The sequence below is a fragment of the Amphibiibacter pelophylacis genome (assembly GCF_037688875.1).
Classification (GTDB): Bacteria; Pseudomonadota; Gammaproteobacteria; order Burkholderiales; family Burkholderiaceae_C; genus Amphibiibacter; species Amphibiibacter pelophylacis.
In genome coordinates this window covers 56,016-170,500 of the sequence record NZ_JAWDIE010000001.1, presented here as the reverse complement: position 1 = coordinate 170,500, position 114,485 = coordinate 56,016, and the positions used below count along the sequence as shown (strand labels likewise).

The following is a 114,485-nucleotide window of genomic DNA, read 5'->3' as shown; positions in this document are numbered from 1 at the left end:
CTGGGCGCCAGCGTGCGCTGGGCCTCGTGCAACATCTTCTCGACGCAGGATCAGGCTGCCGCCGCGCTGGTCGAGCGTGGCACGCCCGTTTTCGCTTACAAGGGCGAAACGCTGGAAGATTATTGGGAATACACCCACCGCATCTTCGAATTCGGCGCCTCAGGCACCGACGGTGAAGGCCCCAACATGATCCTGGACGATGGCGGTGACGCCACCGTGCTGATGCACCTGGGCATGAAGGCCGAGAAAGATCTGTCCGTGCTGGACAAGCCCGGCAGCGCCGAAGAGAAAGTGCTGTTCGCCGCCATCCGCGCCAAAGTCGCCCAGGACCCGACCTGGTACACGCGCAAGAGCGCGCAGATTCTGGGCGTGACCGAAGAGACCACCACCGGCGTGCACCGCCTGAACGAGATGTCCGCCAAGGGCGAGCTGAAGTTCCGCGCCATCAACGTCAACGACAGCGTCACCAAGAGCAAGTTCGACAACCTGTACGGCTGCCGCGAATCGCTGGTGGACGGCATCAAGCGCGCCACTGACGTGATGATCGCGGGCAAGATCGCCGTCGTCTGCGGCTATGGCGACGTGGGCAAGGGCTCGGCGCAGGCGCTGCGCGCGCTGTCGGCGCAGGTCTGGGTCACCGAAATCGACCCCATCTGCGCGCTGCAGGCCGCCATGGAAGGCTACCGCGTCGTGCGTCTGGAAGACGTGGTCGAACAGGCTGACATCTTTGTCACCACCACGGGCAACAAGGACATCATCCGCCACGAGCACATGGTCAAGATGAAGGACCAGGCCATCGTGTGCAACATCGGCCACTTCGACAACGAGATCGAGGTCGCCTCGCTCGAGCAGTACCAGTGGGAAGAGATCAAGCCGCAGGTCGACCACGTGATCTTCCCCGATGGCAAGCGCATCATCCTGCTGGCCAAGGGCCGCCTGGTCAACCTGGGCTGCGCCACCGGCCACCCCAGCTATGTGATGAGCTCCAGCTTCGCCAACCAGACGCTGGCTCAGATCGAGCTGTACGCCAAATCAGGCGATTACGAAGCCGGCAAAGTCTACGTGCTGCCCAAGCACCTGGACGAGCACGTCGCGCGCCTGCAGCTGACGCGCCTGAACGCCGTCCTGACCGAGCTGACGCCCGATCAGGCCGCCTACATCGGTGTGCAGGTCCAGGGTCCGTACAAGCCCGACACCTACCGCTACTGATCCGCAAGGCGAGCACCATGACGACCCTCACCCCGTCGTCCACCGCCCGCCTGCGCGTCCCGGTCAGCTTCGAATTCTTCCCGCCGAACACGCCGGTGGGAGATGAGAAGCTGCTCCAGGTCGTGAAGGATCTGGGCGTGTGGTCCCCTGAATTTTTCAGCGTCACCTATGGCGCTGGCGGCTCGACCCGCGAAAAGACCCTCAAAACCGTCCAGGCCATCCGGGCCATGGGCATTGCCGCCGCGCCGCACCTGTCGTGCGTGGGCTCCAGCCGCGAGGATCTGGGCCAGATCCTGGACGGCTACCGCGACAGCGGCCTGGACCGCCTTGTCGCCCTGCGCGGCGACCTGCCCAGCGGCATGCAGCGCAGCGGCGACATGCCCTACGCTGCCGACCTGGTCCGCTTCATCCGCGAGCGCCACGGCGATCACTGGCACATCGAAGTCGCGGCCTACCCGGAATACCACCCCGGCGAGCGCTACGTGGCCCGCGACCTGCAGCATTACGCCGACAAGGTCAAGGCAGGCGCCAGCAGCGCGATCACGCAGTTCTTCTTCAACGCCGACGCCTACTTCCACTTCGTGGAGCAGACGCGCAAGCTGGGCGCGCACGCGCCGGTGGTGCCGGGCATCATGCCCTTCCACAACTTCTCGCGCATCGCGGCCTTCGCGCAGCGTGACGGCATCGAGATCCCGCGCTGGGTCGCCCGCAAGATGGAAGGCTATCTGGACGACACCGCCTCGATCCGCGCCTTCGGCCTGGACGTGGTCACGAGCCTGTGCGAACGCCTGATCGACGGCGGCGCCCCCGGCCTGCACTTTTACACCATGAACCAGTCGCCACTGGTGGGCGAGCTGTGCGGGAGGCTGGCAGGGGAGTAAACAAAAAATCCCTTCCAGATCAACACTCTGGAAGGGATTTGAGTCCGTAAATTCCGGAATGAAGTGCCGTAAATTCCGGAATCAAGCCAGTAGCGCGTCCACGCAGGCGGTGAGCGAATCGTGGATCTGGAGCTGGGGCCAGCGTTCGCGCAGGGCGTTCAGAGCCGCGTCGTCCAGGTGGCTGGCGCGGCTGATGCGCAGCAGGTGCGGACGGCAGCCCGCGCTGACGGCGGCTTCCAGATCACGCACGGTGTCGCCGATCACGGGCACCTGCGCGGGCGTGGCGCCGAAGCGGTCCATGACCTCCAGCAGCAGACCGGGCTGGGGTTTGCGGCAGGCGCAGGCTTCTTCGGGCGTGTGCGGGCAGAAAAACACCGCTGCCAGACGCCCGCCCGATTTGAGCAGCGTCTGGTGCATGCGCGCGTGTACGGCGTTGAGGCTGCTCATGTCCACCAGCCCGCGACCGATGCCCGACTGGTTGGTGGCGACCACCACGTGCCAGCCCGCGCGGTTCAGGCGCGCGATCTGCTCGGGCACGTCGGGAAGTACCTCGAACTCGGCCGGATCCTTGACGTGGTCGTCGCGGTAGCGGTTGACCACGCCGTCGCGGCCCAGCACGAGCAGCTTGACGTGTTTGGCGCCCGTCATCTCAGGCGCCCAGACGCGACAGGTCGGCCACGCGGTTCATCGCGGCGTGCAGCTGGCCCAGCAGCGCCAGGCGGTTGCGGCGCAGCGCTGCGTCGTCGGCGTTGACCATGACGTCGGCAAAGAAGGCGTCCACCGGCGATTTCAGCGCCGCCAGCGCCTGCAGCGAGGCGGTGTAGTCCCCACGCTCGAAGGCCGCTTCGGCCTGCGGTGCCACCTGGGCCAGCGCGGCAGCCAGCTGCTGTTCGGCCGCATCGCGCAGCAGGGTGGCGTCCACCGCTGTGCCGGGTTCGCCCTCGGCTTTTTTCAGGATATTGCCCACGCGCTTGTTGGCAGCGGCCAGCGGCTGCGCTTCAGGCAGGCTGGCGAACTGCTTCACCGCCTCCAGACGCAGGCGCACCTGGGCCAGATGATCGGGCTGCAGCGCCATCACGGCGTCGATGGCCTGCGCGCTGTACTGGTCGGCCAGGCTGGCGGCCAGGCGGTCCAAGATGAAGCTGCGCAGCGCAGGCGTCGGGTCTTTGATCAGGCTGCCGAACACGGCCTGGACCTCGTGCAGCAGCGGCGTCAGCGCCAGCAGCGGCAGACGCTCGGTCAGCATCCGGATCACGCCCAGCGCGTGGCGGCGCAGCGCGAAGGGGTCTTTGTCGCCGGTGGGCAGCTGGCCGATGCCAAACAACCCGACCAGCGTTTCCAGCTTGTCGGCCAGCGCGACCACGGTACCGGTGTGGTTGCGCGGCAGATCGTCGCCCGCGAAGCGTGGCTTGTAGTGGTCCTCGATGGCGATGGCCACGCCGTCGCGCAGGCCGTCGTGGCGGGCGTAATAGCCGCCCATGATGCCCTGCAGCTCGGGGAACTCGCCGACCATGTCGGTCAGCAGATCGGCCTTGGCCAGGTGCGCGGCCTGGTCGGCCTTGTGCGCCAGCATGTCCAGCTCTTCGCGCGCCTGCGCCGTGTAGGGTACGGTGGTGTCGCGCATGTGCTGCACGATCAGGCGGGTGATGGCGCGCACGCGCTCCACGCGCTCGCCCTGGCTGCCCAGTCTGTTGTGATACACCACTTTGTCCAGCCCGGGCAGACGACTTTCCAGCGTCTTTTTGCGGTCCTGGTCGAAGAAGAAGCGCGCGTCGGCCAGACGCGGACGCACCACACGCTCGTTGCCCTGGACGACCGCGCTGGCGTCATCCGGCGAGATGTTGCTGACCACCAGGAAACGGTGCGTGAGCTTGCCCGCCGCGTCCAGCAGCGGGAAGTACTTCTGGTTGGCCTTCATCGTCAGGATCAGGCACTCGGGCGGCACAGCCAGGAACTCGGGCTCGAACTGGCACAGCAGCACATTGGGGCGCTCGACCAGCGCGGTGACCTCGTCCAGCAGCGCCTCATCCTGAATGGGCGTCAGGCCCAGCGGCGCAGCAGCAGCGGCCAGCTGGCGGGCGATCTCCGCTTTTCTCTCTTCAAAAGAGGCGATCACGGCGCCTTCCGCGCGCATCTGTGCGGCGTAGCTGTCTGCATCCTTGAGCACGACGGGGTCGGCTGCGGCCTCGAAACGGTGGCCGTGCGTCTCGCGTCCTGCCGTCAGGCCCAGCGTCTGCACCGGCACCACCGCATCGCCGTGCAGTGCGACCAGGCCATGCGCAGGGCGCACGAAGTGGACGCTGCTCCAGCCGTCCTGAAGCTGGTAAGTCATCACTTTGGGAATCGGCAGTTTGGCCAACGCCTCGTCCAGCGCCTTTTGCAGCCCCGCCGCCAGGTCCACGCCCGGCTGCACGCTGTCAAAAAACAGCGCTTCGGCCTTGCCGTCGCTTGCGCGCTTGAGACCCGCGACCGCCGAAGCGTCCGCCCCCAGCGCCGCCAGACGCTTGAGCAGCGCCGCCGTCGGCTGCCCTGCCGCGTCCAGCCCGACGCTGACGGGCATCAGCTTCTGCGACACCGGCCTGTCGTCGGCGCGGGCGCGCACGCCCGTGACGTGCGCGGCCAGGCGGCGCGGCGAAGCAAACGCGGTCACTGCAGCGCCCGCATCTGCAAGGCCACTGGCCTGCAGGCTGGCCGCCAGCGTGGCCGCGAACGAATCGCCCAGCGCACGCAGCGCCTTGGGCGGAAGTTCTTCGACGAAGAGTTCGAGGAGGAGATTGGCAGACGTTTTCATCAGTTACTTTTGATAGATGTTGTTGGAGTCATGCGGCCTGCTGGTCCTGCGGCAAAGGGAGCTGGAATCGGCCTTCAACAATTCCCCTCACGGTGATGTCCTCATCAAGAGAATCCCAGCGCAGAGCAGCGCCATCCAGCCGCAGAGTCACCTCAGCGAGCTGGGCCGCACTCGCCTGGCTAAGAAGCCGAAAGCGGCTGGCCGGGAAACCGATCTGCCGCCCATCGCTGAGCTCCACGAAAACCACACGGTCATTGACCCAGACCCGCAAAGCGCGCGGATCGATTTCAGGGGCGGAAGAAGTCATGCCATTTCTCCAGGAATAAGGCTTCATTTTCTGCAACAACCGATTCAATCCGGCGCAGATCCTGCGCCTTGACACCCTGGCTGCGCGCCAGCCGCACTGGCGAGAGCCAGAACTTGCAATCGCCATCGCCAGTGTCCACATGAATATGAGGAGGCTCCCCTCCCTCGTCCGAGTAGAAGTGGAAACGCCAGCCCGACAGACGCAGCACCGTCGGCATCAAGCCGCCTTCTTCGCATTCTGTTCTTCGATCTTCGCCAGCGCCTCGTCGGCCCAGGCTTTGGGCGCCATGGGGAAGCCCAGGCGGGCGCGGCTGTCCACGTAGGCGGCGGCGACGGCGCGGGCCAGGTTGCGGATGCGGCCGATGTAGGCGGCGCGCTCGGTCACGCTGATGGCACCGCGCGCGTCCAGCAGGTTGAAGCTGTGCGCGGCCTTGAGCACCTGCTCGTAGGCGGGCAGAGCGAGCTGCTGCGCGATCAGGTGCTGCGCCTGCTTTTCGTGCGCGCCAAAGGCGGTGAAGAGGAAATCGGCGTCGGCGTGTTCGAAGTTGTAGGTGGACTGCTCGACCTCGTTCTGGTGGTAGACGTCGCCGTAGCTCAGGCGGCGGCCGTCGGGGGTTTCGGTCCAGACCAGGTTGTAGACGTTTTCTACGCCCTGCAGATACATCGCCAGGCGCTCCAGGCCATAGGTGATCTCGCCCGTGGCGGGCTTGCAGTCGATGCCGCCGACCTGCTGGAAGTAGGTGAACTGCGTCACTTCCATGCCGTTGAGCCAGACCTCCCAGCCCAGGCCCCAGGCGCCCAGCGTGGGGTTTTCCCAGTCGTCTTCGACGAAGCGGACGTCGTTCTTCTTCAGATCAAAGCCCAGCGCCTCCAGCGAGCCCAGATACAGCTCCAGGATGTTGGCCGGAGCGGGCTTGAGCACCACCTGGTACTGATAGTAGTGCTGCAGGCGGTTGGGGTTGTTGCCGTAGCGGCCATCTTTGGGACGGCGGCTGGGCTGCACATAGGCGGCGCGCCAGGGCTCGGGCCCCAGTGCGCGCAGGAAGGTGGCGGTGTGGCTGGTGCCCGCACCCACCTCCATGTCATAGGGTTGCAGCAGCGCGCAGCCCTGGGCGTCCCAGTAGCTCTGCAGGCGCAGGATGATCTGTTGGAGGGTCAGCATGATAGGCGCAGACAGTGTTGGATATTGGCACCATTCTAGGCGCAAGATCGTGCCCGGATCACCCTGCAAAGCCGCAATTGCCGGGCGTTCGGGCGCTCAAAAAGTTTGACGCCCATCCCCGTTTGCACGGATAATCCTTGGTTCGCTCCTGCTGGATAGCGCTTCTTTGCCTGTCCGGCCGGTTTTTCTTTGAAAGGATTCCCATGTACGCGGTCATAAAAACCGGCGGCAAGCAATACAAAGTGGCTGCCGGCGACAAGATCAAAATAGAACAGATTGCTGCGGACGTTGGCCAGGAAGTGGTGTTTGACCAGGTGCTCGCTGTCGGTAGCGGTGCGGACCTGCGTGTTGGCGCCCCCCTGCTGGCTGGCGCCACCGTGACGGCCAAAGTGGTCGAGCACGGCCGCCACGACAAGGTGCGCATCTTCAAGATGCGCCGTCGCAAGCACTATCAGAAGCGCGGCGGCCATCGCCAGCACTACACCGAAATCGAAATCGGCGCCATCGCCGGTTAAGCCCAAGGAGTAAACCACCATGGCACAGAAAAAAGGCGGCGGCTCTACGCGCAACGGTCGCGACTCCAAACCCAAGATGCTCGGGGTGAAGGTGTTCGGCGGCCAGGTCGTGTCGGCCGGTTCCATCATCGTGCGTCAGCGCGGAACGCGTTTCCACCCGGGTGACAATGTCGGCGTCGGCCGCGACCACACGCTGTTCGCCCTGTCGGACGGCACGGTCAGCTTCAAGACGGTCGGCTCGCTCAACCGTCAGACGGTGTTTGTGACCCCGGCGGCCTGATCCCAGGCCTCGCGGACACTTCCCCGAGCAGCCCCGGCCCGGACGTCAGTCCCGGTCGGGGCGTTTTGTTTTCAGCAGAGAATAACGCCATGAAATTTGTCGACGAAGCCACCATCGACGTCAGCGCCGGCAACGGCGGAGCCGGCTGCGCGAGCTTCCGTCGCGAAAAGTTCATCCCCTTCGGCGGACCGGACGGCGGCAACGGCGGGCGCGGCGGCAGTGTGTACGCCGTGGCCGACCGCAACATCAATACCCTGATCGACTACCGCTACGCGCGCCGCCACGAGGCGAAAAACGGCGAGCAGGGTCGCGGCGCCGACTGCTTTGGCGCGGCCGGGCCGGACATTCACCTGCGTATGCCGGTGGGCACCATCATTTCGGATTTTGAAAGCGGCGAAGTCCTGACCGAGCTGCTGACCCACGGCGAACCCGTGCTGATCTGCAAGGGCGGCGATGGCGGCTTTGGCAACCTGCACTTCAAGACCAGCACCAACCGCGCCCCGCGCCAGAAAACGCCAGGCTGGCCCGGCGAAGCGCGCAAGCTGCGGCTGGAGCTGCGCGTGCTGGCCGACGTCGGCCTGCTGGGCATGCCCAACGCAGGCAAATCGACGCTGATCGCGGCGGTGTCCAACGCACGCCCCAAGATCGCCGATTACCCCTTCACCACGCTGCACCCCAACCTGGGCGTGGTGCGCGTGGGGCCAGAGCAGAGCTTCGTCATCGCCGACATTCCCGGCCTGATCGAAGGCGCCAGCGAGGGCGCGGGCCTGGGCCACCTCTTCCTGCGCCACCTGCAGCGCACCCACCTGCTGCTGCACATCGTCGACATGGCGCCGTTTGACGACGGCGTCGATCCGGTCCAGCAGGCGCAGGCAATTGTCGAAGAGCTGCGCCGCTACGACCCCGATCTGGCCGACAAGCCGCGCTGGCTGGTGCTCAACAAGCTGGACATGATCCCCGTGGACCAGCGCGAGGCGCTGTGCGCCGGTTTTGTCGAGCGACTGGGCTGGACGGGGCCGGTGTTTCCGGTGTCGGCGCTGGCGCGCGAGGGGCTGCAGCCGCTGCTGCACCGCATTTACGCGCAGGTGGCCGAGGGCCGCGTACCCACCGAGCCCGATTTCGATCCGCGCTTTGACACGCCGCCTGGCAGCGAAGCCGGATCCAGCGACGGCACCGATGGCGGTTTCGTGCCCGACAGCGACGACCCGCGCTTCGCGCCGCGCTGATCCCCTCGAAGAAAGCGCCTGGCTTCAGCGCCCGCCCGAAGCGCGCTGGCGGCTGACCTTGACCACCAGCTCGCGCGCGGGCTGGCCGTGGCGCACCAGCCTGTCCTTCAGGTCGGGCGCCCAGTGCAGCAGCTTGTTGGCCACGGCCTGGCTGTCGACCAGCAGATGCCACTCGGTATCGGTGATGGGCCCGCTGCGCACCCGCTCCATCATGTGACCGGGCAGCACCTGGGCGATGATCTCCAGCGCATCGGTCGCCTCGTTCGCCCGCTGCATCAGCCGGCCCATGACCGGGCTGCGCGCCAAGGCATCGGCGATAGACACCGGCCGGAAAACCGGCACGCTGGGCAAAGGCAGATAGGTGGCAAGCCCGGTGGGCTTGGGATGCTTGGAAAGGGGCACGGTGGTAAACTCGGTAATTGGCCTTAATTTTGCCAGAGCCCGCGCACTGGTCTTTCCATGATCCCGAAACTGTTCACCTCGATTTTTGGCAGCCGCAACGACCGTCTGCTTAAACAGTACCGCAAGGTCGTGCAGAAAATCAATGCACTGGAAAGCGACTACGAAGCGCTCTCCGACGACGACCTCAAAGCCCGCACGCCCCAGCTGCGCGAGCGTCTGGCGGGCGGCGCCATGCTGGACGACATCCTCGTCGATGCCTTCGCCACTGTGCGCGAGGCCAGCAAGCGCGTTTTCCGGATGCGGCACTTTGACGTGCAGCTCGTGGGCGGCATGGTGCTGCACGCGGGCAAGATCGCCGAAATGCGCACCGGCGAGGGCAAAACCCTGACGGCCACGCTGGCGGTTTACCTGAACGCCCTGGCCGGCAAGGGCGTGCACGTGGTGACCGTCAACGACTACCTGGCCAGCCGCGATGCCCAGGAAATGGGCCAGCTCTACAGCTATCTGGGCCTGACGGTCGGGGTCAACGTGCCCGGCCTGTCGCGCGAGCAGAAGCAGGCCGCCTACGCCGCTGACATCACCTACGGCACCAACAACGAATACGGCTTCGATTACCTGCGCGACAACATGGTCTACGAGACCGCCGACCGCGTGCAGCGGGCGCTGAGTTTCGCCATCGTCGACGAGGTCGATTCCATCCTGATCGACGAGGCGCGCACGCCTTTGATCATCTCCGGCCAGGCCGACGACCACAGCGCGCTCTATCTGCAGGTGGACAGCCTGATCCCGCAGCTCACGCGCCAGATCGGCGAGGCCGATCCGCGAACCGGCGAAGGCGTCGAAGTGCCAGGCGATTTCACGGTGGACGAAAAAACCCACCAGGCCTATCTGACCGAAGCCGGTCACGAAAAGGCCGAGGCGCTGCTGACCGCCGCCGGGCTGCTGCCCGAGGGCCAGAGCCTGTATGACGCGGCCAACATCACGCTGATGCACCACGTGTACGCCGCCCTGCGCGCGCACCACCTGTATCACCGCGACCAGCATTACGTCGTCCAGAACGGCGAAGTCGTCATCGTCGACGAGTTCACGGGCCGCCTGATGGCCGGACGGCGCTGGAGCGATGGCCTGCACCAGGCCGTCGAAGCCAAAGAGCGTGTCGAGATCCAGTCTGAGAACCAGACCATGGCCTCGATCACCTTCCAGAACTACTTCCGCATGTACGCCAAGCTGTCGGGCATGACCGGCACGGCGGACACCGAGGCCTACGAGTTCCAGGAAATCTACGGTCTGGAAACCGTGGTGATCCCGCCCAACCGGCCCATGCAGCGCAAGGACCAGCTGGACCTGATCTACAAGACCTCGAAAGAGAAGTACCAGGCCGTCATCGCCGACATCCGCGAATGCCACGAGCGTGGCCAGCCGGTGCTGGTGGGCACCACGTCCATCGAAAATTCCGAGCTGATCGCCGGGATGCTGGACCAGGAAAAGCTGCCCTATCAGGTGCTCAACGCCAAACAGCACGAGAAAGAGGCCGGCATCATCGCCCAGGCCGGGCGTCCGGGCGTCATCACCATCGCCACCAATATGGCGGGGCGCGGCACCGACATCGTGCTGGGCGGCAACGTCGCGCGTCAGGTGCAGCTGCTGGAGGCCGACGAGGCGCTGGATGCCACGGACCGCCAGCGCCAGGTCCAGGCGCTGCACGACGAGTGGCAGGGCCTGCACGACAAGGTGAAAGAGCTGGGCGGCCTGCGCATCATCGCCACCGAACGCCACGAAAGCCGCCGCATCGACAACCAGCTGCGCGGCCGGGCCGGGCGCCAGGGCGATCCGGGCAGCTCGCGCTTTTACCTGTCGCTCGATGACGCTTTGATGCGCATTTTCGCGGGCGACCGCGTGCGCGCCATCATGGACCGCCTGAAAATGCCCGAGGGCGAGGCCATCGAAGCCGGTATGGTCACGCGCTCGATCGAAGGCGCGCAGCGCAAGGTCGAAGGCCGCAACTTCGACATGCGCAAGCAGCTGCTGGAGTACGACGACGTCTCCAACGACCAGCGCAAGGTGATTTACCAGCAGCGCAACGAAACGCTGGACGCGCCCGTGCTGGCCGAGCAGATGCTGGCCGTGGTCGAATCGGCTCTGTCCGACGTGGTGCGCCGCTACGTGCCCGAAGAAAGCGTTGAGGAACAATGGGATATCGCCGCGCTGGACGCCGAGCTGGCCAATGACTGGCAGCTTCCGCTGGACCTGACGGCCTGGCTGGCCGAAGGCGGCGACGTGGACGACAGCGACATCGAAGAGCGCGTGGTTCAGGCGGGCGTGAGCGCCTTCAAGGAGAAGGTCGAACACGTGGGCGAAGCCCAGTTCACGCCCTTCATGCGCATGGTTTTCCTGCAGACGCTGGACAACCACTGGCGCGACCACCTGGCCGCGCTGGAGCACCTGCGTCAGGGCATCCACCTGCGCGGTTACGCCCAGAAAAACCCCAAGCAGGAGTACAAGCGCGAAGCCTTCGCCATGTTCGGCCAGCTGATCCAGACGGTGAAAACCGAGGTCGCGCGCGTGCTGGTCACAGTGCGCATCCAGAGCGAGGCCGAAGCCATGGCCGTCGCCCAGCAGATCGAAGAGGCCAGCGAGCCGCGCGAGCTGCACATGATCCATTCGGACCAGCCCGACACCGAGATCTCTGATCCGGATGAAGATGATCTGGCGCCGCTGCCCACCGAGGCCACCCAGGCCGTTGGCCGCAACGACCCCTGCCCCTGCGGCAGCGGCAAGAAGTTCAAGCAGTGCCATGGCCGCCTGAGCTGATCCGCTGCCCCAGCCTGCCACCGCGCCCGCCCCATCCCTGCGATGGTGGCGGGCGCGGCCGTTTCAGGGCAGGGTCAATGGCCGGGTATCGGGGTTTTTGGCCCGGCTTTTGCCGCCATCGCGCACCAGGCGGCCTGCATACACTGCCTGATGCGGTGCCTGTGCCCATGCACAGGGCCAAGATACGCTGTTGCCGCATCGCCGCCACGGAGCCATGAAACAACGCCTGACCGATCTGCCCTTTGAAGAGATGCTCGACCGCGTGGCCCTGATGGTCATGGCGCTGGCGGGCACGCTCCTGCTGGGCATCTGGCTGAGCCTGATGGCGAAGAACATGCTGACGACCTTGAACGCCTGGGCGCTGCCCATCGGCGCCGTGGTGATCTGGTCGTGCGCGCTGGCCGGCCTGCACCAGCGGCGCCAGCGCCAGCACCGCTTCGCCGTCGTGGGCACCATGAGCGTGGTGGTTTTTCTGCCGCTGCTGACCGGTGCAGGCCTGCTGACCCAGACGCCGGGCCGCGAGCTTGTGGCGCTGTCCTGTTCGGTGATCTGGATTCCGCTGACTTACATCCTGGTCTTCTTTCTGGTCGAGCAGAAACTGGCGCTGCGCCTGAGCCTGGGCCTGTACGCGCTGTATGCGCTGTGCCTGATCGTACCGGCGTGGGGCATCCTGCCCGTCAGCAGCCGGGTCGAGATCAGCAACACCCTGATCGTCAGCATGATCGCCCAGCCCATGTACATCGCCCTGCTGCTGGGCTATTCCGACCTGAAAAAGCGCCACACCCGCATCACCCATCGCGCGCTGACCATGGAATACGCGGCCGACACCGACGGCCTGACACGGCTGTTCAACCGCCGTCGCCTGATGCGCGACATCGACCAGATCATCCTGTCCGATCAGGCCAGCCCGCAGAAGAAAAAGCTGGCCGTGATCCTGATGGACATCGACCACTTCAAATCGGTCAACGACATCCACGGCCACCAGGTCGGCGACGAGGTGCTGGTTCACCTGGCCAAGGTGCTGCAAAAGCACGTGCGCAACGGCGAGCTGGCCGCACGCTGGGGCGGCGAGGAGTTCATGGTGGCGCTGCGCGTGGTTCACGTCAGCGTGGCGGCCGAAGTCGCCGAGCGCCTGCGCGCCGCCATCCAGGGCACGGCCTGGCCGCGTGGCCTGCGCATCACCGCCAGCATGGGCGTGGCGCAGATCCGCCCGGGCGAATCTGTGGACGACCTGATCCACCGCGCCGATCTGGCGCTGTACACCTCGAAAAAGCTGGGGCGCAACCAAGTGTCGCTGTTTCATGACGCGATGGCCAAGGCCGAAGCCGACGCCCTGGCCGAAGCCGGGGAAGCCGCCAAAGCCCGCCAGGACGAGGAGGACGCATGGATGGCCAGCTGAACCGGCGCAGCATCCTGCCCGGCATGGAGGACGGCGATTCCGAGACCGACCAGGAGTCCTTCGAGCAGGTCACGCTGCGCGTGGCCGGGCACATGCTGATGGTGGCCGGCTGGGTGTTTCTGGCCCTGCTGCTGATCCAGACGCTGATGAACACCATCAACCGCGTCAACACGGTGGCCTATCCGGTGATGTCCATCACCATGCTGATGGCCTGGCTGCTGTCGCGCTGGCGGCCGCACTGGCGCGACACCATCATCACCGCCTGCGTGGTGCTGGTGGCGCTATATATCCCCTTCATCGTGGGCCTGGGCATGATGGACCAGCTGCCGCACCGGGAGCTGCATCTGCTGGCTCCGGCGTCGGTGATGATGCCCTTCTCTTACCTGCTGATTTTTTTCGTGTTCCGCATGCAGACGGCGCTGATGTTCAGCGCCGTGCTCTTTATTGGCTACGCGCTGGCGCTGGTCCTGCCCGTTTACGTTCTGCTGCCCGACTACGCGCAGGCCAACGCGGGTTTTTCGGTGGGCGTGATCCTGATCGCCCAGCCGGTCTACGTGCTGATGCTGACCACCTTCGCCTGGCTCAAGCAGCGCTACGAGAGCGTGCAGGTGCGCACCGACAGCCTGGAGATGGCCGCCGACACCGACGGCCTGACCCAGATGCACAACCGCCGCCGCATGACGCGCGAGCTGCAGCGCCTGCTGGGTTCGCGCACCACGCGCCCGATCGGTCTGCTGATTTTCGACATCGATCACTTCAAATCGGTCAACGACAACCACGGCCACCAGATCGGCGACGAGGTGCTGGTGCAGATGGCGCAGACCGTCAAATCCTGCCTGCGCGAAGGCGAAATCGCCGCACGCTGGGGCGGCGAGGAGTTCCTTGTGGCGATGCCGGTGAACGGTCTGGAGGATCTGCAGGAGATCGGCGAGCGCCTGCGCAGCAGCATCGAAGCGCAGAACTGGCCGCTGCAGCTGCCCATCACCGCCAGCTTCGGCGCCTCCGTCTGGGCGCCGCCCGAAACCGTGGACCAGCTGGTGGACCGCGCCGACCGCGCGCTCTACTCGGCCAAACGCTGCGGCCGCAACTGCGTGCGCGCCTATTCGCCGCACGAGTTCCCGACCGCCGTGATGATGGATTCCGAAATGGAGGCGCCGCTGCCGACGTGAATAGACGCTATTACCTAGCCGACTGCGTCGTCATGACAATTCCCCGCAAGGAGCTGCTTTCCTAGACTTCAGCCTATTCCTACAGGATGGAGCCAGGCATGGGCAACGGCGACTGCAGCACAAACCGACGCAGTTTTCTCAAGGCAATTCCGGTCATCACGGCCGGGGCCGCAGTGGCGCGTCCGGCCCGGGCGGCCGGGCCCGGTCAGGGCGGACACCACTGGGCCATGCTGGTGGACATCCGCCAGTGCATCGGCTGCCAGGCCTGCACGGTGAGCTGCTTCATGGAAAACGCAGTGCCGGAGAACAGTTTCCGCACCATCGTCTCGACCTACGCGGTCGAGCAGGTCCACCAGGGGAAAAAGGAAGTCGGCACCTTTGTGCTGCCCCGCCTGTGCAACCACTGCGACAACCCGCCCTGCGTGCCGGTCTGCCCGGTGGGCGCCACCTTCAAGATGCCCGATGGCGAGGTGGTCGTCAACGCCGAGCGCTGCGTGGGCTGCGCCTACTGCGTCCAGGCCTGCCCCTACGACGCCCGCTTCATCAACCACGAAACCGGCAAGGCCGACAAATGCACCTTCTGCATGCACCGGCTGGAGGCGGGGCTGCTGCCCGCCTGCGTGGAAACCTGCGTCGGTGGCGCGCGCATTTTCGGCGACCTGAATGACGCTGACAGCGAAATCAGCCAGCTGATGGTCGAGCACAAGGACGAACTGAAAGTGCTCAAGCCCGAAGCGGGCACGCATCCCAACGTGTTCTACATCGGGCTGGAACACGATTTCGCCGGGAAAGTCGAAGGCCAGGGCAGCCTGTGGCACCCGTCGGCCGAGCAGGAGTGATCATGGCCACGCACATCGTCGAAGTCATCAACATGTCGCGCGAGGTGGCCTGGCTGCCCTGGGCGGTGCAGTATTTCTTCCTGATCGGGCTGTCGTTCTGCAGCTTCGCCCTGTCGCTGCCGGGTCTGGTTCTGGAGCGCAGGAGCTGGCAGCGCATGTCGCGCCTGGCGCTGCTGGGGGCGCTGCTGTGCGGGCTGTGCGCGCCGGTGGCCCTGCTGTCGGACCTGCACCAGCCCGGGCGCTTCTACCACTTTTACCTGTACATGAACCCCAGCTCCTGGATGGCCTGGGGCGCGGTGTTCATCCCGCTGTACCTGGGCAGCCTGCTGCTGTACGCGTGGCTGTGGCTGCGGCCTGCGCTGCAGGCCATGGCCGACCGGAACGGTCCCGCAGCACCGGTGTACCGCGCCCTGGCCCTGGGCGGCACACTGAACCGGGCCGGGCTGCGTGGCGCGGCGCTGCTCACCGCTCTGGGCGCTCTGCTGGTCGCCCTTTACACGGGCATGGAGGTGATGGTGGTGGCCGCCCGTCCGCTGTGGCACACGCCGCTGCTGCCGCTGCAGTTTGTGGCCACGGCGCTGGCCGGCGCCATCGGTCTGGTGCTTTTGATGGCGCGGCTGATGGGGCAGGCACAGGCCGAGGACACCCGGCGCCTGAACCGGCTGCTGGCGATGGTCCAGGTCATCGTTCTGCTGCTGGGTGCAGGTTGGCTGGCGCTGGGCCTGACGGGATTTTCAGCCGTGCACGCGCAGGCGCTGGACGAGGTCGCGGGCTCGCTGCACTGGCGCATCACGGCCCTCTGGGCTGTGGCCGCCACCGTGCTGACCCTGGTGCTGGCCCTGCGCTGGCCGACCACGGGCTGGCTGACCGGCCTGCTGGCGCTGCACAGCGCCTGGATGATGCGCTGGACGCTGTTCATCGGAGGCCAGCAGATTCCCAAATTCGGGGCTGGCTTTTACAGCTACCACCTGCCACTGGGCCAGGACGGCTGGCTGGGCCTGATCGGGACCGCCGGGCTGTGGCTGTTTCTTTTCATCGTCATCACCAGCCTGCTGCCCTGGGATGACACGCCCGGCCCAGGCCGGACTTCAGGAGCTTGCGCATGACCTCGAACACCCGCCGCACCGTCCTGGCCGCAGGTGGCCTGGCCGCCTTTGCCGCCGGTTTTTCCCAGACCGCCGAGCGCATTGTGGACAAGCTGCGCGGCAAGGACGCGCCGCCCACGCGCTATTACGGCCTGGCGCCGGAGCCGGAATTCACCGTTGATCCCGCCAGCGGCCGGATCACGCTCAACCCCACCCAGCAGGTCAGCTACACTGGCTGTCTGGGCTGCACCACCCAGTGCGGCGTGCGCGTGCGCATCGACAAAACGAGCGGGAAAGTCCTGCGCGTCACGGGCAACCCCTACAACCCGCTGTCCACCAACCCGGAACTGCCGCAAAACGTCTCGGTGCTGGAGAGCTTTGTCTCGCTGTCGCGCCACGGCAAACGGGGGCTGGACGGCCGCTCGACCGCCTGCGGCCGGGGCAATGCGGTGCTGTCGCAGATCGATTCGCCTTACCGCGTGCTCAGCCCGCTCAAGCGCGTCGGGCCGCGCAACTCCGGGAAATGGGCGCCGATCTCCTTCGAGCAGCTGATCCGGGAAGTGGTCGAAGGCGGAGATCTGTTCGGCGAAGGCCCGGTCGAGGGCCTGCGCGCCTTGCGCGACCTCGATACACCCATCAATCCGGCCGCTCCGGAACTGGGTCCGCGCGCCAACCAGGTCGCGCTGATGACCAGCGTCAACGACGGGCGTGACAGCCTGGCACGGCGCTTTATCGGGGGCGCCTTTGGCTCGGTGAATTTTGTCCGCCACGGCTCCTACTGCGGCGGGGCCTGGCGCTCGGGCTCGGGCGCGGTGTTTGGCGATCTCAAAAAAATGCCGCATGGCCGTCCGGATCTGGAAAACGCCGAGTTCGTGATTTTCATCGGCACGGCGCCGGGCAATGCGGGCAACCCGTTCAAACGCACCGGTGCGCTGGTGGCCAAAGAACGCGCGACCGGCAAGCTCGAATACGTGGTGATTGACCCTGTGCTGACGGCCGCCGACAACCGGGCCGCCCGCCACCGCACGCGCTGGATCCCGATCCGACCCGGCACCGACGGTGCGCTGGTCATGGGCCTGATGCGATCCCTGATCGAAACTGGCGGCATCAACACCGCCTGGCTGTCCCACCCCAGCCTGAAAGTGGCACAGGCTGCGGGAGAACCGTCTTTCAGCAACGCCAGCTGGCTGGTCATCACCGAAGCAGGTCACCCGCGCCAGGGGCATTTCCTGCGCGGATCGGACCTGGGCTGGCCGGTGGCCGAGACCGATATCGGCACCGACGCGGACCCTGGCATGGTGCTGGACGCCCAGGGGCAACCGAGTGCGGCGGATCAGGCCAGCGGCCCCGCGCCCATCGAGATTCCCCCGACGCGGGTGCGCGTGAACGGCCAGGACGTGGCCGTTGAAACCGCCTACATGCAGCTCAAAGCCAATGTGATGCAGCGCAGCCTGGCGCAGTGCGCCGAAGACTGCGGCATTGCCCCCGAGACCATCCAGGCGCTGGCCGCAAGGCTGGCACAGCACGGCCGCAAAGCCTCGGTCACCGGCCATGGCGGGATGATGTCCGGCGCCGGTTTTTACAACGCGTATGGCGTGGCGGCACTCAACCTGCTGCTGGGCAACGTCAACTGGAAAGGCGGCCTGGCCATCAATGGCGGCACCTTTCCCTACGACGGGCCAGGCCCGCGCTACAACCTGGCGCACTTCGAAGGCCAGATCAAGCCCACTGGCATCCCGCTCAGCCGCAACGTGCCTTACGAGAAAACCACCGAATTCCGCACGCGCAAGGCAGCGGGCAAACCCTTCCCGGCGCAGGCGCCGTGGTATCCGAACGCGCCCGGCCTGTCGACCCAGTGGCTGACGGGCGCCATGACGGGCTACCCCTACCCGCTCAAAGCGCTGATCCTGTGGAGCGTCAACCCCATGTACAGCGTGCCTGGCCTGAAGGCCCGGCTGGACAAAGAACTGGCCGATCCCCGCAAGATCCCGCTGCTGATCTCGGTTGATCCGATGATCAACGAAAGCAACGCCTACGCCGACTACATCGTGCCGGATTCGATGCTCTACGAGAGCTGGGGCTGGACGGGCCCCTGGAACGGCGTGCCGACCAAAATGTGCACCGCGCGCTGGCCCGTGATCGAGCCGCGCATGGACAAGACCGCCGACGGGCAGCGCATCGGCATCGAGGCTTTTCTGATCGCGGTAGCCCGCGAGCTGAAACTGCCCGGCTTTGGCCCGAACGCCATCCCCGACGCGGCGGGCCAGCTGCACCCGCTGGAGCGCGCCGAAGACTGGTTTCTGCGCGGCGGCGCCAACGTGGCGTTTCTGGGCCAGTCGCCTGTGCCGGACGCCACGGACGAGGACATCGAAGCCAGTGGTGTCAGCCGCATCCTGCCGCACATCAAAACCACGCTGACGGACGACGAATGGCGCAAGGTCGCCTTTCTGTACACGCGCGGCGGCCGTTACCAGCCCTACGGCCAGGCGCAGGACGCCGACCATCCCGACTGGATGACCTGGCGCTTTGACAAAGCCCTGTGTCTGTACAACGAAAAGCTGGGCACCAGCCGCAACAGTCTGACCGGACGACGCTACAGCGGCAGTCCGGCCTGGCAGCCCCCGGCCTTCGCCGATGGCAGCCCCATGCGGCAGCATTTCCCGCAGACCGACTGGCCCATGCTGGTCGTCAGCTTCAAATCGCCGCTGCAGAACTCCTACAGCATCGCCACCCGTCTGCGCAACATCCGCCCGGACAACCCCGTCATCGTCCACGAATCGGACGCAGCGCGGCTGGGTCTGGTCAACGGCCAGAGCGCCTGGCTGGAGACCCCGGGCGGACGGCGGCCGTGCACGGTGCTGGTCTCGCCGGGCATCATGCCCGGGGTGATCGCCGTCGAGCACGGCTATGGACACCGCGAGCTGGGCGCACGCACGCACCGCATCGGCACGCGGGAGATCGCAGGCAACCCCGAGCTGTCAGCGGGAATCAGCCTCAACGACCTCGGCCTGCAGGATCCAACCTACCCGGGACGGATGATGTGGGTGGATTCGGTGTCCGGCACCGCGGTGCGCAACGGGCTTCCGGCGCGGCTGACTCCCGCCTGAGGGCTCGGGATCAATCGAGCGCGCGCGGATCGGCGGCCAGGATCAGGCGGGCCAGTTCGGCCGCACTGCGGATGTCCAGCTTGTCCATGACGTGCTGGCGGTGGATGTGCACGGTGCGCTCGGAAATATCCAGCGCCAGCGCCACGCGCTTGTTGGCCTGACCGCGCGCCAGCAGATCGGCCACTTCCCGCTCGCGGGGCGACAGGGTCTGCAGGCGGCGACGGGCCTGGTCGCAGCGCAGCCGCTCGCGCAGCATGTCGCGGCTGGTGCGGACCGCGCGGGAGACCGCGTCCAGCAGCACCTGGTCGCGGAACGGCTTCTCGATCAGGTCGCAGGCCCCCGACTTCATCGCCTGCACGGCCAGCGACACGTCCGCGTGGCCCGTGATGAAAATCACCGGCAAGGCATCGCCCCGGCCGGCCAGCTGCTGCTGCAGCTCCAGCCCGCTGAGCGTGGGCATGCGGATGTCCAGCACCAGACAGCCCGGCCGCTGCGGCGCAGGCTGGGCCAGAAACTCTTCGGCGCTGGCATAGGCCACGGCGTCCCAGCCTATGGAATCCAGCAGGAAAACCACGGAGCGGCGCATCATGGCGTCATCATCGACCACGTGGATCAGCGGGCTGGCGTCGGGATCGGGATCAGTCATGGGCGGGAAAAGTCGCAATGAAACACAGCCCGGCGCCGCCATCCTGCGGACGCTGGGCGACCAGTCGGCCCGCATGGGCCTCGACAATGGTGCGGCAGATCGACAGCCCCAGACCCAGGCCATCGGGTCGGGTGGTGAAAAAGGGCTCGAACAAGCGGGCCATCCCTGCGTCGTCCTGCCCGCAGCCGTGGTCGCGGACCGAGATTGTGCAGTGGGCGGGCTGACGCCCGATCTCGATCTCGATCAGGCGCTGGTGGGCTGGCAGCGCCTGCATGGCGTCCCAGGCGTTCTTGAGCAGGTTGAGCATCACCTGCTGGAACTGCAGCGGATCGCAGCTGATGGTCGATCCGGTGGGCCAGCTGTCGCGCACCTCGATGCGCGGCGCAGGGGCCAGCACGCGGACAAACAGCTCCAGCGCGTCCTGCACCATCTCGGGTGGCACGCCATCCTGACGCACGGCGCCCCGCTTTCGGGCAAACCGCCGGATGCGCTGCACGATGGCCCCGGCGCGCTCGGCCTCGCTGGCGATGTCCCGGCTGGCCTGGAGCAGCAGCTCGGGCGTGTAGCGGCCACTGTCCAGGCGGCGCACCATGCTGTGGGCGAAGTTGGCCATGCTGGCCAGCGGCTGGGTCAGCTCGTGCGCCAGCGTGCCCGACAGCTCGCCCAGGATGGACAGACGCGACAGGTGGCTGGCCTCTTCCTGCTGCGCCAGCAGGCGCTCGTGGGCGGCGTCGCGCTCGGTCAGGGCGCGCTGCAGATCACGCGTGCGGGCCGTCACCTGGCTTTCGACCCGCACCGTGTGGATCACCCACCCCACCAGCCCGACCGACAGCGCCAGAAAAATCCACCAGTAGCCGCGCAGCCGCGCCATCAGCGTGGTGTCGCGCAGGTAGGCATAGGGTCCGACCTCCAGCTCGCGGTACAGATCGCGCACCGGCTGGTAGTCGGCCGGGACCGTCCAGGACGGCCCATCGGGCAACGGCCGCAGGGCCAGCAGCGCCGCCGCCACCGATTTGGCCAGAGCACGATCGGTGTGGCGGAGGCTGATGAAGGGCCAGTCGGGATACAGCTGCGTCGACACCTGGCAGGGATAGCCCCCCGTGCGCTCGAACGACTGGGGCTCCAGCACGCGAAAACGCCCCGGGGCAATCCGCCCGGAACGGACCAGCTCTTCCAGCAGGCAGCCGCGCAGCACCGCCGCATCGGCGCGACCGGTCTCCAGTCGGTCCAGCACCCGCTCCATCGGGAAGCCGGAAAACTCGGTCAAAGACAGATCGTCGGCCTCAATGCCGCGCTGGTGGAGTTCGCGCAGGGCGACCAGATACCCGCCAAACGCCTGCGGGTCGGTCGCAGCCAGCCGCTGCCCGGCCAGATCATCCAGACGCTGCAAGTCATGGCGGGCCGCCAGCACCACCACGGCCGAGCCCACCGCCCGACCGGGCGACGGCCATCGCGGGTTGTCCAGCGTGGCGATCCGGCTGGCCCCCAGCTGGCTTTCCATCGCCGCGTATTGCCCGCCGTGGGTGATGACGAAATCCAGCTGACGGTGCTCCACCGCCTGCCACAGCGCGTTCAGTCCCAGATAGCGCAGCTCAAAATGATGCTGCGGCAAGGCCTGATCCAGCGCCCGGGCCAGAGGCGCCCAGTCGTGCTCGGCCGCCGCTTCACCCTGATAGGCCAGAACCCCGACGCGAACCTCGGTCCGGGCCCAGGCTGGGCTGGCCAGCAAAACCAGCCACACACCCAGCGCCACCACAAGCCGGTACGTTGCCCCCGATCGCATCTGCTGCTGCAGCCCCGCTCAGGCGCTCGCCCGCACGCGCAGCTCGAACCCCAGATCGTGCACCGGCTGGGCCAGCGGTGCTTCGCCGTCCATCAGGCGCAGCAGGCGCTGCGCAGCGCGCTCGCCCACCCGCGCGCGCGGGGTGTGGACGCTGGTCAGCGTCGGCACGGCAAAGGCCGCTGCGGGCAGGTCGTTGAAGCCGGCCACGGCCATGTCGTGCGGCACGCGCACGCCCAAGGCGTGGCACTGCGACAGCGCGCCCAGCGCCAGATCGTCGTTGCAGAAGAACACCGCCGTGCAGTCGGCGTGGCGCTGGCGCAGGCGCGTCAGCAGGCTGGCGCCCATGGCCATGCTGGAGGGGCGCTCGTCCATGATCTCCAAAGGTTCGGCGCCGGCCTGCGCCATGGCCTGCAGATAGCCCTGGTGGCGCTGCAGCACGCGCACATCCAGTTGCGCGCCCACAAAAGCGATGCGCCGGTGCCCCTGCGCCAGCAGGTGCTCGGTCATGGCGCGCCCGGCCTGCACCTGCGAGAAACCGACAAACTCGGCCAGCTCCGGCGCCTGCGTGACCGGATCGTCCAGCCCGGCCATCATGAACACCACCGGCAGCGCCAGGCTGGAGGCCAGCGTGGCGGCCTGTTCGGCCAGGTGGCTGCCCGTCAGCAGCAGGCCATCGGGCTTGTGCTTGAGGTAGTTGCGCACACGCTCCCAGTCGCCAGCGCCACGGTAGTGCGTGTTGCAGATCAGCATGTGGTATCCGGCCGTCTGCAGCACGCGGCCCACCGATTCCAGCAGGTCGATGAAGACGATGTTGCTCAGCGATGGCACCTGCACCAGCACGGTGCGGCTGCGCGCCGAAGCCAGCGCCTGCGCCGAATGGTTGGGCACATAGCCCATGCGGTCGGCCGCCGCGACGATGCGCTCGCGCAGCGCAGGCGAGACCTTGTGCGGCTGCGACAGCGCCCGCGACACGGTGATCATGCTGACGCCCAGGGAATCAGCAATGTCCTGCAACCGCACTGGCCGGTGGGCAGCGGCTGCGGCGTGGCGGGCCTGGCGGGTGGAGCGCGGCACGGTTTGCGGCCCTCAGGCGACCGCCACCGGAATCTTGCCGATCCGGGCCTGCCACAGCTTCGGGCCTTCGATGTGCGCGCTGGTGCCCCCCGAATCGACGGCCACGGTGACGGGCATGTCCACCACGTCGAACTCGTAGATCGCTTCCATGCCCAGGTCGGCAAAGCCCACCACTCGGGCAGCCTTGATGGCCTTCGAGACCAGGTAAGCGCTGCCGCCCACCGCCATCAGATAGGCCGATTTGTGCTTCTTGATGGCCTCGATGGCGACAGGGCCGCGCTCGGCCTTGCCGATCATGGCGATCAGGCCGGTGTGGGCCAGCATCATCTCGGTGAACTTGTCCATGCGCGTCGCCGTGGTCGGGCCGGCCGGGCCGACGACCTCGTCGCGCACCGGATCGACCGGGCCCACGTAGTAGATGACGCGATTCGTGAAGTCGACCGGCAGGCTCTCGCCCTTGGCCAGCATGTCCTGAATGCGCTTGTGCGCGGCATCGCGGCCCGTGAGCATCCTGCCGCTGAGCAGCAGGGTCTGGCCGGGCTGCCAGCTGGCGACCTCTGCGGGGGTCAGCGTGTTGAGATCAACGCGCTGGCTCTTGTTGTAATCGGGCGCCCAGTGCACGTTGGGCCACAGGTCCAGGCTGGGCGGATCCAGGTAAACCGGCCCGCTGCCATCCATCACGAAGTGGGCGTGGCGCGTGGCCGCGCAGTTGGGGATCATCGCAATCGGCTTGGACGCCGCGTGCGTGGGCCAGGTTTTGATCTTCACATCCAGCACCGTGGTCAGGCCGCCCAAGCCCTGCGCGCCGATGCCCAGGGCGTTGACTTTCTCGTACAGCTCGATGCGCATCTCTTCCAGCTTGTTGGCCGGACCGCGCTGCAGCAGCTCGTACATGTCGATGTCGTCCATCAGCGATTCTTTGGCCAGCAGCGCTGCTTTTTCGGCCGTACCGCCCACGCCGATGCCCAGCATGCCCGGCGGGCACCAGCCCGCGCCCATGGTCGGAACGGTCTTCAGCACCCAGTCCACGATGTTGTCGCTGGGGTTGAGCATGTACACCTTGCTCTTGTTCTCGCTGCCGCCGCCCTTGGCCGCGACGATCACATCCAGCCTGTCGCCCGGCACGACTTCCATGAAGACGACGGCGGGGGTGTTGTCCCGGGTGTTCTTGCGCTCGAAAATCGGGTCGGCCAGCACCGACGCGCGCAGCTTGTTGTCGGGGTTGAGATAGCCCCGCCGCACGCCTTCGTCGATGGCGTCCTGGAGGGATCCGGTAAAGCCTTCCCAGCGCACGTCCATGCCGATCTTCAGAAAGACGTTGACGATGCCCGTGTCCTGGCAGATGGGGCGGCGGCCTTCGGCGCACAGGCGCGAGTTGGTCAGGATCTGCGCGATGGCGTCCTTGGCGGCAGGCGATTCCTCGCGCTCGTAAGCGCGGGCCAGGTGCTGGATGTAATCGGCCGGGTGGTAGTAACTGATGTACTGCAGTGCGGCGGCGATGGATTCGATCAGGTCTTCTTGGCGGATGGCGGTCATGGACGGTCCAGAAAATGAAGCGGTGATGCAGCCATTGTAGGCACTGTGGCTGGCGCAGTGCTTGCGTGCCGCACACCGCCGCAGCGGTGCGCGATCGCGCAGAGCAGCGCCAGGGTTTACACCGAAGGTAAGCGGTTCGTAAGAGCCAGGGCCTAGCCTTGTCAGATACTTATTTCATTCCAGACCCGAACCAGGAGAGCCCAGATGAACGCCCCGACCACCCCCCAGACCGGCATCGTGAATCCCCCGGCGGCCTTCGCCAGCCAGGCCGCCATCGGCAGCATGGACGCCTACCGCGCCCTGTGCGAACGCGCCGAATCCGATTACGCCGGGTTCTGGGGCGATCTGGCGCGCGAGCACCTGGTCTGGAAGCAGCCCTTCACCAAGACCTTCGACGACAGCAACAAGCCCTTCTTCAAGTGGTTTGAGGACGGCCTGATCAATGTCTCGCACAACTGCCTGGACGTGCAGATCGAACGCGGCCTAGGCAACAAGGCCGCGCTGATTTTCGAAGCCGATGACGGCGCCGTCACCGAAGTCACCTACAGCCAGCTGCTGGACAAGGTGGCGCGCCTGGCCAATGTGCTCAAGGCCAAAGGCGTGCAAAAGGGCGACCGCGTCATCATTTACATGCCGATGTCGGTCGAAGGCGTCGTGGCCATGCAGGCCTGCGCGCGCATCGGCGCCACGCACTCGGTGGTGTTTGGCGGCTTCTCGGCGCAGTCGCTGCGCGAGCGCATCCAGGACACCGGCGCCGTCATGGTCATCACCGCGGACGAACAGCGCCGGGGCGGCAAATCGCTGCCACTGAAGGCCATCGCCGACGAGGCCCTGGCCAAAGACTGCCCCAGCGTGCGCACCATGCTGGTCTACAAGCGCACCGCCAGCGACCAGGTCGCCTACCAGGCCGGTCGCGATCTGGACATGCTGGCCGAAATGGCCCAGCAGAGCGCGGTCTGCGAGCCCGAATGGGTCAGCGCAGAGCATCCGCTTTTCCTGCTCTACACCAGCGGCTCGACCGGCAAGCCCAAAGGCGTGCAGCACAGCACCGGAGGCTACCTGCTGCAGGCCAAACTCAGCATGCTGTGGACCTTCGACCTGAAGCCCAGCGACGTCTTCTGGTGCACCGCCGACATCGGCTGGGTCACCGGCCACAGCTACATCACCTACGGCCCGCTGGCCTGCGGCGCCACCGAAATCGTCTTCGAAGGCATCCCCACCTACCCCAACGCCGGGCGCTTCTGGGACATGATCCAGCGCCACAAGGCCACGATTTTCTACACCGCGCCCACGGCCATCCGCTCGTTGATCAAGGCCGCCGAGGCCGACGAAAAAATCCACCCGCGCTCCTTCGATCTGTCCAGCCTGCGCCTGCTGGGTTCGGTGGGTGAACCCATCAACCCCGCTGCGTGGACCTGGTACCACGAGAACGTTGGTGGTGGCCGCTGCCCCATCGTCGACACCTTCTGGCAGACCGAAAGCGGCGCCCACCTCATCACCCCGCTGCCGGGCGCCACGCCGCTGGTGCCGGGTTCGTGCACGCTGCCCTTCCCGGGCATCATGGCCGCCGTGGTCGATGAAACGGGCAAGGACGTGCCTTGGGGCCAGGGCGGTATCCTGGTCGTGAAAAAGCCGTGGCCCAGCCTGATGCGCACCGTCTGGGGCGACCCGGAGCGCTTTAAAAAGAGCTACTTCCCCGAGGATTTCAAGGGCGAGTTCTACCTGGCGGGCGACGGCGCGGTGCGCGATCCGGACACCGGCTACTTCACCATCACCGGGCGCATGGACGATGTGCTGAACGTCTCCGGCCACCGCATGGGCACGATGGAGATCGAATCCGCGCTGGTCAGCTGCACCGAGCTGGTCGCCGAAGCCGCCGTGGTCGGCCGCCCGGACGACACCACGGGCGAGGCCATCTGCGCCTTTGTGGTGCTCAAGCGCCCCCGTCCCACGGGCGACGAGGCCAGACAGATCGCCAACGAGCTGCGCAACTGGGTGGCCAAGGAGATCGGCCCCATCGCCAAGCCCAAGGACATCCGCTTCGGCGACAACCTGCCCAAGACGCGCAGCGGCAAGATCATGCGCCGCCTGTTGCGCTCGATCGCGCGCGGCGAAGCCGTCACCCAGGACACCAGCACGCTGGAAAACCCGGCCATCCTGGACCAGCTGACCGAGCGCGTCTGATCCCGGCCTGAGCGATCGTCTCCGCCCGGGCCCTGCGGCCCAAGGTGGAGTGTCTGTGTCGGACAAACCTTGTGCCCGCCCGCCGTGGCGGGCACAATCGTTCCGGGCCACCCTGCGGTGGTTTTTCCATTCACAACGACAAAAAAACAGGTCCCGTCATGATTCAGCCGCCTTCCGCCGTGTCCCGCCTTGATCAGGTCACCCTGGACGACGACAGCCAGGAACCCATCATGGTCAGCTCGGGCAAACACGCCGACCTGCCACCTGGCGTGAAAGCCGACGAAGCCATCAACCCCGACTGGCCCGGCCGCACCAGCTACCCCTATCTGCACCGTCTGTCGCGCAAAAGCTACGAAGACCAGAAGCTGCAGCTGCAGGTCGAGCTGCTCAAGCTCCAGGCCTGGGTCAAGGCCACCGGCCAGCGCGTGATGGTGCTCTTCGAAGGCCGCGACGCGGCGGGCAAGGGCGGCGCGATCAAACGCTTCATGGAACACCTCAACCCACGGGGTGCGCGCGTGGTGGCGCTGTCCACGCCCACCGAGCTCGAAAAGGGCCAGTGGTACTTCCAGCGCTACGTGCAGCATTTCCCCTCGCAGGGCGAGATCGTGCTTTTTGATCGCAGCTGGTACAACCGCGCCGGGGTCGAGCGCGTCATGGGCTTCTGCACCGACGAGCAGTACCAGATGTTCATGCGCCACGTCCCGGAACTCGAGCGCCAGTGGGTGGAAAGCGGCGTGCACCTGTTCAAGTTCTGGTTCTCGGTCAGCCGCGAAGAGCAGATCCGCCGCTTCAAACAGCGCCGCGATGATCCGCTGAAATCCTGGAAGCTCAGCCCCATCGACCTGGCCTCGCTGGACAAATGGGACGACTACACCCGCGCCAAAGAAGCCATGTTCTCGCGCACCGACACCGGCGCTGTGCCCTGGACGGTCATCAAATCCGACTGCAAGAAGCGCGCCCGCCTCAACGCCATGCGCGTGCTGCTGGACCGTCTGCCCTACGACAGCAAGGACATCCGCCGCATTGGCTCGGTCGACCTGCGTCTGGTCGGCCGCCCCCAGGGCATCGACGGCTGACCGGCCGCCGGACAGCGCCACACCACATCGCGCTTGGCACAGGCATTGCCTGACGCTATAATGCGCGGTTTATTGCACGCCCGGGGCCCAGCCACCGGGCGGTCTCTTATCTGATCCGTTCAGGAGCCTGACATGGCCGTTCAACAAAACAAGAAATCGCCGTCCAAGCGCGGCATGCACCGCTCGCACAATGCCCTGAGCACGCCGGGAACCGGCATCGAGCCGACCACGGGCGAAGTGCACCTGCGCCACCACATCAGCCCCAACGGCATCTACCGTGGGCGCAAGGTGATCAAAACCCGCGACGACGCCTGATTCCCCCGGATTCGTGGGCGCGCTGGATCCCACTGCTGTCCCGGCCAGCGTGAGCGCCATGTGCGCCCGTGGTGCGACAGTGGCCGTCGATCTGATGAGCGGCGATGCGGGCGCGCAAGCGGCCCTGCCAGCCTGTCTGGCGCTGCTGCAGGCCCGCCCGCTGTCACGCGTGGTGCTGGTTGGCACCACGGATGCCCTGCGGGCCACCGAAGCGTGGCCGGCCGAGGTCCAGACGCGCGTGCGCTGCGTTACCGCCACCGAGGTCGTCACCATGGACGACTCCATCGAGGTGGCGCTGCGGCGCAAGAAAAACGCCTCGCTGCGCGTGGCCATCGAACAGCTCAAGGCCGATCCGGCCAGCGGCACGATGGCGGATGTGTGCGTTTCAGCAGGCAACACCGGCGCGCTGATGGCTGTGGCGCGTTATGTGCTCAAGACGATGCCTGGCATCGACCGACCGGCCATCGCCACCGTCATGCCCAACGACCGCAACGGGGACACCACCGTGCTGGATCTGGGTGCCAACGTGGACTGCACGCCCGAGCATCTGCTGCAGTTTGCCCTGATGGGCAGCGCGCTGGTCACCGCGGTGGACGACATCCCCGCGCCCAGCGTCGGTCTGCTCAACATCGGCGAAGAGATGATCAAGGGCAGCGACACCATCAAGCGCGCGGGCGAACTGCTGCGCGAGGCGGGCGAGCGCGGCTGGATCCACTTCATCGGCAACGTCGAAGGCAACGACATTTTCAAGGGCACGGCCCGCGTCGTGGTCTGCGACGGCTTTGTCGGCAACGTGGCCCTGAAAGCGTCCGAAGGGCTGGCGCGCATGATCAGCGCCATGCTGCGCGAAGAGTTCTCGCGCAGCCCGCTGACCAAGCTGGCCGCGCTGGCCGCCATGCCGGTGCTGAACCGCTTCCGCCAGCGCGTCGACCCGCGCCGCTACAACGGCGCCGCCCTGCTGGGCCTGCGCGGCCTCGTGTTCAAGAGCCACGGCAGCGCCGACGCTTTTGCGTTCGAGAACGCACTGCTGCGCGCCCACGACGCCGCCAGCCACCAGCTGCTGGACCGCATCCAGGCCTGCATTCACGACAGCCTGGCGCCCGCCGCCCCGATTCCTGCCGGACCCGACAGCGTCATGCCTGCGGCGTGAGGCCGTCGCCCGGTTTTCCAAGGCCCGCCCCGAAAGACACCGCATGCGCTCCGCCCCCCACGCCCGTCTGACCGGCACCGGTTCCTGCCTGCCCGAGCAGCGTCTGAGCAACCAGGATCTGGTCGAGCGCCTGGCCGCACGCGGGGTCGAGACCTCGGACGACTGGATCGTCGAGCGCACCGGCATCCGCTTCCGCCACTTCGCCGCCGAATCCCAGACCACCAGCGATCTGGCGCTGACCGCCGCGCAGCGCGCGCTGGACGACGCAGGTGTGGCGGCGAGCGATCTGGATCTCATCATCGTGGCCACGTCCACACCGGACATGGTTTTCCCCTCGACCGCCTGCCTGCTGCAGGCCAAGCTGGGCGCTTCAGGCGGCGCGGCGTTTGACGTGCAGGCCGTCTGCACCGGCTTCATCTACGCCATTTCGGTGGCCGACGCCATGATCCGCAGCGGCGCAGCACGCACCGCGCTGGTTGTGGGCGCCGAGACCTTCTCCCGCCTGCTGGATTTCGACGACCGCGGCACCTGCGTCCTTTTCGGCGACGGCGCCGGGGCGGTGGTGCTGCAGGCCAGCGACACGCCGGGCATCCTCTCGACCACGCTGCACGCCGACGGCCAGCACGCGCCCATCCTGTGCGTGCCCGGCCAGGTGCGCGGCGGCGCCGTCCAGGGCCACGCCCTGCTGACCATGGACGGCCAGGCCGTCTTCAAGCTGGCCGTCAACCTGCTGGACCAGGCCGCCCGCGAGGTGCTGGATCAGGCCGGCCTGACCACCGCCGACGTCGACTGGCTGGTGCCGCACCAGGCCAACATCCGCATCATGCAAAGCACGGCGCGCAAGCTGCGCCTGGGCATGGACAAGGTCATCGTCACCGTGGACCAGCACGGCAACACCTCGGCCGCCTCGATTCCGCTGGCGCTGGACGCCGGGCGTCGCGACGGCCGCCTGAAGGCGGGGCAGCGCGTGCTGCTGGAAGGCGTGGGCGGCGGTTTCACCTGGGGCGCAGCGCTGCTGCAGCTCTGAGCACACGAAAGAATCCCATGACACAGAACGCTTCCGTCGCCACTTTGGCTTTTGTTTTTCCCGGCCAGGGCTCGCAGTCGGTGGGCATGCTGGACGCCTGGGGGGATGACCCCGTGGTGCAGGCCACCCTGCGCGAGGCCAGCGATGCGCTGGGAGAAGACCTGGGCGCCCTGATCGCGCAAGGCCCCAAAGATCAGCTAGACCTCACGACAAACACCCAGCCCGCCATGCTGACTGCCGCCGTGGCCTGCTGGCGCGTGTGGCTGGCGCGCGGCGGTGCGCGGCCGGCCGCCGTAGCCGGACATTCGCTGGGCGAGTACACCGCCCTCGTGGCCGCTGGCGTGCTGACGCTGGCCCAGGCCGTGCCGCTGGTGCGCCTGCGCGCGCAGGCCATGCAGGAGGCCGTCCCCGTGGGCCAGGGCGCCATGGCCGCCATCCTGGGGCTGGATGCTGATGGGGTCAGCGCCACCTGCCAGCAGGTCGCGGCGCAGTCGGGCGAAGTGGTCGAGGCCGTCAACTTCAACGACCCCAAACAGACCGTGATCGCGGGCAGCGTCGCCGGGGTGGCGCTGGGCTGCGAAGCCCTGAAAGCTGCCGGGGCCAAACGCGCCCTGCCGCTGCCGGTGTCGGCGCCCTTCCACTCCAGCCTGATGCAGCCGGCCGCCGAGCGCCTCAAGGCCGCGCTGGCTCAGGTCCAGCTGGCCGCGCCGCAGATCGCCGTCGTCAACAACATCGACGCCGCCGTCGAAACCGACCCGGAACGCATCCGCGACGCGCTGGTCCGCCAGGCCGCAGGCGCCGTGCAGTGGGTGCGCTGCGTGCAGGCCCTGCAGGCCCGGGGTGTGACGACCACGGTCGAATGCGGCCCCGGCAAGGCGCTGTCCGGCATGGTCAAGCGCATCGCCCCCGACATGGTCACGCTGAACGTGGCCGACCCCGACAGCCTGGCCGCCACGCAGGCCGCCGTGGCCTGAACGGGCTTCACTCGACCCCGGAGCAGATTCCATGACAGACCCCCGACCCCACGCCCTGGTCACCGGCGCCTCGCGCGGCATCGGCCAGGCCATCGCCCTGAAACTGGCGCAGGACGGCTACGCCGTGACCGGCACCGCAACCACCGAAGCGGGCGCTGCGGCCATCGGGCAGGCGCTGGCCCAGTGGCCCGGCTGCACAGGCGCCGTGCTGCAGGTGCAGGACAGCAGCGAAGTGCTGCAGGCCTTTGTGCAGGACATCGAAGCCCGTCAGGGGCCACTGGCGGTGCTGGTCAACAACGCAGGCATCACCCGCGACCAGCTGGCCCTGCGCCTGAAAGACGACGACTGGGACGCCGTCATCGCCACCAACCTGAGCGCCGTCTTTCGCCTGAGCCGCGCCGTCATCAAGGGCATGGTGCGCCAGCGCCAGGGCCGCATCATCAACATCACGTCCGTTGTGGGCGCCATGGGCAACGCGGGCCAGGCCAATTACGCCGCCGCCAAGGCCGGTGTGGCCGGAATGACGCGGGCGCTGGCCCGCGAACTGGCCGGGCGCAACATCACCGTCAACTGCGTGGCGCCGGGCTTCATCCAGACCGACATGACCGAGGTGCTGCCCGAAGCCCAGAAAGACGCGCTGCGCCAGCAGGTGCCGCTGGGCCGCCTGGGACAGCCTCAGGAAATCGCGGCGGCCGTGGCCTTTCTGGCCTCGCCGGGCGCTGCTTACATCACCGGCATCGAGCTGCCCGTCAACGGCGGCATGCTGATGAGCTGATCCCCCCGTCAAAGGGGCGGATCAAACCCGCTAGAATAGCTTTCATTTTTCAAACCACTCCCGGAGGAGTCATGAGCGACATCGAAACACGAGTCAAGAAAATCATTGCCGAACAACTGGGCGTGCCCGAGGCAGACGTCACCAACGAAAAAGCCTTTGTGGCCGATCTCGGCGCTGATTCGCTCGACACCGTGGAACTGGTGATGGCGCTGGAAGACGAGTTCAGCATCGAGATTCCCGACGAAGAAGCCGAGAAGATCACCACCGTGCAGCTGGCGATCGACTACGCCCTGGCCCATCACAAGGCCTGAGCGCGTCCAGCGCCCCTGCAAGAGCCCGGCCCACCGCCAGGCTCTTTTGGTTTTATTGCAAAGAAGGTGACAGACATGAGCCGACGTCGCGTCGTCATCACGGGGCTTGGCGTGCTCAGCCCCGTGGGCAACACCGTAGATGAGGCCTGGAGCACGCTCCTGGCCGGCCGCTCGGGCATTGCCCCCATCACGCGCTTCGACGCCAGCGGCATGCCCGTGCGCTTCGCGGGCGAGGTGAAGGGTTTCGAGGTCGAGCGCTACATGCCGGCCAAAGAAGCGCGGCACATGGACATCTTCATCCAGTACGGCATGGCGGCCGCCATCCAGGCGGTCGAAGACAGCGGACTGCTGGCTACGCCGCTGTCCGAATCCGAGCTGGAGCGCGTCGCCTGCCTGATCGGCTCGGGCATCGGCGGCCTGCCCATGATCGAGGCCACGGCGGCCGAGCTGACGACCCGTGGTCCGCGCCGCGTGTCGCCCTTCTTCGTGCCCGCCAGCATCATCAACATGATCTCGGGCCACGTGTCGATCCGCTACGGCTTCACCGGCCCCAACCTGGCGATTGCCACCGCCTGCACCACCGGCCTGCACAGCATCGGCATGGCCGCGCGCATGATCGAGTACGGCGATGCCGACGTGGTCGTCGCGGGCGGCGCCGAGAGCACCATCTGCGGCCTGGGCGTGTCGGGTTTTGCTGCGGCGCGCGCGCTGTCGGCCAACAACGACAACCCCGAAGGCGCGTCCTGCCCCTGGGACAAAAAGCGCGACGGTTTCGTCCTGGGCGAAGGCGCTGGCGTGGTCGTTCTGGAAGATTACGAGCGGGCCCTCAAACGCGGCGCCCGCATCTACGCCGAAGTGTGCGGTTTTGGCATGGCCGGTGACGCTTACCACATGACCGCGCCCAACGTGGACGGCCCGGCGCGCTCCATGGCCGCTGCGCTGCGCAATGCAGGCATCAGCGCCGATCAGGTGGATTACATCAACGCGCACGGCACTTCAACGCCGCTGGGCGACATCAACGAGACCAACGCCATCAAGAAATCGCTGGGCGATCACGCGCACAAGGTGGCGATCAGCTCGACCAAATCCATGACCGGCCACCTGCTGGGCGGCGCGGGCGGGATCGAGACGGTGTTCACCGCGCTGGCCCTGCACCATCAGGTGGCGCCGCCGACGATCAACCTGCACGACCCCGATCCGGAATGCGATCTGGATTATGTGCCCAACACGGCGCGCGACATGCGCATCGATGTCGCCCTGAAAAACAACTTCGGCTTTGGCGGGACCAACGGCACGCTGGTGCTGCGCCGCGCCCCGTGACGGCGGCATGAGCGACACCCCGGCGACCGATCCCGGCGCCAACGACATCGACCGGCCGCTGGTGCTGCGTGCGCAGGGCGGGGATTCCCGGGCGTTCGACCTGCTGGTCGTCAAGTACCAGCGCCGGGTCGAGCGCCTGATTTTGCGCATGGTGCGCAACCCCGAGATGACCGTCGATCTGGCGCAGGAAACCTTCATCCGCGCCTGGCGTGCCATCCCCAAATTCCGCGCCGAAAGCACGTTTTACACCTGGCTGCACCGCATCGCCGTCAACACCGCCAAGCGCGCGCTGATGAACCAGAAGCGCGATCCGGTGGCCCAGGCGCTGCTGGCCCGCCACGTCAGTGACGAAGATGACGGCGGCGATGAAACTTTTATCCAGCCCGGTGCTCTCACCACCACAGACACGCCGGAAGCCGTCCTGGCCAGCCGCGAAATCGCCGAAACGGTGAACACCGCGCTGAACGAGATCTCCCCCGACCTCAGCCAGGCCCTGACCCTGCGTGAGCTGGAAGGTTTGAGTTACGAGGAAATCGCCCAGGTGATGGACTGTCCGATAGGCACTGTGCGCTCGCGCATTTTTCGCGCCCGCGAAGCAGTGGCCCAGCGGCTGCGTCCCCTCCTGGGCCGTACCGGAGATAAACGATGGTAAGCCCCCACAGCGCCAGCTCCCTGAATCTGGGCGCTCCTGTGTCCAGGGCCACCGAGTCAGCACCAGCCCCCGATGCCAGCCTGGATCCCAGCACCTGGCAGCGCCTGATGGACGACCCGGCGGCTCTGGGCGACGACGAACTGGACCGCCTGCTGGCGGCCTGGAATGTCGACCCGGCCGTCCGCCAGACCTGGCTGGCGCACCACCTGGCGCAGGAGGCCTTGCAGGGCCCCGTGCACGCGCCGCTGATGTCCAGCAGCAGCTTCCTGCACGAGTTCCGCCAGCGCCGCGACATCCTGCCGCTGGACGATCTGGCCGTGCGAACGCCAACCGCGCTGGCCCAGGCGCCAGCGCTGCCCGTCCGTCTGCGTCAGATGTGGCAGGGCCTGCAGCGGGGCCGCTACACCTGGCCCGTGCTGTCGGCCATCACGGCCTGCGCCCTGACGGTGCTGGCCTTGCCCGCGCTGCAGGGCAACGCCGTGCCGTGGGCCACGCCTGCGGCGGCTCCGGTGGCCGCCACAGCGCCCGCAGCCCCTGCAACCCCTGCCTCGACCGCAGAAGCCGCCGCGCTGTCCCAGACCGCCGTACCCGCAGCGGATGCGGGCGCTGCGATGGCCACAGCCAGTGACGCCGCACCCGACGCCAGCACGATGGCGGTGGACACGGCCGAAACGGCTCTCGACAGCGCCGGTACGCCACTGACCTCCGAAGTCCGCACCCCCCGATACGGCCGCAGCACCCTGGGCACGCCGGGCTGGACCACGGGCAGCCTGAGCGATACCGGCTACGTCGGCCAGGGCTTCCGCTGGCAGCACGGCGCTTCGGCCACGGGCCTTGGCAGCGCCCCGTTGCAAGACAGCAGCGAAGGGTCAATGGCTGCAGGTGCCAGCGCCACAACACCGTCTGCCGGACAATAAGACATTCAGAAATTGCTTTCTGCGGGCCGCTTGCGGTCCGAGCCCCCTTTCCAGTTCAACCCAGAGGGGGAGACCCCATGTGCGGCCTCTCCCTTCCTGACCCGAGGAGCCAGCCCATGAGTGCGTCTGATACAAAAACCAAGTGGAAACCCGTGGCCGTGGCCGCAGCCCTGTGCGCAGGCCTGGGCGTTCTGGCGTGGCCCAGCCTGCGCGCGCAGGCGGCGCTGGTCCAGACCCAGGCCCCCGCGACCACTGCTGCACCGGCCGCAGCCCTGCCCGCTGCGCCCCCGCAGGGCGCGCAAGCCGCGCAAAACGCCCCCATGAGCAGCGTCGTGCTGCCCAACTTTGCCGACCTGGCCCAGCGCGTGGGTCCTTCGGTGGTCAATATCCGCACCCTGATCAAGCGCCCGGCGGGCAGTGACGATGCGGATGGCGGCGCCGCCATCGACGACCAGATGCGCGAGCTGTTCCGCCAGTTCGGCATCCCCCTGCCCGACGCCCCGCGCCAGCAGCCGCGCCGCCGCAGCAAGCCCGACGGCGACTCTGACGCGCAGGAAGTGCCTTCCGCCATCGGCTCGGGCTTCATCCTGTCGGCCAGCGGCGAAGTTCTGACCAACGCCCACGTGGTCGATGGCGCCAGCGAAGTCATCGTCACCCTGACCGACCACCGCGAGTTCAAGGCCAAGGTGCTGGGTGTAGACAAACGCACCGACGTGGCGCTTCTGAAAATCGACGCCTCCGGCCTCACGCCGATTTCGGTGGGCGACAGCAACCGCATCCGCGTGGGCGAATGGGTGATGGCGATCGGCTCGCCCTTCGGCCTGGACAACACCGTCACCGCCGGGATCGTCAGCGCCATCAAACGCGACACGGGCGATTTCCTGCCGCTGATCCAGACCGACGTGGCCATCAACCCCGGCAACTCGGGCGGCCCGCTGATCAACACCGCCGGCCAGGTGGTGGGCATCAACTCGCAGATCTACAGCCGCTCGGGCGGCTTCATGGGCATCTCCTTCTCGATCCCGATTGACGAGGCCATTCGCGTCGCCAACCAGCTGCGCGCCAACGGCCGCGTCATCCGCAGCCGCATCGGCGTCGAGATCGGCCCGGTCAGCAGCGATGTCGCCAAATCCATGGGCCTGCCGCCCGGGAACACCGGCGCCATCGTGCAGAAGGTCGAGCCCGGCTCGCCCGCCGCCAAGGCCGGTCTGCAGCCCGGCGACATCATCACCCGCGTGGACGGCGTCAGCGTCGTGCGCTCGGGCGATCTGCCGCGCCTGATCAGCAGCATCCAGCCCGGCACCGCCACCACGCTGGGCATCCTGCGCAACGGCAAGGCACAGGACCTGCGCGTGGTCGTGGTCGAGCTGAAGGACGACAGCGCCACCGCCGGCAAGGATGGCGGCAGCGCCCCGTCCGACAAAGGCAGCAGCGGCATCACCACGCCACTGGGCGCCACGGTGGCCGACCTGAGCGACAGCGACCGCAAGCAGCTGGAGCTGGACGGCGGCGCCAAGGTGCTGCGCGCCACAGGCCGCGCCTCGCGCGCGGGCCTGCGCGGCGGCGATGTGGTCCTGGCGCTGAACAATGTGCGCATCCAGTCGGCCGCGCAGTTCGCCCAGGTCGCCAAAGAACTGCCCGCCAACCGCGCGGTGACCGCGCTGGTGCGCCGGGGCGACTGGGTCAACTACATCGTGATCCCGCCGGGCCAGTAAGCCCGCACCAGCGGCCATGAGCTCCCGCTGGCGAGCGTGGATTCCCACGCCAGAGCAGATCCGCCGCAACCGGTGGCTGCGCTGGCTGGGGCCGCTGCTGGATCGGCCCGAGCTGTGGCGCTGGTCGCGTCACGGCGTTGCGCTGGGCGTATCGCTGGGCATTTTCTTTGGCCTGCTGATTCCGGTGGCGCAGATTCCGCTGTCGGTGGGCGCCTCGGTGGTGCTTCGTGCCAATGTGCCCGCTGCGGCGGCCAGCACGCTGGTCTCCAACCCGATCACGTTTGCACCGCTGTACTACCTGGCCTGGCGACTGGGGCAGCGCCTCACCGGCGGCCACGACGCCTCGCCACCCGCTCTGCCGGACGGCGCTGCCGCGAAATCAGGTTCTGAACCAGACCCGACCGAACAGGGCTGGAGCCAGCGCCTGCGCCGCGTGGGCGTGCCGCTGGTCGCCGGCCTGTCCGTGCTGGCCACCCTGGGCGGTCTGCTGAGCTACGGCCTGGTCAGCCTGGTGTGGTGGGGCGCGGTCCGCTGGAAAATCTATCGGCGGAGGCAGCGGCGGCAGACAAGCCAAAAAAAGTCTCAAGTCAGTTGATATTTTTCGACCGATGCTCCAGTCTGTTTTCAGAGGGCCATCCTCGGCAACAAAAGCAATAACAAATGCTGACTCATCTGAAATACTGTTTGACCCTGCTAACAGCCATCCTCATCGTATGTGCTGTGACTTGGGGGCGTATTGATGCAGGTCTGAAAAAAGACATGATCTATTGCGTGATCATTTTGATAGCGTCCTCGTCACGCAATTCCCCACGATCTCAGTAAAGCTTCCTTCAGTCCGCACCCCCACCCCCCTGCTGCTGCAGATGCCACAGCCGCGCGTATTCGCCGCCCATGGCGAGCAGCTCGGGGTGGGTGCCGCGCTCCACAATGCGGCCGCCCGCCATCACGGCGATGGTGTGCGCGTTGACGATGGTCGAGAGCCGGTGCGCAATCACCAGCGTTGTGCGGCCTTGCGAGACGCGCTGCAGTTCGGCCTGGATGGCGCGCTCGTTGGCGCTGTCCAGCGCCGAGGTGGCTTCGTCAAAAATCAGGATGGGCGGATTTTTCAGCAGCGTGCGGGCGATGGCCACGCGCTGCTTTTCGCCGCCCGAGAGCTTGAGCCCGCGCTCGCCCACCGGCGTGTCGTAGCCCTGGGGCAGGCTGGCGATGAAATCGTGGATGCGCGCCGCGCGCGCCGCCGCCTCAACCTCGTCCCGGCTGGCTTCGGGGCGGCCGTAGGCGATGTTGTAGCCGATGGTGTCGTTGAACAGCACCGTGTCCTGCGGGACCACGCCGATGGCGCGGCGCAGGCTGTCCTGGGTGACGTCGCGCACGTCCTGGCCGTCGATGCGCACGGCGCCCGACTGCACGTCGTAAAAGCGGAAAAGCAGCCGTGCCAGCGTCGATTTGCCCGCGCCGGATGGGCCGACCACGGCCAGCGTCTGGCCGGGTTCGATCTCGAAGGAGACCCCGTCCAGCACCGTGCGGCTGGCGTCGTAGCCAAAACCCACCGCGTCGAACACCACCCGCGCCGGGCCGACCTGCAGCGCAGGCGCGCCTGGCGCATCGGCGATCTCGCAGGGGCGTTCCTGCAGGGCAAAAAGGCGGTCCAGATCGACCAGGCTCTGCTTGAGCTCGCGGTACATCACGCCCAGGAAGTTCAGCGGCACGTAGAGCTGGATCATGAAGGCGTTGATCATGACCAGATCACCCAGGCTGATGTGCCCGGCCACGACATCGCCCGTGGCACGCCACAGCATGGCAATGAGCGCCAGCGCCACGATCAGCTGCTGGCCGGTGTTGAGCAGCGACAGCGTGCGCTGGCTGTGCAGCGCGGCCAGGCGCAGCTGCTCCAGGCTGCGGTCGTAGCGCTGCGCCTCGAAGGCCTCGTTGCCGAAGTACTTCACCGTCTCGAAATTCAGCAGCGCATCCACGGCGGTGCTGTGCGCCTGGCTGTCCAGCTCGTTCATGCGGCGGCGGAAACGCGTGCGCCAGTCGGTCACAATCACGGTGAAAATGATGTAGCTGACCAGCGCCGCCAGCGCAATCCCGGCGTAAATGGCGTCAAACTGCCAAGCCAGCAGGCCGATCACCAGACCGACTTCGAACAGCGTGGGCAGGATGCTGTACAGCGAGTACGAGATGAGCGACTGCACCGCGCGGGTGCCGCGCTCGATGTCGCGCGTCATGCCGCCGGTCTGGCGCTCCAGATGAAAGCGCAGGCTCAGCGCGTGCAGGTGGCGGTAGACCTGCAGCGAAATGCGCCGCGCCGCGCCTTCGGTGGCTTTGGCGAAAATCAGCTCGCGCAGCTCGGTCAGCGCCGAATTCGACAGCCTCAGCAGCCCGTAAGCCACCAGCAGCCCCAGCGGCACCACCAGCACGGCGGTGGTTGGCGACGGCGTCAGGCTGTCCACGATGCGCTTGAGCAGCATGGGCACGCCCACATTGCTGAACTTGGCCAGCATCACGCAGGCCAGCGCCAGGATCAGCCGCACGCGGTACTGCCACAGATAAGGCCAGAGCTTTTTCAGGGTCTGCGCATCGGAGCGCTGCGCCTCCCGTTGATCAGGCAGGGTCGGCGCGGAGGCGGCATAACGGCGCATGGCAGGCAATCAGGCTGGGGAAGTGGGCGATTGTAGGGCGGGCCGCAAGGCCTTGCCTCAGTCAAACAGCCCGACGCAGCGCGCTGGAATCGCTTACCATTTCAACCTGTTGCGATAAAAACGAAGCATCCATGCGACCTTCCCATATGCTGGAAATGAAACGGCTGGCCGTCCGCGAAGCCGCAGGCCGTTTCCGTACGGCCAACCTGCGGGTGTTCGGATCGGTTCTGCACGGCACAGACCGGGAAGGCAGCGACATTGATCTGCTGGTGGACACGCTGCCAGGTACCACGCTGTTTGATCTGGGCGGACTGCAACTGGAGCTGGAAACGCTGCTGGGCCTGCCAGTTGATCTGCTGACCCCCGGCGATCTGCCACCGACCTTTCGCGCCAGAGTTCTGGCCGAGGCACAGCCGGTATGAGCGGAAAACGGCTGGCCGACTACCTGGATCACATGCATCAGGCCGCCAGCGACGCCTGCGCCTTTGTGGAAGGTCTGGTTCGGGAGGATTTTCTCGAAGACAAGCGAACCCAGCAGGCCGTCATCATGAGTCTGCTGATTCTTGGCGAGTCTGTCACGCGCATCATGGACGATCATCCTGGTTTTGCGGCGGCTCACGCGACAGTGCCCTGGAGCAGCATGCGCGGCATGCGTAACCGAATTGCCCATGGCTACTTTGACATCAACCTGGACGTGGTCTGGGACACTGTAGAGATCAATCTGCCAGAACTCCTGGCCCAGCTAGAGCAGGTCCGCAGTGACGCCAGGCCGGACGAAAACGCCTCGGTCTGATCAGCTCGAGCACCCCCGATTTCTCCCCCAAACCCGCCGCAGCCTGTTTTTCTTGCCAAAATGGCTGGATGGACAGGTGAGCGCAAGCAAAATCGGGCATCTTGCTGCCCAGACTGCGCGGCAATGTCCAAAGCTGCCTTTTTTCTTTCCAATTCGTCCCATCCGCCGGAGAACGCCATGAGTGACAAACAGCCCACCATTGTCTACACCCTGACCGACGAGGCCCCGCTGCTGGCGACCCACGCTTTCCTGCCGGTGATCCGCGCATTCACGCAGCCGGCCGGCATCGAGGTCAGCACCAGTGACATATCGGTGGCCGCGCGCATCCTGGGCCAGTTCCCCGAAGTGCTGACCGAAGGGCAGCGCGTGCCCGACACGCTCAGCCAGCTGGGCCAGCTGACGCTCAAGCCCGACGCCAACATCATCAAGCTGCCCAACATCAGCGCCTCGGTCGGCCAGCTCACCGCTGCCATCAAAGAGCTGCAGGCCAAGGGTTACGCCCTGCCTGACTACCCCGACGCGCCCAAAACCGACGAAGAAAAAGCCATCAAGGCGCGCTACGCCCGCTGCATCGGCTCGGCCGTCAACCCCGTGCTGCGTGAAGGCAACTCGGACCGCCGCGCGCCCAAGGCCGTCAAGGAATTCGCGCGCAAGAACCCGCACAGCATGGCCGAGTGGAGCCAGGCCTCGCGCTCGCACGTCTCGCACATGCACGCGGGTGACTTCTACCACGGCGAAAAATCGATGACGCTGGACCGCGCCCGCGACGTGCGCATGGAGCTGATCACCAGGAGCGGCCAGACCATCGTCCTCAAGCCCAAGGTGTCGCTGCTGGACCGCGAGGTCATCGACAGCATGTTCATGAGCAAGAAGGCGCTGCTGGCCTTCTACGAGAAAGAAATTGAAGACGCGCGCAAGACCGGCGTGATGTTCTCGCTGCACGTCAAGGCAACGATGATGAAGGTCTCGCACCCCATCGTGTTCGGCCACTGCGTGCGCATTTTCTACAAGGACGCCTTCGAGAAGCACGCCGCCACGTTCAAGGAACTGGGCGTCAACGTCAACAACGGCATGGCCGACCTGTACGCCAAAATCGCCACCCTGCCGCAGAGCAAGCAGGAAGAAATCAAACGCGATCTGCACGCCTGCCACGAGCACCGTCCCGAGCTGGCCATGGTCGATTCGGCCAAGGGCATCACCAACTTCCACTCGCCCAACGACATCATCGTGGACGCCTCCATGCCCGCCATGATCCGCAACGGCGGCAAGATGTGGGACGCCAACGGCCGCCTGAAAGACGTGAAGGCCGTGATGCCAGAATCGACCTTCGCGCGCATCTACCAGGAGATCATCAACTTCTGCAAATGGCACGGCGCTTTCGACCCGAAAACCATGGGCACGGTGCCCAACGTGGGCCTGATGGCGCAGCAGGCCGAAGAGTACGGTTCGCACGACAAGACCTTCGAGATCAGCGAAGACGGCGTGGCCAACATCACCGACATCAACACCGGCGAAGTGCTGCTCAGCCAGGACGTCGAAGCCGGTGACATCTGGCGCATGTGCCAGTGCAAGGACGCCGCCATCCGCGACTGGGTCAAGCTGGCCGTGACGCGCGCACGCAATTCCGGCATGCCGGTGGTGTTCTGGCTGGACCAGTACCGCCCGCACGAGGCGCAGCTGATCACCAAGGTCAAGATGTACCTGCACGAGCACAACACCACCGGGCTGGACATCCAGATCATGAGCCAGGTGCGCGCCATGCGCTACACCCTGGAGCGCGTGATCCGCGGCCTGGACACCATCAGCGCCACGGGCAACATCCTGCGTGATTACCTGACCGATCTCTTCCCCATCATGGAGCTGGGCACCAGCGCCAAGATGCTGTCCATCGTTCCGCTGATGGCGGGCGGCGGCATGTACGAAACCGGCGCGGGTGGCTCGGCGCCCAAGCACGTGCAGCAGCTGGTGGAAGAAAACCACCTGCGCTGGGACAGCCTGGGCGAATTCCTGGCGCTGGCCGTCAGCCTGGAAGATCTCGGCCTCAAGACCGGTAACGCGCGCGCCAAGCTGCTGGCCAGAACGCTGGACGCCGCCACCGGCCAGCTGCTGGACAACAACAAGGGCCCCAGCCCCAAGACGGGCGAGCTCGACAACCGCGGCAGCCAGTTCTATCTGGCGAAGTACTGGGCTCAGGCCCTGGCCGAACAGACCGAAGACGCCGCCATGGCTGCGCACTTCGCGCCGCTGGCCAAGACCCTGGCCGACAACGAGCAGAAGATCGTCGCCGAACTGAAAGCCGTCCAGGGCAAGCCCGTGGACATCGGCGGCTACTTCAAGCCCGACGAGCAGAAGCTGGCCCAGGTGATGCGCCCCAGCAGCACCTTCAACCAGGCGCTGGCCAGCGTCTGAGGCCACCCCTCCCCCGGCCTAGGCCGGGGCGCCTTCTGGGCAGGGGGAGCGCTTGTGGATCGAAGTCATGGGGTTCAAACTGCAGCCACAGCGCGGTGTTTTGAGCGAAGATGCCCAGCCATGAAAGCTGTTATCAGCTTTATTCCATCAGGAGTTCTTCATGCCCCCCTCACTTTCACCGTTGGTCTCCGAATTTGAGAGCACCGACCAAGAGGCCAGCTACACCGCATGGCTGCAGCGTAAGACCGCCGCCAGCCTGGCGGATGCGCGACCGCCGGTCGAGCACGGCGCCGTTATGGCTGAGCTGGATGCACTGATTGACCACATCGAGACTGAGCCGCCCCAAAGCTGATGGCGCGCATTCTCTGGCGCGCTTCAGCCCGCGATGATCTGCGCCAGATCCTGACTTTCATTGCGCGTGAAAATCCAGCGGCATCCCGGCGGCTTCGCACTGTGATCGAGCGGGCCGTACTGTCGGCGGCCCTGCATCCGAAACTGTTCCGCCACAGCGACCGGGTACCGGGATTGCGCGAGATCGTTGCTCATCCGAATTACATCGTTCTGTACCGGGCGGCAGACGGCGGGATCGAAGTTGTCAGCGTCGTGCATTCCCGGCGCGAATTTCCGCCGCAGCCCTGAAACCCCATGCCTTCAATTCCCCTGCGTGGAGGGCTCCCCTTTGGCAGGGGGATATGGGTTTTGTTCAGCCCTGCCACTCCACCGCGAGCGCCGAGACGTTGTCGCCGCGCTCGCCGTTGAGCTCCAGTGCCTCGTCGACCAGCGGGGGCAGGATCTGTGCCAGGTCGCGCGGCTGCGCGAGGCTGCGGGCGATGTAGCTGTCGTCCAGCGCTTCCCACAGGCCGTCGCTGCACAGCAGAAAGCGGTCGCCAACCTGCAGCGGCAGCGGCTCGGACAAGTCAATCACCGGCTCGCCCGGGCTGCCCAGGCAGGTGTAGAGCACGTTGCGGTTCAGCGACTCGCCCGCGCGGGCGCCGGGCACCAGACGCGACTGCAGCTCGGCATAAGAGTGATCGCGCGTGCGCGACAGCAGCACGCCGCCGCGCAGCGCATACAGGCGCGAATCGCCGCAATGCGCCCACAGCGCCCGGCCCCGCTGCAGCACGCAGCCGACCAGCGTCGTGCGCGGCGATGTATCGGGGTGCGCGCCTTCGACCAGCGCCTGAAGGCGGCGGTGGCCCAGCAGCATACCCTCGCGCAGGAAAGCGGCGGGGTCGTCCAGTTCAGGCGCGGCCTGCTCATGAAAGGACTGCGAGAGCGCGTGCAGCGCCATCTGCGCCGCCTTGTCGCCGTCGGCGTGGCCGCCCATGCCGTCGCCGAGCAGGAAGAGCGCGCTGTCGCGGGTGTAGGTGTAACCCACGCGGTCTTCGTTGCGCGCCCGGCCGCCGGTGCGCGACATCTGGAAGACCGAAAACCTCATGCGCGCGGGCTGGTCAGGTTTTCCAGCTGCATTTTCACGCGCTCGCCCAGCGACAGGCGGGTGTACTGGCGCTCGACCTCGCGGGCCAGCACCTTCTGCAGGGCAAAGACGCTCTGCGGGCGGCGGTCGGCGTCCAGCGCCATGCACCACTGGGTGATTTCCAGCAGCTTGTCCGAGTAGACATTGCGCAGCCGCGACATCGACATCGCCAGCCGGTCGTTGTCCTGGCGCTGCTTGGCGTCGTGCGGCGGAAAACCCTGCATGCAGGCGTAAATGCAGGCGCCGATGGCGTAAATATCGGTCCACGGCCCCAGCTGGCCGTTGCGCCGGTACATTTCGGGCGCGGCAAAACCGGGCGTGTACATGGGCCGGGTGAAGTTGCCCTCTTTGTTCAGCACTTCGCGGGCGGCGCCGAAATCGAGCAGCACCGCGCGGTTGTCGCTGGTGACGAAGATGTTGCCGGGCTTGATGTCCAGGTGCAGCGTCTTGTTCTGGTGGACGATGCGCAGGCCGCGCAGGATCTCGTCAAACAGCGAGCGGATGGTCGATTCGCGGAAGATTTTCTCGCGGTTCAGATCGCGCGCGGTCACGATGAAATCCTGCAGCGTATCGCCCTGCAGGTAGTTCATCACCATGTAGACGGTTTCGTGCTCGCGGAAAAAATCCAGCACCGAGACCACGCTGGGATGGTCGATCTGGGCCAGCGCGCGGCCTTCTTCGAAAAAGCTTTTCAGGCCCAGACGGTAGAGCGCCTGCTTTTCGGCCTTGACGCGGGGACAGAGTTCGCCCTGGGTGCGCTCGGCCAGCGTCGAGGGCAGGTATTCTTTGACGGCCACCATGCGCCGCTGGCTGTCTTCGGCCAGGTAAACAATGCCAAAACCGCCTGCGGCCAGCTTCCGGATGATGCGGTAGGACCCTACGGCAGTGCCCGGAGGCAGGGGAGCCGGTTTGGTTTTGGACATAATGGCGCGAAAGTGCCTGTACGGTACGGCTTGAACAAGGGCGGAAATGGCAGTCTACAGCATGACGGGATACGCAAGCGTGACGTTTGCGGGGGCGCAATCCCACAATTCGGCCGCTACGGCGGCGCCCGCAACGGGCAGTTTCAGCGTCGATGTGCGCAGCGTGAACAGTCGCTTTCTGGACGCCGTTCTGCGCCTGCCCGACGAGCTGCGCCACCTGGAGCCCGCCCTGCGCGAGCGCCTGACGCGCCAGCTCAAGCGCGGCAAGGTCGAACTGCGGGTGGACACGCGCAGCGCCGATCCATCCAGCAGCCCCCTGCCGCAGGCTCCGGCCAGCGAGGTGCTGGGCCGTCTGAGCCATCTGGAATCGGCCGTGCGCGGCTGGCTGCCGCAGGCCCAGCCGCTGAGCGTGATGGACGTGCTGCAGCTGACCCGCCAGCCCAACCGCACCCCGCTGCGCGACGACGATGTGCTGGCCTGCGCCGACCAGGCGCTGGCCGCCCTGCGCGAAGCGCGTGCCCGCGAAGGCGAGCGCCTGGCCGACAGCCTGCGCGAGCGCACCGCCGGCCTGCGCGCGCTGGTCACGCAGGCGCGGCCGCTGGTGCCGCAGATCGTGCAGCGTCAGCAGGCGCGTTTCATCGAGCGCTGGCACCAGGCGCTGGCCCAGGCCAGCCAGACCGAGGGCAGCGCCGCCACCGTGGACGCCAGCCAGGCCAGCGACCGCGCCCTGGCCGAAGCCGCCGCGCTGGCCCTGCGCATTGACGTGGCCGAAGAACTGGACCGCCTCTCGGTGCACCTGGACGAAATCGACCGCCAGCTCGCCCAGGGCGGCGATCTGGGCAAGCGCCTGGATTTCCTGATCCAGGAGCTGCACCGCGAGGCCAACACCCTGGGCTCCAAATCCAGCGCGCTGGACAGCACGGCCATCGCCATCGACATGAAAGTGCTGATCGAGCAGATGCGCGAGCAGGTGCAGAACATCGAATAATTTCACCCCTTGGCAGCTTGAAATGCAGCCTGCACGGCGCGCACCAGCGAAGGATGCAGAATGCCCAGCTTCGGCGTCTGGCCGTGGGGGGCCGCTGGCGGCACCGAGAACCATTCTGTTGTGTAGGGCAGGTCCAGCGCCTGTTTCAGATCGAACTTGGTGTCATAACTGAGGCCTGCAGCTGCATAGGCGGCCGGATTACGGTCGCGCAAGATGGCGAATTCGCCCCGGTGCAGCGTGGTCGTGCGCTGGCTGGTTCCGTAGGCCACCCGAACGTAATACGGCGGCGTCTCGTCATCAAAGACCGCAAGTACCAGTGCTGGCCGGGGCTTGGGACGCGGATGGATGTCGTCGGGAAAGTGGCACCAGACGATCTCGCCAGCAGTAGGCTCGCCCCACCGCTGGTGGATCATGCCGACTCCACCTCGAACAGGCTGGTTCGTACTGAACGTTTCTTGCCCTGCGGGACACGCTGTCTGATCTGGTGAAGCTGTTCGTCCGTCAGCGCGCCCTCATCCGCCTCGTATTGGGGCAGGAGCTTGACGGCCAGGGTGTACAGCGCCATGTGGATCGCCTGTGTTTCATCAACACCCAGCCGTTCCGCGATGCGCTTTGCCGTATGACGCGTCACGCCTGTCGCGCTATCAGTAGTGCGGTAGCGGAAGGCAATCTGGTCGGCCGCAGAGCGATTGCTCATGATGAAACCCCATGTCACAAGATATCTTAAAGATATCTTTTTGCATGCCATCTGTCAATACAAACCTCGCGTGTCACCCCAGTTAGCCGCCGAAACTTCAGGTGCAGAACATCGAGTGACGCCCAATTAGCCGGTCAGCCCCCCGCTGCTTCGGACACCAGGGCCCGGGCGATTCCCCTAGGATGAGGCCAACGATGAGTGCCCTTTGCGCCCGGCCTGCTGTGTTGCGGGCCCCCACGATCCGTGCCCGACTGCGGGGCCGCTGGGTGGCTGCGGCCCTGCTGGCGCTGGGACTGGGTCTGGCGGGGCTGCCGAACGCGGTCCGGGCAGCAGACCCGGCGGGCTTTGAGCCTGCAGGCTTTGTCGACAATCTGGGCGTGGTGCCTGCGGGCGTGACGCGGCAGCGCGGTCTGGCCACCGACCCGCAAGGGCGGTTGTGGATTCATTCCGGCAACGGCACGCTGCAGTTCGACGGCCACGCCCTGGTGCCCATCCAGGAAATTTACCCCTGGATGGCGGGCAAAACCCTGCCCCAGCCCAGTGCTGGTGGGCCCCTGGGTTTCCAGATCGATCCCCAGGGCCGCCTGTGGGTGGCCGCCGAAGACAGCGTGGTGGTCGCCGACCCGATCCACAAAGAGCTGCGCACCGTGCTCAAGCGCAGCCTGAAAGGCGGCAGCTTTGCGCTGTACCGCCAGGGCAACGCCATGGTCATCCGCGAAACAGGAGCGCCGCACACGCGGCTGTGGCAGGTGATTTTCGGGCCGCAGCTGCACCTGAGCGCACCGCTGGTGATGCCCGATACCGACGACGAAACCCGCCTGCCCGTGCCGATCGGCGTCACGCCCGGACGCATCGACGTGCTGCTGCCCGCGCTGAACGAGCGCATCGCACTGACCTCCGATGGCCGCGAGACCGCCCGTGCACCTGTGACGCCAGAGCTGGCCGCCCTGGGCCCGTGGGGCAACTTCTTCACCGCAGGCAGCAGCGCCATCCTGAGCGGCAAAACCGGCGATCTGATCTGGGACGGCCAGACGCTGCAAGAGCTCTGGCCCCGATCCACCGGCAACGCCACCCAGCAGTCCGTCGCTTACGCGGCCCAAGGCTGGATTCCCGCGCGGGGCGGGCAGCTCCCGGTGCTTCTGGCCAGCATCTCGATTGGCGAAATCAACAAGGACGCCGACGACGGAATCCGGTCCATCTGGTTCATGGACCGGGGCCATGTCGTGGTTACCGCGCCCACGGGCGGCATGGCGCCGCTGGACCGCAACGTGTATTGGGCCATCGACCAGGGCACGCTGCGGCGGCTTTATTTGCCCGGCGGTGGCTGGCATTTCCTGCGCGACACGAACGACCCGATGGATCCCAAACCCATCGTGAATGTGGACGATGTCGGGCGTCTGGTCGATGGCGATCACGGGCTGTGGACCGGCAACCGGGGCTCGCTGACCAATGGCCTGGTCACGCACTTCAGCAGCACACAGCCCGGCGTGGCGCGTTATGTGCAGCCGCCGCCGGATGGGCCGACCTACACCCTGCTCAGCGCCGGGCCGGGCCTGGCGTGCGCGCCGGCGGTGGGCAAGATCGACTGCTACGACAGCGCCGCGCGGCGCCAGAGCTATCTTTCCGTGCCGCCCACGCTGCCCGGGCTGGCGGGCCAACCCGTCGTGCCGACCTACATTGACGACAAGGCGGTTTATGCCAGCTCGAAAACCGGGCTGATCCGCATCGACCGCGCAGGCGGCGTCTGGCAGACCGCCCGCCCTGCGCCCGGCCAGCCGGGCAGTCTGCCCACGGGCCTGATCTGGTCGCGCAACGAATCGGGCGCCTCGGCCGCCGTGGGCCCCACGCGACGGCTGTGGTTTGGCGACGAGGATAAATCCCTGATCGAATGGGATGTGCAGCGCAACACCTGGCGGCGCGTGACCCTGCCCGACAGCCCACTGCTGGACGTGGGCAGCGCGCCCGTGGTGCTGGACGACCAGGGCCTGTGGGTCTGGCTGCAAAGCCGCGACCGCCTGCTGCGCTACAACCCGACGACGCGCGAGCTGCAGGCCATTCCGGGCTTGAGCAGCCAGCGCATGCGCATCACGCGCAGCGGCCGTGGCCGCCTGTGGCTGCTGGCCGACAGCGAAGTGCTGATGCTGGGCGAAGACAGCGGCGCGCTGCAGGCGCTGGATCTGCCCGCGCCGGTGCTGAAAAAGCTGGGCTCGCGCATCGCCGCCGTGGACGGACGCGTTTACGTCACCACTGGCGAAGGCCTGCTGAGCATCAACGCCGACGCCCCGCCGCTGCGCCAGGCCGTGGCGCCCCCGGATCTTCTGAAGATCGGCTGGGTTGGCACCGACCGCCAGCCGCACACTGCGCGCCAGCCCCCCCCGGCGCTGGAGCTGCACTACACCTCGCCGCTGAACGTCCGCTTTGCCACGCGCGGCACGCTGCCCGGCGACGGCGTGCAGTACCGCTACCGTCTGCGCCCCGAGGGCGACAGCAGCGCCCTGCCCTGGGTTGATCTGCCCCCCGACCAGGCCGACGCCAGCCTGAGCAGCCTGGATCCGGGCCGCTACACGCTGGAATTTGCTGCGCGCAAGGCCTGGAGCCCCTGGGTCAGCAGCCGCGCGCCGCTGGCGCTGGACGTTCAACCCGCCCCCTGGCAGACGGCCTGGGCGCGGCTGGGCATGGCGCTGACCGCGCTGCTGCTGGTGGGCGGCAGCCTGCTGCTGCTGCGCATGCGCGTGCGCGTGCGCCTCACTGCCGCGCAGCGTGTGGCGCACAACCTGGTCGCGCATGTGGGCGAAGGCATCCTGCTGCTGGACAGCCGCCAGCGCATCGTGCTGGCCAACGACGCCACGCGCCGCCTGCTGGGGCGCGACCTGAGCCCCGGCAACGCCGACCATCACCTGCAGGACGTGCTGGACGCCCAGGCCAGCGACACCCCGCTGACCCCCGTGCGCATCGAGGCCGCGCTGGAGCGCACCGGCCAGGGCCGTTTCGAGATGATCCTGCCGCCGCGCGATGCGGCCAGCCAGGAGCCGGTGATGCTGGGCGCGTCCTTCCAGCGCGTTGAAACCGAGGACGGCCAGCCCGGCTGCGCCGTGGTGCTGACCGACATCACCGCCACCAAAGCGCAGGAGCGCGAGCTGCTGCATCGCGCCCGCTACGACGGCCTGACCCAGCTGATCAACCGCAGCTACTTTGGCGTGTGCCTGCAGCAGGCCATGGCCGAGGCGCTGGCCCAGTCCGGCGCGGTGGCCTTGATTTATATGGACATCGACCACTTCCGCGACGTCAACGACACGCGCGGCCACCAGGCGGGCGACGCGCTGCTCGTCGCGCTGGCCCAGCGGCTGGACCAGGCCGCACCGTCCAGGGCCCGCATCGCGCGCTTTGGGGGTGACGAGTTCGCTGTGCTGCTGCCCTGCTCCAGCCCGCAGGCGGCCACGAATGAGGCGCTGGCCGTGGCGCACGAGCTGCACAGCGCCATCCGCCTGCCCTGGGATTACGACGGGCTGCGCCTGCAGCCCACGGCCAGCAGCGGCGTGGCGATTTATCCGCTGCACGCGCAGGATCCGGGCGAGCTCTACCAGTTCGCCGACCTGGCGCTGTACGAATCCAAGCGCCTGGGGCGCAACCGCACCGAGCTGTTCAACGACAGCCTGATGGCGCTGGCGCAGCGCCGGGTGGATCTGGTCGCAGCGCTCAAAAGCGCGATCCCGCGCGGCGAGCTGCGCCTGTTCCTGCAGCCCAAGGTGGACGCCGCGACCCTGCGCGTCAGCGGCGCCGAGGCGCTGGTGCGCTGGGCGCGCGACGGGCAGTTCGTCAGCCCGGCCGATTTCATCCCCCTGGCCGAGGCCAGCGGCCTGATCGCCCCCATCGGCTGCTGGATGCAGGACAGCGTCTGCCGCTGGCTACGCCAGCGTCTGGACGACGGGCAGCCGCTGGTCACGGTGTCGATCAACGCCTCCAGCATCGAGCTGGAGACCCCGGGCTTCGCCGCGCAGCTCCAGGAGCTGCTGGAGCGCTATCGCCTGCCTGCGAGCAGCGTCGAGATCGAAGTCACCGAATCGGCCCTGTTCCGCCACCGCGATCTGGCGATTGCCGAGATGCAGCAGCTGCGCGACATGGGCGTGGCCGTGGTCGCCGACGATTTCGGCACGGGCTACGCCTCGCTGTCCTACCTGACCGAATTCCCCTTGAGCGGCATCAAGATTGATCCGACCATCCTGCGCAGCATGGCACAGGACGAGCGCCGCCGCGCGCTGGTGTCGGGCCTGGTGCGCAATGTGATGGCGCTGGGTATGAGCGCGGTCGCCGAAGGCGTCGAAACCGAAGCACAGCAGGAGCTGGCGCGCGATCTGGGCGTCAGCTCGCTGCAGGGCTGGCTGTACGCCAAGGCCGTTCCGGCCGAACATTTCAGCGCCACGGTGGCGGCCATACAGCCGCAGCGCCCGTCCACCGTGATTCACCCGGCGCGCGTGCAGCCAGGTGCCTGATCCACAGCCTGGCCACCTGGACCGCCGGGCCCGACTTCAAAACCGCTGCGAGTAGCGCAGATAGAAGAATCGCCCGGGGATGTCGTAGGCGGCGTCAAAACTGTTCGCGTCCGCCGAATAGGCGGTCGGGGGATTGCGGCCCAACAGGTTGTTGACACCGAAGGTGATGCGCCCGTTCCAGGGCGTGCGCCACCAGGCCGAGACATCGTGATAGACGGTGGCGCCCAGCACGTTTTTATTGCCCTCCGGGTCCGAGCACAGGTTTTTATAGCTGCTCGGCAGCGTGCAGGCTTCGGTCTGCGCCGAGAAGTAGCGCAGGCCCCAGTGGGCGCCCCAGAGGCCCCGGCTCCAGCGCAGCGCGGCGTTGCTGCGCAGGCGCCACTGGTTGCCGTCCACCGTCGAATACGTGCCGACCCGGTTGATGCCGTCGCGATCCCATTCGTAGCGGCGCAGCAGCGTGCTGTCCCAGGCCAGCGCGAACTGGCCGTAGCTGCTGCGCGGAAAGCGGTAGTTCAGCCCGAAATCGATGCCGCTGGCGTCCACCGAAGCGAAGTTGGCCGCGCCCGAATACAGGCTGTCCAGGCTGCCGCCGGTGGCGCGCGTGTAGGCCTTGCAGGCTTCGTCGTTGCCGTCCTTGATGCACTTGTCCACGGTTTCCTGCGCGGACAGCGCGCCAATCACGTTGCGCAGGGAGATGCTCCACCAGTCCACGCTGAAATCCAGGCCGCGCACCGCCGCCGGGCTGGCGACAAAGCCCAAGGTCTTGCTGACCGACGTTTCGGGCTTGAGGCCCGGGTTGCCTCCCAGGGTGGCCAGCACCTGCGCGCCGTCCTGCGCATAACCGCCCACCGGCACGCCCTGGGCGTGGCAGCGGGCTTTTTGCGCATCGCTCAGGCTGGCGTACTGGCTGTCGGAGTTGCTGGCGCAAGGGTCGGCCAGGCGGGGATAGGCGTCGGACCGGCCCAGATAAAGCTCCAGGATCGAGGGCGCGCGAAAGCCCTGCGACCAGCTGCCGCGCAGCAGCAGCCCGTCGTTCACCCGCCAGGTCAGCCCGGCTTTGGCGTTGGTGGTGCTGCCAAAATTGCTGTAATGCGAGTAACGCCCGCCCAGCGAGAGGTTGACGGCCTTGGCGGCGGGCAGATCCTTGACCAGCGGCACGTCCAGCTCGGCAAAGGCTTCAGCCACGTTGAAACCGCCTTCGGTCGGGGTGCTGGCCCCCACGGAGACCTGGCCCGCCACAACGCGCGCGTCGGGCCGGTCAAAGCCCGATTCACGCCGGTATTCCAGCCCGGAGGCAAAACGCACCGGCCCGGCGGGCAGATCAAACAGCGACCCCGACAGCCCGCCGTAGGCCATGGCCAGGCTGTAACCGCGCCGCGCCTGGGTGCTCAGCAGCGTACCGCGCAGCATGTCCGGCGTCACGCTGCCCGGCCCCAGCAGATTCATGGGCACGCAGCCCGGGATGACGCTGCCGATATCGCCCGCCGTCGCCACGCAGACCGGCTGGCCGGAGGCATCGAGCATCGAAGGGCCCAGCGCCGCGTTCAGCGCAGGCAGGCTGAACTCGCCGGTGTCGTTTTGCACCATGCGGCTGCGCCCCAGGGTGATCCCGGCGTTCCAGCCGTAAGGGCGCCCGCCCCAGTCGACCTTGCCGTCCAGCTGCGCCGACACGGCCACGGTGGTCACATCCTGACGGCGGTCGCGAGGGCCCGCCTCGGTGATGCGGCGGCGGATGTCGCTGATATCCAGTCCGAAAGGGTTGTAGAGGCTGTCCTTGCTGATGGCGGTGACCCAGGCGGCTTCCTTGTCGCCGTAGGTGCCCAGAATGACGGGCGCCGCCGCGAAGCGCTGGGACGATAGCCGCCGGTTCCAGGTGCCCTGCAGCTGCAGCTGGGTCTCGGGCGTCAGGTCAAACGCCAGATGGCCAAACAGCGAGGTGCGCTCCTGGGGCGTGCGCAGATACTGGCTGGGCGTGTAGTTGTAGAGATCGGCATCGGTTCGGGCGCGCCAGTTGACACCCGATTGACCGGCATCGTAGGTGAAGGTGCCCGGGCGGCCGTCGGGGCGCGATTCCCCGGCGTCGCACCAGCCGTTGACGCGGTCCCAGGGGCCGTTGCACACGGCAAACGTGCCGCCCGGCGTGTAGGGCGAGCCCAGCGCCGTGCCCGTCCCGGCCACGGGTTCAGACGAGATCGAGCGCGCGCCCGCGCCCAGCGCCGATTCGTTGACATAGCCCAGGCCCGCCATGGCGCGCCAGCGCTCGCCCGACGCGCCCCAGGTCAGATCGAAGGCTTTTCTGGCGCCATCGCCCTGCTGGTAAGCGCCCGCGTAGGTGTTCAGCTCCAGCCCCTCCAGGTCTTTGCGCAGGATGATATTGACCACGCCACCAATGGCGTCCGAGCCGTAAATCACCGAGGCGCCATCCTTGAGCACCTCGATGCGCTCGACCGCAGCGGTCGGGATGGTGTTGAGATCGACCGCGCCGCCCAGGCCCGTGCCGCCCACCCAGCGCCGCCCGTTGACCAGCACCAGCGTGCGGTTGTCGCCCAGGTTGCGCAGGCTCAGGCGGGCTTCGCCGTTGCCGCCAAAGTTGACGCCGGAGTTCATCGTGGACACCGCCTGCGGCAGGTTTTTCAGTACATCGCCCAGGCTGCTCAGGCCCTGGGCCTGGATGGCCTCGCGGCTCAGCGTGAAGACCGGCTGCGAGGTTTCAGTGTCAATGCGCTTGATGCGCGATCCGGTCACCTCGACGCGCTCCAGCGACTTGATCTCGGGCAGCGGAGCGACTGCGGGGCTCTGGGCGAGAGTACTTGTGGCGAAAGCAGCCAGCAGGCTGGCGCTCAGGGCGGTGCGCGTGAACATGGCTCATCCTCGGACGATTTTTTATGCGCCTGATCTTGCGGGATGGCCCGCCTGGGCATGCCTCAAATAAGCCGCCTTGAGCCGGTTCAATCCCAGGGTCCATCTCCCGGGTTCTCCCCATACAGCACCGTCATTTTTATTTCTTTAAATTTTGGAAGTTATTTTTCATTTATTGCTCTGGCTTCCTATAATGGGGCGTCATGACAGGCCACAAGGCTGACACGGAGACCGACATGACTGCACCCCTGCGCATCGGCATTGCGGGCCTGGGCCGCCTGGGCTGGCGCCACGCCCAGAACCTCGCCCGCCGCGTGAATGGCGCCTTGCTGGCGGCCGCCTGCAGCCCGCTGGAAGCCGAGCGAGAGCGCGCCCGCACCGGGCTGGGCCTGCCCGCCAGCGCCATTTACGGCGATCTGGACGCCATGCTGGATGGCGCAAAACTGGACGCCGTGGTGCTGGTCACGCCCACCGCCGTGCACGCGCAGCAGACGCTGGCTGTGCTGCGCCGGGGCCTGCACGTCTTTGTCGAAAAACCGCTGGCGCTCAATGTCGCCGATTGCGAGGCCGTGGTGCGCGAAAGCACCGCGCTGGCGCAGCAGCATCCCGGCCAGGTCGCCCTGGTCGGCTTTGTGCGCCGCTTTGATCCCAGCTACGCCACCGCCATGGACACGGTGCGCGCAGGCGGCATCGGCATGCCGTTTTTCGTGCGCTCGCAGACCTGCGACCGGCTCGATCCCAGCGGCTTTTTCGTGCAGTTCGCGCCCAGCTCGGGCGGGATTTTTCTGGACTGCAGCGTCCACGACATCGATCTGGCGCGCTGGTTTCTGAGCGAGGGCGGCACAGCGCCGCGCGCCACCCGCGTTTACGCCACGGGCGTGCGCGCCATCCACCACGACCTGGCGCCCATCGGCGACGTGGACAACGGCATGGCGCTGATCGAGTTTGAAGGCGGCCGCCGCGCCGCGCTCTACGCCTCGCGCACGCACGCGCATGGTCACGAAACCCATACCGAGGTGCTGGGCAGCGCGGGCCAGCTGCTGATCGGCCAGGGCGCCGCGCGCGACCGCGTGGTGCTGAGCGACGCGCACGGCGTGCGCCACCAGGCCGTGCAGGATTTTTTCGAGCGCTTCGAGACCGCTTTCGAGCGCGAACTGCAGGCCTTCACCGACGCCTGCCGGGGCCTGATCGCGCCGCCGCTTTCGCTGAGCGACGCGCTGGAGGCCACGCGCATCGGCGTGGCGCTGCGCCAGTCGCTGGAAACGGGCGCGCCGGTGGATCTTTAATGCGCTTGCCAACGTCGTCACACCGCCTTTGTTCCTTCTGAATTCCTACCTGCTGGAGACCCCATGACCGCATCCCCCCGCATCGCCCACTGGATCAGCAACCGCCCCGCCACCGGCGGCACGCGCCACCAGAGCGTGACCAACCCGGCCACCGGCCAGATCAGCGGCGAAGTCGTTCTGGCGGACCGCGCCACCGTCGATCAGGCCGTGGCCGCGGCGCAGGCGGCCTTTCCCGCCTGGTCCGAGCTGCCGCCGCTGCGCCGCGCACGCCACCTGATGCGGTTTCTGGAGCTGATGAACCAGCGCAAGGACGATCTGGCCCGCCTGATCACGCAGGAGCACGGCAAGGTCTTCACCGACGCGCAGGGCGAGGTCGCGCGCGGCATCGACATCCTGGAGTTCGCCTGTGGCGCGCCCGAGCTGCTCAAGGGCGATTTCAGCGATCAGGTCTCAACCGGCATCGACAACTGGACGCTGCGCCAGCCGCTGGGCGTGGTGGCGGGCATCACGCCCTTCAACTTCCCGGTGATGGTGCCCATGTGGATGTACCCGCTGGCGCTGGCCTGCGGCAACACCTTTGTGCTCAAGCCCAGCCCCACCGACCCGTCGGCGCCGCTGCTGATGGCCGAACTGCTGCGCGAGGCGGGCGTGCCCGACGGCGTGTTCAACGTCGTTCAGGGCGACAAGGAAGCCGTCGATGCGCTCATCGAACACCCCGACGTGCGCGCACTGAGCTTCGTGGGCTCCACACCCATCGCCAACTACATCTACGAGACCGGCGCGCACCACGGCAAGCGCGTGCAGGCGCTGGGCGGCGCCAAGAACCACATGGTCATCCTGCCCGACGCCGATCTGGACAAGGCCGTGGACGCGCTGGTCGGCGCCGCCTACGGCTCGGCGGGCGAGCGCTGCATGGCCATCAGCGTGGCGGTGCTGGTTGGCAATGCGGCCGACCGCATCCTGCCCGCACTGATCGAACGCACGCGCACCCTGAAGGTGCTCGATGGCATGAACCTGGACGCCGAAATGGGCCCCATCGTCACCGCCGCCGCGCATCAGCGCATCAGCGGCTACATCGACGCGGGCGTGGCGGAAGGCGCACGGCTGCTGGTCGATGGCCGGGGGTTTGATGGCGCCAGGGCAGGCGCGGGCTGTGAGAAGGGCTTCTGGATGGGCGGCACGCTGTTCGACCAGGTCACGCCCGACATGCGAATCTACCGCGAGGAAATCTTCGGCCCGGTGCTGTGCTGCGTGCGCGCGCCCGACCTGGATGCCGCCATCGCCCTGATCAACGCCCACGAGTTCGGCAACGGCACCAGCTGCTTCACCCGCGACGGCCACGCCGCCCGCGAGTTCGCCCGCCGCATCCAGGTCGGCATGGTCGGCATCAACGTACCCATCCCTGTGCCCATGGCCTGGCAGGGCTTCGGCGGCTGGAAAAAGAGCCTCTTTGGCGACATGCACGCCTACGGCCCCGAAGGCGTGCGCTTTTACACCCGCCAGAAATCGGTCATGCAGCGCTGGCCCGAAAGCATCGCCGGCGGTGGCGATTTCGTGATGCCGACGTCGCAGTGAGGGGGGGTGCCTGCACCGCCGCCCGTTGACAAAAGCCCCTCTAGAGCGATCCTCGCGGGGCTTTGTGTTGAGACTGGGGGGATTTGCGGGTCAAGGTTTAGCCAGCATCCAACCTTGCGATGTGCCTTCGGTGAGGATTATCCGTGGCACTCAGGCACCGCACTCTCGTCGGGAGTGCCCCATGTGCTCAGCCAGGTTTGGACTTCCTGGCCGGTCAGGTGGCGGCCAGTTTCCCGGTAGGCCATCCATGAGGCCTGGGCCTCCTTGTGGAAACTCCCGCGGGCTTGTACGCGAACAGCCTGCTGCTCGACGCTGCCTCTGGGCGAGTTGTCGATTTCAGGAAACGTTGCCATTGTGAACCTCCTGTGCATCCATCACCCCTTGGCCAGCATCCACTCGTGCGCCGGATCGTTTTTGAAGACCCAGAAGCGCTTCGGGCCGGCCATGACGTTGAGGTAGTAGCCGTCGTAGCCGTGCGGCACGACGACGGGGTGGTAGCCGCGCGGCACCATGACCACGTCGTGGTTCTCGACCGCGCAGGCTTCGTCCAGGCTGCGGTCGTCGGTGTAGACGCGCTGGAAAGCGAAGCCCTGGGGCGGGTTCAGGCGGTGGTAGTAGGTTTCTTCGAGCTGCGTCTCGGTGGGCGGGTTCTCGACGTCGTGCTTGTGCGGCGGGTAGCTGCTGCTGTGGCTGGCCGGGGTGATGACCTCGACGACCAGCAGGTGCGCGGCGGTAGGATCGTCGTGCGGCAGGATGTCGCAGATGTAGCGCGTGTTCGTGCCCTGGCCGCGCACGCTGCGCCGCATCGTGGCCGGGTCGATCACGCGTACGGCGCGCTGCCCCGCATCCGCGCCGCCGGGGGCGCTGCACAGACCGATTTCAGCATCGCGCTGTGCGGTCACCTTCAGCGTGTGGCCTGCAGGCACGTAAACGGCGGCGGGCGAGACCTCGTCAAACACGCTGTCGCGCTGGCCCAGGGCCTTGTGCGTCTGGCCATCAACCGTCACGTCCACCGTGCCGGTCAGCACGACCAGGCAGAGTTCGCGCGTGCCGGTTTCGAGGCGCTCGGTCTCGCCCGCTGTCAGGCGCAGGGCGCGAAAGCCCACATGCGTCCATCCGGCGCGTTCGGGTGTGACGTTGACGATTTCGCGGCCGCTGGCGGCGGCTTTGGCAAGCAGGGGGCTGGTCATGGCGCGGTCCTTGTCAGAAATCAGATCAGATGAGGTCGGTTCAGTTCAGGCCATCGACCAGAGCGCGCAGCGTGTCGTAGCCTTTTTTGGCGTAAGCGTAGCTGGGCGCGACGGCCGGATCCTGTTCGGCCTCGACCACCAGCCAGCCCTCGTAGCCCGCGTCCTTGAGCACCTGCAGCGCGCCCGCGTAGTCGATGCAGCCGTCGCCCGGCACGGTGAAGGTGCCGTTCAGCACGCCGTTCAGAAAGCTCCAGCCCTCGTTGCGCGCCTGCGCAATCACGGCGGTGCGGACATCCTTGCAGTGCACGTGGATCACGCGGTGAACGTGTTTTTTCAGCAGCGCCACCGGGTCACTGGCACCGCCAAACCAGGCGTGGCCCGTGTCGAACAGCAGAAAAACCTGGGCCGGATCGGTCAGCGCCATCAGCTTGTCCACGTCGGCGGGCGATTCCACATAAGCGCCCATGTGGTGGTGGTAGGCCAGGCGGATGCCGTAGGTGTCGATCAGGTGCTGCCCGAAAGCGTTCAGGCGGCGGGCGTAGGCCTGCCAGTCGGCGTCGCTGCCAAACTGCGGGCGGTGCGACACGGGCGTGTCGATCTGGCCCTGGACGGTGCCCGCGCACTCGCCGTAAACCACCACGCGCACGCCGTTGTACTGCAGCTTGGCCATGTGCTCGCGGCAGCGCACGGTTTCAGCGGCCACGGCCTCGTCGTCGCTCAGTCCCTCGGGCACTTCGGCCAGAAAGCCCGAATACCAGCCCGACACGCAGGCCAGGCCGAACTCGTCCAGCTTGGCCTTCAGGCCAGGGCCGTCCTTGGGGAATTTGTTGCCCAGCTCGAAGCCCTCGTAGCCGATCTCGCGGCCTTCGCGCAGCGCGGTTTCCAGGGGCGTATCGCCGCCCAGCGAGGGCATGTCGTCGTTGAACCAGGAAATGGGGTTGATGCCGATGCGGACGTTCCAGCTCATGGGGTTCTTTCAGTGCAAGGGAGAAATCACAGCCGCTGCTGCTGCTGCGCGTGTTCGTAATCGCTGCGCGCCTGGCGCACGGCCTCGCGGGCCGAGACTTCCGGGATCGCCACCTCCCACCAGCAGCCGCCGTCGGTGGTGCGTGTGTGCGTGGTGTCGATGACGAGAACCTGGGTGCGCGTCGCCTGCCGCGCCTGGACCATGGCGACCTTCAGCCCGGTCACGTCTTTGACATGCACCGCATCGGCGCCCAGCGCGCGGGCGTGCAGGGCAAAGTCGATGCGGCTGGCCTCGCCGCCCGGCGCGATGCAGTCGTCCAGCATGTTGTTGAACGCCGGGCTGCCCGTCGCCGTCTGCAGGCGCTGGATGCAGCCGTAGCCCCGGTTGTCCAGGATCACCACGATCATCTTGCGGCCCAGCAGCACCGAGGTCGCCAGCTCCGAGTTGGCCATCAGGTAAGAGCCATCGCCCACGAAAACAATCGATTCCTGATCGGGCCGCGCCAGTTTGACGCCCAGGCCCCCCGCCACCTCATAGCCCATGCACGAGTAGCCATATTCCATGTGGTAATTGCCCGGGCGGGCGGCGCGCCACAGCTTGTGCAGCTCGGCGGGCAGCGTGCCCGCGGCGCACAGGGCGACGTCGTGGGTGGCGCTGTCCAGACCCAGTTCGGTGGCCGAATCGCGCACCGCACCGATCACTTCGGCGTCGTAGGGCAGCGTGTCCTGCGGGACATTCGTGGTGATGGCGCTGATGCGCTGGTTCGTGGCCGCTGCGCTGGCTTTGGCCTGAGCCGTCCAGGCGGCGTCGGCCGTCCAGCCCTGCAGCAGCGGCTGCAGCTGCTCCAGCCCGGTGCGGGCGTCGGCGACCAGCGCCTGGCCGCTCCATTTGGCCGCGTCGTAGGGCTGGACGTTCAGGCCCAGCAGCGCCGCCTGCCCGAAAAGCGCGTGCGAGCCGGTGGTGAAATCCTGCAGCCGCGTGCCCACGGCGAATATCACGTCAGCCTGACGCGCCAGATCGTTAGCGCCCGAGACGCCGTCCACCCCGATGGCGCCCAGGTTCAGCGGGTGATCCCAGGGCAGGCTGCTCTTGCCGCCGTGCGATTCCACCACCGGCACGCCGTGCGCCTCGGCGAAGGCACGCAGCGCGTCCCAAGCCTGGCTGTAGAGCACGCCGCCGCCCGCCACCAACAGCGGCCGCCTGGCGCCGCGCAGCAGTTCGGCCGCGCGCTGAAGCTCGGCCGCATCGGCGGGCGGGCGACGAAAGCGCAGCACCTCGGGGGCCAGGAAGCTGTCCGGGCAATCGAAGGCCATGGTCTGCACGTCCTGCGGCAGCGCCAGACAAACGGGGCCGCAAGCAGCCGGGTCGGTCATCACCTGAATGGCGCGGGGCAGCGCGGTCAGGATCTGCTCGGGGCGGGTCAGGCGGTCGAAATAGCGCACCACGGGGCGGAAGCAGTCGTTGGCGCTGACATCGCCCTGGCCGAAATGCTCGATCTGCTGCAGCACCGGATCGGGCCGCCGCGTGGCGAACACATCGCCTGGCAGCAGCAGCACGGGCAGGCGGTTGACATGCGCCACCGCCGCCGCCGTGACCAGGTTGGTCGCGCCCGGGCCGATGCTGGTGCTGACGGCCATGATGCGCTCGCGAAAACTCGCCTTGCTGTAGGCGATGGCGGCGTGCGCCATGGTCTGCTCGTTGTGGGCGCGGTAGGTGGGCAGCGGGTGCGCCGGGTGATCACGCTGCGCCGCCAGGGCCTCGCCCATGCCCGCCACGTTGCCGTGGCCAAAAATGCCAAACACGCCGCCGCAGTAGGGCAGCACGCGGCCGTCGTGGGTTTCGATGCGCAGCGCAGCCAGGTGCTGGACCAGCGCCTGCGCCATCGTCAGTCTTTGGGTCGTCATGTCAGGATCTCCTTCAGGTCGGCCAGCGGGGGGCGTTCAGGCGCTGCGGCTGCGGCGGGCGCGCCAGGCGTCGACCAGCACGGCAAAACGCGCGGCCACGGCCTGGATCAGCGCATCGTCGCCGATCTCGCCCGCCAGCCACTGCTGCGCAGGCTCGGCCCACAGCGTACGCCCGACCATAAAGCCTTTGACGATGGGGTTGGTGGCCTGCGTGAAGCTGTTCACCAGAAAATCCAGCGGCTGGTTCAGCCCCAGGATGACCGCGCCCCGGCAGTGCGGATCGTGCCGCGCCACCTTGTCGGCAAGCGCCTGCCAGCCGGCCGGCTGCATGGGCGCCAACTTCCACCACTCCGGGCGCACGCCCAGGTTGTAAAAGCGCTGCACGGCGCGCAGCACGGCCTCGTCGGCCGTGCCGTCTGGCGTCAGGGCCGGGGGCGGGATCAGTTCCAGCAGCAGCTCGTGGCCGCTGGCGCGCGTGGCTTCCCACAGCTCGAGAACGCGCGCTTCCTGCTCCAGGCGCAGGGCGATGTCGTCGTCCGGGTGATAGTGAACCAGGCATTTGAGCACCTGCTCGGTCGGCCACTGCACCAGCGCGCTGCCCACCGAGCGCGTGCCGTCAAAACGCAGCGGACGCGATCCGGGGCGCTCGATGGGGCGGCCCACCCACCAGCCGCGCCCGGTGGCGCTGGCCAGGGCGTCGCGGCCGTAATCGCCGCCGTCGATCAGCACGCCCATATGGCCCTGCAGGCCGTGGCTGGTCTCGACCTGTTCGGCGGCGCGGACCAGGCACTGCTTGAGCGCGGGAATGCGCGCCTCGCTGGCGCCCGCGCTGCGCGCCAGGTCGTAAAACTGCGCGCGGTGGTCAAAAGCCATGACGCACAGATCGTCCCAGACCGGCCGCGCCGCGCTGACGCGGTGCAGGTGCGAAAGCGTTTTGTCCGCATCGACTTTCGGGTTGCGCTGGCCGCTGAACCAGTGCGCCAGCTCGTCGGGCGTGGGCATGGCGGCCGAGCAGGCGTGGCGCGACACCACGATGGCGCCGCAGGCGTTGGCCACGCGCGTGGCTTCGGGCCAGTCCTTGCCCTGCAGCAGGCTGGCCAGCAGGCCGGACAGGAAAGCGTCGCCCGCGCCCAGCACATTGAGCACCTCGACGCGCTCGCCCGGATAGGTCGGCACGTCGGCGATGTCGTGCGGAATCTCGCCCTCGATGACGCAGCAGCCCAGCGGCCCGCGCTTGACCACCAGCGTCGCTTCAGGGCAAATGGCACGCACGGCGCGCAGGCTGGCGACCAGATCGTGCGCCACGCCGCCCGCGATGAAAAACTCTTCCTCGGTGCCGACCAGCAGATCAAAGAGCGGCAGCGACGCCTGCAGCTGGCGCGTCACCGCCGCGTTGTCCACGAAGCGATTCTCGCCCGCGCCGCGCCCGGTCAGGCCCCACAGCACGGGCCGGTAATCGATGTCCAGCACCGTCACCGCGCCGTGGCGGCGGGCGAATTCGAGCGCACGGTGGGCGGCGGCGCGCGTGCCGTCGGTGGACAGGTGCGTGCCAGTGATGGCCAGTGCGCGGCATCCGGCGATGAAGTCTTCGCTGATCTGCGCAGCGTCCAGCGCCATGTCGGCACAGTTTTCGCGCACAAAAAGCAGCGGGAAGGTGTCGCGGTCTTTCAGGCCCAGCAGCACGAGGCCGGTGAGGCGATCCGGATCAATCTGCACCTGGCGGGTGTCGCAGCCCTCGGCCTGCAGCGTCTGCAGCAGAAAGCGGCCCATCTGCTCGTCGCCGACGCGCGAAATCATCGCACTCCTGCCCCCCAGCCGCGCCACGCCAAACGCCAGGTTGCCCGAACTGCCGCCCAATGTTTTGGACAGCGTGCGCGCGTCTTCCAGGCCACTGCCGAACTGCTGGGCGTAAAGGTCTACGGCCAGGCGGCCGAGGCAGGCGAGGTCGTGGGTGCGGTTGGTGGGGAATCGGAGTTTAGGCATCGAACTGGCGCTCGCTCTGGGGCAGATGGGGTGGCAGTCTAGGACAAACGCATCAGAAAAGAAATAAAATTTTCTTAGTAAAAACACTTAGAAAATTTTTTCAACAAGAACCCATAATCTGTCTTGTCATCTGTCCATGCCTTTCGATGAGCGCAAAACCGACATACACACCCTTGGAGACCGTAATGAAAAAACTGATTCTTGCCTCCGCCGCCACCGCCGCCCTTCTGAGTCCGCTGGCGGCTCACGCCGAGAAAATTGGTCTGGCCATGGCCGAGCTGGACACCTTTTTGACTCTACTCAAGAATGGCACTTTGGACGCCGCGAAAAAACAGGGCGCTACTGTGCAAGTTGAGGACGCTCAAGCGGATGTGGGCAAACAGCTCAGCCAGATCCAGAACTTCATTGCCGAAAAGGTCGATGCCATCATCGTCAATCCGGTGGACACGGACGTCACGCCCAAGATCACCAAAATGGTCACGGACGCGAAAATTCCTCTGGTCTACGTCAATCGCAAGCCGGTCGATTTTGAGAAGCTGCCTGCTGGTGTGGCCTTTGTCGCCTCAGACGAGAAGGTCTCCGGCACATTGCAGACCCAGCAAGTCTGCAAACTGCTTAAAGGCAAAGGCGACCTGCTCGTACTGATGGGCGACCTGTCCAACGAAGCAGCGCGCACCCGCAGCAAAGATATTGAAGACGTTGTGGCAACCAAGGAATGTTCGGGCCTGAAGATCGTCGACAAGCGCGAAGGCAAGTGGAGCCGCACCAGCGCCCAGGACATCACCACCAACTGGCTGTCATCAGGCGTGAAATTTGACGCCATCATCGCCAACAACGATGAAATGGCTCTGGGCGCCATCAACGCCCTCAAGGCCGGTCGCAAGTGGACGCCAGCAACCATCGTGGCAGGCATTGATGCCACACCGGACGCTCTGGTTTCGATGAAAGCAGGCGACCTGAAGGTGACCGTTTTCCAGAACGCCGCAGGACAGGGCGCAGGCGCGGTGATTTCGGCGCTCAAGCTGGCCAAGAAACAGCCGGTGGACCGCTTTGTCAACGTGCCTTTTGAGCTGGTCACGCCCGAGAACCTGAGCAAGTACACCGGCAAGAACTGATCTCCGGACTGTCGCGGCGGGGTGGGTCTGGCGCCTGCCCTGCGTCCCTTTCCCAGTCTGGAGCCTGCTTTATGTCCACCGCCACCCACCTGGAGCCCCCTCCCTCACGCCATACCCATGTGGCAGCCCCGCTGCTGGAGATCAGTGGCATCCGCAAAACCTTCCCTGGCGTGGTTGCGCTGGACAAGGTGCAGTTCGCTTTGAAAGCCGGGACCGTCCACGCCCTGATGGGTGAGAACGGCGCAGGCAAATCCACGCTCATGAAAATCATCGCGGGCGTTTACATCCCCGATCAAGGCGAGATAAGGCTCAAAGGCCAGCCCGTGGTGCTGCGCTCGCCCATTGACGCACTCAGTCAGGGCATCGCGATGATCCATCAGGAACTCAACCTGATGCCGCACATGACCGTGGCCGAAAATGTCTGGATCACACGCGAACCCAAAAACCGCTTCGGCTTTGTCGATCACGCCGCACTAAAGGCGCAAACCGAGACACTGTTTGCACGACTGAACATCGACATCGACCCGCTGGCAGAAATCCAGACCCTGTCCGTGGCCGCGCGCCAGATGGTGGAGATCGCCAAAGCTGTGTCGTGGAACTCGGACGTGCTCATCATGGACGAACCCACTTCAGCGCTCACCGAGAAAGAAGTGGATCACCTCTTTCGGATCATCCGACAGCTGCGCGAACAGGGCAAAGGCATCATCTACATCACGCACAAGATGAACGAGCTGTTCGAAATCGCCGATGAGTTCTCGGTATTCCGCGACGGCCAGTACATCGCCACCTGCGCTTCCAGTGAAGTCACTCGCGACGACATCATCAAGATGATGGTCGGGCGCGAGATTACACAGATGTTCCCCAAGGAAACCGTGCCCATCGGCGACGTGGTTCTATCGGTGAAAAATCTGGGTCTGAAAGGGGTCTTTGAAGACGTTTCATTTGACATTCGTGCAGGCGAAATCCTGGGGCTGGCTGGACTGGTTGGCTCAGGCCGGTCCAACGTCGCCGAGACATTATTTGGCGTCACTCCCGCAACCAGCGGCCAGATCAGCATCCGGGGCCAGACGGTAAACGTTGACAAGCCCGCAACCGCCATGCATCACGGCATGGCCTTCCTGACCGAAGATCGCAAGGACACCGGCTGCTTCCTGTGTCTGGACATACAAACCAACACGGAAATGGCGGTACTGAACCAGCGCTACGTGAACGCACTGGGCTTTGTCCAGGGGGCGCAGTTAGCTCGCGACGCCACAGAGATGTCCCAGAAGCTGCGCGTCAAGACACCCGACATGCAGGAAACCATCCAGAACCTGTCGGGCGGCAACCAGCAGAAAGTGCTGGTGGCGCGCTGGCTGCTGACCCAACCGTCCATCCTGATTCTGGACGAGCCCACGCGTGGCATTGATGTCGGTGCCAAGGCCGAAATCCACCGTCTGGTCTCCGAACTGGCCGGCCAAGGCGTCGCCATTCTGATGATTTCCTCCGAAATGCCTGAAGTCCTGGGCATGAGCGACCGCGTGGCCGTCATGCACCAGGGCCGCATCACCGGCATTCTCGACCGATCCGAAGCCAGCCAGGTCAGCGTGATGGACCTGGCCTCCCGATAACCCGACGAGGTTTTCCAATGAGCAATGACGTTGCCCAAGTAGCCCCTGGACTCAACTCCGCCCCCCGATTCAAAATCCCGCAGGAGGCCAGTATTTTTGCCGTGCTGGTGGGCATATGCCTGATGTTTGAAGTACTAGGCTGGGTGCTCAACGGCCAGAGCTTCATGCTCAACCCGGAGAGGCTTCAGATCATCATCCTGCAGATGGCCGTGATCGGCATCATCGCTATCGGGGTCAACCTGGTCATCATCACCAGCGGCATTGATCTGTCATCCGGCTCCGTGGTAGCGGCATCGGCTGTGGTTGCCGCTAGCCTCGCGCAGGTATCGGACTTCCCGCGTGCGGTGTTCCCGGCGTTGACCAATCTGCCCATCCTGTGGCCCATTCTGGCCGGAGCAGGTATCGGCCTCATCGTCGGCCTGATCAACGGATCACTGATCGCCTACACAGCCATCCCGGCTTTCATCGCCACACTGGGCACAATGGTCGCAGCACGCGGTTTTGCCAAATGGTTCACCGGCGGCATGCCCGTGTCCATGCTGACCGACAACTTCGCGTGGATAGGCTCCGGCGCAAATCCGGTCTACCTTTTCCTGATCCTGGCGGTGATTTTCCACATCGTGCTGCGCTACACGCGCTTTGGCAAATTCACTTACGCCATTGGCGCCAACCGGCAGGCAGCCATCGTCTCGGGCATCAACGTCAACCGTCACATCATCTGGATCTACACCATCGCAGGCACGCTGGCCGGTATTGCCGGCACAGTGACTGCGGCGCGCGCCATTTCCGGCCAGTCGAGCATGGGCGTGATGTACGAGCTGGACGCCATTGCGGCCGTCGTTATCGGTGGCACCTCGCTGGCGGGCGGCAAGGGCCGCATCACCGGCACCGTGATCGGCGTGCTCATCCTGGGTGTGATGACCTCAGGCTTCACATTCATCCGCATCGACGCTTACTACCAGGAGATGGTCAAGGGCGTGATCATCGTTGCAGCGGTGGTGGCGGACCAGTACAGGAACCGCAAAGGTCGCGCCTGAGTTTCCTCTTTTATCCTCACTGAATTAAGAGTCGCCTTTTGGCGACTCTTTTTTTCGCCGCTGCCTGTCAAACGTTGGCCAAGGTGTGAACCAGAAACGGCAGCGCTGCCTGCAGCCTGCTGTCTGCCTGCGGCGCGCACACCGCGGCGGCCATGGCCTCGCACAGGCGGGTGGACATCCACTCACAAGGGTGTGAGAGAAGCACAGTGACGCAGCCGTCCAGCATGGCCTGACGAGTCACCTCGGTGAGATCGTGACAGACCACAATCAGGTCAGGTCTCGCGGCCTCGCGCAGTGCGTCAATCACGCCCTCCACGCCGCCGCCGGCCACGTATACACCCACCAAGTCAGGGTGTAGATGTAGCAGCTCCTGCGTCGTGGCGCGCGCCAGCCCCACGTCTTCGAGGCTGACCAGGGATTCAAGCACCTGAAAGCCCGGCGCGCTTTCGCGCAGCCAGGAGCGGAAGCTCACCTCGCACTGCTCCTGGCACAGGTAGCGGTGACTGCCAAGGATGAGCCCCAGCTTGCCCTGACGGCACAGGCGCGACATGGTCCAGGCTGCCGTTTGGCCGACTTTCCGGTTGTCCACCCCTACATAGCCGGCCAGAGAGGGCGCGGTCAGGTCCGAGACCAGCGCGAACACTGGCACGCCCCGAGCACTCACCGCCTCCACGGCCTGTGTGATCTGCGGGTGGTCTGCCGCGACCACTGCCACCGCGTCGCAGATCTGGCCCAGCTCTGCGAGGCGCTGCGCCACGCGGCGTGGTGTCAGGTCGTCCAGAAAGCTCAGCACGGGCTGGGCGCCGGGCTTGGGCAGACCCCGCACGGCCGCCCGCAGCGCAGCACCCAGCGCCCGATAGAAGGGCGAATGCGCGCTCTGCAGCACGAAACCCAGCGTGAGCGGGCGGGCCTGCTCGCCCAAACGTCGGCGGATCAGCCCCGCGCGGCGAAAGCCCACAGCCTCGGCGGCCGCTAGCACGCGCTGCGCGGTGTCGGGACGAACCGGCGCGCGCCGGTTGATGACGCGGTCTACCGTGGCCACGCCCACGCCCGCCTCGCGGGCCACGTCGGCCATAGTCGGCTCAGCGCTATGCGGCTTGTTCATGATGGTTCTATCAAATTTTCAGTCTGGCCGTGATCGCACTGATATGCGAAGGAGCCAAATCGTTGATTTTAAACTGCTAAAAATCAACAATTCGCACCTGACTGAATGCTCTGCCGACGGTTGGCCCGAGACATACAAACCATCAGAGTAATGATAGACGCGACCCGCAGGAGATATCCCCATGAAATCGCCCTTGACCCGTACATGTTCCGGCCCCTGAGCCTGGAACAACTGCCCCGGGCCACCCAAGAGCGCATGACTGATTTCAAGTTGCAAGGCCGCGATGCGTGCCGAATTGCTGCGCTCCCTTGACAAATTTCCGCGCCGCCGAGCGCCTTCCTTTTCAGAAATTTCCATGAGCATCCACATCATGAGTGCGCCCTGCTGCTGGGGCGTTGACGACGTCAGGAACCCACACCTGCCGCACTGGACCAGCGTACTGAGCGAGGCCAGCCAGGCCGGCTACCAAGGGCTGGAACTTGGCCCCTATGGCTATATGCCGCTGAACATCGGCACCGTCTCGGCCGAGCTGGACAAGCATGGCCTGCGCATTGTGGCCGGCACGATTTTTGACGATCTGGTGGCATCCTCCAACGGCGAGAACCTGATCCGCCAGACACATGAAATTTGCACGCTGATCCGCCAGCTGCCCAAGCTGCCTACCGAAGAAGGTCAACGCTTTGCCGCACCCTACCTGGTGGTAATGGACTGGGGCCACGACGAACGCGACTACGCCGCGGGCCATAGTGAGCGCGCTCCGCGCCTCTCAACCGGGCAGTGGGACACTCTGGTCGGCCACATCCGCGACATCGCTGAGTTGTCGTGGCAGACCTACGGCATCCGCAGCGTCATTCATCCGCATGCGGGTGGATATATCGAATTCGCCGACGAAATCGACCGGATCATGGCGGATATCCCCCACGAGGTGGCCGGGCTGTGCATCGACACCGGCCACAGTTACTACTCGGGAATGGACCCCGCCACCTGGTTGCGCAAGTACGCGCACCGCATCGACTACGTGCACTTCAAGGACATTGACCGCACTGCCCTCGACACCGTGCTGGCCAAACGCATCCGCTTCTTTGAAGCCTGCGGCGAAGGCGTGATGTGTCCCATCGGCCAAGGCGCTCTCAACTACGACGGCATTCGCCAGACGCTCGCCGACATCGGCTACCAGGGCTACATCACGGTCGAGCAGGAGCGCGATCCGTGCAACAAGGGCTCGGTCATGAACGACGTCAGGGCCAGCCGGGACTTCCTTCGCAGTGTGGGTTTCAACTGAAAGAGCTCATCATGATCAACGGAGAAAACCTCATCCCCGTCGCCATCCCCTGGGCCATGGTTGGTGGCGGGCGCCAGAGCCAGATCGGCTACATCCACCGTTCGGCGGCCCTACGCGACGGCGTGTTCAAGCTCGTGGCCGGCGCCTTCGACATCGACGCCCAGCGCGGACATGATTTCGGCGTCGCCATCGGTGTAAACGCCGAGCGCTGTTACGCCGACTATAAGACGATGTTTGCGGCCGAAGCTCTGCGCCAGGACGGCATTCGGGCCGTCTCCATCGCCACGCCCAACGGCACGCACTTCGCTATCAGCAAGGCCGCGCTCGAAGCAGGCCAGCATGTGGTCTGCGAAAAACCGTTGTGCTTCACCACGGCCGAGGCCGAAGAGCTGCGCGCGCTGGCCACTACAAAAAACAAAGTCGTCGGTGTAACCTATGGCTACGCGGGCCACCAGCTGATCGAACAGGCACGCGAGATGATCGCGGCCGACGAGCTGGGCGAGATCCGCATCGTGCAGATGCAGTTCGCGCACGGTTTCCACAACGAAGCGGTCGAAGCCGCCAACCCCGCCACGAAATGGCGCGTGGACCCGAAGATGGCTGGTCCGAGCTACGTGCTGGGCGACATCGGCACGCATCCGCTCTATCTGAGCGAGGTGATGCTGCCACAGCTCAAGATCCAGCGCCTGATGTGTTCGCGCCAGAGCTTCGTCAAGAGCCGTGCGCCGCTGGAAGACAATGCTTTCACGATCATGGAGTACGACAACGGCGCGGTGGGTTATGTGTGGTCCTGCGCGGTCAACGCCGGCTCCATGCATGGCCAGAAGATCCGCGTGATCGGCAGCAAGGCCAGCATCGAGTGGTGGGACGAAAGGCCCAACCAGATGACCTTCGAAGTTCAGGGCAAGCCTCTGCAGGTGCTGGAGCGCGGCATGGGTTATCTGCACCCTCGTGCACTGGCCGACGACCGCATCGGCGGAGGCCACCCCGAAGGCCTGTTCGAAGCCTGGTCCAACCTGTATGTGCGCTACGCACAGGCTATGGCGGCAAGCGACCGTGGCGACAAGGCAGCCCTTGCCGAGCTGCACTACCCAGGAATCGAGGCCGGCATCGAAGGCGTGCGCTGGGTCGAAAACTGTGTGCGCTCGGCCGACGCGGGCGCGACCTGGGTGGACTACAGGTGAGGCATTACGCCGCCACTCTCTCCCTCAGCCAGCCCATGCTGTCAGCCAGCGCGGACTGCGGGTCAGCGAGTTCCTGCACTTCTGCAGCAAAGGGTTCGAAGCTGAAGGGGCCACTGTACCCGGCAGCGATCAGAGCACGGATCTGTTCAGCGTTGCCGAGCCGGTCGCGGTCATCGACCAGCACGCGGTGGGCGTCCAGCATGTCGCTGACTGCCACGTCTTTGTCGGTTACGCCGGAGATATGGACCAGACCGGTCCACGCGGGGAAGAATTCAGTCTCGCCCGCCAGGTGGTGGTGGAAGGTGTCGTGCACCAGTTTGAATCGGCCTTCGCCACCGGCTGCCTGGATCGCCGCGATGGCATCGGCCTTGCGGCGCAGGGAGGACACCGGAAAGCCCAAGGGCTCGACCAGGCCGCTGATACCGCGCGACTCCAGAATGGGCTTGATGGCCTTGAGTGCGTTCACCACGTCGGCCTGGGAAACCGGCGTGCCGTCGTTCAGAGGACACATGACCAGCGCCTGCGCGCCACACGCGGCGGCGTAATCGGCCAGCTTCTCGGTCTGGGCACGGCGCTCGTCGTTCCACACGTTGAAGGGGTAAAGCGCATTGATCGACAGCAGGGTCACTTCGGCCACCTGCGCGGCAGCCTTGACATCAGCCGGCGCCAGTGTTCCGACCACATTGGGTGTGTCGTTGCGGATCTCGACATCACGTATGCCCAGGGCGCGAGCCATGGCAAAGAACTCGGCGGGAGACTGGCTTGGCGCCAGGATATGGCTTAGGGAAAAGCGCATGGGATTCTTTCTGGTGGGGGATGAATCAGTTGTAGAGCGCGGGACGCACCGGGAGGACAATCGCCACGGCCTGGCCATCGCTCTCCTGCGCCTGCACGCAGGCGTCAGACGTGACTGCGGCGGCGTAACCGTCCCAGGCGCTAGGGCCGGTGGCACCGCCTTTGGATGCCGCGGCAATGAAGTCATTCAGCTCTACGTCGTAGCTAGCAACGAAGCGGTCTTTCCAGTCGGTCAGTATGGCGTTCTGGCGCAGGGCGCCCAAGCGCAGATCGATGGCCATGGGTTCAGGCAGGCGGGCGGTGCCCTCTTCACCCACGACTTCGCACTGGATGTCATAACCGTAGGCGCAGTTGACGAAGACTTCGACGTCGATCAGAACACCTTTCTGCGTTTCCAGCACTACGACCTGCGGGTCGCGCAGCTGGCTGTGGCTGCGGGAAGCCTTGCGCGGGTAGAGAACGCGGGCCGAGACGTAATCGTCATCCAGCAGCCAGCGGAAGACGTCGATCTCATGGATCAGCGTGTCATGGATGGCCATGGGCGTGACGTAGGCCTCGGGAACAGCCGGATTGCGGTGTGCAGCGTGGACCATGATGGGCGCGCCTGTGTGCTGCTGCACGGCTGCTTTCAAAGCGATATAGCCTGCGTCGTAGCGGCGCATGAACCCCACCTGCACCAGGCGGCTGCCATGAGCGACTTCGGCTTCGACAATGCGCCGTGCTCCCTCGGACGTCGTGGCCAGCGGTTTTTCGCAGAATACGGGCTTGCCCGCAGCGATGGCGGCCAGCACATAGGGCTCGTGAGTCGCCCCCCAGGAAGTGACCAGTACCGCATGAACCTCCGGCGCTGCGATCAACGCCTCGCCGGTGTCGAAAAGGGTGGCATCCGGGGCAAGATCGCGACGCACAGTCTCCGCGTTGGCCCGGTTGACGTCGCTCAGAGCAACGACCTGTGCGCCACTGAGTACCTGCTGGATGCGCCGGGTGTGGTCACGGCCAATCATGCCGCAGCCAATGACGCCGATATTCAAAGTCATGGTTTTACTCCCTGGTGAAAATACTGGTCGATGTAGCGCTGCATTTCATTGCGCATAAAGCGGCCGGAAGCATCGGCCCGGTCTTCCCAGGCAAAAACGCAGGCGGTCATGATGCCGTCGAAGCCGATCTCGGCCAGCGTGCCGAAGAAGGCATCCCAGGGCACTTCCCCCTGCCCAATGTTCAGGTGCTGGTGAACGCGGGCCTGGGTGCCGGGTGGGTTCAGGATGTAGCGCAGCCCACTGGAGGCCCGGTGATTGAATGTGTCCCCCACATGCACATGGGCCAGCACGTCGGAGCACTCGCGCAGCATGGCGGCGGTGTCGTCGCCGAAGTAATAGGTGTGCGGTGCGCAGTACAGAAACTTCACCCGCGGGCTATTGACGGTGCGGATGATGTCCACGGCCGGCTGCAGCGTCTCGCACCAGTCCTCGGGGTGAGGCTCTATGTGCAGGTTGACGCCCGCCTTCTCGAAAAGCGGGACCAGCGTTTCCATGGACCGCCACCACGCGTGTTCGCAGGCCTCGATCATGCTGCCGGTGTGACAGCAGTAGCACGATCCGCCGTCCGGGTGCGGGCCACGGCCGAACTCGGAGTTCATCGTGTCGACTTCCATCTCCTGGCAGATTTCCAGCGCTCGCTGCCAGTGGCTGACCGCGGCCAGACGCTCGATCTCGTTATTGGATGCCCAGCGATACATGGGCAGGATGGACGCAATCTTCACCCCGCTGTCCTTCAGCGCTTTTTTGAAGCGGCGCACGCGCTCCGGAAACACGCGCGGAGCTTTGAACCACTCCAGAAAATCACCCCGGGGCGACAGCTCCATCCACTCATAACCCAGTTCGGCCACCTTGAAAGGCAGCTCCTCCAGGCTCAGATGACGGTGCATGAAAGGATCCAGGGCGATGCGCATGAGGGTCTCCTAGGTAAGGCAATGGAGATCAATGTAGGGCCGGAAGCCTGTGACTCCTGCACCATAATTGACGAAAAATCGTCAATTTATGGAAAACACCAAGCGCCGCAAAAAGACCGCCCGCTTTATTGAGATCGCCGCACTGGCGGGCGTCAGCGTGACCACCGTGGACCGCGTACTCAACGAGCGGGACAGCACCTCTGTGTCCACGCGCGCCCGAGTGCTGGATGCCGCCCGGCAGCTTGGAATACCCCGGCTGCTGCCCGATCCGCGCCACGGACTGATCCATGTTGACATCGTGCTGCCCGACAACCGCTCGCCCTTCTTCCAGCGTCTGAATCAGGCCATGCAGCGCGGCACGGCCATGCTGGACCGGCGCCTGGTCGTGCACCGCATCAGCCCGCCAGAAGATGACGAAGCGGCTCTGCTGAGCGCCCTTGCCCCGCGCCGCTACCGCCGCCACGGCCTGATCGTTGCCGCGCCCGATACCCCAGCAGTGCGCCTTGCGCTGCAGCAGGCGCAGGCGCGGGGAGAGCATGTCACTCTGGCTGTCACCCGCGTCAGCGGTCTGGACGGCGCAGGCTATGTCGGCATCGACAACGTGGCGGCGGGGCGCACGGCCGGCCTGCTGCTGGGGCGGCTGTGTCACCGCCCGGGCCGGGTGCTGCTGCTATCCAGCCGCCGCGATTACCTGGGCCACATTGAGCGCACCAGCGGCTGCCGCGCGGTGCTGGACGCGCGCTTTGCCCACCTGCAGTGCGATGTGGATTCCAGCGAGACCCATGACGATCCCGACCGCTGCTATTGGGCCGTGACCCGGGCCCTGCAGGCCAAAGGGCGCGGCGTAGTAGTCGGGCTGTACAACTCTGGGGCAGGCTCACCGGGCATCGTGGCTGCGCTGCAGCGTCACGCGCAAGACCAGCACATCTGCTGGGTGACACACGAGCTGTCAGACGATCACCGCCAATACCTTCTGCAAGGCGCGCTGGATGTGGTCATTGACCAGGATCCCGAGACCCAGGGCATTCGAGCCCTTCAGGACATGCTCGCGGCCCTGGGCTTCTCCCCGGCACCATCAGGACCGGCACGTCCCGGTGAATTCCGTCTGTATCTGGCCGAGAACATGAATCAGTGCCCACGACCTGATTAAAAAATACACGTCAAATAGAAATCATTTTCAGCTTGAATTTTTTCAGCAAAAATATTTCCTCTCCGGTAAAAGCTCTTTATAGTCTGTTTGGATAACGCCCAGACCACAAGGAGCCCCCATGAAACACGTCGCCGTCTTCGGCGCTGGCCGCATCGGCCAGATTCACGCCAGCAACCTCGCCGCCCTGCCCGGTGTGAAGCTGGATTTCGTCTGTGACGCGCTGCCTGCAGCAGCCGCTCGCCTGGCGCAGCAGCTCGGCGCGCAGGTCGCCGATACAGACACCATCCTGGCCGACCCGCGCATCAGCGCCGTGGCCATCTGCTCGCCGACCAGCACGCACAGCGACCTGATCGCGCGGGCAGCGGCGGCAGGAAAGCACATCTTCTGCGAGAAGCCGGTCGATCTGTCCGTGCCGCGAGCGCAGGCCGTAGCGCGGGCGGTGGCCGATGCGGGCGTGGGCTGCATGATCGGCTTTCAGCGCCGCTTTGATCCGACCTTCAGCGAAGCGCGTCGCCGCATGGACGCGGGCGAGATCGGCACCCCCGAGATGCTGGTCATCACCAGCCGCGACCCGGGGGCGCCGCCGGTCGAGTACATCAAGCAATCGGGCGGTATTTTCCGCGACATGCTGATCCACGATTTCGACGTCTTCCGCTGGATTCTGTGCGCCGATGGCGACGAAGCCGCCTGGCTGTCAGCCACCGGCTCGGTGCTGACCGACCCTGCGGTCGGCGAAGCGGGCGATTACGACTGCACCGCCGTGACGATACGCACGCACAAGGGCCGCCTGTGCCAGATCAACACCACGCGCCGCGCCGCTTACGGCTACGACCAGCGCTTCGAGGTGCTGGGCAGCCGGGGCCTGTTGCAGTGCGGCAACCAGGCGCCCAGCCAGGTCACCCAGTGGGACGCCAATGGCATCAAGGCCGACAAGCCGGAAGCGTTTTTCCTGCAGCGCTACGCCGCCGCCTACCGGCTGGAGATCGAGCACTTTTTCGAGTGCCTGCAGTCGGGCCAGCCGTTTAAAACAACCGTGGAAGACGGCGTGGCCGCGCAGAAGCTGGCCGACGCCGCCACCCAATCCGCCCGCACCGGCCAGCCGGTCAGCCTGTAAGCGGAACCCTGCCGGGCTGCGGCGCCCGCACAAAACCGGCGTGTTGCGCCAGCGCAGCCAGCGACATCTCCTGAGGCTGGGGCCACACGCCCTGCTCCAGCCACTGGCTGGCGGTCCACAGATCCTGCGGGTGGACGACGCCCCAGGCGGACTCCTCTTGGGCAAAGGCGAGCTGGGCGTAGAGGCGGCCGTCCTCGTCCAGCACGGTCGACAGCGCGTTGACGGGAGCATCGTCCAAGCCGGGATGCCGCCCCAGGTTCAGCGTCAGGTGGCTAAGGACGTGGCCTTTCTGATCGCCGTTCTGACCCAGACGCCAGACCCGTGGCGCGGCCTCCAGCGTCACATAAACGCGCTGCGGGCCGTTCTGGAAAAACCAGGCGCCGCTGCTGTCCACCGCGTAATTGCGGGCGATGAAGCCCAGCAGTTTGTCGTGCTGGATGCGGCTGCCTTTGGCGGCGGGAAATGGCCCGCGCGCTTGCGTGGCGTCGTCGCGCATCCACCAGTCGCCGCGCGCATCCAGCGCCAGCCAGCCGTAGCAGGCCGGCACATTGGGCCATTTGCGCAGCGCGGCGCGGACCAGATCATCCATGGTCACCCCCCATATCGCCAGCCCTGCGGCGTCTGCGCCCAGCCCGCCATGGGCATGCGCTGCTGCGCCCAGGCCATCATGGCCTGCGGCAGCGCCTGAAGATCGCCCGGGAAAGGCGCCGTTGCAAAACCCATATGCCCGCCGGTGGGCGGCTGCCACAGCGTCATGCCGGGCGCGGCCTGCGCGGCCCCGGGCAGACAAGCGGCCGGAACGAAAGGGTCGTTGCGCGGGTTGACCACCAGCGCGGGCACAGGCACGGTGTGCAGCAGCGGCAGGCTGCTGGCGCGCAACCAGTAATCGGCCGCGTCGCGGTAGCCGTGCAGGGGGCCGGTGAATACATCGTCAAAGGCGCGCAGCGTGCGCGCTGCGCGCATGGCCGGGCCGTCGAACAGGCCGGGAAACTGGCGCAGCTTGGTCTCGGCCTTGGCCTGCATGGTGCGCAGGAACATGGGCGTGTAGAGGAAACGGTTGAGCCCGGTGTCCAGCGCATCACCACAGCGCGTCAGATCCAGCGGCGCACACAGCGTGACCAGCGCGCAGGCGGTGTCCAGCACCTGCGTCGCGGGCTGCGTCTGCGCCCAGCGCAGCAGGGCGTTGCCGCCCAGCGACACGCCGACCACCACCAGCGGCCCGCTGCAGTGCTGGCGCAACCGGGTCAGGATCAGGTTGACATCGACCGCATCGCCGCTGAAATAGGCGCGTGGCGCCACGTTGATCTCGCCTGAACAGCCGCGAAAGTGCGGCAGCGCGCAGGCCCAGCCATTCTGGCGCGCCCAGTGGCCAAAGGCCTGCGCGTAATTGCTGGCCGAACTGCCTTCCAGCCCGTGCAGAAGCACCAGCATAGGCGCAGCCGGGTCGGCGTCCAGCCGATCGATGTCCAGAAAATCGCCGTCGGGCGTGGTCCAGCGCTCGCGGCGCAGTGGCAGACTGGCGGCCCCGCGCGGCAGGGCGCGGGCGGCGAGCCCGGTCAGCACCGTCTGCACCTGGCCGCCGGGCAGCCAGGCGGGGCTGGGCCAGGGCGCGGTGCTCAGCGGCGCATCGCCGGGAGCGGGGAGCGATGCCACGGGGATCAAGCCGCGTCCACCTCGTCCCGGGCGGCCTTCAGGTGGCGCTCGTCGGCCCAGGCCAGCACCTGCCAGCCGCGCTGCGGATGGTGGCTGACGCGGTGGATGGCGGCGTTGGGCAGCAGCCACTCGCGGGCGGTGTGCAGGGGCAGGCCGCGGATGTGGCGGTACATGCTGTCCAGCACGCCGCCGTGGGCGACCAGCACCACGGTTTCGCCCGCGTGCTGGGTGGCCAGGCGCTCCAGCACTTCGACGACGCGGGCGTGGAAAACGGCCAGCGATTCGCCGCCGGTCAGCACGGCATCGACCTGGCGCTCGTGCCAGATGCGCGCCAGCGGCTCGTCGCTGCACTGCAGCTCGTGCGCGCTGCGGCCCTGCAGGACGCCGAAATGGCGCTCGCGCAGGCTGATTTCGAGCTGCAGCGGTGGCAGGGCTGAGGCGGGCGTCAGGGCATCAAGAACCGCCTGAGCGGTCTGGCGTGCGCGCTGCAGATCGCTGCTGACCACGCGCTGGACGTTCTCGAAGCGCAGGGCCTGCGCGGTCTGCGCAGCCTGTTCCAGCCCCCGGGCGTTCAGCGCAATGTCGGTGTGGCCCTGAAGGCGGCGCTCGACGTTCCAGTCGGTTTCGCCGTGACGCACCAGCAGGAAGTTCGTCCCGGCCTCTTTGGAACTCATGGAGATTTGGGCGGCTGGACCACGGGCAAGCCGCCCGCCTGCCAGGCCGACATGCCGCCCTGTACGTAGGTGACATTTTTGTAGCCCAGCTGCGCGAGCTGCTGAGCCACTTTCTGCGAGCGGTTCTGCGTGCGGCACACCAGGTACACCGGCTGATCGGGATCGTTGGGGATTTCGGCCGTGCGCTGGGGCAGCTGGCTCATGGGCAGCAGTCTGGCCCCGGCGATGACGCCGTCGGCCAGCTCATTGCTTTCGCGCACATCAATAACCAGCGCCTTGCCGGTCTGCAGCCTGTCGCGCAGTTGCGCGGTCGTCACCGGCGCCAGTTGCGCCAAGGCCGAAGTCGCCAGCAGCATCGTGGCCAGCGCCGTGGTCATCGTTCTGAATCTCATCTCGGGTTCCCCACCGGTTTGGATACGGGGAGGAAGTTAGCAGATTTCAGCCGCGTCAGTGGTGAACTGCCTGCGACTCCCAGATGATTTCGGCGTTGTGCGCCTGCGCTTCGCGCAGCATGGCCAGCAGCGGCACGGCGCGGCGCTCGGGCCCGGTGCCATGGTCGGCCAGGCTCTCGTTGTCTTCGCTCTCGGGGTGGGGCACGGCGGACAGCGCTTCCAGGCCGCTGATGGCGGCGGGCATCTGTTCCGGGGTCACGATGCCCTGCGCCTCGGGCGATTTGCCCATGGCGCGCAGCAGGTTCTCTGCATGCGGATTCAGCATCAGAATGTCCGCGCTAAAACGTGATTTGAAGGTGTATTTCAAGGCAAACTCCAGTCAATATGTTGAACACGATTTTGGTTGTACCCCTTTCGCGATGACCCCACCGTCAACGTCAGTAGTTCGCGGCAGCGCTCGCCACCGCCTGAAGCGCTGGCAGTGCGCTCCCGGATCGCTCACCGCGCATCTGAACCGCACTTACGCCGACCGGGGCGGCATCCGCGTCCGGGTGCTGCCGGTGCGTCGCCCGGCCACGGCCTGGGAGCGGCGCCAGATTGGCGCGCGGCCCGGTGAAGCGCTGTGGCTGCGCGAAGTGGCGCTGTGCTGCGGGGACGAGGTGCTGGTGCACGCCCGCTCGGTCGCGCAGGTGCGCGCGACGCGGCTGATGTGGCGCTGCCTGCTGGGCCTGGGATCGCGGGCGATGGCCGAGGTGCTTTTCGCACCGCGCCGCACGCCGCTGAGCCGCACGCCACTGCGGGCGCTGGCGCGGCCGGTGGCCGGGTGCGGGGGCAATCAGGGGCCGCATGTTCCGGCGCGGCAGCGCGATCAGAGCGTGTCGCTCACAGGCGGACGCTGTTCGGTGTTTGGCAGGGCCGGCGCCTCGTTGCTGGTCTCGGAGTGGTTCTCCTCGGCCATCAGGCGGCTGAAAAAGCTGGGCAGCACGCGGGCGTAATGGCGGTACAGGTCGGCCAGATAGGGCAGCTCTGTCCCCTCGGCGGCGTCGCACAGCCACAGCAGGCGGCGGGCGTAGGCGCTGTTGGTGCGCATCTGCATGACATCCACTTCCATGCCCAGCTGCGCCTGCAGACCGACGTGGATGCGCGTGGCCATCACGTCCAGCATCTGCAGCGACAAGCGTTTTTCCATAAGGTCCATCCCGATCCATCCCGCATTCGTGAGACCCGATTGTTCTGTGCCGGGCGCACGCTGCCATCCCCTCACCTGCGGGTCTGGACCGCGCAAGAGGCTGTTTCTGGATGGAATCTGGGCCCCAGGCCCCGCGAATCCGGGGGTCTGGGGTCGGGAAGAGAAAGCCGGTGGACCTGACTTCAGCGCTGAACGCGTTAAAGCGTCAACGCTCAGCGTGCGGCCTGTGCCTCCACCACCGCCAGCGCGGTCATGTTGACCACCCGGCGCACGGTCGCCGAGGGCGTCAGCACATGCGCTGGCGCCGCCGTGCCCAGCAGCATGGGCCCGACGGTGACGCCGTGGCCAGCCGTCATCTTGACCACGTTGAAGAGGATGTTGGCCGCGTCCACGTTGGGGCAGACCAGCAGGTTGGCCTCGCCGCTGAGCGTGGTCGAAGGCAGCGCGGTCTGGCGCAGCGCTTCGCTGAGCGCAGCGTCGCCGTGCATTTCGCCGTCGCATTCGATGTCCGGACAGCTCTGGCGGAACAGGTCGCGCGCCTGACGCATCTTGATCGCGCTGGGTCGGCGGCTGCTGCCGAAGTTGGAGTGCGACAGGAAAGCCACCCGCGCCGGGAAGCCGAAGTTCTGCACCTCGGCCGCTGCCATCCGGGCGATCCCGGCCAGCAGCGCGGCGTCCGGCTGGTCGTTGACGTAGGTGTCGGTGATGAAAATGGTGCGCCCTTCCAGCATCAGCGCGTTCAGCGCGGCCAGGCCCGGCGCGCCGGGTTTGACCCCGATCACGTTTTGGATATGTTCCAGGTGCCCGTCGAAGCGGCCCAGCATGCCGCACAGCAGCGCGTCGGCGTCGCCCAGCCGCACCATCAGCGCGCCGATCAGCGTGGTCGAGCGCCGCACCGCCGCCTTGGCCGCTTCGGGCGAGAGGCCGTCGCGTCCCATCAGGCCGTGGTAGGTCTCCCAGTACTGGCGGAAGCGCGGATCGTCCTCGGGGTTGACGCAGTCCACGTCCACGCCGGGACGCAGGCGCAGCCCGGCCTTGATGGCGCGCGCTTCGATCACCGCCGGGCGACCGATCAGGATGGGCCGGGCCAGGCCCTCGTCCAGCACGGTCTGTACGGCGCGCAGCACGCGCTCGTCCTCGCCCTCGGCGTAGGCCACGCGCTTGGATTCGGGCGGCGCGGCCTTGGCGGCGGCGAACACCGGGCGCATGAACATGCCGGTCTGCGTGACAAAGCGCTCCAGGCTGGCGCGGTAGGCGTCCATGTCGGTGATGGGCCGCGTGGCCACGCCCGATTCGGCGGCGGCGCGGGCCACGGCGGGCGCGATGCGCAGGATCAGGCGCGTGTCAAACGGCGTCGGGATGATGTAGTCGGGCCCGAAGGACAGATCCTGTCCGGCGTAGGCGGCGGCCACTTCGGCGCTGCTCTCGGCCTTGGCCAGCGCGGCGATCTCGCGCACGCAGGCCAGTTTCATCTCCTCGGTGATGCGTGTGGCGCCGCAATCCAGTGCGCCCCGGAAAATGTAGGGGAAGCACAGGACGTTGTTGACCTGGTTGGGGTAATCGGAGCGGCCGGTGGCGATGATGCAGTCCGGGCGCACTGCCTTGGCCAGTTCGGGACGGATCTCGGGTTCGGGGTTGGCCAGCGCCAGGATGACCGGGCGGTCGGCCATGCTGCGCACCATGTCTTCCGTCAGCACACCGGGTGCCGAGCAGCCCAGGAAGACATCCGCCTCGGCAACCACGTCGGCCAGCGTGCGCGCTTCGGTGTTCTGCGCGTAGCGGGCTTTGCTTTCGTCGTAGCCGCCCGGGCGGCCCTGGTAGATCACGCCCTTGCTGTCGCAGGCGTAGATGTTTTCGGGGCGAACGCCCAGGCCCACCATCACGTCCAGACAGGCGATGGCTGCCGCGCCCGCGCCGGACACCGCGATTTTCACGTCAGCGATTTTCTTGCCCACCAGTTCCAGGCCATTGAGCATGGCCGCTGCCGAAATGATCGCCGTGCCGTGCTGGTCGTCGTGAAAGACCGGGATGGCCATGCGCTCGCGCAGTTTTTTCTCGATGTAAAAGCACTCGGGCGCCTTGATGTCTTCCAGGTTGATGCCGCCCAGCGTGGGTTCCATGGCGGCGATGATCTCGACCAGCTTGTCAGGATCGTTCTCGGCCAGCTCGATGTCGAACACGTCGATGCCCGCGAATTTCTTGAACAGGCAGCCCTTGCCCTCCATCACCGGCTTGCCGGCCAGCGGGCCGATGTTGCCCAGGCCCAGCACCGCCGTGCCGTTGGTGATGACGCCGACCAGGTTGCCCCGGCTGGTGTACTCGTAAGCCAGCGACGGGTCGGCCTGGATGTCCAGGCAGGGGTAGGCCACGCCGGGCGAATAGGCCAGGCTCAGGTCGCGCTGGTTGGACAGCGGCTTGGTCGGGGTGACGGCAATTTTGCCCCGGCCCGGCAGGCGGTGGTACTCACGGGCGGCGTCGCGCAGGGCCTGTTCGGCGGTGGAAATCGGTTTGTTCATGGGACAAGCGGTTGTGGAGAAACACAGGAAATCAGTCAGGATGGCGTCAGTCTAATGCAGGCTCCAGACCCGGTCTGTCCGGGGAAACACCCGAAGCCGCGCGCAGCAGCCCGTCGTCCACCAGGGTCTGCAGCCAGGCCAGATGCAGCCAGGTCGCGTCCTCCAGCCCCGGCGGCAGCCCCAGCGCCAGCAGGCGCACGCCCCGGGCTCGGGCTGGCCTGAGCCCAGAAGCCAGATCGGGCCAGGCGGTGGCCAGCGCGTCCCACGCCTCGTCATCCGGCGTGCCCGCAGGCAGCGCCAGCGCCAGCAGCGCGTCTCCCGGCGCCAACGCAGCCAGCACCGCCTGCTGCGCGGCCGGGCTGGTGGGCGCGGACAGCACCGCGCCACCCGGGGCGGCCAGCAGCTCCAGCGCCAGCGCCGACAGCGCCTGCTGGCGTGCGGGCGCCAGGACCAGGCCGTGGCGCAGCCCGGCCAGCGCCAGTGCCAGCGCGTCAAACGCCGCCGCATCCAGGCGCTGACGCTGCTGCTGCAGGGCAGCGCACTGCGCCTGGACGTGGCGCTGCAGCCGCGTCTGCGCCGTGTCCTCGGGCGTGGCCGCCGCCAGTGCGACGGGCGCCACGGCCAGACCAGCGCCCAGACGCAGCTTGAACTCGCTCAGGCCCTGGTAGCCCAGGCTGCGGCAGAAGCGCAGCACCGTCGGCGCGCTGACCTGGCAGCGCCGGGCGATCTGGGCAATCGGGTCGCGCAGCCAGGGGCGCGGCGCCGACAGCAGATCGCCGGCCACCTTCTTCTCGGACACCGACAGGCGCGGATAGGCCTCGCGCACATCCAGCAGCACGCGCGCGGTGCCGTGCTCCTGGCGCAGGTGGTCGGCCAGCAGCGCCGACAGGCCACGAAAGACGCCGTGCGGCGCCACGATGAGCTGGGTCGACACCGGGGCCAGGTAAGCCGCGAACCGGCCTTTGCGCGTGAACCGATCGCGAAAGCCCGAGCGCGGCAGCAGATCGGCCCAGTGCGGCAGCATCCCGCCGGCCAGGTAAACACCGCCCAGGCTGCCCAGCGTCAGCGCCAGGTTGCCCGCCACGCTGCCCAGAATGCCGCAGAAGAGCGCGATGGCCTGCAGCGCCTGCGGCTGCGGGCGGCGGGCCTGCGCCAGCGCGGCGATCTCGCGGGCGCTGCAGCCGCTGGTGGCCAGTGCCTCGCGCCCCGCAAGGCCCATCTGCGCGGCGGCGGCGGGTTCCAGGATCTCCAGATGCGCCACGCGGCCGGGCGTGCGCTCCAGCGTGCAGCACAGATCGAAGAGCAGCTCCAGCCCGCTGGCCGACAGCAGGCGCTCGGCCGACGGGTGGCCGTAGCGCGACTGCACCTGCACCACCGCCAGCGCCTCCAGTGCGTTGTGCGGCGCGTAGGGCACATGCCCGCCTTCGCTGCTGAGCACCGTCCAGCGCTCGTCCACCGGCAGCAGCCCGGCCATGCCCAGGCCCGTGCCCGGTCCCATCACAGCGCGCACCTGGCGCGGCTGCGGCGGGCCACCGCCCAGGTCTAGCGTGTCGCCGGGCTGCAGATCGACCAGCGCCATCGCCATCGCGGCGAAATCGTTGACCACCAGCAGCGTCTGCAGGCACAGGTTGCGCCGCATGGCGCTGACCGAAAAACGCCAGGGGTGATTGGTCAGCGCCACGAAATCGCCCGTGACCGGGTTGGCCACCGCAAACACCGCGTGGCGCACCTGGCCCAGCGGATCGTCGGGGAAGACGCGCTGCAGCACCGCCAGTGTGGCCTCTTCCAGGCCCGGCCATTCGGCGCAGACCAGGGTGGCGGCGAAATCCAGCCGGTCCGGCCACTGCAGGGCGAAACGCAGGTACATGCCGCCGACATCGACCAGCAGGCGCGGCGCGGATTCGCTGTCCTCGCCCGCCTGCCCGGCGCTGGCCGCCCAGACGCCGCCGGTGCGCGGCGCGTAGCCCAGGCCGGGATCGTCTGGCCAAGGGTCGGCGGCCGACGGGACGGCTCGCGGGGTGGCCACGGGCGTGGACGGCGGAATCGACATGTGGACCTCCCGGGCGATACAGCTTCTTGCCTCATCTTGTAACAGAGTTACATGAATGTCCAGAAGCCGTTGCATCCGGAAAACCCGATGCAAGCGCTAACCCTCACGGGAAAAGCGGGATGGGCTGTCCCGCAGATTCGCCACGATACGACACCAGGGAAAGCCCCAGACTGATTTCGGCGGTAACCCAATTACATTGATCCGGTCCACGCGTGTGGCCCTTTTCAATCCCCTTCATCCTCTTCGGAGAACCGCATGAAATTCAAGCTCGTCCCCCTGCTGGCTGCTGTTGGCCTCATGGGCAGTTTCGGCGCCGCCCATGCCGCCGGCGTGACCCTGACCATCTCCTGCGGCACGGTGGGGCAGGATTACGAGTGGTGCAAGCGCGCCACCGGCGACTGGGCCAAGAAAACCGGCAATCAGGTCAAGCACCTGTCCGTGCCTGCCTCCACCACCGACATCCTGGGCCTGTACCGCCGCATGTTCGCGGCCAAGTCCAGCGATGTGGACGTGGTCGTGGTCGATGTGGTGTGGCCTGGCATCATCAAGGATCACCTGATCGATCTCAAGCCCTACAGCAAGGGCATCGAATCGCAGCACTTCCCCGCCATCGTCAAAAACAACACCGTGGATGGCAAGCTGCTGGCCATGCCCTGGTTCACCGATGCGGGCCTGCTGTTCTACCGCAAGGACCTGCTGGACAAGTACAAGCTCAGCCCGCCCAAGACCTGGGCTGAACTGGAAGCCGCCGCCACCACCATCCAGGCCGGCGAACGCAAGGCCGGGGTGTCCGACTTCCAGGGCTTCGTCTTCCAGGGCAAGGCCTACGAGGGCCTGACCTGCGACGCCGTCGAATGGGTGGCCAGCAACGGCGGTGGCACCATCGTGGACAGCAAGGGCGACATCACCATCAACAACCCCAAGGCCGCTGCCGCGCTGGACATGGCCGCCAAGTGGGTGGGCAAGATCACGCCGCCCGGCGTGCTGAACTACGCCGAGGAAGACGCCCGGGGCGTGTTCCAGACCGGCAAGGCCGCCTTCATGCGCAACTGGCCGTACGCCTGGTCGCTGGCCCAGGGCAATGACAGCGTGATCAAAGGCAAGGTGGCCGTGTCGGCCCTGCCGGCTGGCGAAGGCGGCAAGGCAGCTGCAGCGCTGGGCGGCTGGCAGCTGGCCGTGCCCAAGTACTCCAAACACCCGGCCGAGGCGGCTGATCTGGTCATGTACCTGACCAGCGAAGCCGTGCAGAAGGACCGCGCCATTGGCGGTTCGTACAACCCGACCTACCCGTCGCTGTACAAGGACAAGGACGTGCTGGCCGCCAACCCCTTCTTCGGCAGCCTGTACGACGTGTTCATCAATGCCACGCCGCGTCCTTCGACCGTCACGGGCCTGAAGTACAACGAGGTCAGCCAGGCCTTCTGGCAGGCCACGCACAACGTGCTTGAAGGCAAGCAGTCGGGCGCCGACAGCGTCAAGGCGCTGGAAGCCCGTCTGAAGCAGATCAAACGTCAAGGCTGGTAAGGAAAACACCATGAGCACCAGTACCGCAGCCCGCAGCCGTCAGGCCTGGATCTTTCTGACTCCTTTGCTGGTGGTACTGGCGCTCGTGGCCGCCTGGCCGCTGGCGCGAACCATCTGGTTCAGCCTGACTGACGCCAACATCAACGACCTGTCCGCCGCCAAATGGGTGGGCTTTGAAAACTATTGGGGCGATTACGGCCTCTTTGGCAATTCCGCCGACACCAACGGCTTCTGGGCCGGTGAGTGGGGCACGGCGATCCTCAATACGCTGAAATTCGCCTCGGTCTCCGTCACGCTGGAAACCCTGCTGGGCCTGGCTGTGGCGCTGCTGCTCAATCAGGAATTCAAAGGCCGCACCTTTGTGCGCGCGGCCGTGCTGATCCCCTGGGCCATCCCGACCATCGTGTCGGCCAAAATCTGGGGCTGGATGCTGCATGACCAGTTCGGCATCGTCAACCAGTGGCTGCTGGATTTCCACCTGATCCACGACCGCATCGCCTGGACGGCCAACATGGATTACGCCATGTGGACCGTGGTGATGGTCGATGTCTGGAAAACCACCCCCTTCATGACGCTGCTCATCCTGGCCGCGCTGCAAACCTGCCCGAAGGACTGCTACGAGGCCGCGCGCGTCGATGGCGTCCACCCGTTCCGCGTCTTCTGGAACATCACCCTGCCCTTCATCAAGCCCGCGCTGATGGTGGCGGTGATCTTCCGCCTGCTCGACGCGCTGCGCGTGTTCGACCTGATTTACGTGCTGACCTCGAACAGCGACAGCACCATCTCCATGTCCGGCTACGTGCAGCGGCAGATGGTGGACAACGGCTACGTGGGCCTGGGCTCCGCCGCTTCGACGGTGCTCTTCCTGATCATCGGAGGCTGCACCATCGCCTACATGCGTCTGAGCCGCGCCACCGGCCGCAACAACGACTGAGCCCGCCATGAACTACGCGACACAACAGAAACTGGGCCGCATCCTGCTGTACGTGGCGGCCATCGTCATCAGCGCGATCTCGGTCTTCCCTTTCATTTACGCCATCAGCACCTCGCTGAAAACGGGCTCTGACCTGTTCAACCCGGCGCTGTGGCCCAAGGCACCCACGTTCTCCAACTATCTGTCGCTGTTCCAGACGGCCGAGCAGCCTTTCGGGCGCCACCTGCTCAACAGCATCATGGTGTCGACCGGCGTGGTCGCGCTGTCGCTCTTCCTGAGCCTGACCGCCGCCTACGCGCTGGGCCGCATCCAGTTCAAGGGCCGGGGCCTGCTGCTGGCGGCCATCCTGTCGGTGTCCATGTTCCCGCAGGTGGCCGTGCTGTCGGGCATGTTCGAGCTGATTCGCTTCCTGGGCCTGTACAACAAGGCCGTCGGCCTGATCCTGCCTTACATGATCTTCACGCTGCCCTTCACGGTGTGGGTGCTGACGACCTTCATGAAGCAGCTGCCCAAAGAGCTGGAAGAGGCCGCCATCATGGACGGCTGCAGCCCCTGGCGCATCCTGAAAGACGTCTTCATGCCGCTGCTGTGGCCCGCGCTGGTGTCCACCGGCCTGCTGGCCTTCATCGCGGCCTGGAACGAGTTCCTCTTCGCGCTGACCTTCATTCTGGACAACCAGGAGCGCACGGTGCCGGTGTCGATCTCGCTGCTGTCCGGTGCCAGCAAGTACGACATCCCCTGGGGCAATATCATGGCCGCCTCGGTCATTGTCACGATCCCGCTGATCGTGCTGGTGCTGATTTTCCAGAAGAAAATCGTCTCCGGCCTGACCGCTGGCGCCGTCAAGGGTTGATCCCTGGCTGGCTTTTTGCTGATTTCCCAAGAGTCTCCATGAACGAAAACGCACTCACCCCCGCCACCAACAGCAACTGGTGGCGCGGCGGCGTGATCTACCAGATCTACCCGCGCTCCTACGGCGACAGCAACGGCGACGGCATCGGCGATCTGCCGGGCATCACCGCCCGCCTGGATTACGTCGCCTCGCTGGGCGTGGACGCCATCTGGCTGTCGCCCTTCTTCAAAAGCCCGATGAAGGATTTCGGCTACGACGTCAGCGACTACTGCGACGTCGACCCGATGTTCGGCACGCTGGACGATTTCCGCGCCCTGCTGGACAAGGCGCACCGCCTGGGCCTGAAGGTCATGATCGACCAGGTGCTGTCGCACACCAGCGACGTCCACCCCTGGTTTGTCGAAAGCCGCTCCAGCCGCGACAACGCCAAAGCCGACTGGTACGTCTGGGCCGACGCCAAAGACGATGGCACGCCGCCCAACAACTGGCTGAGCATTTTCGGCGGCAGCGCCTGGCAGTGGGACACGCGTCGCCGCCAGTACTACCTGCACAACTTCCTGGCCAGCCAGCCCGATCTCAACTTCCACAACAAGGCGGTGCAGGACGCGCTGCTGACCACGGTGAAGTTCTGGTTGGATCTGGGCGTGGATGGCTATCGCCTGGACACGGCCAACTTCTACTTCCACAGCCAGAGCCTGAAGGACAACCCGCCGCGCGGCATGCCGCAGGGCGAAGACCCGGCGGTGAACAGCGTCAACCCCTACGCCTGGCAGTGGCACCACTACGACAAAAGCCAGCCCGAGAATCTGGCCTTCCTGCGCCGCCTGCGCACGCTGCTCAACGCCTATCCCGACACCACCATGGTCGGCGAGATCGGCGACGACGACGGTCTGGCGCGCGTGGCCGAATACACCAGCGGCGGCGACAAGCTGCACATGGCCTACTGCTTTGACCTGCTGGGCGGCGTGCACGACGCGCCCGGGCTGCACGCCATTTTCAGCCGCTTCCACAGCCTGGGCGGCGACAGCTGGCCCTCCTGGGCGCTGAGCAACCACGACTGCGTGCGCGTGGGCTCGCGCTGGCGCGGCGCGGATACGCCGGTGGCGCTCAAGCGCTTGGGCGGCGCGCTGCAACTGGCGCTGATGGGCTCGCCCTGCCTTTACCAGGGCGACGAACTGGGCCTGCCCGAAGCCGACATCGCTTTCGAGGATCTGCAGGACCCCTACGGCATCACCATGTGGCCCGATTTCAAGGGGCGCGACGGCTGCCGCACGCCCATGCCCTGGTCGGCCCAGGCGCCCCACGCCGGGTTTGGCACACCAGCGGCCACCGCGCCCTGGCTGCCCGTGGCCCAGCCCCACCTGGCGCTGGCGGTGGACCAGCAGGAGGGCGATCCGGCCAGCGTGCTGTCCACCTATCGCCGCCTGCTGCACTGGCGCAAACAGCAGCCTGCGCTGCTGCACGGCGCCGAAACGCTGCTGCCTGTGCACCCGCAGGTGCTGGGCCTGGTGCGTGAGGCACCGCAGCAGAAGCTGCTGGCCCTGTTCAACTTCAGCGACGCGCCCGCCAGCCTGCCCCTGCCTGCCGGCTGGGAAGCGGCCCGCATCGTCCAGCAGTCCGAGCCCACCGAGGCTGTGCGCCTGGAGGGCACGACCGTCCAGCTGCCCGCCTGGAGCGGGGTTTTCCTCACCGTGTAAGGCCGCCCTGCCGCGCGCCCGCCCCTGCCACCGCCTAGAAAGCCCGCCATGTCCCAGATCGTTTTCAAGAACATCCAGAAGATTTACCCCGGCGCCACCACGCCCACGATCAACAACGCCAACCTGACCATCGAAGACGGCGAGTTCTGCGTCTTCGTCGGGCCGTCGGGCTGCGGCAAATCGACGCTCTTGCGCATGGTGGCCGGTCTGGAGGACATCTCCAGCGGCGATCTGTCGATCAGCGGCGTGCGCGTCAACGACATGGCACCCGCCCAGCGCGGCGTGGCCATGGTCTTCCAGAGTTACGCGCTCTACCCGCACATGACGGTGGGCGAAAACATGGCTTTCGGCCTGAAGGTGCTGGGCTCGGACGCCGCCGACATCAAGCGCCGCGTCGATCAGGCCGCCGAAGTGCTGCAGCTCACCCCGCTGATGGATCGTCTGCCCAAAGAGCTGTCGGGCGGCCAGCGCCAGCGCGTGGCCATTGGCCGCGCCATCGTCAAGGAGCCCAAGGTCTTCCTGTTTGACGAGCCGCTGTCCAACCTGGACGCTGCGCTGCGCGTGCAGACGCGCATCGAGATCGCCAAGCTGCACAAACGCATCAACACCGCCAGCATGATTTACGTCACGCACGACCAGGTCGAGGCCATGACTCTGGCCGACAAGATTGTGCTGCTGCACACGGGCAAGCTGGTGCAGGAGCGCGGCTCGGTCGCGCAGGTCGGATCGCCGCTGACGCTGTACAACCGCCCGCAAAGCCGCTTCGTCGCCGAATTCATCGGCTCGCCCAAAATGAACGTGCTGCCTGCCAAGGTCAGCAGCGCCAGCAGCACGGGCCTGGCCATCCAGGTGGGCGGCAACACGCTCAACGCGGCAGTGGACGCCAGCGGCCTCAAGGGCCAAGACGTGTTCATCGGCATCCGTCCCGAGCACGTCGTGCTGCTGCCCGAAGGCAGCTCCACGGGCGACAACCGCGTCAGCGGGCGCATCGAATATCTGGAAAAACTGGGCGACGCCACGCTGCTCTACGTCGAGCTGGCCACCGGCCTGCCCTCGATCACCGTGCGCCTGGAAGGCACGCACAGCCTGTCCATCGGCCGCGAAGTGCAGTTCCTGATTCCCGCCGAGCACGTCCACGCCTTCGGCACGGACGACATGGCGCTGCCGCGCCTGGGCGATCTGCCGAGCTGAAGCCCCTTCGCTTCTGCCCACCAACGGCCCTTCGGGGCCGTTTTTGTTGGGGCCACAACTGCGGCAGATACAGCCTGCGAAACAGGATGACGCACGGGTCGGGATGATGCGGGCTTGATCCATTTCAGCCAGCGCCCAATGACACACATTGCCCTTGTGGGTGACTCCATTTTTGATAACGCGCGATATACCGCAAGAGGCCCAGCGGTGATCGACCATCTGCGCGAGCAGATACCAGCCGGCTGGCGTGCGTCGCTACTGGCTATGGACGGCGCAGTGACCGCCCATGTTCCCGCCCAGTTGCGTCGACTGCACGCCACGCACACGCACCTGGTTCTCAGCGTCGGCGGCAACGATGCGCTGCAGCGCGCTGATGTTCTGGATACCCCGGTAAGTAATAGCGACCAGGCCTTCACCCTACTGTCCAAGGCCATTGCTGCATTCGAAACCGATTATCGCGCCACAGTATCGCAGTGTATTGACACTGGCCTGCCGCTGGTCGTCTGCACGATCTATAACGCGAACTTCCCGGATGCTGATTATCAGAAGATCATATCCATAGCGCTCAGGGCCTATAACGACGTCATTATCCGCGTTGCATCGGAATATAACCTGCGCGTGATTGAGCTGCGCCGCGTCTGCACTTTGCCAGAAGATTATTCCAACGATATCGAACCTTCCGTGGCAGGTGGCCGGAAAATCGCGGCGGCCGTCGTGCGAGCGGTCACGGAGGGGCGGTTCTGCGGCGGCGGTGCGCAGGTGGCGGCCTGGAATTGATTTGAATCGATATATCAGTTATGACAGATCGTAATCCAATCATTTGGACCGGAGACCTGAAAACCGACTGCACCGCCAGATGGTCGGGACTATTGCTTCGCGCCAGACTCAGAGACAATAAATCTGGCTGGTGGTGGCGGGTCTATCGCATCGAACCAGGTCAGATTTATGCGGAAGCAATTATTGAATCGGACAACATACCCCAGAGATTTGGTTCAGGAACAGAATCCCGTCGGTATGCAGAAGCCGTAGCCAGGGCCTATATCAAAAAAATGAAGGAAAAGCAACCGTTTAAACCGCAATCGATGCGAAAGCATAAGAAGGCGCGGTAGAGAATGCAGCCGCTGTATCAACGAGCGATCCCGATACCGGAAAATCCAGCTGGTTCGGGTCATTGCGGCCAAATAGCAGTACAGCCCGCATGAAGTTGCCTCTGAAGACAGCGATGGCGATCCAATCTCCGCCAGCCATCCTGCGCGCGGTGCAGGAAGGGCACTTCAGTGGCGGCGGTGCTCAAGTGGCTGCATAACAACAGCTCTGGATCAACCCTCTGGCAAGCACAGCATGCGACACAGGATGTCGCGTCGATCTGGATGATGCAGGTTTCTGGACCCGCCATCATTCAGGAGGCCTTATGCCCAGCGACACCTTGTCCTTTCAGTACGACCCCCTGCCCGAAAATTCCCCGCTGTGCCTGTGGGCGCTGCGCATCCTGCTGGACCTTGGCGCGCACCAGAAATTCATCCGTTACGAGTTCCGCGACGATAGCCTCGCCATCGCGCTGGGCTTGGGCGATTGGGTGGATTCCGAGACCCGCAAATTCAACCCGCCAGCGATCCGCGCTGAACTGCGGCGCAAACGCCAGCGTTTGGAGAAGCAGGCCGATACCCTCAAGCTGCCCGAACTGCTGTCCAGAAATCTCACCAAGCTGGCTGAACTGGTCAACCTGTCGGCGACCGAGCTGCAGATTCTGGGCTTCGTCATCTGCCTGCACGGAAACAGTGCACTGCGTACGGCCGCAACGCTGCTGTACGATCTCACGACCCCGAAATGCGTGCAGGCCCTGTCGGCGATTTTGAGGGTTGAGAGCAGCGGGATCAGAAAGGCCTTGTCGGGCCAGTCGGCTTTGGTCGGTGCAGGATTGATCACGCTCGCCCCCGAAAATGACACTCTCGACGACAAGCTGAATATCCTGAGCCCCCATTTTGTGGATCAGATGCTGCACTTCGACATCGAGCCCGACCGGCTGCTGGCCGGTATGCTGGTGGCGGCAGACGACAGCCATCTGACTCTGACCGATTACGAGCACATCCAGACCGATCTGGATATCCTGCTGCCGCACCTGCGGCAGGCCCTGCAATCGAATCAGCGCGGGGTGAATATCCTGATTCATGGCGATCCCGGCACCGGGAAAACCCAGCTGGTCCGGGTCATCGCGGCGCAGTTGGAGCACAGTCTGTATGAAGTCGCCTCGGAAGACAGCGAAGGCGATCCGATCTCCGGCAGCAAGCGCCTGAGCGCATTTCGCCTGGCACAGCGCTTTTTCGCCCGGCAAAGAGCGCTGATTGTTTTCGATGAAATCGAGGATGTTTTCAGCGATGAACAAAGCCTGGGCGCCAAAAGCACGGCCCAGCGCCACAAGGCCTGGCTCAACCGGATGCTGGAAAGCAATCCGGCGCCGTCCTTCTGGATATCCAACGATATCTCGAGCATGGATCCGGCTTTCATCCGGCGGTTTGATCTCAGTCTGAAGTTGACCCCGCCGCCCAGAAAGCAGCGCGAACGCATTCTGCAGCAAACCTGCCAGGGCCTGCTGGATGCCGAAGCCATCCGCCGCCTGTCGCTGGCCGAGCATCTGGCCCCGGCCGTTGTCGCGCGCGCGGCGGCAGTGGTCCAGCCCATTCAGGCCGAAATTGGGGTGGACAAAACCGTGGCGACCCTGGAGCGCCTGATCAATAACACGCTGATCGCGCAGGGCAACAAACCCCTTGCCCAACCGGATCGGAGTAACTTGCCGCAGGTTTATGACCCGGCTTTCATCCATGCCGATGCCGACCTGGCCGGTATTGCGGACACACTGAAAACCCGGCCTGTCGCCCGGCTGTGCCTGTATGGACCGCCCGGTACCGGAAAAACCGCCTATGGCCGCTGGCTGGCCCAGCAGCTGGATCGGCCGCTGCATGTCAAACGCGCTTCCGATCTGCTGTCCATGTATGTGGGCGAGGCCGAGAAGAATATCGCCCGCGCATTCCGCAGTGCCCAGCGCGACGATGCCGTCCTGATGATTGACGAGGTCGATACCTTCCTGCAGGACAGGCGCGGCGCGCAGCGCAGCTGGGAGGTCAGCCAGGTCAACGAAATGTTGACCCAGATCGAGGCGTACAGCGGCGTGCTGGTGGTTTCGACCAACCTGATGGACCAGCTCGACCCGGCTGCGATGCGCCGCTTTGACCTGAAAGTCCGCTTCGATTACCTGCGCTCCGAGCAGGCGCAGGAATTGCTGCAGCGGCACTGCGCGCAGCTCAAACTCCCAGAACCGTGCCCGGATGAGCTGCGCAGGATGTCACGCATCAAGGCCATCACGCCAGGCGACTTTGCGGTGGCTGTGCGACAGTCGGGTTTCCGATGCATCACATCGGCCAGCGACCTGATCACGGTGCTGGAGCGGGAGTGCGAGGGGAAAGAAGGCGCGAGGGTGAGGGTGGGGTTTGTTTGAGTCCGCTCTATCAGGGCATCATCAAATATCAACAATAAATTTGCGAGGGAATTATGTCGTCACAGAATAAACTGGATCAAGTTACAGAATCTGATTCTTTCGGCCTGAGCATTGAGGATGCGGTTAGGTGGCCCGAGGGAAATTTGTGTGGAAATTCTAGTCGCCTGATGTTGCCCCCGATTCAGCGATCTCTGGTTTGGAACAATGCGCAAATTATTAATTACTGGGATAGCCTACTGCGCGGCTATCCCGGTGGAACTATGCTTGTGCATCAGCTAAGTCCGGGCAAAAAAGGCATCGATTTCGAAGGAAAAACCCATGATGTTGGTGAAAACGACTATCTTCTTTTTGATGGGCAGCAGCGCATGTCCGCCCTGCTTCTGGGGTATGGAACGGGTCCGTTGAGCGGGCATTTGAAGCTTTGGGTGGATTTGGGAAAAAAGCCAGAAAAGAGTTCGGACCTTAAATTTCAACTGCGTGTGACATCAGCCGGTCAGCCGTTTGGTTATCAAAAAAACAATCCAAGTCAGAAAATTGATCTCGACACACGAAGAAAAAAATGGAATGAGTGGCAGAGCGAAAGTGCCCCTAGCGAAGCGTTCAAGAGCGTTACGGGGAGGGATTTGTTGAGCGGAGTGATACCAATCGAGCTCAGTAAGCTACTCGGGGCTCAGTCTGTCGAAAATATTCACCAAATGATTCGCTCAGAATATTCCGAAGACGCGCTTTTGGATTTGAGTATGGATGATGCCAATGATTTTTTCAAACATCTTGCGAAATTGAAGAAGACAAAAACTCTCTTTCAAATTGTTTCTAAAAATATTATCAATAATTCAGAGGACTACTCGAGATTATTTGCCCGATTGGGCCAAGGCGGAACACGGCTTTCCGATAACGAGCTGGCATACTCGATCATTAAAAACGAAATCCCCGAAGTGCGGGAAGGCATGCAAGATGTCGTCAAAAAATCTGGGCGTTTGGCAAGTGATGTTGACTTGGCGCTAGCTGGATTACGGGTCACAAAAATGGAGCCTTACGAAATAGATTGGGATGGTGATTGGGAAAAGTACTCTCGGCCCAACCCCGCCTCAACCCTTGCAGTGCTCCGGGATAAAAAACAAGTCCGCGATAAATATGAAGAATTTATTTGCGAACAAGATGGCAATTTTCATTATGCGGAAATCGTTTCACAAATACGAGACGAACTGGAGTATGACACAGTCAAAAATCCTAATGGTCTGCCAAAAATCTTACTTGCGCAGCTACCAAAGGCATTAATTGAAGTGCTTGTTCTTTTCTTCGGAAACCGAGAAGACAGCGCGAATCAGCCCTTAAAAGCTAATAAGTCATTGCTTGGGTTTGTCTTGGCTTGGCTGGGTTTTGTTCATAATCATGACAAAGCTGCAGATGCAATTTTTTATAAATATTCTGATTCAAAACCGAAATTGCATTTCACTGCTGACAGCCTGAGAGATTTTTTCGCGCATATTGCAGAATCGGGGGCGGCTTATCAAATCCCTCATGCCGCCGATATTAAAAAATTCAGCGATGATCTAATTGAACGAAAAGCTGAAAGTCAGCTCCGATCCTATAATGAAAGATTTCTGCTCCGGCCAATTGAATCCGCTGACTCCTATGATAGGAAACTTGATTTCGAGCGCATCGGCGCTACGCTGCGAGTTTTGTCTTCTGATCAAAACAGCATAAAACGCATCCTTCTCTGGTTGCAACGCAAATATATTCAGAATAACTCGCCAAACTATGATCCAACATCGGAACGTGATGAGGATTTGCCGATTGATCTGGACCACGTTATTCCGAATTCCAACTTCGGGTATCATTGGGCAGGGCGAGGGGGTTATTTGGCGGACGAATTTGTTAACGACGCCAAACTTTTGGATTATTTTAGAAGTTATCGCGGCTTGATCGGAAATTCGCTGGGCAACTTCAGGTGGCTAGACTCCAGTGAAAATCGTGGAAGAGGTGATTCAGGTATTTCAATCGACCAGGAAGCTCTGGATTTATATTGCTTTGATTCAATTGAGTCGATTCGATCTTGTGATAGGCTGATTTTTGAGAACAGAAAAGAAACCTCTGAGTCGCTTCCTTGGACTAAAAGCGACGTTGCGGATTTCCAGTTTCTGATTGATGCTCGCACACTATTTCTCATTAAAAAATTCATCACCGAAAGTGGGATCGAAGAGCTGGTGCATCCTGCGACAGATTCCAGCCCTGACCCCACCGCCTCCGCCACAACCTGACGCACCCCTGCGGACAATGCAGGTGTCTTCACCTCCCGCATGGCCATGAAACATCACCGCTGCGACCTTTGTCCTGAATCTTTCCTGCCGAACCCGCCGGGCCACCGGTCTGGGGCCTTGTGATGGCGCCGGTTCCGCTGGGCTTGGCGCCGCCTTTGAAAGTGGCCGACGTGGTTCTGCGTGGGTTGCGCGCCTGCGGCCGCTACGACGGGCAGGTGCTGCGCACCACGCTGCAGTTCACCTTTCACAACCCCACCGCGCAGCGCATGTGGGTGTGCCACACCTTCGCGATTCCGCCGCGGGCCACCCTCGGCGCGTGGCAGGCACCGGACACCCTGGAGGCGTCGCTGGCGCAGGACACCCGCTATGCCGTGGCGGGCGTGTATCACCTGCGCCTGCGCTCGCTGCTGCCGGGCGAGACGGTGCTGGTGGAGGTGGCGTGGGCGCAGGAGCTGACCCCGGAGTCGGGCCGCGCGCGGCTGGTCATCCCCAGCACCGTTGCGCCCTACTGCGGCGCCCGGCTGGATTGCGGCACGCAGATCCATCTCTTCCACTGGGATTTCAAACCTGCGCCCAAGGAATGGCTGGAAGGCTACCGGTTTGACCTGTTGCTGCATCTCGAAGGCCCTGCGGCGCGCGCCCGGGTCGGCAGTGCCAGCCACGCCATTTCGGTCGGCCCGGCGGACGGCGCTCTGGATGTGCGTTTGCTGGCCCCGGCGTGGATGGACCGCGATGCAGTCATCCTGCTGGATGACATCCCGCAGCCCGATGCGGCCCCGGCGGCGCAACGCGACAGGCCGCTCAAGCTGATAATTCTGCTGGATATTTCGGGTTCGATGCGCGATCACCTGGGTCAGGCGCAGACTGCGTTGCTGCACCTGGTGGATGTGCTGCAGCAGGGCGCCGTGACCGATGGCGAAGCCTCGCTTGAAAGCCTGTGGCTGCACCGTTTTGACGAAACGCTCATGCCCGTGATGCGCGCCCGGGCGGATCAGCCCAGACAGTTGACGGCCCTGCGCGAGGCGGTCCTCAGCAGCCAGTCGGGCTCGCGTGGCACCGCCCTGCTGGAGGCGCTTGCGGAACTGGCCCAGCGGGCCGAGGCCAGCACTGCCCCGCACGACGTGCTGCTGATCAGCGAGGGGCACGAGGTGCCTGGCGTGCGGCAGTGGCTGGCGGCCTTCCCGGCCGACCGGACGGCGTATCCGCTGCGCATTCACGCGCTGGGCCTGGGCCGGGCGCCCAGTGCGGATATCCTGCAGGCGCTGTGCCATGTCACAGGCGGATATTGCGAATTCGTGACGCCCAACGAAAATGCCGCAGCCGCTATTGCCCGGCTGGCGCACAGAATCCGGACAGCGCCGCCGAACGCCGTGAGCGATACGGGCTGCTTGAGTGGCGCGCCATACTCGCAGCAGATACCTGCGCGGTGCCCGCCCAATACCGCAATCGGGCCTGCGCCTGAGATATTCCACAAAACCGCCCAGCTCCTGGCCCACAGCCAGTCGGGATCAGGCTGGGATACCCATCAGGCGCTGCCCGCGCAGGTGGGGGAATCGTGGGGGGAAACCGAGGAAAGTCTGTTGTGGCGGATCAAACAATATCGCCTGCGCCACCCCACGCCAGCATTTCTTCGCCGACCCCGCCGCGTGGAGGTGTCATGAAACGTCTGGGTCCTGCGGCCCCCTATGCCTATCCCCGGTTTTTTCTGGTGATGGCCCTGGTTGCACCAGTCCAGGAATGGTCGGTGATTGGGGCGTGGTCGCTCCATCCCAAACGCCCGCTTTTCCCGTTTGCACTGTCTGTCGGGATGCAGCGGCAGCGCGGCCCGCTTGAACTCCTGATTCTGCAGGCCGACGACAGCAGCGATCCGCGTCGGCATCTGGCTGAGCGGTTGATCATGGACACATCCATCCCTATGGGTGTTGGATCGGATCGCCCGGCAGGATCGATGGATCAGGCCTGCTGCCCCATTTTTGTCGACGATATTGTGCGTGCCCATTCGGCCGTCGATCAGCTGCGCCGGAATTTCCCCGATCTCCATCCGCCGCTGTCTGCGGTCATGCGCCGGATGGTGAACGCGATTGATCTGTTGCCCCCTGCGCTGCGCAGGCGCCCGGACATGCTGCACTGTCATACCCTTGCGCCATACCTGCCGCACATGGCTTTGGCCGGTGTCGCGGCGGATGGTCTATTTCCTGATCAAGCCGCGATGAATGCGGCATGGCGAACATTCCGCCAGCCAGACAGCCCTCAGGCGCTGCGCGACGAACTGGGCCAGACCGTGCTGGACCACCTGTCGCACCGAATACGGATTCTGGCTGCGGTGGCGAATGCGCAGGAAGGCGGAATCCCTGAAATTGAAGGGGATGCCGAATGACATCCCTACCTGAATACGATGAAATCCAGAGCTCAAGTGGATTCATGTTGGGTTTGCACGACCCCCTGTTTTCTGAGGCAGTATTGACATTCAATATCCATCAGGACTTTCCTGTCAGCAAACTGCAGCGGCAATACAGAATCGGCTATGGGCGAGCAGTGTCTTTATACAAGGCACTTGTCACCGCTCAAGCCTCTGTTTGACGGGATGCGCTGTATGCTTCCCCCACCAGAACGCCACAAAACTCTGCGCCCACCTTCATAATCTGAACCATGGCCCACGCTGATTTCCAGGATTTGATCGCTCAGGCCGTTGGCTTTCTGGTGCAAGCCGACAGCATCGTGATCGCTGCCGGGGCGGGGATGGGCGTGGATTCGGGTCTGCCTGATTTCCGGGGCCGGGCGGGTTTCTGGAAGGCTTACCCAACGCTTCAGGATGCGCAGGTGGGTTTCCACCAGATCGCCTCCCCGGCCGCGTTTTACGATGATCTTGCGCTGGCCTGGGGGTTTTACGGCCACCGTCTGGCACTGTACCGGGGCACCCAGCCGCACTCGGGGTTTGACGTGCTGCGCCGCTGGCAAACCCGCTTTCCAAAAGGCCTGGCGGTATTCACCAGCAATGTCGATGGACAGTTTCAGAAAGCGGGGCTGGATGCGGCGCTGGTGCACGAATGCCACGGCTCCATTCACTACCTGCAGTGTCTGCACCCGTGCACGCAGGCGCTGTGGTCCGCCGACAGTTTTGCGCCTGACGTGAATATCGCCCGCCTGCGTCTGCGCGGTGTGGCGCCCGTCTGCCTGCACTGCGGTGGGCCCGCGCGCCCGAATATCCTGATGTTCAATGACAGCGCCTGGCTGCCCGCACGCAGCGACGCGCAGGAGCAGCGCCTGCGCCACTGGCTGCGCCAGACGCGCCAGCCCGTCGTGATCGAGCTGGGCGCCGGGACGGCCATCCCCTCGGTGCGGCACTTCGCGCAGCGCGTGGCGCGCGAGCACGGTGCCCCGCTGATCCGCATCAACCCGGCCGATGCCGCTTTGCCCGCCGGGCTGGGTGTTGGGCTTGCGCTGGGTGCTGCCGAAGCGCTGCTGGCCATCGACGCCAGGCTGGCCGAGCTGCCCGGGCAGGCCCAGCACAGCCTGGTCTGATTGCGACACAAAATGTCGCAGGCCTGCATAAACTGTGGGCATTGACTCACCGAAAGAACAGATATGCCCCCCGACACCCTCCACGCCCTGCCGACAACGCCCCCCGTGTGCTGCGTGCTGCACCTGGAACGGCCCGCGACCCAGCCGACCGAGCCCACGGCCGGAACGCCGTTTCTGCTGTCCAGCCACTGGGCGTTTGCGGGCCTGCGGCTGCCCTTCCAGCGCCTGTCCGATGCGGCGCAGCCCGCCTGGCGTGATCTGGCCCAGGCGCTCCTGCAGGCCACCAGCACCGCCCAGGTGCGCGATCTGCTGGATGACCCGGCCAGCCCCCTGCAGGACGCTGCCTTTCCGGTGTTTGTCCACCAGCCCCGCGCCCTACACACCCTGCTGGAGAGCGCGCTGATCCCCGCCTGCCCGGACCTGGCCCCGGCGCTTGCGGGCCTTGGGCAGCGCCTGCGCGCATGGCCTGCACACTGGCCGCAGCCAGAACACCCGCCCGGCTGGTTCAGCGGGATTTTTGCCGAATGGGCCGATGCCGCCACGCCACCCGAGCGCAAAAACGCGCTGCGCCAGAATCTTCTGGATGCCGTGGCCACCATCACCTGCGCCGCCGCGCAAGCCAGCGAAAGGAGCCTGTAATGGCCAGCGCAAGCACTTACGACGCGGTCAGCCGTCAGTGGGAAATCCTCAAAATATTGCCCACCCGCACTCCGGGACTGACCAGCAACGAGATCCACAAAGAGCTGATCCTCAGGGGCTACCGGACCAGCCGCCGCACGCTGGAGCGCGATCTCAAAGAGCTTCACGCGCGCTTCACAGGACTGAGCTGCAACGACAAGGGCCGCCCTTACGGCTGGTACAAAACGCCGGGGCTGGGCGAGGAGCTGCACGAACTCAGCCTGGCCGACGCCCTATCAACCCGGCTGGTCGAAGAGCTGCTGCGGCCCCTGCTGCCGGGCGGCATCCTGCGGCCGCTGGAAGAGCGCTTTGGCAGCGCGCGGCGCAAGCTGGATGGGCTGGGTGGCCGCAACCCGCTGGCAGCCTGGGCCAGAAAGGTGCGCTACGTGCAGCCCACGCTGTCGCTGCAGCCCCCGAGCCTCGACGAAGCCGCGCTGGCCACGGTGCAGGATGCGCTGCTGCGCGACGAAAGCGTCCGCGTCTGCTACGCCCGTCCAGGGGACGCGGAGGCGCGCGAGCTGCTGCTGCACCCGCACGCACTGGTGCAGCGCGGCCAGACCGGCTATCTGCTCGCCACGGCGTTTGGTTACGATGATCTGCGCCTCTATGCTCTGCACCGGCTGCACTCGGCCACCGCCACGCACGAACCCGTGCGGCGTCAGCCCAAGTTTGATCTGGACGACTATCTGCGCCACAACCCGCTGGAGTTCGGTTCGGCCGAGCGCATCCGCCTGGTGCTGTGGGTGGACGACGATCTGGCCGCCATCCTGCGCGAAACCCCGCTGGCTCCTGGCCAGACCCTGAGCGAGGCCCCGGGCGGGCACCGCCTGGAGGCCGACGTGGCCTACACCTGGCAGCTTCAGTGGTGGCTGCAAAGCCAGGGCGCGCGCCTCGAAGTGCTGGCGCCCGCTGTGCTGCGCCAGGCTGTGGGCAACGAGGTGTTGGCCCTGGCGGAAAAATACCGCCATGACTCTCCCGCGCCGTCTGCCGCATCTGTTGCAAACTGAGAGCCGAGACCCGAATCATGCCCATCCGCCAGACCCTCACCCACACGCGCGTCCCCGTCCAGATCTGGACCGACGAGGTCGACGATCTGTCGAAGCAGCAGCTCGCACAGACCGCCTCGCTGCCCTTTATCCATCACCACGTGGCGGCCATGCCTGACGTGCACTTTGGCAAGGGCGCGACGATAGGCTCGGTCATCGCCACGCACCAGGCCATCATCCCGGCGGCGGTCGGGGTGGACATCGGTTGCGGCATGGTGGCGGCGCGGCTGTCTCTCACCGCCAATGATCTCGACGAGGTGGCGCTGAAGAAAATCTTCAACCAGATCAGCCGCGACGTTCCCGTGGGCCGCACCCAGCACAGCGACAGCCGGGCGCTGGAAGGGGCCGCCCAGCCTTTTGCGGCGGGGCTGGAGGCGCTGCTGCAGCGGCATCCCAAACTGCTGAAATCGCTGGGGAAAATGTCCAAGTGGGTGGACCAGATGGGCACGCTGGGCGGCGGCAACCACTTCATCGAAGTGTGTCTGGACGAAGCGCAGCAGGTCTGGGTGATGCTGCATTCGGGCAGCCGGGGCGTGGGCAGCGCCATCGCCGAATACTTCATCGCGCTGGCGCGTCGCGACATGGAGCGCCACATGATCCAGCTCCCCGATGCTGATCTGGCCTATTTCCAGGAGGGCTCGGAGCACTTTGCTGACTACGTGCAGGCCGTGCAGTGGGCGCAGGATTACGCCATGGCCAACCGCCAGGCCATGCTGGATCTGGTCCTGGCCGCGCTGGCCCGCCACCTGCCGCCGTTCACGGTGACGACCGAGGCGGTCAACTGCCACCACAACTATGTCGCCCGCGAGCACCACTTCGGCGCCGATGTCTGGGTGACGCGCAAGGGCGCGATCCGGGCTGGAGAGGGCGATCTGGGCATCGTGCCGGGCAGCATGGGCGCCAGCAGCTTCATCGTGCGCGGCAAGGGCTGCGCGGACAGTTTCTGCTCCAGCGCGCACGGCGCCGGGCGGCGCATGAGCCGCACCGCCGCTTTCCGCAACTACACCGAGGCCGATCTGGTCGCGCAGACCCAGGGCGTTGTCTGCCGCAAGGATAAGGGCGTGGTCGACGAGATTCCTTCCGCCTACAAAAACATCGACACCGTGATGGCGAACCAGAGCGATCTGACCGAAACCCTGCACCGCCTGCGCCAGGTGGTGTGCATCAAGGGCTGAGTCATGAGTTACTGGTTCAACCCCAGCGATGTGGAGTTCACAGTCATCCGTGGACAGAAACCACGCGCGAAAAAAGGCAACAAAGAATACAGCGTCCACATCGTGCGCTTTGACATTCGTCGTCTATCGCTCAAGCAGCATCAGCAGCAGATGTTGTCAGAGTCCATTTGCCCTCCGACGTCCAAGAACGGGTACCTCACCATTGAGGTCAAGGGCTGGCGCAGCGCCGAACAGAACCGCTGGGTGGGTCTGAGAAGGATACACAGCATGCTTTGGTTTGGCCTTGAAGCTATCCACGCGCGGCCCACTCGCGCATCCAAATGCAAGAGCATGGAAATTGGTAAGCAGACCAGTCGCAAACGTCTGGAAGGGAAAAAACGACGCAGCCAGACTAAGGATGCGCGCAGCCGGGTCCAGGTCTGAACCCAGGGCTATATTGAAAAAGCTGAACCATGCCCCTGCGCATCCTCCCCCACGAGGTCGAATTGACCGCCATCCGCGCCCAGGGGCCGGGCGGGCAGAACGTCAACAAGGTCTCCAGCGCCATCCACCTGCGCTTTGACATTGCGCGCTCGTCGCTGCCGGTGCCCGTGCAGCAGCGGCTGCTGGCGCTGGCCGACCAGCGCGTGGGCAAGGATGGCTGCATCACCATCAAGGCCCAGGGCTCGCGCAGCCGCGAGCACAACCGCCTGGAGGCGCTGGCCCGCCTGCAGGAGATGGTCGACCGCGCCGCGCATATTCCCCCGCAGCGCCGCCCGACGCGGCCCACGCGCGCGTCCGAGCGCGAGCGGCTGGAGCGCAAAACCCGGCGCAGCCAGACCAAGGCGGAGCGCGGGCCGATCCGCTTCTGATCGGGGGGCTGACGTCAGCCTCAGGTCAGTTTGCCGTCAGTCCGCTGTAAACCCTGGCCAGGGTTGTCCCTGATCTGGCCCGTGCATCCAGTGCTGGCGCACACACCGTGGCCTAGACTGCGCATACCTTTGGTCAGACCAAGCATCTGCTGCGATCTGACCGCTTATTTCCCCCAAACGGAGTGCAAAAACATGGCGTGGCAACAGATTTACGACCCGATGGGGAGCATGGTGGCGTCCACCCTGCTGGCGGCACTGCCGGTGGTGGTGATGCTGGGGGGCCTGGGCTTTCTGCACCTCAAGGCGCACATTGCTGCTGGTGCGGGCCTGATCGCCGCGCTGGCGGTGGCCATTTTTGTGTACGGCATGCCCGCCGGCATGGCGGGCAAAGCGGCGATGCTGGGCGGCTTCACCGGGCTGCTGCCGATCGGCTGGATCGTGCTCAACATCATCTTCCTGCACCAGCTCACCGAGAAGAATGGCAGCTTCAAGGTGTTGCAGGATTCCATCGCGGGCATCACGCAGGACAGGCGGCTGCAGCTGCTGCTGATTGCTTTCTCGTTTGGTGCCTTCTTTGAAGGCGCCGCCGGTTTCGGCACGCCCGTGGCCGTGACCGCCGCCATCCTGATTGGCCTGGGTTTCTCGCCGCTGGCTGCATCGGGCCTGTCGCTGATCGCCAACACCGCGCCCGTCGCCTTTGGCGCGCTGGGCACGCCGGTCATCACGCTGGCCAAGGTGCACGGCTATGACCTGATGGAAGTCACCGCCATGATCGGCCGCCAGCTGCCCTTCTTCTCGGTGCTGGTGCCGTTCTGGATGATCTGGGCCTTTGCCGGTCGCAAGGCCATGATGGAAATCTGGCCGGCCATTCTGGTCACCGGCCTGTCCTTCGCCATCCCGCAGTTCCTGGTGTCCAACTTCATCGGCCCGGAGCTGGTGGACATCATCGCGGCGATCTCGTCCATGCTCTGCCTGGTGCTTTTCCTGCGCGTGTGGCAGCCCAAAAAAATCTGGACCTCGACCAGCCTGAAGATGCGCAAAGGCCAGACCGACGACAGCAAAATCGAAGGTGCGACGCCCCTGACGCCCATCGGCAAGCACTCCCGCGAAGCCGTCATCCGCGCCTGGACGCCTTGGCTGATCCTGACGGTGTTTGTCTTCATCTGGGGCCTGCCGTCGGTGAAAACCGCGCTCAATGGCCTGTTCGCGCCCGCCTTCCCCATCGAAGGCCTGAACAAGATGATCGAGAAAATGCCTCCCGTCGTCACCGCTCCGACGGCCGAGGCGGCGGTCTACACGCTGAACCTGCTGTCGGCCACCGGCACCGGCATCCTGCTGTCGGCCCTCGTGGGCGGCTTTGTGATGAAGTACAGCCCCGTGGCGCTTGTGCAGCAGTTTTTCCGCACGATCTGGATCGTGCGCTACTCGCTGCTGACCATCGTGCTGATGCTGGCGCTGGGTACGCTGACGCGCTATTCCGGCACCGACACCACGCTGGGCCTGGCATTTGCCAACACCGGCGTGTTCTACCCCTTCTTCGGCACGCTGATGGGCTGGCTGGGCGTGGCGCTGACGGGCTCGGATACCGCATCCAATGTGCTCTTTGGCGGGATGCAGCGTGTGGCCGCCGACCAGCTGGGCCTGTCGCCCAACCTGATGGGCGCGGCCAACAGCTCGGGCGGCGTGATGGGCAAGATGATCGATGCGCAGAGCATCGTCGTCGCCTCGACCGCCACGCGCTGGTTCAACCACGAGGGCGACATCCTGCGCTATGTGTTCTTCCACTCGATCGCGCTGGCCTGCCTGATGGGCCTGTTCGTCACGCTGCAGGCCTATGTGTGGCCCTTCCACCTGATGGTCGTGCACGCGGCGGGCTGACCGGCGACACCCCAAAAACAAACGGCCTGCGCAAGCAGGCCGTTTGTTTTGTGCGCCTGGAACAGGCCTCAGAGCATGATGCCGCCGTCGCCGCCCGGGTCGCCAAACAGGCGCAGCGACTGGCTGCTGACGCGGTCGCGGAAGCTCTTGCGCGACAGCAGCTTGGTCTGCGCCTCGATGGGCAGATCGGTGATGTTGATGACGTTCTTGATGATCAGGGTGTCGATCACGTCTTCCAGCACGCGCACGAAAGACGCGTCCATCTGGGTGAAGCTCGCGGCGGCGGTCGCCTTCTCTGCCGCGCTGTCGCCGCCCACAAAGGCGCGCACTTCGGGGTGATCGTCGTCCAGCCATTCGGGCTCCTGCCCGGGGGCTTCCAGGTGCAGGCTGAGCAAAAGACCGTCGGGAGAGCGCAGGACGTAAGGCATGGTGGACGGGGCGTGGGCGGCACGCCGCAGGCGGGTTGGAACAGGCCAGCAGCGCAGATCAGGCCTGCCGCCGGTGTCCGCCAGTGTAGGCCCAGCCCGCACCGCCCGTGTGCAGGAACTGCCCTGTTTTTGCCAGATAGTTCAGCCGCGCGGCGCTCTCACAGCCGGCCATAGCTGTGCAGCCCGGACAGGAAAAGGTTGACGCCCAGAAACGCAAAGGTCGTCACCAGAAGGCCGACCAGCGCCCAGGCCGCCGCTGCGCGCGCGGACACCCGGCGGCTCAGGTGCGCGTGCAGCCAGGCGGCGTAGTTCAGCCAGACGATCAGCGCCCAGGTTTCTTTCGGGTCCCAGCTCCAGTAGCCGCCCCAGGCCTCGGCGGCCCACAGCGCGCCCAGAATCGTCGCCGTCGTGAAAAAGGCAAAGCCCAGCGCGATGGCGCGGTAGATGATCTCGTCCATCACTGCCAGCGGCGGCAGGCGCTGCTGCCAGCGCGCGGGCAGCAGGCGGGCCAGCCCCACGGCGGCGGCCAGCGCAAACGCCGCGTAGCCGATCAGATTGGCGGGCACATGCAGCGCCATCCAGCCGCTTTGCAGCGCGGGCACCAGCGGCTGCACGGCCTGCGCCCCACGCGCCGCGCTGGTCCACAGCAGAAAAGCCACCGCCGCGCTGACCACCGCCATGGGCCAGACGCCCAAAAGGCGGACGGGCCAGCGGCGCTCCAGCGCCAGGTGCAGCAGCGTCGTGGCCCAGGCAAAAACCAGCAGCACCTCGTAGAGATTGCTCACCGGCACATAGACCCGCCCCGGCGCGATCAGATGGCTGTCCCAGCCGCGCAGCAGCGTCGCCGTCACGCCCAGCAGCACGCCGCCAAAGGCCAGGCGGGACGCCGTGCGGGCCACCCGGCCGTCCGGCGCAGCGCCCGGAGCCAGCCAGGCCAGCGCGTAAAACACGGTGGCCAGCAGCAGCAGTGCCGCCATCGCCAGCACCGCGCCCTGGCTGCCAGGCAGCACGCCCTGCAGGCTGAAAAACACCAGCAGCGCCGTACCCAGCGCCAGCGCCTGCAGCGCACGCCAGTGCCATCCCCCCAGCGCCAGCGCCGCTCCGGCCAGCCCCAGCGCGATCAGCTCGTAGCCATCCAGACGCTGGCGCCCCAGAGCGGCCAGCAGCGCAGTCAGCAGCAGCACAGCGGCCAGCCAGACGCGGTCCAGCCAGCGCAAGGGATCGAAGAAAATCATGTCGCCGTCCTGTCAGAAGTTGGTTGAAATGCCGGGGGCCGGGTCCGTATTTGGGGCCAGAAGCGCCTGGTGCAGCGTCTGCCACTCGCGCTCCAGCGCCGGGCCGGTGCGCGATCCGGTCATCGCCAGCAGGACGCGGCCCGTGTCTGGGGCGTCGCCGCCAGTTCCGTCACGGCCCGGCTGCAGCAGCAGCCACAGGCGACGGTCGCGCACGGCCAGCATCGCCGCCACGCCCAGCGCCAGCAGCAGCGCCCCCGGGTAGACCAGCCAGCGGCCGGGTGCACGCGCCACCTCGAACACGCTGGCCATCACGGGCTGCACTGCCAGCGGCTGGATCAGCGCTGGTGCCGGGTAGAAGAACTGGTCGGACAGCGAAGCGCGCAGCAGCCGCCAGCGGGCCTGCGCATCGGGGAGATCCGCCAGCGGCGGCTGCCCCGCCGCCTGGCGCACCTGATCGACCAAGGCGCGCAGGCTGGGCTCCAGCACCTGGCGCAGCTGCGCGGTCAGCGCCGGGCGCTGGCCCAGCGGCGTGGTCTGCAGAAAAGCCAGCAGCGCGGCGTCGCCGCCCAGCGGCCGGTCCGGGCCCAGCCCGGCCGCCTCGCGGTCGGCCGCCAGCGCCGGGGTCAGCGGCACCGCCAGCGCGCCCGCGAATAGCGCCAGCGCCCGATCCGCGCTGGCGCGCCAGACAGCCCGCTCGCGCTCGGGCACCGCCAGCGCCGCGCGGGCCACAGCGCGGGCCACAGCGCGGGCCCGCTCCCGCGGATCTCCCAGCGCCTGCAGCACGCGCAGCCAGCCGCGCACGCCGTCGCCATCCACCGGGATGCGCAGCACGCGCAGCGGCGCGTCGGGGGCATCGCGCGGGTCGCGGGCGCCAAAGGCCAGCACCGGCACGCCGTCCACCGTCACAGGCTGGAAGGCGCTGTCGAAATCCCGCGCCTGCCCCGCCGCGTCGCGCCAGCGGTAGAGCAGGCGCGGGCCCAGCGGCGGCGCAGCCGGGGCGGCGTCCCGCGCTGGGGCCGTCAGGCGCTGCCACACGCTTCTGCCGTCCCCGGCAGGCGGGGCGACCGTCAACGGGCGGTAATCGGCCAGCTCCAGCCGCAGGCCTGTCGGGCCCGCCAGACCGGGCAGCGTCAGGGCCGGACCCGCCACGCGGCCCGACAGCCGCAGGCCCAGCGCGGAACCGGATGCCCCAGCCTGCGCCAAAGCGGCCGGAATCAGTGGCCAGGCCATCAGGCTGACGCGCGATCCGCCGTCCTCAAAACTGCTCTGGTAAAGGGTGATGCCGCCCCAGGCCCCGCCGACCTGCAGCGGCTGGTTGACCGCCACCGTGGCGCTCTGGCGGCGCCCGTCCGGGGTGTGGATGAGCACGTCGCTGGCGAAGCGGCGTGGCGCTCCGCTGGGCCAGAAATCGGCGTGAAAGCGGCGCAGCTCCAGCTCGAAAGGCAGCGGCTGCACCACCGCGCCCTCCGGACGGGCGATCAGCGCCAGACCCGTGCGGGCGCCCTCGGGAACGAACAGGCTGGCGCGGAAGGCCGGGGTGTGCGCGTCCAGCCGGTGGGCGGCGGGCACGTCCGCAATCAGCCCCCGGCCGGTGTAAGGCGTGACGCCCAGCCAGGCCATGCGCGCGCGCAAAAGCGCGTCACCGTCCAGCAGGCCGCCCAGCGCGATCAGCACCACCGCGCCGTGCGCCGCCACATAACCCAGGCGCCCGTAGCGGCCCCGACGCGCCGACAGCCAGACGCCGCCCTCCTGATCCCCCTGCTGGCGCCAGCGCCAGCCCATGTCGGCCAGGCGCTCGCCCAGCAGCGGTGCGGCCTGCGCCGGATCGCGGGGCCAACCGGTGGGCCAAGGCCGATCGGCGTGGTGGGGCAGTGCGCGCAGTGCGCCGGTCTGCATCTGTCCGCGCCAGCGTCGCACGTCGCGCCACAGGCGGGGGGTGTGGCGCAGCAGGCACAGGCTGGTGGACAGCACCAGAAAGACCATCAGCGCGACATAAGCGGGCGAGCTGTAGATCTGGAACAGGCCTGCCGCATCAAAAACCCCGGTCCAGAACGGGCCGTAAAGGCCCAGCGGCACTGACAGCGGCTGGTTTTGCGGCAGCACCGTGCCCACGGCCGAAGCCAGCGCCAGCACGCACAGGATCCCGATGGCGAAGCGCATGGAAGCCAGCACCGCCACCCCGTCCCGCCACCCGCCAGCCGGGGCTCCCTGAAGCATTCGTCTCATGGGCGGACTGTAATGCAGCCGGGGAACCTACAATGCGCCCCATGGAATCTCCTGCACCGTCTCCCGCCCAGCCCTCGGCACCCGCCGCGCCCCCGTCTGCCGCCGCAGCGCAGGCGGCTGCGCTGGCCTGGGCGCACAGCGCGCGCTTTCTGACCACGGCCAGCCAGCTGCACCAACTGCCCGCGCCGGTCTGCCCGGAAATCGCTTTTGTGGGGCGCAGCAACGCGGGCAAATCCTCGGCCATCAACACCCTGGCGCAGCACCGGCGCCTGGCGTTTTCCTCGCGCACGCCGGGGCGCACGCAGCACATCAACCTCTTCGAACTGGGCGGCGAGCGCCAGGTCGGGCCGCACACGCTCTGGGCCGATCTGCCCGGTTACGGCTACGCGGCAGTCGAGCGCGCGGCCAAGCTGCGCTGGCAGAAGGTGATGGCGGATTATCTCGAGCAGCGCCCCGCGCTTTTCGCCGTTGTGCAGATGGTGGACGTGCGCCACGGCCTGACGCCACTGGATCTGCAGCTGCTGCAGTTTGTGTCCAAGCGCGTTTCACTGGGCAGCCTGAAGCTGCTGGTGCTGCTGACCAAGGCGGACAAGCTCAGCCGCCAGCAGGGCCTGAAGGCGCTGGCGCAGGTTCAGGCCGGGCTGCAGGATGTGGTCACCGAGCGCTCCGACGTGGCCGTCAGCCTGTTTTCAGCGCTCAAGGGCATCGGTGTGGGCGACACTGCACAGCGCCTGATGGAATGGCTGCAGCCGCCGGAATCGGCCGATCTGGCTGAAGCAGCCGCAGCGCCAGTTCCGCCCGCGCCGCCCGCAGCAACCGATCAGGGCTGAACCAACTTTTCCACCCGCGCGCGGGCGCGGTTGCTGACCAGGGCACGTTCGACAAAATTGGCGTCTTTGAACAGCGCGCGGCCCTCGCTTCGGCAGGCGGCCAGCGTCTGGCGCTGGGTGTCGGCGGAGATGCCGGGCAGTTCAGCCTCAGCGGCAGCCAGCAGGCGGTCGGCTTCGGCCTTGCGCAGGCCCTGCTTGTAGGCCGTGCCCAGCAGCGCAAAGCTGTCCTCGGCCAGCGTGACCATACCCGGCATCAGCGCCGTTTCGCCCGCCTTGTAGCGCGTGGCCTGTGCCACGGCCTCGCGCTTCATCACTGCCGCACACTGCGCGGTGTGCTGCCAGGCCTTGGCTTGCGCGGCGTCCTCGGCAGCGGTGGCCGCCTGGGCCAGTGCAGGCAGCGCTGTCACGCCCGCCAGCACCGTCGCCAGCACGGCCCTGTGCAGCGCATATCGGGAAAATGTCGGGATCAGGCGCATGGTGTGTCGGGGGCGGGTGCAGAAGTTGACGTTTCTGCATGGACCCGCGCACCGGCCAGAAGTTCAGGCGGGGTGCAGCGCACCCAGGCGGCGCAGGCCCCGGGCGCCGGTCGCAGCGGGCAGGTTGGCGGGCTGCCCTGCACAAAAGCGTTCGGCCAGCCAGGCGAAGGCCAGAGCCTCCATGCCCTGCGGCGGCAGGCCCAGCGCGGCGGTGGTTTCGACCGTCAGCGCGTCGCCCAGAGCTTCGCGGACCAGCTGCGTCAGGCGCCGCATCAGAAGCGGGTTGGCCGCGCCGCCGCCGCACACCAGCACGCGGCGCACGGCGGTGGACACGCGCAGCAGCGCATCGATCGCGCTGCGTGCGGTCAGCTCCAGCAGCGTGGCCTGAACGTCCTGCGGCGCGGCGCTGGACGTACTGCTGGCGTCCAGATGGCGCTGCAGCCAGTCCAGGTTGAAGAGCTCCAGCCCGGTGCTTTTGGGCGGGGGCAGCTCGAAATAAGGCTCAGCCCGCATCACCGCCAAAAGGTCTGGCAGGACCTGGCCGCTGGCCGCCCAGGCGCCATTGCGGTCGAAAGGCTGGCCGGTGTGGCGACGGCACCAGGCGTCCATCAGGGTGTTGGCCGGGCCGCAGTCGAAGCCGGCCGGGGCGGCCAGCGCTGGGTCCAGCACGCTCCAGTTGGCGATGCCGCCCAGGTTGAGCACGGCCACGGCCTCGCTGTGCACTGCGCCCGCCAGCAGCGCCTGCTGAAAGGCCGGGACCAGCGGCGCGCCCTGTCCGCCCGCCGCGATGTCGCGGGAGCGGAAATCTGCCACCACATCGATGCCCGTCAGCTCGGCCAGCAGCGGCGCCGACAGCAGTTGCCAGGTGTAGCCCGAGCCTCCGGCCTCAGCCGCATCCAGGCCCGTGTCCAGCGTGTCAGCGGGTGCGGCCGGGTGGTGGCGCACCGTCTGGCCGTGCGCGCCGATGGCCCGCACGTCCTGGGGCGCCACGCCAAAGTGCGCCAGCGCCTGCTGCACGGCCTGCGCGTAGACGCGCGCCACGGCGGCGCCTGCCAGCGCGGCGCGGTGCAGCTCGTTCGCGCCGGGCGTGTTCAGCGCGCGCAGTGCCGTCTCGACCCCGGCGGGCCAGGGCAGCGAGAACAGGTGGCAATCGCGCACCAGCGGCATCGCCACGCCCGAGTCCGCGCCCGTGTTCTGGGGATGAAAGCGCGCCAGAACGGCGTCCACCCCGTCCAGCGAGGTGCCGGACATCAGCCCGACAAACCAGTCAGCGCTTTCGGGGGGCGTTGCGGCGGCGTCCATGCTGATCTCAGTCCAGCAGGGCCAGTTCGCGGCCGTCCATCGAACGCGCCAGCGCGAGCTGGTTGCGGTACTGGCGGGCGCGGCTGGAAAAATCGGCCATGGCCTGTGCGGGCAGCTTCACGATGTCGGTCTGCCCGGCCAGCGCGATCTGCGGGTCCACCGCCACGCCGTCCTGCTGAAATTCGAAGTGCAGGTGAGGGCCGGTGACCCAGCCGGTGGCGCCGCTTTCACCCAGCAGTTCGCCCTGGGCGACTTTCTCGCCCACGCGCACGTCGATCTGGCTCAGGTGGGCGTAGACCGTGGTGCGGTTCTGGCTGTGACGCACCTTGATGACCTTGCCGTAGCCGGTCTGTTCGCCCGCGAATTCGACGGTGCCGTCGCCTATCGTGCGCACCGGCGTGCCGATGGCCGCCGCGTAATCGACGCCCTTGTGCTGGCGCCAGGTCTTGAGCACCGGGTGCAGGCGCATGGAAAAGCCCGACGAGACGCGGGTGTAGTCCATGGGGTGATCCAGGAAGGCCTTGCGCTGGCTCTGGCCCCGGCTGTTGTAGTAGCCGCCTGGCGCGTCGCCGTGCTGGTACCACATCGCCGTGTGCATTTTGCCGTCCAGACGCAGTTCGGCGGCCAGCACACGGCCCGCGCCTTTGCCCCAGGGAATGGGCTCGCCGTCAGCGGTCAGGGTTTCGTAGACGACGCTGAAGGCGTTGTCCTTGCGCTGGCGCTCGCCGGGGTCGATGTCGCGGCCGAAAATGTCGGCGACCTGCGCGATCACCACTTCGGGCAGCTGCGCGGCGCGCGCTCCGGCCAGAAAGTGGGGCGCCATGTCGCCGCTGGTCAGGCGCAATTGCGCCTGCAGGGGCAGTTTGTCCATTTGCGCCTGCCAGCCGGTGTCGGTGCGGCGCACGGTCAGGCGATGGAAGTAGGCGGTGTCGGGCAGCACGGCGCTGGGGTCGTCCAGCGTGTCTCCGGCCTTGGGCGTGCGCACGCTGATGCGCGAATCGGGGTCTTCAAAGCGCACGACGAGCTCGTCGAGCTGACCATCGCGGCCGGTGCGCGCCTGCACCAGCTTGCTGCCGCGTGCCGACAGCAGCGCCCGCGCCACACTGTCGGTGCGCAGGAAGCGGGCGGCGGCCGGGTCGACCACGTCCACGCGGCGCAGCATCTGCTCGGGCGTGTCGGTGGGGCGGGCGATGTCGCTGCGCAGCAGAGTCAGCCCTTGCGCGGCCTGGGCTTCGAGCTGGGCGGCCAGATCGTTGGGGCGGACCACTTCGGCCACCAGGCGGACCTCGTTCACCGGGCGCGACAGCTCCTGCTCGTCGACGCCAAAAGCGGTGGCGCCAAAACCGCCGCACAGGGCCAGCAGGGTGCCGGAGGCCAGCACGCGGCGGTGCGCGTAGGTCTGCGCCAGCAGCGCGGTCAGGCCGCTGGCCTGCAGCAGGTGGGGCGGGGCAAATTCCGGGCGGGACGGGGCAGTTTTGGGCGTCATGCAACAGTTTTTCGGGCGGAGCGGAGCCACCCGCAGCGCCATGGCTGCATCCGGCGCAGCGCACCGTCGGGACTCCTGGATCAGGCAGGTTCGGGCGGTAAAACAGGCCCGCGCATCAGCGCTGGTCGAGTCTGATCCAGACCCGAAAGTTCCACAAGGCCGTCAAAATCAGAGCCTTATCCCGTGTGAGCCTGTCTTTTCGGCCGCAACGGCCGCCACTTGAGAGGCAGGAGTTTGTCACAATACGCCTTTTCCTCCAAGACTTTACCGCCAGGACGCGCTCATGACCGCCCCCACTCCCGCCACCGCCCCGACGCCCGACGGCTGGACGCCTGAACTGCAGAACGCGCTGGACATCAGCCTGCGCGGCTGTGACGAACTGCTGCCCGTGGCGGACTGGCAGCGCAAACTGATGCGCGCCCAAACCAGCGGACAGCCGCTGCGCATCAAGCTGGGGCTGGACCCGACCGCGCCCGACATCCATCTGGGGCACACCGTGGTGCTCAACAAGATGCGCCAGCTCCAGGATCTGGGCCACACCGTCATTTTCCTGATCGGCGATTTCACCAGCCTGATCGGCGATCCGTCGGGGCGCAACAGCACGCGCCCACCGCTGACCGCCGAGCAGATCAAATCCAACGCCGAAACCTATTACCGCCAGGCCGCGCTGGTGCTGGATGAATCGCGCACCGAGATCCGCTACAACAGCGAATGGTCGGACGCGCTGGGCGCACGCGGCATGATCCAGCTGGCCAGCCGCTACACCGTGGCGCGCATGATGGAGCGCGAGGATTTCCACAAACGCTACACCGGCGGTCAGTCGATCAGCGTGCACGAGTTCCTCTACCCGCTGATGCAGGGCTACGATTCGGTCGCGCTGAAAAGCGATCTGGAGCTGGGGGGCACCGACCAGAAGTTCAACCTGCTCATGGGCCGCCACCTGCAGGCCGAGTACGGCCAGGAGCCACAGTGCATTCTGACCATGCCGCTGCTGGAGGGTCTGGACGGCGTGGACAAGATGTCCAAGTCCAAAAACAACTACATCGGCATCAGCGAAGCGCCCAACAGCATGTTCGCCAAGGTGATGTCGATCAGCGACACGCTGATGTGGCGCTGGTACGAGCTGCTGAGCTTCGAATCGCTGGCCGCCATCGCCGCGCTGAAGGCCGAGGTGGACGCCGGACGCAACCCGCGCGACGCCAAGGTGCAGCTGGCCACCGAGATCACCACGCGCTTTCACAGCGCGCAGGCCGCCGCCGATGCGCTGCAGGATTTCATGAACCGCGCGCGCGGCGGCATCCCCGATGACGTGGCCGAAGTGACGCTGTCCGGTGCGCCGATGAAGCTCACGGCGGTGCTCAAGCAGGCCGGGCTGCTGCCCTCGACCTCGGAGGCGCTGCGCATGATCGCCCAGGGCGGCGTGCGCATCGACGGCCAGGCGGTCAGCGATGCCGGGCTGGAGCTGGCCGCAGGCACCTGCGTGGTCCAGGTCGGCAAACGCCGCTTCGCACGGGTGACGCTGTCGTGAATCAGGCAGCAGGAACTGCCACCCCGCCCGCTGCGGCTGGCTGGAAACGCCGCCTGCTGGGTCCGCCCGGCCCCGATGGCGGCCTGAGCCCACGCGGCTGGATGACGCTGTCGGTGGGCGTGGCCGTGCTGACCATCGCCATCCGCATGCTGGCCTGGCTGCTGACCGGATCGGTCAGTATCCTGTCGGACGCGCTGGAATCCTTCGTCAATCTGGCCGGGGCGCTGTTTGCGCTGG

General features: G+C 66.1%; 99 protein-coding genes (2 of these 99 cut by a window edge). 62 read left to right on the top strand and 37 right to left on the bottom strand.

The window, feature by feature from the left end:
• Together ahcY and metF are read left to right on the top strand one after the other, a co-directional pair.
• On the top strand, positions 1-1,209 hold the 3' portion of the coding sequence (gene ahcY / locus RV045_RS00765; RefSeq protein WP_423233848.1) for an adenosylhomocysteinase. It extends 246 nt beyond the left edge of the window; the window shows 1,209 of its 1,455 coding nt (coding positions 247-1,455); its start codon lies beyond the left edge, outside the window; it ends in the stop codon at positions 1,207-1,209.
• 17 nt (positions 1,210-1,226) lie between these two features.
• Positions 1,227-2,090, top strand: coding sequence for a methylenetetrahydrofolate reductase [NAD(P)H] (gene metF, locus RV045_RS00760; RefSeq protein WP_423233847.1), 864 nt, complete (start codon positions 1,227-1,229; stop codon positions 2,088-2,090).
• A gap of 81 nt (positions 2,091-2,171) precedes the next feature.
• On the opposite strand, the gene gmhB is transcribed toward metF, so the two are convergent.
• Genes gmhB through glyQ form a run of 5 tightly spaced genes read right to left on the bottom strand, consistent with a single transcriptional unit; the run spans position 2,172 to position 6,349 of the window.
• Entirely contained in the window at positions 2,172-2,738 is a 567-nt protein-coding gene (gene gmhB, locus RV045_RS00755; RefSeq protein WP_423233846.1) for a D-glycero-beta-D-manno-heptose 1,7-bisphosphate 7-phosphatase, read from the bottom strand.
• Between the two features lies 1 nt (position 2,739).
• Complete coding sequence (glyS, locus tag RV045_RS00750; RefSeq protein WP_423233845.1) at positions 2,740-4,881, bottom strand: glycine--tRNA ligase subunit beta; 2,142 nt, start codon at positions 4,879-4,881, stop codon at positions 2,740-2,742.
• Between the two features lie 28 nt (positions 4,882-4,909).
• Positions 4,910-5,188 (bottom strand): DUF2442 domain-containing protein, encoded by a 279-nt coding sequence (locus tag RV045_RS00745; RefSeq protein WP_423233844.1) that lies wholly within the window; start codon positions 5,186-5,188, stop codon positions 4,910-4,912.
• The gene (locus RV045_RS00740; RefSeq protein ID WP_423233843.1) at positions 5,169-5,405 is read right to left on the bottom strand and encodes a DUF4160 domain-containing protein; all 237 of its coding nucleotides are present in this window, start codon (positions 5,403-5,405) and stop codon (positions 5,169-5,171) included. The genes RV045_RS00745 and RV045_RS00740 overlap by 20 nt, the downstream gene beginning before the upstream one ends.
• Complete coding sequence (gene glyQ, locus RV045_RS00735; RefSeq protein WP_423233842.1) at positions 5,405-6,349, bottom strand: glycine--tRNA ligase subunit alpha; 945 nt, start codon at positions 6,347-6,349, stop codon at positions 5,405-5,407. The genes RV045_RS00740 and glyQ overlap by 1 nt, the downstream gene beginning before the upstream one ends.
• A gap of 203 nt (positions 6,350-6,552) precedes the next feature.
• Here glyQ and rplU point away from each other — a divergent pair, with 203 nt between their 5' ends.
• From rplU to cgtA, 3 genes are all read left to right on the top strand, one after another.
• The gene (gene rplU, locus RV045_RS00730; RefSeq protein ID WP_423233841.1) at positions 6,553-6,864 is read left to right on the top strand and encodes a 50S ribosomal protein L21; all 312 of its coding nucleotides are present in this window, start codon (positions 6,553-6,555) and stop codon (positions 6,862-6,864) included.
• 19 nt (positions 6,865-6,883) lie between these two features.
• Positions 6,884-7,144, top strand: a complete 261-nt coding sequence (gene rpmA / locus RV045_RS00725) for a 50S ribosomal protein L27 (RefSeq protein ID WP_423233840.1) — start codon at positions 6,884-6,886, stop codon at positions 7,142-7,144.
• 89 nt (positions 7,145-7,233) lie between these two features.
• A complete protein-coding gene (gene cgtA / locus RV045_RS00720) occupies positions 7,234-8,370 on the top strand; it encodes an Obg family GTPase CgtA (RefSeq protein ID WP_423233839.1) in 1,137 nt (378 codons plus the stop codon).
• 24 nt (positions 8,371-8,394) lie between these two features.
• Here the strand turns inward: cgtA and RV045_RS00715 are convergent, their stop codons facing one another.
• A complete protein-coding gene (locus RV045_RS00715) occupies positions 8,395-8,772 on the bottom strand; it encodes a hypothetical protein (protein ID WP_423233838.1) in 378 nt (125 codons plus the stop codon).
• 57 nt (positions 8,773-8,829) lie between these two features.
• On the opposite strand from RV045_RS00715, the gene secA reads away from it, so the two are divergent.
• The 6 genes from secA to RV045_RS00685 all read left to right on the top strand — a co-directional run bounded on the left by secA (position 8,830) and on the right by RV045_RS00685 (position 19,182).
• Positions 8,830-11,583, top strand: a complete 2,754-nt coding sequence (gene secA / locus RV045_RS00710) for a preprotein translocase subunit SecA (protein WP_423233837.1) — start codon at positions 8,830-8,832, stop codon at positions 11,581-11,583.
• Between the two features lie 214 nt (positions 11,584-11,797).
• Positions 11,798-12,982 (top strand): GGDEF domain-containing protein, encoded by a 1,185-nt coding sequence (locus tag RV045_RS00705; protein ID WP_423233836.1) that lies wholly within the window; start codon positions 11,798-11,800, stop codon positions 12,980-12,982.
• Positions 12,967-14,151: a GGDEF domain-containing protein gene (locus RV045_RS00700; protein ID WP_423233835.1), complete on the top strand. Its 1,185-nt coding sequence runs from the start codon at positions 12,967-12,969 to the stop codon at positions 14,149-14,151. Before RV045_RS00705 ends, RV045_RS00700 begins: the two co-directional genes overlap by 16 nt.
• Positions 14,152-14,249: 98 nt before the next feature.
• Complete coding sequence (gene dsrO, locus RV045_RS00695; protein WP_423233834.1) at positions 14,250-14,990, top strand: sulfate reduction electron transfer complex DsrMKJOP subunit DsrO; 741 nt, start codon at positions 14,250-14,252, stop codon at positions 14,988-14,990.
• A gap of 2 nt (positions 14,991-14,992) precedes the next feature.
• Entirely contained in the window at positions 14,993-16,096 is a 1,104-nt protein-coding gene (nrfD, locus tag RV045_RS00690; RefSeq protein ID WP_423233833.1) for an NrfD/PsrC family molybdoenzyme membrane anchor subunit, read from the top strand.
• The gene (locus RV045_RS00685; protein WP_423233832.1) at positions 16,093-19,182 is read left to right on the top strand and encodes a molybdopterin dinucleotide binding domain-containing protein; all 3,090 of its coding nucleotides are present in this window, start codon (positions 16,093-16,095) and stop codon (positions 19,180-19,182) included. The genes nrfD and RV045_RS00685 overlap by 4 nt, the downstream gene beginning before the upstream one ends.
• Positions 19,183-19,192: 10 nt before the next feature.
• Here the strand turns inward: RV045_RS00685 and RV045_RS00680 are convergent, their stop codons facing one another.
• From RV045_RS00680 to RV045_RS00665, 4 genes are read right to left on the bottom strand one after another with little or no spacing between them, the layout of a single operon-like run.
• Positions 19,193-19,828, bottom strand: coding sequence for a response regulator transcription factor (locus RV045_RS00680; protein WP_423233831.1), 636 nt, complete (start codon positions 19,826-19,828; stop codon positions 19,193-19,195).
• Positions 19,821-21,611: a sensor histidine kinase gene (locus RV045_RS00675; RefSeq protein WP_423233830.1), complete on the bottom strand. Its 1,791-nt coding sequence runs from the start codon at positions 21,609-21,611 to the stop codon at positions 19,821-19,823. The genes RV045_RS00680 and RV045_RS00675 overlap by 8 nt, the downstream gene beginning before the upstream one ends.
• An 18-nt stretch (positions 21,612-21,629) precedes the next feature.
• Positions 21,630-22,685, bottom strand: a complete 1,056-nt coding sequence (gene gntR / locus RV045_RS00670) for an HTH-type transcriptional regulator GntR (protein WP_423233829.1) — start codon at positions 22,683-22,685, stop codon at positions 21,630-21,632.
• A gap of 12 nt (positions 22,686-22,697) precedes the next feature.
• Complete coding sequence (locus tag RV045_RS00665) at positions 22,698-24,221, bottom strand: fumarate hydratase (protein WP_423233828.1); 1,524 nt, start codon at positions 24,219-24,221, stop codon at positions 22,698-22,700.
• Between the two features lie 204 nt (positions 24,222-24,425).
• Between RV045_RS00665 and acs the strand changes: the two genes are divergently transcribed.
• The 13 genes from acs (at position 24,426) to RV045_RS00600 (ending at position 37,232) form a co-directional block, all read left to right on the top strand.
• Entirely contained in the window at positions 24,426-26,405 is a 1,980-nt protein-coding gene (gene acs, locus RV045_RS00660; RefSeq protein WP_423233827.1) for an acetate--CoA ligase, read from the top strand.
• A gap of 158 nt (positions 26,406-26,563) precedes the next feature.
• Entirely contained in the window at positions 26,564-27,481 is a 918-nt protein-coding gene (ppk2, locus tag RV045_RS00655; protein ID WP_423233826.1) for a polyphosphate kinase 2, read from the top strand.
• A gap of 132 nt (positions 27,482-27,613) precedes the next feature.
• A complete protein-coding gene (gene rpmF, locus RV045_RS00650; protein ID WP_423233825.1) occupies positions 27,614-27,796 on the top strand; it encodes a 50S ribosomal protein L32 in 183 nt (60 codons plus the stop codon).
• A gap of 58 nt (positions 27,797-27,854) precedes the next feature.
• Positions 27,855-28,946, top strand: a complete 1,092-nt coding sequence (gene plsX, locus RV045_RS00645; RefSeq protein WP_423233951.1) for a phosphate acyltransferase PlsX — start codon at positions 27,855-27,857, stop codon at positions 28,944-28,946.
• 43 nt (positions 28,947-28,989) lie between these two features.
• Positions 28,990-29,973: a beta-ketoacyl-ACP synthase III gene (locus RV045_RS00640; protein WP_423233824.1), complete on the top strand. Its 984-nt coding sequence runs from the start codon at positions 28,990-28,992 to the stop codon at positions 29,971-29,973.
• A 17-nt stretch (positions 29,974-29,990) separates the two neighbouring features.
• Positions 29,991-30,947, top strand: coding sequence for an ACP S-malonyltransferase (fabD, locus tag RV045_RS00635; RefSeq protein WP_423233823.1), 957 nt, complete (start codon positions 29,991-29,993; stop codon positions 30,945-30,947).
• Between the two features lie 31 nt (positions 30,948-30,978).
• Complete coding sequence (gene fabG, locus RV045_RS00630) at positions 30,979-31,722, top strand: 3-oxoacyl-ACP reductase FabG (protein ID WP_423233822.1); 744 nt, start codon at positions 30,979-30,981, stop codon at positions 31,720-31,722.
• 71 nt (positions 31,723-31,793) lie between these two features.
• Positions 31,794-32,033 carry an acyl carrier protein gene (gene acpP / locus RV045_RS00625; RefSeq protein WP_423233821.1) on the top strand — a complete coding sequence of 80 codons (240 nt, stop codon included), beginning with the start codon at positions 31,794-31,796 and terminating at the stop codon, positions 32,031-32,033.
• 75 nt (positions 32,034-32,108) lie between these two features.
• On the top strand, positions 32,109-33,353 hold the full coding sequence (gene fabF, locus RV045_RS00620) for a beta-ketoacyl-ACP synthase II (protein WP_423233820.1): 1,245 nt from the start codon (positions 32,109-32,111) through the stop codon (positions 33,351-33,353).
• Positions 33,354-33,360: 7 nt separating this feature from the next.
• On the top strand, positions 33,361-34,005 hold the full coding sequence (rpoE, locus tag RV045_RS00615; RefSeq protein WP_423233819.1) for an RNA polymerase sigma factor RpoE: 645 nt from the start codon (positions 33,361-33,363) through the stop codon (positions 34,003-34,005).
• Positions 33,999-34,922, top strand: a complete 924-nt coding sequence (locus tag RV045_RS00610) for a hypothetical protein (RefSeq protein WP_423233818.1) — start codon at positions 33,999-34,001, stop codon at positions 34,920-34,922. The genes rpoE and RV045_RS00610 overlap by 7 nt, the downstream gene beginning before the upstream one ends.
• A gap of 116 nt (positions 34,923-35,038) precedes the next feature.
• Entirely contained in the window at positions 35,039-36,637 is a 1,599-nt protein-coding gene (locus RV045_RS00605) for a Do family serine endopeptidase (RefSeq protein ID WP_423233817.1), read from the top strand.
• 16 nt (positions 36,638-36,653) lie between these two features.
• Positions 36,654-37,232, top strand: a complete 579-nt coding sequence (locus tag RV045_RS00600; RefSeq protein ID WP_423233816.1) for a DUF2062 domain-containing protein — start codon at positions 36,654-36,656, stop codon at positions 37,230-37,232.
• Positions 37,233-37,467: 235 nt separating this feature from the next.
• On the opposite strand, the gene RV045_RS00595 is transcribed toward RV045_RS00600, so the two are convergent.
• Positions 37,468-39,279 carry an ABCB family ABC transporter ATP-binding protein/permease gene (locus tag RV045_RS00595; protein WP_423233815.1) on the bottom strand — a complete coding sequence of 604 codons (1,812 nt, stop codon included), beginning with the start codon at positions 39,277-39,279 and terminating at the stop codon, positions 37,468-37,470.
• A gap of 131 nt (positions 39,280-39,410) precedes the next feature.
• Between RV045_RS00595 and RV045_RS00590 the strand changes: the two genes are divergently transcribed.
• From RV045_RS00590 to RV045_RS00570, 5 genes are all read left to right on the top strand, one after another.
• Positions 39,411-39,701, top strand: coding sequence for a nucleotidyltransferase family protein (locus tag RV045_RS00590; RefSeq protein ID WP_423233814.1), 291 nt, complete (start codon positions 39,411-39,413; stop codon positions 39,699-39,701).
• A complete protein-coding gene (locus RV045_RS00585; protein ID WP_423233813.1) occupies positions 39,698-40,072 on the top strand; it encodes a HepT-like ribonuclease domain-containing protein in 375 nt (124 codons plus the stop codon). The genes RV045_RS00590 and RV045_RS00585 overlap by 4 nt, the downstream gene beginning before the upstream one ends.
• Positions 40,073-40,249: 177 nt before the next feature.
• Complete coding sequence (locus RV045_RS00580; RefSeq protein WP_423233812.1) at positions 40,250-42,481, top strand: NADP-dependent isocitrate dehydrogenase; 2,232 nt, start codon at positions 40,250-40,252, stop codon at positions 42,479-42,481.
• 160 nt (positions 42,482-42,641) lie between these two features.
• The gene (gene relB, locus RV045_RS00575; protein ID WP_423233811.1) at positions 42,642-42,833 is read left to right on the top strand and encodes a type II toxin-antitoxin system RelB family antitoxin; all 192 of its coding nucleotides are present in this window, start codon (positions 42,642-42,644) and stop codon (positions 42,831-42,833) included.
• Entirely contained in the window at positions 42,833-43,120 is a 288-nt protein-coding gene (locus tag RV045_RS00570) for a type II toxin-antitoxin system RelE/ParE family toxin (RefSeq protein ID WP_423233810.1), read from the top strand. The genes relB and RV045_RS00570 overlap by 1 nt, the downstream gene beginning before the upstream one ends.
• A gap of 64 nt (positions 43,121-43,184) precedes the next feature.
• Here RV045_RS00570 and RV045_RS00565 read toward each other — a convergent pair whose 3' ends face one another.
• Both RV045_RS00565 and RV045_RS00560 read right to left on the bottom strand, forming a co-directional pair.
• Entirely contained in the window at positions 43,185-43,919 is a 735-nt protein-coding gene (locus RV045_RS00565) for a PP2C family protein-serine/threonine phosphatase (protein WP_423233809.1), read from the bottom strand.
• On the bottom strand, positions 43,916-44,881 hold the full coding sequence (locus RV045_RS00560) for a serine/threonine protein kinase (RefSeq protein WP_423233808.1): 966 nt from the start codon (positions 44,879-44,881) through the stop codon (positions 43,916-43,918). The genes RV045_RS00565 and RV045_RS00560 overlap by 4 nt, the downstream gene beginning before the upstream one ends.
• A gap of 61 nt (positions 44,882-44,942) precedes the next feature.
• Between RV045_RS00560 and RV045_RS00555 the strand changes: the two genes are divergently transcribed.
• Entirely contained in the window at positions 44,943-45,869 is a 927-nt protein-coding gene (locus RV045_RS00555; protein WP_423233807.1) for a YicC/YloC family endoribonuclease, read from the top strand.
• Positions 45,870-45,871: 2 nt separating this feature from the next.
• On the opposite strand, the gene RV045_RS00550 is transcribed toward RV045_RS00555, so the two are convergent.
• Together RV045_RS00550 and RV045_RS00545 are read right to left on the bottom strand one after the other, a co-directional pair.
• A complete protein-coding gene (locus RV045_RS00550; protein WP_423233806.1) occupies positions 45,872-46,282 on the bottom strand; it encodes a hypothetical protein in 411 nt (136 codons plus the stop codon).
• Complete coding sequence (locus RV045_RS00545; RefSeq protein WP_423233805.1) at positions 46,279-46,566, bottom strand: hypothetical protein; 288 nt, start codon at positions 46,564-46,566, stop codon at positions 46,279-46,281. The genes RV045_RS00550 and RV045_RS00545 overlap by 4 nt, the downstream gene beginning before the upstream one ends.
• 194 nt (positions 46,567-46,760) lie before the next feature.
• Here RV045_RS00545 and RV045_RS00540 point away from each other — a divergent pair, with 194 nt between their 5' ends.
• Entirely contained in the window at positions 46,761-51,056 is a 4,296-nt protein-coding gene (locus tag RV045_RS00540; RefSeq protein ID WP_423233804.1) for an EAL domain-containing protein, read from the top strand.
• Between the two features lie 36 nt (positions 51,057-51,092).
• Here RV045_RS00540 and RV045_RS00535 read toward each other — a convergent pair whose 3' ends face one another.
• On the bottom strand, positions 51,093-53,918 hold the full coding sequence (locus tag RV045_RS00535; RefSeq protein WP_423233803.1) for a TonB-dependent receptor plug domain-containing protein: 2,826 nt from the start codon (positions 53,916-53,918) through the stop codon (positions 51,093-51,095).
• A gap of 233 nt (positions 53,919-54,151) precedes the next feature.
• On the opposite strand from RV045_RS00535, the gene RV045_RS00530 reads away from it, so the two are divergent.
• Entirely contained in the window at positions 54,152-55,201 is a 1,050-nt protein-coding gene (locus RV045_RS00530; protein WP_423233802.1) for a Gfo/Idh/MocA family oxidoreductase, read from the top strand.
• A 63-nt stretch (positions 55,202-55,264) separates the two neighbouring features.
• Positions 55,265-56,776, top strand: a complete 1,512-nt coding sequence (locus tag RV045_RS00525) for a CoA-acylating methylmalonate-semialdehyde dehydrogenase (RefSeq protein ID WP_423233801.1) — start codon at positions 55,265-55,267, stop codon at positions 56,774-56,776.
• 374 nt (positions 56,777-57,150) lie between these two features.
• Here the strand turns inward: RV045_RS00525 and iolB are convergent, their stop codons facing one another.
• Genes iolB through RV045_RS00505 form a run of 4 tightly spaced genes read right to left on the bottom strand, consistent with a single transcriptional unit; the run spans position 57,151 to position 62,820 of the window.
• Complete coding sequence (gene iolB / locus RV045_RS00520; protein WP_423233800.1) at positions 57,151-57,966, bottom strand: 5-deoxy-glucuronate isomerase; 816 nt, start codon at positions 57,964-57,966, stop codon at positions 57,151-57,153.
• 40 nt (positions 57,967-58,006) lie between these two features.
• Positions 58,007-58,933 (bottom strand): myo-inosose-2 dehydratase, encoded by a 927-nt coding sequence (iolE, locus tag RV045_RS00515; protein ID WP_423233799.1) that lies wholly within the window; start codon positions 58,931-58,933, stop codon positions 58,007-58,009.
• A gap of 26 nt (positions 58,934-58,959) precedes the next feature.
• On the bottom strand, positions 58,960-60,837 hold the full coding sequence (gene iolD / locus RV045_RS00510; RefSeq protein WP_423233798.1) for a 3D-(3,5/4)-trihydroxycyclohexane-1,2-dione acylhydrolase (decyclizing): 1,878 nt from the start codon (positions 60,835-60,837) through the stop codon (positions 58,960-58,962).
• Positions 60,838-60,873: 36 nt separating this feature from the next.
• Positions 60,874-62,820: a bifunctional 5-dehydro-2-deoxygluconokinase/5-dehydro-2-deoxyphosphogluconate aldolase gene (locus RV045_RS00505; protein WP_423233797.1), complete on the bottom strand. Its 1,947-nt coding sequence runs from the start codon at positions 62,818-62,820 to the stop codon at positions 60,874-60,876.
• A gap of 185 nt (positions 62,821-63,005) precedes the next feature.
• Here RV045_RS00505 and RV045_RS00500 point away from each other — a divergent pair, with 185 nt between their 5' ends.
• The 3 genes from RV045_RS00500 (at position 63,006) to RV045_RS00490 (ending at position 66,582) form a co-directional block, all read left to right on the top strand.
• Positions 63,006-63,935 carry a sugar ABC transporter substrate-binding protein gene (locus tag RV045_RS00500; protein ID WP_423233796.1) on the top strand — a complete coding sequence of 310 codons (930 nt, stop codon included), beginning with the start codon at positions 63,006-63,008 and terminating at the stop codon, positions 63,933-63,935.
• 71 nt (positions 63,936-64,006) lie between these two features.
• Positions 64,007-65,545, top strand: coding sequence for a sugar ABC transporter ATP-binding protein (locus tag RV045_RS00495; RefSeq protein WP_423233795.1), 1,539 nt, complete (start codon positions 64,007-64,009; stop codon positions 65,543-65,545).
• 17 nt (positions 65,546-65,562) lie between these two features.
• Positions 65,563-66,582 carry an ABC transporter permease gene (locus tag RV045_RS00490; protein ID WP_423233794.1) on the top strand — a complete coding sequence of 340 codons (1,020 nt, stop codon included), beginning with the start codon at positions 65,563-65,565 and terminating at the stop codon, positions 66,580-66,582.
• Between the two features lie 67 nt (positions 66,583-66,649).
• Here the strand turns inward: RV045_RS00490 and RV045_RS00485 are convergent, their stop codons facing one another.
• Positions 66,650-67,687: a LacI family DNA-binding transcriptional regulator gene (locus RV045_RS00485; protein ID WP_423233793.1), complete on the bottom strand. Its 1,038-nt coding sequence runs from the start codon at positions 67,685-67,687 to the stop codon at positions 66,650-66,652.
• A 355-nt stretch (positions 67,688-68,042) separates the two neighbouring features.
• Between RV045_RS00485 and RV045_RS00480 the strand changes: the two genes are divergently transcribed.
• Positions 68,043-68,969 carry a TIM barrel protein gene (locus RV045_RS00480; protein WP_423233792.1) on the top strand — a complete coding sequence of 309 codons (927 nt, stop codon included), beginning with the start codon at positions 68,043-68,045 and terminating at the stop codon, positions 68,967-68,969.
• A gap of 11 nt (positions 68,970-68,980) precedes the next feature.
• Positions 68,981-70,153, top strand: a complete 1,173-nt coding sequence (locus RV045_RS00475) for a Gfo/Idh/MocA family protein (RefSeq protein WP_423233791.1) — start codon at positions 68,981-68,983, stop codon at positions 70,151-70,153.
• A 4-nt stretch (positions 70,154-70,157) separates the two neighbouring features.
• On the opposite strand, the gene RV045_RS00470 is transcribed toward RV045_RS00475, so the two are convergent.
• Genes RV045_RS00470 through RV045_RS00460 form a run of 3 tightly spaced genes read right to left on the bottom strand, consistent with a single transcriptional unit; the run spans position 70,158 to position 72,896 of the window.
• On the bottom strand, positions 70,158-70,949 hold the full coding sequence (locus RV045_RS00470; RefSeq protein WP_423233790.1) for a TIM barrel protein: 792 nt from the start codon (positions 70,947-70,949) through the stop codon (positions 70,158-70,160).
• Between the two features lie 25 nt (positions 70,950-70,974).
• Positions 70,975-71,985: a Gfo/Idh/MocA family oxidoreductase gene (locus tag RV045_RS00465; RefSeq protein ID WP_423233789.1), complete on the bottom strand. Its 1,011-nt coding sequence runs from the start codon at positions 71,983-71,985 to the stop codon at positions 70,975-70,977.
• Positions 71,982-72,896: a sugar phosphate isomerase/epimerase family protein gene (locus RV045_RS00460; protein WP_423233788.1), complete on the bottom strand. Its 915-nt coding sequence runs from the start codon at positions 72,894-72,896 to the stop codon at positions 71,982-71,984. The genes RV045_RS00465 and RV045_RS00460 overlap by 4 nt, the downstream gene beginning before the upstream one ends.
• 88 nt (positions 72,897-72,984) lie before the next feature.
• Between RV045_RS00460 and RV045_RS00455 the strand changes: the two genes are divergently transcribed.
• Positions 72,985-74,046: a LacI family DNA-binding transcriptional regulator gene (locus tag RV045_RS00455; RefSeq protein WP_423233787.1), complete on the top strand. Its 1,062-nt coding sequence runs from the start codon at positions 72,985-72,987 to the stop codon at positions 74,044-74,046.
• 118 nt (positions 74,047-74,164) lie between these two features.
• On the top strand, positions 74,165-75,160 hold the full coding sequence (gene iolG / locus RV045_RS00450) for an inositol 2-dehydrogenase (RefSeq protein WP_423233786.1): 996 nt from the start codon (positions 74,165-74,167) through the stop codon (positions 75,158-75,160).
• On the opposite strand, the gene RV045_RS00445 is transcribed toward iolG, so the two are convergent.
• Genes RV045_RS00445 through RV045_RS00425 form a run of 5 tightly spaced genes read right to left on the bottom strand, consistent with a single transcriptional unit; the run spans position 75,150 to position 78,246 of the window.
• Entirely contained in the window at positions 75,150-75,749 is a 600-nt protein-coding gene (locus tag RV045_RS00445) for a DUF2946 family protein (protein WP_423233785.1), read from the bottom strand. The genes iolG and RV045_RS00445 overlap by 11 nt on opposite strands.
• Before the next feature lie 2 nt (positions 75,750-75,751).
• Entirely contained in the window at positions 75,752-76,813 is a 1,062-nt protein-coding gene (locus RV045_RS00440) for a YheT family hydrolase (protein WP_423233784.1), read from the bottom strand.
• 5 nt (positions 76,814-76,818) lie between these two features.
• Positions 76,819-77,487, bottom strand: a complete 669-nt coding sequence (locus tag RV045_RS00435; RefSeq protein ID WP_423233783.1) for a histidine phosphatase family protein — start codon at positions 77,485-77,487, stop codon at positions 76,819-76,821.
• Positions 77,484-77,879 carry a rhodanese-like domain-containing protein gene (locus RV045_RS00430; protein ID WP_423233782.1) on the bottom strand — a complete coding sequence of 132 codons (396 nt, stop codon included), beginning with the start codon at positions 77,877-77,879 and terminating at the stop codon, positions 77,484-77,486. Before RV045_RS00430 ends, RV045_RS00435 begins: the two co-directional genes overlap by 4 nt.
• A 55-nt stretch (positions 77,880-77,934) precedes the next feature.
• Entirely contained in the window at positions 77,935-78,246 is a 312-nt protein-coding gene (locus RV045_RS00425; RefSeq protein WP_423233781.1) for a DUF1840 domain-containing protein, read from the bottom strand.
• Between the two features lie 52 nt (positions 78,247-78,298).
• Between RV045_RS00425 and RV045_RS00420 the strand changes: the two genes are divergently transcribed.
• A complete protein-coding gene (locus tag RV045_RS00420; protein WP_423233780.1) occupies positions 78,299-78,874 on the top strand; it encodes a chorismate--pyruvate lyase family protein in 576 nt (191 codons plus the stop codon).
• A gap of 406 nt (positions 78,875-79,280) precedes the next feature.
• Here RV045_RS00420 and RV045_RS00415 read toward each other — a convergent pair whose 3' ends face one another.
• Both RV045_RS00415 and glk read right to left on the bottom strand, forming a co-directional pair.
• A complete protein-coding gene (locus RV045_RS00415; RefSeq protein ID WP_423233779.1) occupies positions 79,281-81,584 on the bottom strand; it encodes an NADP-dependent malic enzyme in 2,304 nt (767 codons plus the stop codon).
• Positions 81,585-81,630: 46 nt separating this feature from the next.
• Positions 81,631-83,634 carry a glucokinase gene (gene glk, locus RV045_RS00410; protein ID WP_423233778.1) on the bottom strand — a complete coding sequence of 668 codons (2,004 nt, stop codon included), beginning with the start codon at positions 83,632-83,634 and terminating at the stop codon, positions 81,631-81,633.
• A gap of 255 nt (positions 83,635-83,889) precedes the next feature.
• Here glk and RV045_RS00405 point away from each other — a divergent pair, with 255 nt between their 5' ends.
• The 18 genes from RV045_RS00405 to RV045_RS00320 all read left to right on the top strand — a co-directional run bounded on the left by RV045_RS00405 (position 83,890) and on the right by RV045_RS00320 (position 104,737).
• Positions 83,890-85,158, top strand: a complete 1,269-nt coding sequence (locus RV045_RS00405) for an ABC transporter substrate-binding protein (protein WP_423233777.1) — start codon at positions 83,890-83,892, stop codon at positions 85,156-85,158.
• A gap of 10 nt (positions 85,159-85,168) precedes the next feature.
• The gene (locus RV045_RS00400) at positions 85,169-86,092 is read left to right on the top strand and encodes a carbohydrate ABC transporter permease (RefSeq protein WP_423233776.1); all 924 of its coding nucleotides are present in this window, start codon (positions 85,169-85,171) and stop codon (positions 86,090-86,092) included.
• A 7-nt stretch (positions 86,093-86,099) separates the two neighbouring features.
• Positions 86,100-86,945 carry a carbohydrate ABC transporter permease gene (locus RV045_RS00395; protein ID WP_423233775.1) on the top strand — a complete coding sequence of 282 codons (846 nt, stop codon included), beginning with the start codon at positions 86,100-86,102 and terminating at the stop codon, positions 86,943-86,945.
• Positions 86,946-86,983: 38 nt separating this feature from the next.
• Positions 86,984-88,642 carry an alpha-amylase family glycosyl hydrolase gene (locus RV045_RS00390; RefSeq protein WP_423233774.1) on the top strand — a complete coding sequence of 553 codons (1,659 nt, stop codon included), beginning with the start codon at positions 86,984-86,986 and terminating at the stop codon, positions 88,640-88,642.
• 48 nt (positions 88,643-88,690) lie between these two features.
• The gene (locus RV045_RS00385) at positions 88,691-89,833 is read left to right on the top strand and encodes an ABC transporter ATP-binding protein (RefSeq protein WP_423233773.1); all 1,143 of its coding nucleotides are present in this window, start codon (positions 88,691-88,693) and stop codon (positions 89,831-89,833) included.
• Between the two features lie 138 nt (positions 89,834-89,971).
• Positions 89,972-90,610 (top strand): SGNH/GDSL hydrolase family protein, encoded by a 639-nt coding sequence (locus RV045_RS00380; RefSeq protein WP_423233950.1) that lies wholly within the window; start codon positions 89,972-89,974, stop codon positions 90,608-90,610.
• 787 nt (positions 90,611-91,397) lie between these two features.
• The gene (locus RV045_RS00375) at positions 91,398-93,326 is read left to right on the top strand and encodes an AAA family ATPase (RefSeq protein WP_423233772.1); all 1,929 of its coding nucleotides are present in this window, start codon (positions 91,398-91,400) and stop codon (positions 93,324-93,326) included.
• 53 nt (positions 93,327-93,379) lie between these two features.
• Positions 93,380-95,587, top strand: a complete 2,208-nt coding sequence (locus RV045_RS00370) for a GmrSD restriction endonuclease domain-containing protein (RefSeq protein ID WP_423233771.1) — start codon at positions 93,380-93,382, stop codon at positions 95,585-95,587.
• A 122-nt stretch (positions 95,588-95,709) separates the two neighbouring features.
• On the top strand, positions 95,710-97,248 hold the full coding sequence (locus RV045_RS00365; RefSeq protein ID WP_423233770.1) for a vWA domain-containing protein: 1,539 nt from the start codon (positions 95,710-95,712) through the stop codon (positions 97,246-97,248).
• The gene (locus tag RV045_RS00360; protein ID WP_423233769.1) at positions 97,245-97,964 is read left to right on the top strand and encodes a hypothetical protein; all 720 of its coding nucleotides are present in this window, start codon (positions 97,245-97,247) and stop codon (positions 97,962-97,964) included. Before RV045_RS00365 ends, RV045_RS00360 begins: the two co-directional genes overlap by 4 nt.
• Entirely contained in the window at positions 97,961-98,167 is a 207-nt protein-coding gene (locus tag RV045_RS00355) for a DNA translocase FtsK (protein ID WP_423233768.1), read from the top strand. The genes RV045_RS00360 and RV045_RS00355 overlap by 4 nt, the downstream gene beginning before the upstream one ends.
• A gap of 69 nt (positions 98,168-98,236) precedes the next feature.
• Positions 98,237-99,109, top strand: a complete 873-nt coding sequence (locus RV045_RS00350; protein WP_423233767.1) for an SIR2 family NAD-dependent protein deacylase — start codon at positions 98,237-98,239, stop codon at positions 99,107-99,109.
• A gap of 63 nt (positions 99,110-99,172) precedes the next feature.
• Positions 99,173-99,748 carry a hypothetical protein gene (locus tag RV045_RS00345; RefSeq protein WP_423233766.1) on the top strand — a complete coding sequence of 192 codons (576 nt, stop codon included), beginning with the start codon at positions 99,173-99,175 and terminating at the stop codon, positions 99,746-99,748.
• Positions 99,748-100,794 carry a helix-turn-helix transcriptional regulator gene (locus RV045_RS00340; protein ID WP_423233765.1) on the top strand — a complete coding sequence of 349 codons (1,047 nt, stop codon included), beginning with the start codon at positions 99,748-99,750 and terminating at the stop codon, positions 100,792-100,794. Before RV045_RS00345 ends, RV045_RS00340 begins: the two co-directional genes overlap by 1 nt.
• 17 nt (positions 100,795-100,811) lie before the next feature.
• The gene (locus RV045_RS00335; RefSeq protein WP_423233764.1) at positions 100,812-102,008 is read left to right on the top strand and encodes an RtcB family protein; all 1,197 of its coding nucleotides are present in this window, start codon (positions 100,812-100,814) and stop codon (positions 102,006-102,008) included.
• A gap of 3 nt (positions 102,009-102,011) precedes the next feature.
• Positions 102,012-102,431: a hypothetical protein gene (locus tag RV045_RS00330; RefSeq protein WP_423233763.1), complete on the top strand. Its 420-nt coding sequence runs from the start codon at positions 102,012-102,014 to the stop codon at positions 102,429-102,431.
• Positions 102,432-102,460: 29 nt separating this feature from the next.
• A complete protein-coding gene (gene arfB / locus RV045_RS00325) occupies positions 102,461-102,859 on the top strand; it encodes an alternative ribosome rescue aminoacyl-tRNA hydrolase ArfB (protein ID WP_423233762.1) in 399 nt (132 codons plus the stop codon).
• 192 nt (positions 102,860-103,051) lie between these two features.
• Positions 103,052-104,737 (top strand): L-lactate permease, encoded by a 1,686-nt coding sequence (locus tag RV045_RS00320; RefSeq protein ID WP_423233761.1) that lies wholly within the window; start codon positions 103,052-103,054, stop codon positions 104,735-104,737.
• A 68-nt stretch (positions 104,738-104,805) separates the two neighbouring features.
• Here the strand turns inward: RV045_RS00320 and RV045_RS00315 are convergent, their stop codons facing one another.
• The 3 genes from RV045_RS00315 to RV045_RS00305 form a co-directional block, all read right to left on the bottom strand.
• Entirely contained in the window at positions 104,806-105,165 is a 360-nt protein-coding gene (locus tag RV045_RS00315) for a hypothetical protein (RefSeq protein ID WP_423233760.1), read from the bottom strand.
• A gap of 158 nt (positions 105,166-105,323) precedes the next feature.
• The gene (ccsB, locus tag RV045_RS00310) at positions 105,324-106,400 is read right to left on the bottom strand and encodes a c-type cytochrome biogenesis protein CcsB (RefSeq protein WP_423233759.1); all 1,077 of its coding nucleotides are present in this window, start codon (positions 106,398-106,400) and stop codon (positions 105,324-105,326) included.
• A gap of 12 nt (positions 106,401-106,412) precedes the next feature.
• Complete coding sequence (locus tag RV045_RS00305) at positions 106,413-108,626, bottom strand: cytochrome c biogenesis ResB family protein (protein ID WP_423233758.1); 2,214 nt, start codon at positions 108,624-108,626, stop codon at positions 106,413-106,415.
• Positions 108,627-108,667: 41 nt separating this feature from the next.
• Between RV045_RS00305 and yihA the strand changes: the two genes are divergently transcribed.
• Positions 108,668-109,456 (top strand): ribosome biogenesis GTP-binding protein YihA/YsxC, encoded by a 789-nt coding sequence (gene yihA / locus RV045_RS00300; RefSeq protein ID WP_423233757.1) that lies wholly within the window; start codon positions 108,668-108,670, stop codon positions 109,454-109,456.
• On the opposite strand, the gene RV045_RS00295 is transcribed toward yihA, so the two are convergent.
• The 3 genes from RV045_RS00295 to RV045_RS00285 all read right to left on the bottom strand — a co-directional run bounded on the left by RV045_RS00295 (position 109,447) and on the right by RV045_RS00285 (position 112,720).
• Positions 109,447-109,932, bottom strand: a complete 486-nt coding sequence (locus tag RV045_RS00295) for a hypothetical protein (RefSeq protein WP_423233756.1) — start codon at positions 109,930-109,932, stop codon at positions 109,447-109,449. The two genes, yihA and RV045_RS00295, sit on opposite strands and share 10 nt — an antisense overlap.
• Positions 109,933-109,995: 63 nt before the next feature.
• Positions 109,996-111,234, bottom strand: coding sequence for an anhydro-N-acetylmuramic acid kinase (locus RV045_RS00290; protein WP_423233755.1), 1,239 nt, complete (start codon positions 111,232-111,234; stop codon positions 109,996-109,998).
• Between the two features lie 7 nt (positions 111,235-111,241).
• Entirely contained in the window at positions 111,242-112,720 is a 1,479-nt protein-coding gene (locus tag RV045_RS00285) for a M23 family metallopeptidase (protein WP_423233754.1), read from the bottom strand.
• Between the two features lie 283 nt (positions 112,721-113,003).
• On the opposite strand from RV045_RS00285, the gene tyrS reads away from it, so the two are divergent.
• Together tyrS and RV045_RS00275 are read left to right on the top strand one after the other, a co-directional pair.
• On the top strand, positions 113,004-114,248 hold the full coding sequence (gene tyrS / locus RV045_RS00280) for a tyrosine--tRNA ligase (protein WP_423233753.1): 1,245 nt from the start codon (positions 113,004-113,006) through the stop codon (positions 114,246-114,248).
• On the top strand, positions 114,245-114,485 hold the start of the coding sequence (locus RV045_RS00275; protein ID WP_423233752.1) for a cation diffusion facilitator family transporter. Its footprint extends 761 nt past the window's final position; 241 of the gene's 1,002 nt are visible here — the first part of the coding sequence; the start codon lies at positions 114,245-114,247; its stop codon lies beyond the right edge, outside the window. Before tyrS ends, RV045_RS00275 begins: the two co-directional genes overlap by 4 nt.

Coding starts and splice junctions, on each gene's coding strand:
- metF (WP_423233847.1), top strand. CDS start 1,227: ATGACGACCCTCACCCCGTCGTCCACCGCCCGCCTGCGCGTCCCGGTC.
- gmhB (WP_423233846.1), bottom strand. CDS start 2,738: ATGACGGGCGCCAAACACGTCAAGCTGCTCGTGCTGGGCCGCGACGGC.
- glyS (WP_423233845.1), bottom strand. CDS start 4,881: ATGAAAACGTCTGCCAATCTCCTCCTCGAACTCTTCGTCGAAGAACTT.
- RV045_RS00745 (WP_423233844.1), bottom strand. CDS start 5,188: ATGACTTCTTCCGCCCCTGAAATCGATCCGCGCGCTTTGCGGGTCTGG.
- RV045_RS00740 (WP_423233843.1), bottom strand. CDS start 5,405: ATGCCGACGGTGCTGCGTCTGTCGGGCTGGCGTTTCCACTTCTACTCG.
- glyQ (WP_423233842.1), bottom strand. CDS start 6,349: ATGCTGACCCTCCAACAGATCATCCTGCGCCTGCAGAGCTACTGGGAC.
- rplU (WP_423233841.1), top strand. CDS start 6,553: ATGTACGCGGTCATAAAAACCGGCGGCAAGCAATACAAAGTGGCTGCC.
- rpmA (WP_423233840.1), top strand. CDS start 6,884: ATGGCACAGAAAAAAGGCGGCGGCTCTACGCGCAACGGTCGCGACTCC.
- cgtA (WP_423233839.1), top strand. CDS start 7,234: ATGAAATTTGTCGACGAAGCCACCATCGACGTCAGCGCCGGCAACGGC.
- secA (WP_423233837.1), top strand. CDS start 8,830: ATGATCCCGAAACTGTTCACCTCGATTTTTGGCAGCCGCAACGACCGT.
- RV045_RS00705 (WP_423233836.1), top strand. CDS start 11,798: ATGAAACAACGCCTGACCGATCTGCCCTTTGAAGAGATGCTCGACCGC.
- RV045_RS00700 (WP_423233835.1), top strand. CDS start 12,967: ATGGATGGCCAGCTGAACCGGCGCAGCATCCTGCCCGGCATGGAGGAC.
- dsrO (WP_423233834.1), top strand. CDS start 14,250: ATGGGCAACGGCGACTGCAGCACAAACCGACGCAGTTTTCTCAAGGCA.
- nrfD (WP_423233833.1), top strand. CDS start 14,993: ATGGCCACGCACATCGTCGAAGTCATCAACATGTCGCGCGAGGTGGCC.
- RV045_RS00685 (WP_423233832.1), top strand. CDS start 16,093: ATGACCTCGAACACCCGCCGCACCGTCCTGGCCGCAGGTGGCCTGGCC.
- RV045_RS00680 (WP_423233831.1), bottom strand. CDS start 19,828: ATGACTGATCCCGATCCCGACGCCAGCCCGCTGATCCACGTGGTCGAT.
- RV045_RS00675 (WP_423233830.1), bottom strand. CDS start 21,611: ATGCGATCGGGGGCAACGTACCGGCTTGTGGTGGCGCTGGGTGTGTGG.
- RV045_RS00665 (WP_423233828.1), bottom strand. CDS start 24,221: ATGACCGCCATCCGCCAAGAAGACCTGATCGAATCCATCGCCGCCGCA.
- acs (WP_423233827.1), top strand. CDS start 24,426: ATGAACGCCCCGACCACCCCCCAGACCGGCATCGTGAATCCCCCGGCG.
- ppk2 (WP_423233826.1), top strand. CDS start 26,564: ATGATTCAGCCGCCTTCCGCCGTGTCCCGCCTTGATCAGGTCACCCTG.
- rpmF (WP_423233825.1), top strand. CDS start 27,614: ATGGCCGTTCAACAAAACAAGAAATCGCCGTCCAAGCGCGGCATGCAC.
- plsX (WP_423233951.1), top strand. CDS start 27,855: ATGTGCGCCCGTGGTGCGACAGTGGCCGTCGATCTGATGAGCGGCGAT.
- RV045_RS00640 (WP_423233824.1), top strand. CDS start 28,990: ATGCGCTCCGCCCCCCACGCCCGTCTGACCGGCACCGGTTCCTGCCTG.
- fabD (WP_423233823.1), top strand. CDS start 29,991: ATGACACAGAACGCTTCCGTCGCCACTTTGGCTTTTGTTTTTCCCGGC.
- fabG (WP_423233822.1), top strand. CDS start 30,979: ATGACAGACCCCCGACCCCACGCCCTGGTCACCGGCGCCTCGCGCGGC.
- acpP (WP_423233821.1), top strand. CDS start 31,794: ATGAGCGACATCGAAACACGAGTCAAGAAAATCATTGCCGAACAACTG.
- fabF (WP_423233820.1), top strand. CDS start 32,109: ATGAGCCGACGTCGCGTCGTCATCACGGGGCTTGGCGTGCTCAGCCCC.
- rpoE (WP_423233819.1), top strand. CDS start 33,361: ATGAGCGACACCCCGGCGACCGATCCCGGCGCCAACGACATCGACCGG.
- RV045_RS00610 (WP_423233818.1), top strand. CDS start 33,999: ATGGTAAGCCCCCACAGCGCCAGCTCCCTGAATCTGGGCGCTCCTGTG.
- RV045_RS00605 (WP_423233817.1), top strand. CDS start 35,039: ATGAGTGCGTCTGATACAAAAACCAAGTGGAAACCCGTGGCCGTGGCC.
- RV045_RS00600 (WP_423233816.1), top strand. CDS start 36,654: ATGAGCTCCCGCTGGCGAGCGTGGATTCCCACGCCAGAGCAGATCCGC.
- RV045_RS00595 (WP_423233815.1), bottom strand. CDS start 39,279: ATGCGCCGTTATGCCGCCTCCGCGCCGACCCTGCCTGATCAACGGGAG.
- RV045_RS00590 (WP_423233814.1), top strand. CDS start 39,411: ATGCGACCTTCCCATATGCTGGAAATGAAACGGCTGGCCGTCCGCGAA.
- RV045_RS00585 (WP_423233813.1), top strand. CDS start 39,698: ATGAGCGGAAAACGGCTGGCCGACTACCTGGATCACATGCATCAGGCC.
- RV045_RS00580 (WP_423233812.1), top strand. CDS start 40,250: ATGAGTGACAAACAGCCCACCATTGTCTACACCCTGACCGACGAGGCC.
- relB (WP_423233811.1), top strand. CDS start 42,642: ATGCCCCCCTCACTTTCACCGTTGGTCTCCGAATTTGAGAGCACCGAC.
- RV045_RS00570 (WP_423233810.1), top strand. CDS start 42,833: ATGGCGCGCATTCTCTGGCGCGCTTCAGCCCGCGATGATCTGCGCCAG.
- RV045_RS00565 (WP_423233809.1), bottom strand. CDS start 43,919: ATGAGGTTTTCGGTCTTCCAGATGTCGCGCACCGGCGGCCGGGCGCGC.
- RV045_RS00560 (WP_423233808.1), bottom strand. CDS start 44,881: ATGTCCAAAACCAAACCGGCTCCCCTGCCTCCGGGCACTGCCGTAGGG.
- RV045_RS00555 (WP_423233807.1), top strand. CDS start 44,943: ATGACGGGATACGCAAGCGTGACGTTTGCGGGGGCGCAATCCCACAAT.
- RV045_RS00550 (WP_423233806.1), bottom strand. CDS start 46,282: ATGATCCACCAGCGGTGGGGCGAGCCTACTGCTGGCGAGATCGTCTGG.
- RV045_RS00545 (WP_423233805.1), bottom strand. CDS start 46,566: ATGAGCAATCGCTCTGCGGCCGACCAGATTGCCTTCCGCTACCGCACT.
- RV045_RS00540 (WP_423233804.1), top strand. CDS start 46,761: ATGAGTGCCCTTTGCGCCCGGCCTGCTGTGTTGCGGGCCCCCACGATC.
- RV045_RS00535 (WP_423233803.1), bottom strand. CDS start 53,918: ATGTTCACGCGCACCGCCCTGAGCGCCAGCCTGCTGGCTGCTTTCGCC.
- RV045_RS00530 (WP_423233802.1), top strand. CDS start 54,152: ATGACTGCACCCCTGCGCATCGGCATTGCGGGCCTGGGCCGCCTGGGC.
- RV045_RS00525 (WP_423233801.1), top strand. CDS start 55,265: ATGACCGCATCCCCCCGCATCGCCCACTGGATCAGCAACCGCCCCGCC.
- iolB (WP_423233800.1), bottom strand. CDS start 57,966: ATGACCAGCCCCCTGCTTGCCAAAGCCGCCGCCAGCGGCCGCGAAATC.
- iolE (WP_423233799.1), bottom strand. CDS start 58,933: ATGAGCTGGAACGTCCGCATCGGCATCAACCCCATTTCCTGGTTCAAC.
- iolD (WP_423233798.1), bottom strand. CDS start 60,837: ATGACGACCCAAAGACTGACGATGGCGCAGGCGCTGGTCCAGCACCTG.
- RV045_RS00505 (WP_423233797.1), bottom strand. CDS start 62,820: ATGCCTAAACTCCGATTCCCCACCAACCGCACCCACGACCTCGCCTGC.
- RV045_RS00500 (WP_423233796.1), top strand. CDS start 63,006: ATGAAAAAACTGATTCTTGCCTCCGCCGCCACCGCCGCCCTTCTGAGT.
- RV045_RS00495 (WP_423233795.1), top strand. CDS start 64,007: ATGTCCACCGCCACCCACCTGGAGCCCCCTCCCTCACGCCATACCCAT.
- RV045_RS00490 (WP_423233794.1), top strand. CDS start 65,563: ATGAGCAATGACGTTGCCCAAGTAGCCCCTGGACTCAACTCCGCCCCC.
- RV045_RS00485 (WP_423233793.1), bottom strand. CDS start 67,687: ATGAACAAGCCGCATAGCGCTGAGCCGACTATGGCCGACGTGGCCCGC.
- RV045_RS00480 (WP_423233792.1), top strand. CDS start 68,043: ATGAGCATCCACATCATGAGTGCGCCCTGCTGCTGGGGCGTTGACGAC.
- RV045_RS00475 (WP_423233791.1), top strand. CDS start 68,981: ATGATCAACGGAGAAAACCTCATCCCCGTCGCCATCCCCTGGGCCATG.
- RV045_RS00470 (WP_423233790.1), bottom strand. CDS start 70,949: ATGCGCTTTTCCCTAAGCCATATCCTGGCGCCAAGCCAGTCTCCCGCC.
- RV045_RS00465 (WP_423233789.1), bottom strand. CDS start 71,985: ATGACTTTGAATATCGGCGTCATTGGCTGCGGCATGATTGGCCGTGAC.
- RV045_RS00460 (WP_423233788.1), bottom strand. CDS start 72,896: ATGCGCATCGCCCTGGATCCTTTCATGCACCGTCATCTGAGCCTGGAG.
- RV045_RS00455 (WP_423233787.1), top strand. CDS start 72,985: ATGGAAAACACCAAGCGCCGCAAAAAGACCGCCCGCTTTATTGAGATC.
- iolG (WP_423233786.1), top strand. CDS start 74,165: ATGAAACACGTCGCCGTCTTCGGCGCTGGCCGCATCGGCCAGATTCAC.
- RV045_RS00445 (WP_423233785.1), bottom strand. CDS start 75,749: ATGGATGATCTGGTCCGCGCCGCGCTGCGCAAATGGCCCAATGTGCCG.
- RV045_RS00435 (WP_423233783.1), bottom strand. CDS start 77,487: ATGAGTTCCAAAGAGGCCGGGACGAACTTCCTGCTGGTGCGTCACGGC.
- RV045_RS00430 (WP_423233782.1), bottom strand. CDS start 77,879: ATGAGATTCAGAACGATGACCACGGCGCTGGCCACGATGCTGCTGGCG.
- RV045_RS00420 (WP_423233780.1), top strand. CDS start 78,299: ATGACCCCACCGTCAACGTCAGTAGTTCGCGGCAGCGCTCGCCACCGC.
- RV045_RS00415 (WP_423233779.1), bottom strand. CDS start 81,584: ATGAACAAACCGATTTCCACCGCCGAACAGGCCCTGCGCGACGCCGCC.
- glk (WP_423233778.1), bottom strand. CDS start 83,634: ATGTCGATTCCGCCGTCCACGCCCGTGGCCACCCCGCGAGCCGTCCCG.
- RV045_RS00405 (WP_423233777.1), top strand. CDS start 83,890: ATGAAATTCAAGCTCGTCCCCCTGCTGGCTGCTGTTGGCCTCATGGGC.
- RV045_RS00400 (WP_423233776.1), top strand. CDS start 85,169: ATGAGCACCAGTACCGCAGCCCGCAGCCGTCAGGCCTGGATCTTTCTG.
- RV045_RS00395 (WP_423233775.1), top strand. CDS start 86,100: ATGAACTACGCGACACAACAGAAACTGGGCCGCATCCTGCTGTACGTG.
- RV045_RS00390 (WP_423233774.1), top strand. CDS start 86,984: ATGAACGAAAACGCACTCACCCCCGCCACCAACAGCAACTGGTGGCGC.
- RV045_RS00385 (WP_423233773.1), top strand. CDS start 88,691: ATGTCCCAGATCGTTTTCAAGAACATCCAGAAGATTTACCCCGGCGCC.
- RV045_RS00380 (WP_423233950.1), top strand. CDS start 89,972: ATGACACACATTGCCCTTGTGGGTGACTCCATTTTTGATAACGCGCGA.
- RV045_RS00370 (WP_423233771.1), top strand. CDS start 93,380: ATGTCGTCACAGAATAAACTGGATCAAGTTACAGAATCTGATTCTTTC.
- RV045_RS00365 (WP_423233770.1), top strand. CDS start 95,710: ATGGCGCCGGTTCCGCTGGGCTTGGCGCCGCCTTTGAAAGTGGCCGAC.
- RV045_RS00360 (WP_423233769.1), top strand. CDS start 97,245: ATGAAACGTCTGGGTCCTGCGGCCCCCTATGCCTATCCCCGGTTTTTT.
- RV045_RS00355 (WP_423233768.1), top strand. CDS start 97,961: ATGACATCCCTACCTGAATACGATGAAATCCAGAGCTCAAGTGGATTC.
- RV045_RS00350 (WP_423233767.1), top strand. CDS start 98,237: ATGGCCCACGCTGATTTCCAGGATTTGATCGCTCAGGCCGTTGGCTTT.
- RV045_RS00345 (WP_423233766.1), top strand. CDS start 99,173: ATGCCCCCCGACACCCTCCACGCCCTGCCGACAACGCCCCCCGTGTGC.
- RV045_RS00340 (WP_423233765.1), top strand. CDS start 99,748: ATGGCCAGCGCAAGCACTTACGACGCGGTCAGCCGTCAGTGGGAAATC.
- RV045_RS00335 (WP_423233764.1), top strand. CDS start 100,812: ATGCCCATCCGCCAGACCCTCACCCACACGCGCGTCCCCGTCCAGATC.
- RV045_RS00330 (WP_423233763.1), top strand. CDS start 102,012: ATGAGTTACTGGTTCAACCCCAGCGATGTGGAGTTCACAGTCATCCGT.
- arfB (WP_423233762.1), top strand. CDS start 102,461: ATGCCCCTGCGCATCCTCCCCCACGAGGTCGAATTGACCGCCATCCGC.
- RV045_RS00320 (WP_423233761.1), top strand. CDS start 103,052: ATGGCGTGGCAACAGATTTACGACCCGATGGGGAGCATGGTGGCGTCC.
- RV045_RS00315 (WP_423233760.1), bottom strand. CDS start 105,165: ATGCCTTACGTCCTGCGCTCTCCCGACGGTCTTTTGCTCAGCCTGCAC.
- ccsB (WP_423233759.1), bottom strand. CDS start 106,400: ATGATTTTCTTCGATCCCTTGCGCTGGCTGGACCGCGTCTGGCTGGCC.
- RV045_RS00305 (WP_423233758.1), bottom strand. CDS start 108,626: ATGAGACGAATGCTTCAGGGAGCCCCGGCTGGCGGGTGGCGGGACGGG.
- yihA (WP_423233757.1), top strand. CDS start 108,668: ATGGAATCTCCTGCACCGTCTCCCGCCCAGCCCTCGGCACCCGCCGCG.
- RV045_RS00295 (WP_423233756.1), bottom strand. CDS start 109,932: ATGCGCCTGATCCCGACATTTTCCCGATATGCGCTGCACAGGGCCGTG.
- RV045_RS00290 (WP_423233755.1), bottom strand. CDS start 111,234: ATGGACGCCGCCGCAACGCCCCCCGAAAGCGCTGACTGGTTTGTCGGG.
- RV045_RS00285 (WP_423233754.1), bottom strand. CDS start 112,720: ATGACGCCCAAAACTGCCCCGTCCCGCCCGGAATTTGCCCCGCCCCAC.
- tyrS (WP_423233753.1), top strand. CDS start 113,004: ATGACCGCCCCCACTCCCGCCACCGCCCCGACGCCCGACGGCTGGACG.